At 40.0% G+C, this 115,343-nt stretch carries 110 protein-coding genes and 4 tRNA genes (1 of these 114 running past the window's edge); 59 read left to right on the forward strand and 55 right to left on the reverse strand.

The genetic code is table 11. The features are described from left to right. From scpB to ACK1I8_RS10270, 3 genes are all read left to right on the forward strand, one after another. Window positions 1-567, forward strand: a complete 567-nt coding sequence (scpB, locus tag ACK1I8_RS10260) for an SMC-Scp complex subunit ScpB (protein WP_412469232.1) — start codon at window positions 1-3, stop codon at window positions 565-567. Between the two features lie 87 nt (window positions 568-654). After that, on the forward strand, window positions 655-846 hold the full coding sequence (locus ACK1I8_RS10265; RefSeq protein ID WP_293789114.1) for a hypothetical protein: 192 nt from the start codon (window positions 655-657) through the stop codon (window positions 844-846). 72 nt (window positions 847-918) lie between these two features. Further along, complete coding sequence (locus ACK1I8_RS10270; RefSeq protein WP_412469233.1) at window positions 919-2,037, forward strand: GNAT family N-acetyltransferase; 1,119 nt, start codon at window positions 919-921, stop codon at window positions 2,035-2,037. A gap of 222 nt (window positions 2,038-2,259) precedes the next feature. On the opposite strand, the gene ACK1I8_RS10275 is transcribed toward ACK1I8_RS10270, so the two are convergent. The 8 genes from ACK1I8_RS10275 to ACK1I8_RS10310 form a co-directional block, all read right to left on the reverse strand. After that, window positions 2,260-3,192, reverse strand: a complete 933-nt coding sequence (locus ACK1I8_RS10275; protein WP_412469234.1) for an EamA family transporter — start codon at window positions 3,190-3,192, stop codon at window positions 2,260-2,262. 4 nt (window positions 3,193-3,196) lie between these two features. Then, a complete protein-coding gene (locus ACK1I8_RS10280; RefSeq protein ID WP_412469235.1) occupies window positions 3,197-3,676 on the reverse strand; it encodes an Lrp/AsnC family transcriptional regulator in 480 nt (159 codons plus the stop codon). A 119-nt stretch (window positions 3,677-3,795) separates the two neighbouring features. Then, entirely contained in the window at window positions 3,796-4,122 is a 327-nt protein-coding gene (locus tag ACK1I8_RS10285; RefSeq protein WP_412469236.1) for a helix-turn-helix domain-containing protein, read from the reverse strand. Window positions 4,123-4,235: 113 nt separating this feature from the next. Next, window positions 4,236-5,588 (reverse strand): UDP-N-acetylmuramate--L-alanine ligase, encoded by a 1,353-nt coding sequence (locus ACK1I8_RS10290; RefSeq protein WP_412469237.1) that lies wholly within the window; start codon window positions 5,586-5,588, stop codon window positions 4,236-4,238. Between the two features lie 141 nt (window positions 5,589-5,729). Next, window positions 5,730-6,572, reverse strand: coding sequence for a 50S ribosomal protein L11 methyltransferase (gene prmA / locus ACK1I8_RS10295; RefSeq protein WP_412469238.1), 843 nt, complete (start codon window positions 6,570-6,572; stop codon window positions 5,730-5,732). After that, window positions 6,573-7,334 (reverse strand): triose-phosphate isomerase, encoded by a 762-nt coding sequence (tpiA, locus tag ACK1I8_RS10300; RefSeq protein ID WP_412469239.1) that lies wholly within the window; start codon window positions 7,332-7,334, stop codon window positions 6,573-6,575. It abuts the gene before it with no gap. A 47-nt stretch (window positions 7,335-7,381) separates the two neighbouring features. Beyond that, a complete protein-coding gene (locus ACK1I8_RS10305) occupies window positions 7,382-8,548 on the reverse strand; it encodes a putative sugar nucleotidyl transferase (RefSeq protein ID WP_412469240.1) in 1,167 nt (388 codons plus the stop codon). A gap of 72 nt (window positions 8,549-8,620) precedes the next feature. After that, the gene (locus tag ACK1I8_RS10310; RefSeq protein ID WP_010601831.1) at window positions 8,621-8,869 is read right to left on the reverse strand and encodes a type B 50S ribosomal protein L31; all 249 of its coding nucleotides are present in this window, start codon (window positions 8,867-8,869) and stop codon (window positions 8,621-8,623) included. A 285-nt stretch (window positions 8,870-9,154) separates the two neighbouring features. On the opposite strand from ACK1I8_RS10310, the gene ACK1I8_RS10315 reads away from it, so the two are divergent. Together ACK1I8_RS10315 and ACK1I8_RS10320 are read left to right on the forward strand one after the other, a co-directional pair. Beyond that, a complete protein-coding gene (locus ACK1I8_RS10315) occupies window positions 9,155-9,322 on the forward strand; it encodes a hypothetical protein (RefSeq protein WP_412469241.1) in 168 nt (55 codons plus the stop codon). Window positions 9,323-9,330: 8 nt separating this feature from the next. Next, window positions 9,331-10,029, forward strand: coding sequence for a hypothetical protein (locus ACK1I8_RS10320; RefSeq protein WP_412469242.1), 699 nt, complete (start codon window positions 9,331-9,333; stop codon window positions 10,027-10,029). Here the strand turns inward: ACK1I8_RS10320 and ACK1I8_RS10325 are convergent. Together ACK1I8_RS10325 and mce are read right to left on the reverse strand one after the other, a co-directional pair. After that, window positions 10,026-10,310, reverse strand: a complete 285-nt coding sequence (locus ACK1I8_RS10325) for a hypothetical protein (RefSeq protein WP_412469243.1) — start codon at window positions 10,308-10,310, stop codon at window positions 10,026-10,028. The two genes, ACK1I8_RS10320 and ACK1I8_RS10325, sit on opposite strands and share 4 nt — an antisense overlap. A 288-nt stretch (window positions 10,311-10,598) precedes the next feature. Then, window positions 10,599-11,006 carry a methylmalonyl-CoA epimerase gene (gene mce / locus ACK1I8_RS10330; RefSeq protein ID WP_412469244.1) on the reverse strand — a complete coding sequence of 136 codons (408 nt, stop codon included), beginning with the start codon at window positions 11,004-11,006 and terminating at the stop codon, window positions 10,599-10,601. A 117-nt stretch (window positions 11,007-11,123) separates the two neighbouring features. On the opposite strand from mce, the gene ACK1I8_RS10335 reads away from it, so the two are divergent. The 3 genes from ACK1I8_RS10335 (at window position 11,124) to ACK1I8_RS10345 (ending at window position 13,276) form a co-directional block, all read left to right on the forward strand. After that, entirely contained in the window at window positions 11,124-12,335 is a 1,212-nt protein-coding gene (locus tag ACK1I8_RS10335; protein WP_412469245.1) for an IscS subfamily cysteine desulfurase, read from the forward strand. Between the two features lie 115 nt (window positions 12,336-12,450). After that, window positions 12,451-12,864, forward strand: coding sequence for a Fe-S cluster assembly scaffold IscU (gene iscU / locus ACK1I8_RS10340; protein WP_039476200.1), 414 nt, complete (start codon window positions 12,451-12,453; stop codon window positions 12,862-12,864). 85 nt (window positions 12,865-12,949) lie between these two features. Then, on the forward strand, window positions 12,950-13,276 hold the full coding sequence (locus ACK1I8_RS10345) for a HesB/IscA family protein (protein ID WP_090987437.1): 327 nt from the start codon (window positions 12,950-12,952) through the stop codon (window positions 13,274-13,276). 54 nt (window positions 13,277-13,330) lie between these two features. Here ACK1I8_RS10345 and ACK1I8_RS10350 read toward each other — a convergent pair whose 3' ends face one another. Next, entirely contained in the window at window positions 13,331-14,044 is a 714-nt protein-coding gene (locus tag ACK1I8_RS10350) for a hypothetical protein (protein ID WP_412469246.1), read from the reverse strand. 287 nt (window positions 14,045-14,331) lie between these two features. On the opposite strand from ACK1I8_RS10350, the gene ACK1I8_RS10355 reads away from it, so the two are divergent. Continuing rightward, window positions 14,332-16,248: an AMP-dependent synthetase/ligase gene (locus tag ACK1I8_RS10355; protein ID WP_412469247.1), complete on the forward strand. Its 1,917-nt coding sequence runs from the start codon at window positions 14,332-14,334 to the stop codon at window positions 16,246-16,248. 68 nt (window positions 16,249-16,316) lie between these two features. Here the strand turns inward: ACK1I8_RS10355 and ACK1I8_RS10360 are convergent, their stop codons facing one another. Beyond that, complete coding sequence (locus ACK1I8_RS10360; protein WP_412469248.1) at window positions 16,317-17,006, reverse strand: DUF2461 domain-containing protein; 690 nt, start codon at window positions 17,004-17,006, stop codon at window positions 16,317-16,319. Window positions 17,007-17,347: 341 nt separating this feature from the next. Between ACK1I8_RS10360 and lysS the strand changes: the two genes are divergently transcribed. Continuing rightward, window positions 17,348-19,057: a lysine--tRNA ligase gene (lysS, locus tag ACK1I8_RS10365; protein ID WP_412469249.1), complete on the forward strand. Its 1,710-nt coding sequence runs from the start codon at window positions 17,348-17,350 to the stop codon at window positions 19,055-19,057. 134 nt (window positions 19,058-19,191) lie between these two features. Next, entirely contained in the window at window positions 19,192-19,404 is a 213-nt protein-coding gene (locus ACK1I8_RS10370) for a hypothetical protein (protein ID WP_412469250.1), read from the forward strand. 102 nt (window positions 19,405-19,506) lie between these two features. On the opposite strand, the gene ACK1I8_RS10375 is transcribed toward ACK1I8_RS10370, so the two are convergent. Together ACK1I8_RS10375 and ACK1I8_RS10380 are read right to left on the reverse strand one after the other, a co-directional pair. Further along, window positions 19,507-20,061, reverse strand: a complete 555-nt coding sequence (locus tag ACK1I8_RS10375; protein WP_412469251.1) for a pyridoxamine 5'-phosphate oxidase family protein — start codon at window positions 20,059-20,061, stop codon at window positions 19,507-19,509. Between the two features lie 249 nt (window positions 20,062-20,310). Continuing rightward, entirely contained in the window at window positions 20,311-20,850 is a 540-nt protein-coding gene (locus ACK1I8_RS10380; RefSeq protein ID WP_090496042.1) for a hypothetical protein, read from the reverse strand. A gap of 114 nt (window positions 20,851-20,964) precedes the next feature. Here ACK1I8_RS10380 and ACK1I8_RS10385 point away from each other — a divergent pair, with 114 nt between their 5' ends. The 3 genes from ACK1I8_RS10385 (at window position 20,965) to ACK1I8_RS10395 (ending at window position 23,031) form a co-directional block, all read left to right on the forward strand. Further along, complete coding sequence (locus tag ACK1I8_RS10385; protein WP_412469252.1) at window positions 20,965-21,483, forward strand: thioredoxin family protein; 519 nt, start codon at window positions 20,965-20,967, stop codon at window positions 21,481-21,483. Between the two features lie 206 nt (window positions 21,484-21,689). Continuing rightward, complete coding sequence (gene ung, locus ACK1I8_RS10390) at window positions 21,690-22,370, forward strand: uracil-DNA glycosylase (RefSeq protein WP_412469253.1); 681 nt, start codon at window positions 21,690-21,692, stop codon at window positions 22,368-22,370. Window positions 22,371-22,611: 241 nt separating this feature from the next. After that, window positions 22,612-23,031, forward strand: a complete 420-nt coding sequence (locus ACK1I8_RS10395; RefSeq protein WP_412469254.1) for a hypothetical protein — start codon at window positions 22,612-22,614, stop codon at window positions 23,029-23,031. Between the two features lie 169 nt (window positions 23,032-23,200). Here ACK1I8_RS10395 and trpA read toward each other — a convergent pair whose 3' ends face one another. From trpA to trpD, 4 genes are all read right to left on the reverse strand, one after another. Further along, complete coding sequence (trpA, locus tag ACK1I8_RS10400; RefSeq protein WP_412469255.1) at window positions 23,201-23,968, reverse strand: tryptophan synthase subunit alpha; 768 nt, start codon at window positions 23,966-23,968, stop codon at window positions 23,201-23,203. A 73-nt stretch (window positions 23,969-24,041) separates the two neighbouring features. Continuing rightward, window positions 24,042-25,223 carry a tryptophan synthase subunit beta gene (gene trpB, locus ACK1I8_RS10405; protein WP_412469256.1) on the reverse strand — a complete coding sequence of 394 codons (1,182 nt, stop codon included), beginning with the start codon at window positions 25,221-25,223 and terminating at the stop codon, window positions 24,042-24,044. 147 nt (window positions 25,224-25,370) lie between these two features. Then, window positions 25,371-26,009, reverse strand: coding sequence for a phosphoribosylanthranilate isomerase (locus ACK1I8_RS10410; protein WP_412469257.1), 639 nt, complete (start codon window positions 26,007-26,009; stop codon window positions 25,371-25,373). Next, window positions 26,003-26,992, reverse strand: coding sequence for an anthranilate phosphoribosyltransferase (trpD, locus tag ACK1I8_RS10415; protein ID WP_412469258.1), 990 nt, complete (start codon window positions 26,990-26,992; stop codon window positions 26,003-26,005). The genes ACK1I8_RS10410 and trpD overlap by 7 nt, the downstream gene beginning before the upstream one ends. A gap of 388 nt (window positions 26,993-27,380) precedes the next feature. Between trpD and ACK1I8_RS10420 the strand changes: the two genes are divergently transcribed. Then, window positions 27,381-28,322 carry an ion channel gene (locus tag ACK1I8_RS10420; protein ID WP_412469259.1) on the forward strand — a complete coding sequence of 314 codons (942 nt, stop codon included), beginning with the start codon at window positions 27,381-27,383 and terminating at the stop codon, window positions 28,320-28,322. 1,255 nt (window positions 28,323-29,577) lie between these two features. Here the strand turns inward: ACK1I8_RS10420 and ACK1I8_RS10425 are convergent. From ACK1I8_RS10425 to recR, 3 genes are all read right to left on the reverse strand, one after another. After that, entirely contained in the window at window positions 29,578-30,417 is an 840-nt protein-coding gene (locus ACK1I8_RS10425) for an alpha/beta hydrolase (protein WP_412469260.1), read from the reverse strand. A 143-nt stretch (window positions 30,418-30,560) separates the two neighbouring features. Further along, window positions 30,561-31,379, reverse strand: coding sequence for an SDR family oxidoreductase (locus tag ACK1I8_RS10430; RefSeq protein WP_412469261.1), 819 nt, complete (start codon window positions 31,377-31,379; stop codon window positions 30,561-30,563). Between the two features lie 111 nt (window positions 31,380-31,490). Next, a complete protein-coding gene (gene recR, locus ACK1I8_RS10435) occupies window positions 31,491-32,108 on the reverse strand; it encodes a recombination mediator RecR (protein WP_412469262.1) in 618 nt (205 codons plus the stop codon). A gap of 323 nt (window positions 32,109-32,431) precedes the next feature. Between recR and ACK1I8_RS10440 the strand changes: the two genes are divergently transcribed. From ACK1I8_RS10440 to ACK1I8_RS10455, 4 genes are all read left to right on the forward strand, one after another. Beyond that, on the forward strand, window positions 32,432-33,940 hold the full coding sequence (locus ACK1I8_RS10440; protein ID WP_412469263.1) for a sodium:solute symporter: 1,509 nt from the start codon (window positions 32,432-32,434) through the stop codon (window positions 33,938-33,940). A 17-nt stretch (window positions 33,941-33,957) separates the two neighbouring features. After that, window positions 33,958-34,665: a TIGR00730 family Rossman fold protein gene (locus ACK1I8_RS10445; protein WP_412469264.1), complete on the forward strand. Its 708-nt coding sequence runs from the start codon at window positions 33,958-33,960 to the stop codon at window positions 34,663-34,665. Between the two features lie 148 nt (window positions 34,666-34,813). Then, window positions 34,814-35,317, forward strand: coding sequence for a hypothetical protein (locus ACK1I8_RS10450; protein WP_412469265.1), 504 nt, complete (start codon window positions 34,814-34,816; stop codon window positions 35,315-35,317). Window positions 35,318-35,341: 24 nt separating this feature from the next. Further along, entirely contained in the window at window positions 35,342-35,836 is a 495-nt protein-coding gene (locus ACK1I8_RS10455; RefSeq protein ID WP_412469266.1) for a hypothetical protein, read from the forward strand. Between the two features lie 308 nt (window positions 35,837-36,144). On the opposite strand, the gene arsC is transcribed toward ACK1I8_RS10455, so the two are convergent. The 3 genes from arsC to ACK1I8_RS10470 form a co-directional block, all read right to left on the reverse strand. Beyond that, window positions 36,145-36,489, reverse strand: a complete 345-nt coding sequence (gene arsC / locus ACK1I8_RS10460) for an arsenate reductase (glutaredoxin) (protein WP_412469267.1) — start codon at window positions 36,487-36,489, stop codon at window positions 36,145-36,147. A gap of 11 nt (window positions 36,490-36,500) precedes the next feature. After that, window positions 36,501-37,091, reverse strand: coding sequence for a DUF502 domain-containing protein (locus ACK1I8_RS10465; protein WP_412469268.1), 591 nt, complete (start codon window positions 37,089-37,091; stop codon window positions 36,501-36,503). Between the two features lie 218 nt (window positions 37,092-37,309). Then, window positions 37,310-39,769 (reverse strand): bifunctional UDP-N-acetylmuramoyl-tripeptide:D-alanyl-D-alanine ligase/alanine racemase, encoded by a 2,460-nt coding sequence (locus ACK1I8_RS10470; RefSeq protein WP_412469269.1) that lies wholly within the window; start codon window positions 39,767-39,769, stop codon window positions 37,310-37,312. 61 nt (window positions 39,770-39,830) lie between these two features. Here ACK1I8_RS10470 and ACK1I8_RS10475 point away from each other — a divergent pair, with 61 nt between their 5' ends. The 3 genes from ACK1I8_RS10475 (at window position 39,831) to ACK1I8_RS10485 (ending at window position 40,643) form a co-directional block, all read left to right on the forward strand. After that, window positions 39,831-40,319, forward strand: coding sequence for a regulatory protein RecX (locus ACK1I8_RS10475; protein WP_412469270.1), 489 nt, complete (start codon window positions 39,831-39,833; stop codon window positions 40,317-40,319). 94 nt (window positions 40,320-40,413) lie between these two features. Then, window positions 40,414-40,489 (forward strand) — tRNA-Gly (locus ACK1I8_RS10480). 70 nt (window positions 40,490-40,559) lie between these two features. Beyond that, window positions 40,560-40,643 (forward strand) — tRNA-Leu (locus ACK1I8_RS10485). A 476-nt stretch (window positions 40,644-41,119) separates the two neighbouring features. Here the strand turns inward: ACK1I8_RS10485 and ACK1I8_RS10490 are convergent. Both ACK1I8_RS10490 and ACK1I8_RS10495 read right to left on the reverse strand, forming a co-directional pair. After that, on the reverse strand, window positions 41,120-41,569 hold the full coding sequence (locus ACK1I8_RS10490) for a hypothetical protein (RefSeq protein ID WP_412469271.1): 450 nt from the start codon (window positions 41,567-41,569) through the stop codon (window positions 41,120-41,122). Between the two features lie 71 nt (window positions 41,570-41,640). Continuing rightward, window positions 41,641-42,369, reverse strand: coding sequence for a hypothetical protein (locus tag ACK1I8_RS10495; RefSeq protein WP_412469272.1), 729 nt, complete (start codon window positions 42,367-42,369; stop codon window positions 41,641-41,643). 430 nt (window positions 42,370-42,799) lie between these two features. On the opposite strand from ACK1I8_RS10495, the gene ACK1I8_RS10500 reads away from it, so the two are divergent. The 4 genes from ACK1I8_RS10500 (at window position 42,800) to ACK1I8_RS10515 (ending at window position 48,083) form a co-directional block, all read left to right on the forward strand. Beyond that, window positions 42,800-42,875, forward strand: a tRNA-Gly gene (locus ACK1I8_RS10500). 70 nt (window positions 42,876-42,945) lie between these two features. Beyond that, window positions 42,946-43,029 (forward strand) — tRNA-Leu (locus ACK1I8_RS10505). A 228-nt stretch (window positions 43,030-43,257) separates the two neighbouring features. Further along, window positions 43,258-43,860, forward strand: coding sequence for a helix-turn-helix transcriptional regulator (locus ACK1I8_RS10510; RefSeq protein ID WP_412469273.1), 603 nt, complete (start codon window positions 43,258-43,260; stop codon window positions 43,858-43,860). Window positions 43,861-44,297: 437 nt separating this feature from the next. Next, window positions 44,298-48,083 (forward strand): hypothetical protein, encoded by a 3,786-nt coding sequence (locus tag ACK1I8_RS10515; protein ID WP_412469274.1) that lies wholly within the window; start codon window positions 44,298-44,300, stop codon window positions 48,081-48,083. A 754-nt stretch (window positions 48,084-48,837) separates the two neighbouring features. Here the strand turns inward: ACK1I8_RS10515 and ACK1I8_RS10520 are convergent. Then, on the reverse strand, window positions 48,838-48,972 hold the full coding sequence (locus ACK1I8_RS10520; RefSeq protein WP_412469275.1) for a hypothetical protein: 135 nt from the start codon (window positions 48,970-48,972) through the stop codon (window positions 48,838-48,840). 145 nt (window positions 48,973-49,117) lie between these two features. Here ACK1I8_RS10520 and ACK1I8_RS10525 point away from each other — a divergent pair, with 145 nt between their 5' ends. From ACK1I8_RS10525 to ACK1I8_RS10565, 9 genes are all read left to right on the forward strand, one after another. Continuing rightward, window positions 49,118-50,935 carry an AIPR family protein gene (locus ACK1I8_RS10525; protein WP_412469276.1) on the forward strand — a complete coding sequence of 606 codons (1,818 nt, stop codon included), beginning with the start codon at window positions 49,118-49,120 and terminating at the stop codon, window positions 50,933-50,935. Window positions 50,936-51,652: 717 nt separating this feature from the next. Next, entirely contained in the window at window positions 51,653-52,678 is a 1,026-nt protein-coding gene (locus ACK1I8_RS10530; RefSeq protein ID WP_412469277.1) for a sensor histidine kinase, read from the forward strand. Continuing rightward, window positions 52,678-53,448: a LytR/AlgR family response regulator transcription factor gene (locus ACK1I8_RS10535; RefSeq protein ID WP_412469278.1), complete on the forward strand. Its 771-nt coding sequence runs from the start codon at window positions 52,678-52,680 to the stop codon at window positions 53,446-53,448. Before ACK1I8_RS10530 ends, ACK1I8_RS10535 begins: the two co-directional genes overlap by 1 nt. A gap of 508 nt (window positions 53,449-53,956) precedes the next feature. After that, window positions 53,957-54,343: a hypothetical protein gene (locus tag ACK1I8_RS10540; protein WP_412469279.1), complete on the forward strand. Its 387-nt coding sequence runs from the start codon at window positions 53,957-53,959 to the stop codon at window positions 54,341-54,343. Between the two features lie 43 nt (window positions 54,344-54,386). Further along, window positions 54,387-55,433 carry an alpha/beta hydrolase gene (locus ACK1I8_RS10545; protein ID WP_412469280.1) on the forward strand — a complete coding sequence of 349 codons (1,047 nt, stop codon included), beginning with the start codon at window positions 54,387-54,389 and terminating at the stop codon, window positions 55,431-55,433. 12 nt (window positions 55,434-55,445) lie between these two features. Further along, a complete protein-coding gene (locus tag ACK1I8_RS10550) occupies window positions 55,446-56,507 on the forward strand; it encodes a serine hydrolase domain-containing protein (RefSeq protein WP_412469281.1) in 1,062 nt (353 codons plus the stop codon). A gap of 205 nt (window positions 56,508-56,712) precedes the next feature. After that, window positions 56,713-58,131: an SDR family oxidoreductase gene (locus ACK1I8_RS10555; protein ID WP_412469282.1), complete on the forward strand. Its 1,419-nt coding sequence runs from the start codon at window positions 56,713-56,715 to the stop codon at window positions 58,129-58,131. 6 nt (window positions 58,132-58,137) lie between these two features. After that, window positions 58,138-58,293: a DUF2256 domain-containing protein gene (locus ACK1I8_RS10560; protein ID WP_412469283.1), complete on the forward strand. Its 156-nt coding sequence runs from the start codon at window positions 58,138-58,140 to the stop codon at window positions 58,291-58,293. Window positions 58,294-58,362: 69 nt separating this feature from the next. Then, window positions 58,363-58,902, forward strand: a complete 540-nt coding sequence (locus ACK1I8_RS10565; protein WP_412469284.1) for a lipocalin family protein — start codon at window positions 58,363-58,365, stop codon at window positions 58,900-58,902. A gap of 49 nt (window positions 58,903-58,951) precedes the next feature. Here the strand turns inward: ACK1I8_RS10565 and ACK1I8_RS10570 are convergent, their stop codons facing one another. Continuing rightward, window positions 58,952-59,323: a response regulator transcription factor gene (locus tag ACK1I8_RS10570; RefSeq protein WP_412469285.1), complete on the reverse strand. Its 372-nt coding sequence runs from the start codon at window positions 59,321-59,323 to the stop codon at window positions 58,952-58,954. After that, on the reverse strand, window positions 59,323-62,328 hold the full coding sequence (locus tag ACK1I8_RS10575) for a PAS domain S-box protein (RefSeq protein WP_412469286.1): 3,006 nt from the start codon (window positions 62,326-62,328) through the stop codon (window positions 59,323-59,325). Before ACK1I8_RS10575 ends, ACK1I8_RS10570 begins: the two co-directional genes overlap by 1 nt. Window positions 62,329-62,770: 442 nt before the next feature. Between ACK1I8_RS10575 and ACK1I8_RS10580 the strand changes: the two genes are divergently transcribed. The 5 genes from ACK1I8_RS10580 to ACK1I8_RS10600 are packed head-to-tail and all read left to right on the forward strand — an operon-like array spanning window position 62,771 to window position 68,790. Continuing rightward, a complete protein-coding gene (locus ACK1I8_RS10580; RefSeq protein ID WP_412469287.1) occupies window positions 62,771-63,748 on the forward strand; it encodes a glycosyltransferase family 4 protein in 978 nt (325 codons plus the stop codon). A 10-nt stretch (window positions 63,749-63,758) separates the two neighbouring features. Next, complete coding sequence (locus ACK1I8_RS10585; protein WP_412469288.1) at window positions 63,759-65,660, forward strand: glycosyltransferase; 1,902 nt, start codon at window positions 63,759-63,761, stop codon at window positions 65,658-65,660. After that, window positions 65,650-66,321, forward strand: a complete 672-nt coding sequence (locus ACK1I8_RS10590) for a D-glycero-alpha-D-manno-heptose-1,7-bisphosphate 7-phosphatase (protein WP_412469289.1) — start codon at window positions 65,650-65,652, stop codon at window positions 66,319-66,321. The genes ACK1I8_RS10585 and ACK1I8_RS10590 overlap by 11 nt, the downstream gene beginning before the upstream one ends. Beyond that, window positions 66,218-67,720, forward strand: coding sequence for a PfkB family carbohydrate kinase (locus ACK1I8_RS10595; protein ID WP_412469290.1), 1,503 nt, complete (start codon window positions 66,218-66,220; stop codon window positions 67,718-67,720). The genes ACK1I8_RS10590 and ACK1I8_RS10595 overlap by 104 nt, the downstream gene beginning before the upstream one ends. Continuing rightward, window positions 67,720-68,790: a glycosyltransferase family 9 protein gene (locus ACK1I8_RS10600; RefSeq protein ID WP_412469291.1), complete on the forward strand. Its 1,071-nt coding sequence runs from the start codon at window positions 67,720-67,722 to the stop codon at window positions 68,788-68,790. Before ACK1I8_RS10595 ends, ACK1I8_RS10600 begins: the two co-directional genes overlap by 1 nt. Here the strand turns inward: ACK1I8_RS10600 and ACK1I8_RS10605 are convergent. From ACK1I8_RS10605 to ACK1I8_RS10630, 6 genes are all read right to left on the reverse strand, one after another. After that, window positions 68,732-69,748, reverse strand: a complete 1,017-nt coding sequence (locus tag ACK1I8_RS10605; protein ID WP_412469292.1) for a glycosyltransferase family 9 protein — start codon at window positions 69,746-69,748, stop codon at window positions 68,732-68,734. The genes ACK1I8_RS10600 and ACK1I8_RS10605 overlap by 59 nt on opposite strands. A 1-nt stretch (window position 69,749) precedes the next feature. After that, window positions 69,750-70,721, reverse strand: a complete 972-nt coding sequence (locus ACK1I8_RS10610; protein WP_412469293.1) for a glycosyltransferase family 2 protein — start codon at window positions 70,719-70,721, stop codon at window positions 69,750-69,752. Continuing rightward, a complete protein-coding gene (locus ACK1I8_RS10615; protein ID WP_412469294.1) occupies window positions 70,663-72,438 on the reverse strand; it encodes a carbamoyltransferase in 1,776 nt (591 codons plus the stop codon). The genes ACK1I8_RS10610 and ACK1I8_RS10615 overlap by 59 nt, the downstream gene beginning before the upstream one ends. A gap of 136 nt (window positions 72,439-72,574) precedes the next feature. Continuing rightward, window positions 72,575-74,689 carry a glycogen debranching protein GlgX gene (glgX, locus tag ACK1I8_RS10620; protein WP_412469295.1) on the reverse strand — a complete coding sequence of 705 codons (2,115 nt, stop codon included), beginning with the start codon at window positions 74,687-74,689 and terminating at the stop codon, window positions 72,575-72,577. A gap of 499 nt (window positions 74,690-75,188) precedes the next feature. After that, window positions 75,189-75,338 (reverse strand): hypothetical protein, encoded by a 150-nt coding sequence (locus tag ACK1I8_RS10625; RefSeq protein WP_412469296.1) that lies wholly within the window; start codon window positions 75,336-75,338, stop codon window positions 75,189-75,191. A 111-nt stretch (window positions 75,339-75,449) separates the two neighbouring features. Beyond that, complete coding sequence (locus tag ACK1I8_RS10630) at window positions 75,450-76,205, reverse strand: SDR family oxidoreductase (protein WP_412469297.1); 756 nt, start codon at window positions 76,203-76,205, stop codon at window positions 75,450-75,452. A 163-nt stretch (window positions 76,206-76,368) separates the two neighbouring features. Here ACK1I8_RS10630 and ACK1I8_RS10635 point away from each other — a divergent pair, with 163 nt between their 5' ends. Beyond that, window positions 76,369-76,602, forward strand: a complete 234-nt coding sequence (locus tag ACK1I8_RS10635; protein WP_412469298.1) for a hypothetical protein — start codon at window positions 76,369-76,371, stop codon at window positions 76,600-76,602. Between the two features lie 25 nt (window positions 76,603-76,627). Here ACK1I8_RS10635 and ACK1I8_RS10640 read toward each other — a convergent pair whose 3' ends face one another. Further along, on the reverse strand, window positions 76,628-77,209 hold the full coding sequence (locus tag ACK1I8_RS10640; RefSeq protein WP_412469299.1) for a hypothetical protein: 582 nt from the start codon (window positions 77,207-77,209) through the stop codon (window positions 76,628-76,630). 338 nt (window positions 77,210-77,547) lie between these two features. Here ACK1I8_RS10640 and ACK1I8_RS10645 point away from each other — a divergent pair, with 338 nt between their 5' ends. The 3 genes from ACK1I8_RS10645 to ACK1I8_RS10655 all read left to right on the forward strand — a co-directional run bounded on the left by ACK1I8_RS10645 (window position 77,548) and on the right by ACK1I8_RS10655 (window position 79,476). Continuing rightward, window positions 77,548-77,763 (forward strand): hypothetical protein, encoded by a 216-nt coding sequence (locus ACK1I8_RS10645; protein ID WP_412469300.1) that lies wholly within the window; start codon window positions 77,548-77,550, stop codon window positions 77,761-77,763. 72 nt (window positions 77,764-77,835) lie between these two features. Beyond that, entirely contained in the window at window positions 77,836-78,987 is a 1,152-nt protein-coding gene (locus ACK1I8_RS10650; RefSeq protein ID WP_412469301.1) for a zinc-dependent alcohol dehydrogenase, read from the forward strand. Between the two features lie 3 nt (window positions 78,988-78,990). Beyond that, window positions 78,991-79,476 carry a hypothetical protein gene (locus ACK1I8_RS10655; RefSeq protein ID WP_412469302.1) on the forward strand — a complete coding sequence of 162 codons (486 nt, stop codon included), beginning with the start codon at window positions 78,991-78,993 and terminating at the stop codon, window positions 79,474-79,476. 131 nt (window positions 79,477-79,607) lie between these two features. Here ACK1I8_RS10655 and ACK1I8_RS10660 read toward each other — a convergent pair whose 3' ends face one another. The 3 genes from ACK1I8_RS10660 to ACK1I8_RS10670 form a co-directional block, all read right to left on the reverse strand. Further along, window positions 79,608-80,111, reverse strand: a complete 504-nt coding sequence (locus tag ACK1I8_RS10660; RefSeq protein ID WP_412469303.1) for a hypothetical protein — start codon at window positions 80,109-80,111, stop codon at window positions 79,608-79,610. Window positions 80,112-80,220: 109 nt separating this feature from the next. Further along, window positions 80,221-80,433 carry a hypothetical protein gene (locus ACK1I8_RS10665; protein WP_412469304.1) on the reverse strand — a complete coding sequence of 71 codons (213 nt, stop codon included), beginning with the start codon at window positions 80,431-80,433 and terminating at the stop codon, window positions 80,221-80,223. A 391-nt stretch (window positions 80,434-80,824) separates the two neighbouring features. Next, window positions 80,825-81,010, reverse strand: coding sequence for a hypothetical protein (locus tag ACK1I8_RS10670; RefSeq protein ID WP_412469305.1), 186 nt, complete (start codon window positions 81,008-81,010; stop codon window positions 80,825-80,827). Between the two features lie 414 nt (window positions 81,011-81,424). Here ACK1I8_RS10670 and ACK1I8_RS10675 point away from each other — a divergent pair, with 414 nt between their 5' ends. Continuing rightward, window positions 81,425-81,802, forward strand: coding sequence for a response regulator transcription factor (locus tag ACK1I8_RS10675; RefSeq protein WP_412469306.1), 378 nt, complete (start codon window positions 81,425-81,427; stop codon window positions 81,800-81,802). Between the two features lie 64 nt (window positions 81,803-81,866). Here the strand turns inward: ACK1I8_RS10675 and ACK1I8_RS10680 are convergent, their stop codons facing one another. Together ACK1I8_RS10680 and ACK1I8_RS10685 are read right to left on the reverse strand one after the other, a co-directional pair. Beyond that, window positions 81,867-82,340 carry a BLUF domain-containing protein gene (locus ACK1I8_RS10680; RefSeq protein WP_412469307.1) on the reverse strand — a complete coding sequence of 158 codons (474 nt, stop codon included), beginning with the start codon at window positions 82,338-82,340 and terminating at the stop codon, window positions 81,867-81,869. Window positions 82,341-82,682: 342 nt separating this feature from the next. Next, window positions 82,683-82,961, reverse strand: coding sequence for a hypothetical protein (locus ACK1I8_RS10685; RefSeq protein ID WP_412469308.1), 279 nt, complete (start codon window positions 82,959-82,961; stop codon window positions 82,683-82,685). 242 nt (window positions 82,962-83,203) lie between these two features. Between ACK1I8_RS10685 and ACK1I8_RS10690 the strand changes: the two genes are divergently transcribed. The 3 genes from ACK1I8_RS10690 (at window position 83,204) to ACK1I8_RS10700 (ending at window position 85,104) form a co-directional block, all read left to right on the forward strand. After that, window positions 83,204-83,860, forward strand: coding sequence for a response regulator (locus tag ACK1I8_RS10690; RefSeq protein WP_412469309.1), 657 nt, complete (start codon window positions 83,204-83,206; stop codon window positions 83,858-83,860). 408 nt (window positions 83,861-84,268) lie between these two features. Next, window positions 84,269-84,772, forward strand: coding sequence for an RNA polymerase sigma factor (locus ACK1I8_RS10695; RefSeq protein ID WP_412469310.1), 504 nt, complete (start codon window positions 84,269-84,271; stop codon window positions 84,770-84,772). Window positions 84,773-84,915: 143 nt separating this feature from the next. Next, window positions 84,916-85,104 carry a hypothetical protein gene (locus tag ACK1I8_RS10700; RefSeq protein WP_412469311.1) on the forward strand — a complete coding sequence of 63 codons (189 nt, stop codon included), beginning with the start codon at window positions 84,916-84,918 and terminating at the stop codon, window positions 85,102-85,104. A gap of 306 nt (window positions 85,105-85,410) precedes the next feature. On the opposite strand, the gene ACK1I8_RS10705 is transcribed toward ACK1I8_RS10700, so the two are convergent. Then, window positions 85,411-85,665 (reverse strand): hypothetical protein, encoded by a 255-nt coding sequence (locus tag ACK1I8_RS10705; protein WP_293789307.1) that lies wholly within the window; start codon window positions 85,663-85,665, stop codon window positions 85,411-85,413. 235 nt (window positions 85,666-85,900) lie between these two features. Continuing rightward, window positions 85,901-86,719 (reverse strand): alpha/beta hydrolase, encoded by an 819-nt coding sequence (locus tag ACK1I8_RS10710; protein ID WP_412469312.1) that lies wholly within the window; start codon window positions 86,717-86,719, stop codon window positions 85,901-85,903. A gap of 184 nt (window positions 86,720-86,903) precedes the next feature. Between ACK1I8_RS10710 and ACK1I8_RS10715 the strand changes: the two genes are divergently transcribed. From ACK1I8_RS10715 to ACK1I8_RS10745, 7 genes are all read left to right on the forward strand, one after another. After that, window positions 86,904-87,995 (forward strand): AI-2E family transporter, encoded by a 1,092-nt coding sequence (locus tag ACK1I8_RS10715; RefSeq protein ID WP_412469313.1) that lies wholly within the window; start codon window positions 86,904-86,906, stop codon window positions 87,993-87,995. A 1,051-nt stretch (window positions 87,996-89,046) separates the two neighbouring features. Further along, window positions 89,047-89,565 carry a protease gene (locus ACK1I8_RS10720; RefSeq protein WP_412469314.1) on the forward strand — a complete coding sequence of 173 codons (519 nt, stop codon included), beginning with the start codon at window positions 89,047-89,049 and terminating at the stop codon, window positions 89,563-89,565. Window positions 89,566-89,676: 111 nt separating this feature from the next. Further along, complete coding sequence (locus ACK1I8_RS10725) at window positions 89,677-90,096, forward strand: SRPBCC family protein (RefSeq protein ID WP_412469315.1); 420 nt, start codon at window positions 89,677-89,679, stop codon at window positions 90,094-90,096. A 366-nt stretch (window positions 90,097-90,462) separates the two neighbouring features. Next, window positions 90,463-91,854: a TolC family protein gene (locus ACK1I8_RS10730; RefSeq protein ID WP_412469316.1), complete on the forward strand. Its 1,392-nt coding sequence runs from the start codon at window positions 90,463-90,465 to the stop codon at window positions 91,852-91,854. Between the two features lie 13 nt (window positions 91,855-91,867). Further along, a complete protein-coding gene (locus tag ACK1I8_RS10735) occupies window positions 91,868-95,152 on the forward strand; it encodes an efflux RND transporter permease subunit (RefSeq protein ID WP_412469317.1) in 3,285 nt (1,094 codons plus the stop codon). A gap of 13 nt (window positions 95,153-95,165) precedes the next feature. Next, complete coding sequence (locus tag ACK1I8_RS10740; protein WP_412469318.1) at window positions 95,166-96,266, forward strand: efflux RND transporter periplasmic adaptor subunit; 1,101 nt, start codon at window positions 95,166-95,168, stop codon at window positions 96,264-96,266. Between the two features lie 26 nt (window positions 96,267-96,292). After that, complete coding sequence (locus ACK1I8_RS10745) at window positions 96,293-97,234, forward strand: helix-turn-helix domain-containing protein (RefSeq protein WP_412469319.1); 942 nt, start codon at window positions 96,293-96,295, stop codon at window positions 97,232-97,234. Window positions 97,235-97,635: 401 nt separating this feature from the next. Here the strand turns inward: ACK1I8_RS10745 and ACK1I8_RS10750 are convergent, their stop codons facing one another. From ACK1I8_RS10750 to ACK1I8_RS10760, 3 genes are all read right to left on the reverse strand, one after another. After that, window positions 97,636-97,839, reverse strand: a complete 204-nt coding sequence (locus tag ACK1I8_RS10750; RefSeq protein ID WP_412469320.1) for a GIY-YIG nuclease family protein — start codon at window positions 97,837-97,839, stop codon at window positions 97,636-97,638. A gap of 175 nt (window positions 97,840-98,014) precedes the next feature. Next, window positions 98,015-101,533 (reverse strand): ABC transporter permease/M1 family aminopeptidase, encoded by a 3,519-nt coding sequence (locus ACK1I8_RS10755; RefSeq protein WP_412469321.1) that lies wholly within the window; start codon window positions 101,531-101,533, stop codon window positions 98,015-98,017. Continuing rightward, window positions 101,530-102,429 carry an ABC transporter ATP-binding protein gene (locus ACK1I8_RS10760; RefSeq protein ID WP_412469322.1) on the reverse strand — a complete coding sequence of 300 codons (900 nt, stop codon included), beginning with the start codon at window positions 102,427-102,429 and terminating at the stop codon, window positions 101,530-101,532. Before ACK1I8_RS10760 ends, ACK1I8_RS10755 begins: the two co-directional genes overlap by 4 nt. 419 nt (window positions 102,430-102,848) lie before the next feature. On the opposite strand from ACK1I8_RS10760, the gene ACK1I8_RS10765 reads away from it, so the two are divergent. The 4 genes from ACK1I8_RS10765 (at window position 102,849) to ACK1I8_RS10780 (ending at window position 107,176) form a co-directional block, all read left to right on the forward strand. Beyond that, window positions 102,849-104,438 (forward strand): sensor histidine kinase, encoded by a 1,590-nt coding sequence (locus ACK1I8_RS10765; protein ID WP_412469323.1) that lies wholly within the window; start codon window positions 102,849-102,851, stop codon window positions 104,436-104,438. After that, entirely contained in the window at window positions 104,435-105,154 is a 720-nt protein-coding gene (locus ACK1I8_RS10770) for a LytR/AlgR family response regulator transcription factor (protein WP_412469324.1), read from the forward strand. The genes ACK1I8_RS10765 and ACK1I8_RS10770 overlap by 4 nt, the downstream gene beginning before the upstream one ends. Window positions 105,155-105,245: 91 nt before the next feature. Next, entirely contained in the window at window positions 105,246-106,250 is a 1,005-nt protein-coding gene (locus ACK1I8_RS10775) for a phosphotransferase enzyme family protein (RefSeq protein ID WP_412469325.1), read from the forward strand. 62 nt (window positions 106,251-106,312) lie between these two features. Further along, on the forward strand, window positions 106,313-107,176 hold the full coding sequence (locus tag ACK1I8_RS10780) for a dienelactone hydrolase family protein (RefSeq protein ID WP_412469326.1): 864 nt from the start codon (window positions 106,313-106,315) through the stop codon (window positions 107,174-107,176). 919 nt (window positions 107,177-108,095) lie between these two features. Here ACK1I8_RS10780 and ACK1I8_RS10785 read toward each other — a convergent pair. From ACK1I8_RS10785 to ACK1I8_RS10825, 9 genes are all read right to left on the reverse strand, one after another. After that, window positions 108,096-109,058 (reverse strand): hypothetical protein, encoded by a 963-nt coding sequence (locus ACK1I8_RS10785; RefSeq protein WP_412469327.1) that lies wholly within the window; start codon window positions 109,056-109,058, stop codon window positions 108,096-108,098. A 7-nt stretch (window positions 109,059-109,065) separates the two neighbouring features. Continuing rightward, window positions 109,066-110,163, reverse strand: a complete 1,098-nt coding sequence (locus ACK1I8_RS10790; protein ID WP_412469328.1) for a toxic anion resistance protein — start codon at window positions 110,161-110,163, stop codon at window positions 109,066-109,068. 28 nt (window positions 110,164-110,191) lie between these two features. Further along, window positions 110,192-110,806, reverse strand: a complete 615-nt coding sequence (locus tag ACK1I8_RS10795; protein WP_412469329.1) for a TerD family protein — start codon at window positions 110,804-110,806, stop codon at window positions 110,192-110,194. A 4-nt stretch (window positions 110,807-110,810) separates the two neighbouring features. Beyond that, entirely contained in the window at window positions 110,811-111,365 is a 555-nt protein-coding gene (locus ACK1I8_RS10800; RefSeq protein ID WP_412469330.1) for a TerD family protein, read from the reverse strand. Window positions 111,366-111,367: 2 nt separating this feature from the next. Next, window positions 111,368-112,204 (reverse strand): phosphoribosyltransferase family protein, encoded by an 837-nt coding sequence (locus ACK1I8_RS10805; RefSeq protein WP_412469331.1) that lies wholly within the window; start codon window positions 112,202-112,204, stop codon window positions 111,368-111,370. Next, window positions 112,191-112,895 carry an HAD family hydrolase gene (locus ACK1I8_RS10810; RefSeq protein WP_412469332.1) on the reverse strand — a complete coding sequence of 235 codons (705 nt, stop codon included), beginning with the start codon at window positions 112,893-112,895 and terminating at the stop codon, window positions 112,191-112,193. Before ACK1I8_RS10810 ends, ACK1I8_RS10805 begins: the two co-directional genes overlap by 14 nt. Window positions 112,896-112,997: 102 nt before the next feature. After that, window positions 112,998-113,813 (reverse strand): TerC family protein, encoded by an 816-nt coding sequence (locus tag ACK1I8_RS10815; RefSeq protein WP_412469333.1) that lies wholly within the window; start codon window positions 113,811-113,813, stop codon window positions 112,998-113,000. Window positions 113,814-113,952: 139 nt separating this feature from the next. After that, entirely contained in the window at window positions 113,953-114,972 is a 1,020-nt protein-coding gene (locus ACK1I8_RS10820) for a WD40/YVTN/BNR-like repeat-containing protein (RefSeq protein ID WP_412469334.1), read from the reverse strand. 7 nt (window positions 114,973-114,979) lie between these two features. Further along, a protein-coding gene (locus ACK1I8_RS10825) for a DUF2147 domain-containing protein (RefSeq protein WP_412469335.1) crosses the window boundary here: on the reverse strand, window positions 114,980-115,343 show its 3' portion. The gene runs 68 nt beyond the window's last position; 364 of the gene's 432 nt are visible here — the last part of the coding sequence; the start codon falls outside the window, past its right edge; the stop codon is at window positions 114,980-114,982.

Consider the following 115,343-nt stretch of genomic DNA (forward strand, 5'->3'; position numbering starts at 1 on the left):
ATGCCCAATCATAATATCACCACACACATCGAGGCCCTTATATTCTCTTCCAGCCAGAGCATCAGCACGTCAGAAATTATACTTGCCCTAAATACAGTTTTTAATGAAGAATTTACAGAGGCACAGGTTTTCGAAAGTATAGAGCAGATCAGGGAAAAATATAGCCACGATGATTTGGTAATCGAATTGGTTTTTTTAAACAATGGTTATCAGTTTTTAACCAAAAAGGATTACCATGAAACGGTTAACCAACTGCAGTTACATCGCTCCAAAAAAAAATTAAGCCAGGCGGCGATGGAAACGCTTGCCATTATCGCCTACCGCCAGCCCATTACTAAATTGGAAATTGAACAGATAAGAGGAGTAAACTCCGATTATTCGGTACAACGCCTGCTGGAGAAAGAGCTGATCAGTATTGATGGAAAAGCGGAAACTCCGGGCCGGCCTATCCTCTATAGCACCAGCACATCATTTATGGATTATTTTGGTTTAAATAGCCTAAACCAGCTTCCACAGTTAAAAGATATCGTTAAAGAAGAAAATTCTGTAGGAGAAAATGTAGAGTAAATAAATTAATTTATTTATTCACAGATTGTTATTAAAAAAAGTTTTTTTGTATTTTTAAACTATAAAAGCAATTTTTATTTTTGTGTTATGACAGCGCCAAAGAAACTCCCAACTAAACCGACTGCCAAAAAACAGGTAGACGAAGATGATGATTTTGAAGATGACGATATTCAAACAACAAAAAAGAAGCCTCAGGATGATGACGATGATGATTTTGACATGCCGTTAGATGATCTTGACAACTTCGACAATTTTGACGATGACGACGACGATTATTAACATTTAAAAAACATATATTTGAAAAAGCATCCGCCCGCTTGGTAGGATGCTTTTTAATTTTAACATCTGCCCATGCAAATAATACCCGTAAGCAATTCATCATTAAAAAAAGACTTTCTAAATACCCCAAAAATCTTATATAAAAACGATAAAAACTGGATCTGTCCTCTGGATAGTGAAATTGAAAATGTCTTTGATCCTAAAAAAAACACCTTTTTTACACACGGTAAATGTACTCGCTGGGTATTAAAGGACGATGAAGGAAAACTAATTGGACGAGTAGCGGCTTTTATAAATGAGAAAAAAGCATATCATTATGACCAACCAACAGGTGGCATGGGTTTTTTTGAATGTATTGATGATGAGAAGGCTGCCTTTCTGTTATTCGATACGGCCAAAAACTGGCTAACCGAAAACGGCATGAAAGCGATGGATGGTCCGATTAATTTTGGCGAAAATGATAGTTTCTGGGGCCTGTTGGTTGAAGGCTTCACGCCCCCGTCGTTTGGCATGAACTATAACTTCCCCTATTATCATAAATTTTTTGAGCAATATGGTTTTGTTACCGAGTATGAGCAGTTAACCAACCATATCAACCTGACCATCCCCTTTCCGGAGCGTTTTACCAAAATTGCGAACTGGGTAAGGAATAAGCCAGGTTATACCTTCGAATATTTCAGCAAGGCCAATTCCAGCAAATACATTAATGATTTAATGGAAATTTACAATGATGGATGGCAAAATTTTGAAAACTTCGTCCCTATCAAAAAGGAAACCCTCGAAGAGAGTTTTAAAAGTATGGAACCCATTATGGATGAACACCTGATTCAGTTTGCTTACTTTAACGGCGAACCTGCATCATTTGTCGTACTGATTCCTGATGCAAACCAAATGATAAAAGGGTTTAACGGGAAACTGGGTTTAATTGAAAAATTAAAGTTTGCTTACCGCCGCTGGGTGGGCGTTACCCGAATGAGGGCGATTGTAATGGGAACCAAACCTAAATTCCAAAAACATGGTTTAGAATCGGTACTGTTTATCCGCCTAGGCGAATATGTATTGCCTAAAAACCAATATAAGGAGCTCGAATTAAGCTGGGTAGGCGATTTTAACGAACAAATGATCGCGATACATAAAGCTACAGGTGCAACTTTTGGCAAAAAGCATTTAACCATGCGAAAAGTTTTTTAAGTTTTTGTCACCATTTCGATCGGATTATATTGATTTATAATCGTAAGCGAAATGGAGAAATGCTACGGTACGCTAATATTTCAACCTGCCAAGGTTCGTGTCTCCACGAACCTTTTTTGTCATGGATCCAGTAAAATATGGAGTAACCAAATTTCACCTTTTTAAATCAGCAGATTTCTCCATTCTGCTGCGCTGTAGTTGAAATGACATTCGAATAAATAATCATTTTACACTTCCATACTTCGGCAAATTAATCAATAGTACACTGCCTAAAATTATTACTAATCCAACCGCTTGGGTTAAGCCAATCACTTCATTGGTAAATATTAAACTCAACAATACCGCAACAACAGGATTTACATAAGCATAAGTACTCACCTGTGTGGCCGGACGTACTTTCAGCAACCACACATAGGCACTAAACCCTGCAATGGAACCAAACAAAATCAGGTAAATAATAGATAGCCAGGCATCCAGCGATATGCCGGCCCAATCCAATAATTTAAATTCTGATTTCCATAATGCACCCGGTAAAAAAGACAAACTCGCCATTAACATCTGCCAGCCTGTATTTACCGAAACCGAACTCTGTGTGGTAGGATTATATTTTGAATAAAGGGATCCTCCGGCCCAGGCAACCGGCCCAAACACCAGCAATATCATCCCCAAAATCTGCAGGTTACTTTGCGGTTTATCCAGTGCTTGCCTGATCTGATTACCAAACAAGAGCACCACACCTAAAAATCCGATAACCAAGCCCGAAACGATATATTTATTGCTCAGATTTTCTTTCCAGTGCGATTTGTCTAATATTACAAACCATATTGCAGCCGAAGCGACCAAGATAGCTACTAAACCACTTGGAATAAACTGCTCTACCCAAATGACGATTCCATTCCCCAGGCCCAGCATTAAGATACCACTTACGGTAGCAATTTTTATTGTTTTTTTATTGAAAATCGCCTCTCCTTTTATTTTGCACCAACCTAACATTAAAATTCCTGCGATGGAGAAACGGACCGTACCTAAAATAAACGGAGGAAAACCAGCCAATGCTTTCTGAATAAAAAAATAAGTTGAACCCCATACCATATATACAATGGCAAATGCCAGGTAAACCATTACCGGCGGTGCTGTTTTATTTAAATCTGCCATCTTTTTATTTTTCAGGGATGACCAATTGCTGCTGTTCCTTTACTGTTTCTAACACAATGGTAGTCTTTACGGATAAAATATTGGGAACCTTGCTAAATTCATCGCGCAGCAAAGCCATTAAAGTTGCTGAATCAGTTGTTCTCACTTTCACCAGGAAACAATCATCGCCAGCAATGACGTGTACTTCCTGCACATCCGGAATTTTCGCCAGCTCGCTTGCGGTATCATTACAACTAAAACTCTGTGATGATTTCATGGAGATAAAAGCCAGTAATTTTAAATCGACCGCAACAGGGTTTACCTTCGCATGATACCCGGTAATCACATTCTTCTTTTCGAGTTTTTTTACACGTTCCAGTACTGCTGACGGAACGAGATCCAATGCCTTCGCTAAATCTACGTTTGAGATCCGGGCATTATCCTGCATAAGTCTGATTATCGCCAGATCGATGTGATCCAGATTAAAATTATTTTCAGCTATCATTCTTCAAAGCTATAGATATTAAGAATATAATTCAAAATATTTAATTAAAAATGAATTTTATTCTATAAAACAGCTTTTTAAATGACAACAAACCGGTTCGACACACAATATACCAAATCTTACAGTCCAAGTTTATCGTACAGGTCGATTACTTTTTTTCTGAGTTTATTAATTTCTTCTTCCTTTTCGATCAGCTCTTTTTTAAGTGCAGTCAGCTCTTTCGAGAAGCCAGATTCTGATACCGCCGGCTGTCCCGTAATTAACTGTATTACCGGAACCTTAAATATTTTAGAAATCTGCAGTAAACGGGAAATATTGAGATCGGTTTGACCGGTTTCGATTTTGCAGAAAGCCGGAGTAGAAATATTCAATTTTTTAGCTGCATCAGCCTGACTTAACCCCAAGGCCAGTCTGCTTTGTTTAATATGATCTGCGATGCTCTTCATTTGATTAGTTATGAGATACTAGATATGAAATATCAGCCATCAACAGGGATTTGGAATACCAGAAATGTGAGATTTGAGCGTTCAAATTCTGCTCAAATCTCATATCTCTAATCTCACTTTTCTAAAGCTGCTGCCAGTTCAGGCAGATCGAAACCTGCATAATTACCAGAACTCATCATCAATAGATTGGTATCCTGGTAATGCAAACTCAACAGATAAGCTTTCAATTTAACTGCATCGTTAAAAAATTTCAGTTTTGGATTGGCGAAAGCCTGTTGCACATCATCTTCAGAAAAAGGCTCCATGCGTTTTTGTTCGAAAGATTTAATATCGATAAACACAATGGCCTCGTCGGCTTTATCCATGGCACCTGTATATTCTTTTAAAAAATCTTTGTTTAAACTGCTAAAGGTATGCAGTTCGATGCAAGCAACCAATTTGCGGTCGGTAAACTGCGCTTTAACTGCATCAATAGTTGCTTTTAATTTAGATGGCGAATGTGCAAAATCTTTGTAAACATTCGTCGATTCATCAGCAGAAATGACTTCTAAACGCTTGGCTGCCCCTTCAAATGAAGCAATGGCAGCATCAAATTCTTTTTCCATGATCCCTAATTGCTTACAAACTAATTTGGCGGCATTCAGGTTCATCAGGTTATGATCGCCGAAGATTTTTAAAGCCGTTTCTTCAGGCAGCAGGTAAGTTATTCCGTTTCTGATTTCATGTTCGGGAATGGCGTAACCGATCTTCGTCACACCAGCTTTTGAACGGGATACCATTTCATTCAGATCAGCATCCGCTTTACAATAAATCAATACGCCCTTTGGTTCAATGGTACCGATGAATTTATCAAACTGCAGGGTATAATCGGCATAGGTTGGAAACACGTTGATGTGATCCCAGGCAATGCCGCTAACTACGGCAACATTGGCTTTATACAAATGAAATTTCGGCCTTCTATCAATTGGAGATGATAAATATTCGTCTCCTTCGATAATTATTACAGGCGCGTCTTCTGTAACCTTTACCATGGTTTCGAAACCTGCCAATTGCGCGCCAACCAAATAATCGAAATTACGGTTATAATAATTAAGCACGTGCAAAATCATACTGGTGATGGTTGTTTTACCATGACTTCCACCAATTACTACGCGCAGTTTATTTTTACTCTGCTCGTAAATATATTCAGGATAAGAATAGATTTTAACGCCGAGTTCCTGGGCTTTCAATAACTCCGGATTATCGATACGGGCATGCATACCCAGAATTACCGCATCTAAATCACCTGAAATGCGATTTTCATCCCAGCCCATTTCAGTTGGCAATAAACCATATTTATCCAAACGTGATTTTGCAGGTTCAAAGATCACATCATCGGAACCTGAAATCTGGTAACCTTTTTTATGTAGGGCGATGGCCAGGTTATGCATGGCACTCCCACCGATCGCGATAAAATGTATACGCATATTTTTTTATTTTAGGTGTGAGACAGGAGATATAAGATTGGACACATTAGAGATGAGATGCTTTATTGAGAATGCTATTGCAGACACAACATTTGAAATATGGAAACTATTCCCTAAACCTCACACCCTCCATTTTAAACCTTAAACCTTTTTCTCGAACTGTGCTGCTACCCAATCACCATTCTGTTTATGATCAACGTATTTTATTCCATATTTGGCGCACTCAGCAGTAATCATTCCTAAATCAGGATCTAAATAGAAACCACTGAAGAAAATTTTCCCTCCGTCTTTTAAAACATCCGCATAACGATGGATCTGATCTAAAAGGATGTTCCGGTTAATGTTGGCAAAAATCACATCGTATTCGTCATCAGGAATGACTTCCTTACTGCCACAAAGTGCCGTTAAATTATCCACATGATTAAGCTCAGCATTTTCTACCGTGCTTTCGTAACAGATATCGTCATAATCAATGGCCATTAAACTTTTAGCACCGAGTTTTGCAGCCAGGATAGCTAAAATCCCGGTTCCACAGCCCATATCCAGAATATTTTTATCCTTTAAATCGGCGGCTAAAATATATTGCATCATCATGGTAGTTGTTTGATGATGACCAGTGCCGAAAGACATTTTAGGATCAATTACAATCTCGTAAGGATATGATGGTTGTGGCTCATGAAAGGTTGCCCTTACATAACACACATCATCAATAATCAACGGACTAAAATTCTTTTCCCATTCAGCATTCCAGTTTTCGTCGGCAACATCCCCTAAAATATATTTTGTTGCAAATTCTTCACTGTAATTGCTCAATAAATTCTTTAATTCCTGCTCGTTAAAATTATCCTTAATCACGAAAGCCGTAAAACCACCCTCACTATCTTCAAAAGTATCGAAACCTAGGTCAGCAAGATCGCTAATCAGCAGATCCTGTTGGTAATCCTCGATACCTTTGAAAGTAAATATTGCTTTTATGTATTGCATCTAGCTGTTTAATGCTTTAATAATATCTGTAAAATCGCGTGATTTTAACGATGCACCACCAATCAGGCCACCATCAATATCTTTTTGTGCGAATAAGCTTGCTGCATTGCCTGGGTTACAGCTACCCCCATATAAAATGGTCGTATCGTCAGCCACATTGAAACCATAATTGGCTTCAATTTCACTGCGGATAAAAGCATGGATATCCTGTGCCTGTTCCGGTGAAGCAGTGAGCCCTGTTCCGATAGCCCAAACCGGTTCGTAAGCGATCACAATTTTTTTAAAATCTTCTTCAGTTAAACTAAAAATACCCCCTGCCAATTGTTTTTTCAGCACTTCATAATAGCTGCCGTTGTTACGCTCGTCCAAGGTTTCGCCTATACAGAAAATCGGAGTCAAGTTATTGGCTAAAGCAATTTTAGTTTTTTCAGCCAATAAAGCATCGCTTTCAGCAAAATATTGCCTGCGTTCTGAATGGCCCAAAATCACATATTCTGCACCAACAGATTTCACCATCTTAGCCGAAGTTTCGCCGGTATAAGCCCCACTTTCCTTATCGCTGATATTTTGAGCGCCAATTTTAACATCGTTACCACCCAATTTTGCCAAGCTGTTTAAATGAATAAATGGCGAGCAAATAATGGCCAGCTGATCGCCCTTGCGTTCATCTTTAACCATATTTACAATTTCGCTGAACAACGAAACACCTTCATTATAATCTAAATTCATTTTCCAGTTACCGGCAACAATCTTTTTTCTCATTTTGTATTATTTAATGGTTGGTTGATCTTTTAAGATCAGGTTTTATATTAAAATCGCCTATACGATTCGGTTAATTCAAATACTTTAGTCAAGATGCTTTTTTCTGCCTCATTAAAAGCCACATCTTTTCTTGCAAATACCTTTTCAGTTGTTTCGAACATTTTATGCAATTTATAGGTATCGAAACCAGCGGCACCACCCCAGCTAAAATCGGCGATGTGGTTTGGAGGAAAGCCAGCTCCAAAAACATTGGCCCCAACCCCTACTACGCTACCGGTATTAAACATCGTATTAATGCCAGCTTTAGCATGGTCGGCCATGATCAGACCACAGAACTGCAGACAGGTATTGCGCATTTTCCGATTTTCGTAATCGTAGAGTTTTACTTCTGCATAATTATTTTTTAAATTCGAATTGTTGGTATCGGCACCGATATTACACCACTCACCCATTACCGAATTGCCCAGATACCCTTCATGGCCTTTGGCCGAATTACCCCAGATTACGGCATTGTTAATTTCACCACCGGCGCGACTATTTGGACCAATGGTGGTGCCCGAATATATCTTAGCGCCCATTTTTATGGATGAATTTTCGCAAAGTGCAAAAGATCCCCTGATTAAAGAACCTTCCCAAACTTCTGCATTTTTACCGATGTAAATTGGCCCATAAGTACTATTAAACACGCAGCATTCGGCCTTTGCACCTTCCTCCATGAAAATATCGTCGCCTAGCAACTGATTGGTACTACTTAGTTTTCCAGAGCTGCGTCCTTCGGTTAACAGTTTAAAATCTTTTCTGATCTCTGTCGGGTTATTTCCAAAAATATGCTCCGGATAAACAATCCGGGTAAAATCTCCGGGGTATTCAATCCGTTTTAACAACCTGATGGCTTCAGGATCGTGCTGATCGGAAATGTAAGCTACAACAATATTATTTTTATGAAGTGCTTCACCTGCTTTAAGGCCCGAAATTGCTTGAAGTAAGGCTTCATCAGGACAAACAGCGCCGTTTATACATAAATCGGCATTGGGTTTTGGTGCAAATTTTATGGAAAGGTAATCCTGGGTATGAAAACCAAAATCGGCTTTTAAATATTTTGCCCATTTTTCGGCAATGGTTAAAATACCAATCCGTAAATCGGCCACAGGTCTGGTAAACGTAAGCGGACGCAAAGACATCCAGGAAGCATCATCAAATAAATTGATTGTCATAAGCAGCAAAAATAAAAAAAGTCCCGATGCTTTTGGCAAAGGGACTTCAAAAAATGCTTTTTGTTGCTAAAATTATTTCTTAGCGTAACGGTTTTTGAACTTATCGATACGTCCTGCTGTATCAACCAATTTCATTTTACCAGTATAAAAAGGGTGTGAAGTGTGAGAAATCTCTAATTTATAAAGCGGATACTCATTACCATCTTCCCATTTAATTGTTTCTTTAGTATCTACACAAGATTTTGTTAAGAAAGCATATTCGTTAGACATGTCTTTAAAAACAACTGGTCTGTAGCTTGATGGGTGCAAATCTTTTTTCATTTGAATATTATTTTTAGTTATTTGTGTGAAAGCATCAAGAACATTTTTGCAATTTGCTGGCAACAACGCTTATGACATTTCCTATTAGTCTTTCTACCTCTATTTTAGAGGATGCAAATATCCTAATTTTATTTTTGATTTACAAGCCTAAATAAAGAATTTTAAATTATATGTTTTTTCTGCCTGCGGAAGAGTTAAACGTATCAGCAACCACATGGCAGATTAAACTTTTTTAAGCTGAATATTGTTTTTCAGATATTTAAAAATTATACATAAATTTGGTATATGAGAAAACATGGCGAATTAGACGGCATCATCCATGCCAATAGCAGCGGAAAGCTCTATATTAAAAGTCCTGATTTTTTTGCACAGCCAAGAGTAATTCAAATGGTGGGTGCATTAATGCAATCGAATATCTTTAAAAAGATTGAAAAGGATAAAAACAAGAAATAGCCTTATAGATGCCTTTTAACCTACTTTTATTCCCTCTTGTAGGCGGCTATTATATATTAATCAGGTTTAGGTATTTACGCTACGTGCAATACCGGCTCGAAAGTCAGCGTATTTTGTTAAATGCTGCTTTTGCAGGCATCTTATTACTTGGTGCATGTTTTATATTAAGGGCAATTTTTATTGCCATCTGGCCGGAAACGGTCGGACACCTTAGCAGATTACTGCCCATCCACACGCCTTATTTCGGCACCACAAGTCTGTCATTATTTGTTGCAGTTGCGGCCACAGAAATCGCCAATCTATTTATCAACCGCCTTAAAGCCATTAAAAGAGCGATAGCAACTTCAGGAAATGAGTTTGAATTGCTATTAAGTTCGTCTTTTTTTGATGCCCATCTTTTACAGTTTACCATGGATAGCGGCAAATTCTACATTGGATGGGTAAAAGAGCTGCCAAAACCATTTACCACCAGTTATATCCGCATTACCCCTGCCTTTAGCGGTTACCGCAAGGCTGATGATAAAGAACTGGTTTTTACCACGCAATATTTAACCGTTTATGCCAGTTATATTGAGGACGGCTCAGTAGCAAATACCGATGAACTGAAAACCGATCTCGTGCTGAAAGCAGACAAGATCAACTCGGTTTCATTTTTCGATATGGATATGTATAACCGCTTCAATCCGGCACAGGAAGAGGCAAATTAATCTTTCTTCGGACTATATTTTTTCCAGGTTTCTATTTTGGCTGTCTGGCGGGCAATATAAGCGTCAGCAATCACTTCAGCTGAACCGGAGCCTTCAACCGTCTCCAGCAATTCCTTTAATTTATACTGATCCACATCAGCTTTATATAAAATCTGGATTAGCTTGGGAAAATCGTTATCGATGAGATAAGCAAAAGCATCAACCAATACAGCGCGCAACCGACTTTCAGAAAGTTGATTGGGTATATCGAAATCTTTGCTGATGATGCTGATTAATGACATGTAATACGATTTTTGGGATGATAGATTTTATGATCAAGTTTTTAAGGAAAAATAATTTAGGCGATTTGCAAAAGCCAAGAACCACTATCCAAAGTTAAATAAACCTGATGGAAATGGCAGCGTCCGACTGCAATGAGGACCTAAAATGTACAGCAGGGCTACAGACCCCGATGAAGTACGGAACCCTTCGTTTTCAAACACGCTGAAATAAATCCGATAATTAACTATCGGATCAGGGCGACGAATGCGTGTACATCACCCATCTTACATCCTTCCATTTTACATCCCCTACACCCATTTAATCTCCTGGCAGATTTCGATCAGCACGCCGGTGGTATCTTTTGGATGCACAAAACACACCATTTTATTATCTGCTCCTTTTTTGGGCGATTCGCTAAGCAGTACATACCCTTCCTGGTGAAGCCTTTCCATTTCGGCCAGAATATCATCAACCAGGAAAGCAATATGATGAATGCCTTCTCCTTTTTTTTCGATAAATTTCGCAATTGCACTGTCCGGAGCGGTAGCCTGAAGCAACTCTACCTTGTTCTCGCCGGTTTTAAAAAAAGCGGTATTGACCAATTCGGACGCCACCTGTTCCGTTTTATAACAATCGGTATTAAGCAGTTTTTCGTAAATGGCAATGGAACGGTTGAGATCTTTTACCGCGATACCGATGTGTTCTATCTTTTTCATAGGATATAAGGTTATGTTAATGTAAAAATGCAGCTTTTCTCTATAAGCTCATAGCTATTATTTATAATTGTTAAATAAGTTTTTTCGTATCTTTGTAGTATAATTAACAGAATAGAGATGAAACAGCCGATATATTTAGATAATAATGCTACCACACCGTTAGATCCACGTGTGCTGGAAGCCATGCTACCTTACTTTACCGAAAAATTTGGAAACGCCGCAAGCCGTAACCATGCTTTTGGATGGGTGGCTGAAGAGGGTGTAGATTACGCCCGCGAGGAGGTAGCCAAATTAATCGGCTGTACTGAAAAAGAAATTATTTTTACTTCAGGTGCTACCGAAGCCGATAACCTGGCGATTAAAGGTGTATTTGAAATGTACAAAGAAAAAGGTAACCATATTATTACCGCGGTTACTGAACATAAAGCAGTTTTAGATACCTGCAAACACTTAGAAAAAAATGGCGCACGCGTTACTTATTTAGGTGTTAAGGAAGATGGTTTAATTGACTTAGCTGAATTGGAAGCGGCCATGACGCCTGAAACGATTTTAGTTTCAATCATGTATGGCAACAACGAAATCGGCGTTATTCAACCGGTTAAAGAAATTGCGGCCATTGCACATAAACATGGTGCATTATTTATGACCGATGCTACGCAGGCAGTGGGTAAAATCCCTGTTGATGTAAATGCTGATGGTATCGATTTAATGGCTTTCTCTGCACATAAAATGTACGGCCCAAAAGGTGTTGGTGCACTTTATGTACGCCGTAAAAACCCAAGGGTTAAAGTTACTGCACAAATGGATGGTGGTGGCCATGAGCGTGGCATGCGTTCTGGTACGTTAAATGTTCCTGGTATTGTAGGTTTAGGTAAAGCCTGCGAACTTTGCCGTTTGGAAATGGCAACTGAATCCGTTCGTTTAGCTGCTTTACGTGATAAATTAGAGTCTACGTTAAGCAAAATGGAAGAGAGTTATGTTAATGGCAATACTCAACACCGCTTACCGCATGTAGCCAATATTTCTTTTAAATATGTTGAAGGTGAAGGTTTGATGATGGCGATGAGTGATTTGGCGGTATCTTCAGGATCGGCTTGTACTTCAGCTTCTTTAGAACCATCATATGTATTAAAAAGCTTAGGTTTATCTGATGATTTGGCACATTCTTCTATCCGTTACGGTTTAGGAAGATTTACAACTGAAGAAGAAATTGATCAGGCTATTGAAGTAACTCAAAAAGCGGTTAACCACTTAAGAGAACTTTCTCCGCTTTGGGAAATGTTTAAGGAAGGAATCGATTTGAGCAAAATTGAGTGGGCAGAACACTAAGAAAGGTTGAAGGCTGAAAGGTTAAAGCTTGGATGCCTAGCGCCGTACGCAGAACGCCTAGCGCTAAACAAATAATTTAAAAATTGCTCCTTTAGGAGACTAAAAAAATAAAGACATGGCATATTCAGAAAAAGTAATTGATCATTACAATAACCCTCGTAATGTAGGTACTTTAAATAAAGACAGTAAATTTGTAGGCACCGGGTTAGTTGGTGCGCCTGAGTGTGGCGACGTAATGCGCCTACAGATCGAGGTTGGAGAAGATAACGTAATTACCGATGCTAAATTTAAAACGTTTGGTTGCGGTTCTGCTATTGCTTCTTCATCTTTAGCAACAGAATGGTTAAAAGGAAAAACAATTGATGAGGCATTGGCTATCGATAACATGGATATTGTGGAAGAATTGGCTTTACCTCCGGTAAAAATCCATTGCTCCGTTTTGGCAGAAGACGCAATTAAATCTGCTATTAACGATTACCGTGTTAAAAATGGTTTAGAAGCAATTGCGCTGGAAAAATCGCACCACTAATAAAAAGTAATAAGTATTTAGTATCAAGTGTCGAGACGATGATTCGATTTTTTATCTTGATACTCGATATTCAAATCCTAATATTATGATTACGATAACAGATAAAGCAAAAGACAAAATAGAACACTTAATGCAGGATTCGGAAATGGGTTCTGATTACTTTTTACGTGTTTCGGTAAAAGGTGGTGGTTGCTCTGGTTTATCATACAATTTAGATTTCGATAACGAGGAACAAAAAGGGGATCAGTTTTTTGAAGATAAAGGAATTAAAATTGCTTTAGATATGAAATCTTTCCTTTACCTGGCCGGAACTGAACTGGATTTTACGGATGGTTTGAACGGAAAGGGTTTCAATTTTGTAAATCCGAATGCCAGTCGTACCTGCGGCTGTGGAGAGAGTTTCTCCGTATAAATTTAACAGCAAAAATAAAGCGGCTTTGGAGATTTTCCGAAGCCGCTTTTTTTGTTATTTAAATTGAAATGGTTTACTGCTAAAGGTATTGCTTTCCGTAACCGAAAAAGTTTTGCTATTAAAATCTGTAGGTCCGGAAGTATAATCGCCATCATAGGCAACTCTGCCCTGCCCCTCTTTAATGGTATTAGGTCCTGAATGAGAATCATCAATATTAATAATACCTGCAATTCCGTTTTTTATATTATTGCCGTCTTTCTCTCCTGACATTAAAAAAGCATAAAAATTGTAACCACCGTTTCTATAGGCTTTTACCTTTCCGTAAACGGTAAATTTATTTCCATTGCCACTAATCGCGGTTACAACGCTGGTATCTGCCGCACCAATAAAGTTTTTACCCAACATTTTTATACTAAAATCGCTGGTACTTTGCTCATAAAGTTTAACTACGCCATCATTAAGCACATAACCCGGCTGATAAGTATCGTAGGGTATATTACTGCTTTTTATCGTAAAAGGTTTAAATAAGTAAGATCCATTTACATTTGGTGGCGTAGTACCTTTATTTATGGTAAAGCCCAGTTTGGTCAAACTATCTACATACTGCTGCGGAATAATGTCTTCAATTTTCTTGTTTAGGATATCATCATCGCTCGGATTAATATCGTTGTTTTTAGAGCAAGCTGAAAATTGCAGTGTTACACCTACAATCAAAGCAAATGCACATCCTTTGGCTACCCTGGTTAATTTCGTTGTTTTTTTCATCATGCAAATTTTTAAGTCTAATTTTTAAAATGCGGGATCACAATTGAAATGCCACATCCAATCATCCGACTTAAACAACTTAAAAACAATTGAAAACAACGATATCGATATACCTAAAAACAAGTACGCCTATTCATTTTCTTATCAGTACATGTTCATTTTTTTTACAGTTGGCAATAGCTTAAATTTGCATTTTTATATTAATTTTCAGATAGGCTGATCATGCTTTAGCATTTTTAAACCAAAAAGCCTTATAATTGTTAATTATAATCAGCGAACCAACTACGAGCATGCCATTAATAAACGAATTTTCAACTGTTCCTACGTTATTGCGGAATGTTGTAAAAAATATCCACAAACCCCAGGAAACTTTTTTAATCCACAAACAAGGTACAGAATGGGCTGAAATTTCCTATGAAGATACTTTAAAAAGAGCCGATGCTGTTTCTGCATTTTTTCTGGAAAAAGGCATCAAAAAAGGCGATCGTTTAGGTTTAATGATTGAGAATTCTCCGGAATATGTGTATTATGACCAGGGTATCCAGCAGATTGGTGTAATCAATGTTTCCATCTATCCTACACTCTCTGAGCAGGAAGTAGCTTATATCATTAACGACTCTGGTATAAAAGCTATTCTGGTTGGAAATAACTTCCTTTATCGCAAAGTATTAAAGGTAGCGGCCAACTGCAGGCAATTAAAATATATTATCCCAGCTTTCAAAGATTTTGAAAAAGTGACCGTTCCTGCAGATGTAGATGTAGAAGTGATTGCCTTTTCTGATATTCTAGCACTTAAACATCAGGTTACTGCTGCAGAACGGGCAGAAATTGAACAGTGCAGAAGTTTGGTTTTACCTGAAGATGTTTCTTCCTTAATTTACACTTCAGGAACAACGGGAACGCCAAAAGGTGTAATGCTTACCCACTACAATTTTGTAAAAAACGTAGAGGTTTGTCTGCAGCAGATTCCGGTAATCGATCAGACAGAAACTTTCCTGTCTTTCTTACCGCTATCACACGTTTTTGAACGTACGGCAACTTACCATGTTTGCTGCGCACAGGGCTGTAAAATTGCTTTTGCGCAAAGTTTGGAGTTATTGGCCAAAAACATGGGAGAAGTACGTCCTACCGTAATGAGTTGCGTTCCACGCCTGTTAGAACGCATACACGATAAAGCGATTAAAGGTGGTACCGCTGGCGGCGGCGCGAAGGCTAAAATATTTACCTGGGCACTGGAAATCGGGAATAAGTATAGACTGGCAAAAGAAGCCGGTAAAAACCCAGGTTTGATTTTATCGGCAAAAAAAGGAATTGCAGAAAAACTGGTATTCAGTAAGATTAAAGAAAAAACCGGTGGACGTTTAAAATTTATGATTTCGGGCGGCGCTGCACTACCCAAAAATGTAGGCGAGTTTTTTGGCGATCTTGGCATTAAAATATTGGAAGGTTTTGGTCTAACCGAAACCTCACCTGTAATGTCGGTTACCGAATACCACAGACAGGTTTATGGTACCGTTGGTCGAATTATCCCTGGCATTGAAGTAGCCATACAGGATGTGGAAAGTAAAGAAATGATCAGCATACAAACGCACCATACCTTTAATGAAGAATTTGAATGTGCAGAAGGCGAAGTAATTGTTCGCGGTCACTGCGTGATGAAAGGTTATTTTAATAAACCTGCAGAAACTGCTGAAGCGATTGATAAAGACCTGTGGTTCCACACGGGTGATATTGGCCGTTTTTATAAAGGCAATCTTCAGATCACGGATCGTTTAAAAAATATGATCGTTAATGCCTACGGTAAAAATGTATACCCTACCCCGGTAGAAAACATTTATTTAAAAAGTCCGAAAATTGATCAATTGTTTTTGATCGGCGATAAACGTGAGTTTATTACCGCCATTATTATTCCGAACAGAGAAACCCTGGAAGAGACCTTTAAACTTAAACCATCATTTTTTGAAGAAGCCGATCCTTTTATCCGAAATCCGGAAATTATAGATTGGATGGAACAGGACATCAAAAAAATATCTAACGAACTGGCAAAATTTGAGCGCATCAAAAACTTTAAAATCAAGCGCAATCCTTTCAATATCGACGAAGGAGAAATCACCCCAACCATGAAAGTTAAACGACGTATTGTAGAAAAGAAATATGCAGAAGCAATTAATGAAATGTATGAAGAAGGTGTAGAAGCAGAATCATAATTAAAAATGGTCATCATTCTGATTTTGAAATGGTTTACTTTTCAATTTTTTAGCAGGGATAACATCAATTAAAGATCCAGGCCATTTGCGTCGATAGTTAATATTTCACTCATGTAATCAAAAAAAGGACGCATATGTTTAAATTCCAGATTGCAATGCCCTACGAATTCCTTACTTAACACTTCCTTATCAGTAAATCGATGAATTAACAAAAACTGTTTATACTTTAATAAATCGATGTCCTGATGATCACCATCAAAACCCTTTGGAGCTGTTTTCAATCGATCACCTTTCAATGTCCCGAAAGAAGAGATAAAAGTTTCTTCATTGAGTATTTCACGTAGAGGCCCGGCATCAAAACTTATATTATCCCTTATAAGTTTCAAATCCTGTGAGGAAGGCCCAAAAAATCCGCCTGCTACAAAACTATTGCCAGGTTCGATATGGAAGTAATAGCCTCCCCTTCTTTGCTTTCCTGCACGTTTAAAACTGCCGCTCCAATGTATTTTGTAGGGCGTTTTATCATTTGAAAAACGAGTATCGCGATAAATCCGGTATAAACTTTTTTTTCCGGACGGCGTTTCAATTACATCATGGTTATTCATCAAATCCAACAAATGCTGCGCAAAGGATTCTATGTATGCCAGTTCTTGCAGATAGGCCGTTTTATGGTCATTAAACCAATCGCGCGTATTATTATTTTTTAATAATCTTAAAAACTCAAAACTTGAAGGTGGGATTTGTTTTATATGGGACATATTTTTTAACGGCTAAATCATTCCAGGCAAATATAACATCCATAAAATACTAAATTCATGTCGCTTACTCCTAAAATTTTAATGGCTTATTCAAAAGCATTCTGGCATATACTTTATGGTTATAGCATCAATATCCGGGTTTGGTGATAATTTCAAATTTCTATCCAATTGGTTTTTATCCCCCTTAAAAGGCATTTTAATCTCAAAGAAAGCATTTATTAATTGCAATACCTTTCTTATCTTTGCCCAAAGGTGTCTTTTCAAAAAAATGATGTTTGAAATGATATCCATTACACTAATAAACACATTGCAAATTCTTATTTTTGCAAAAAATACCCGAAATGAGTATAGGATTATCAGAACAAGAGCAATTACGACGTGAGTCGTTAAAACAACTACGTGCATTAGGCATTGAACCCTATCCTGCAGAAGCTTATGAAGTAAATGCTTACGCAGCAGACATATTAGCCAATTATGAATCAGATAAGACAGCATACAAGACAGTAGTATTAGCCGGTAGAATTATGAGCCGGAACATTATGGGTGCTGCATCTTTTACTGAATTACAGGATTCGACAGGCAGAATTCAGATCTACTTAAAACGTGATGAACTTTGTCCGGGCGAAGATAAAACCCTATACAACACTGTATTTAAAAAACTTTTGGACATTGGCGATTTTATTGGCGTTAAAGGTTATGTTTTCACTACCCAAACAGGTGAAATTTCTGTACATGTAACTGAATTTAAAGTACTTTCTAAGTCATTACGCCCATTACCGATCGTAAAACGTGATGATGAAGGAAACGTATATGATGGATTTACCAACCCGGAACTGCGTTACCGTATGCGTTATGTAGATTTAACGGTAAACCCCGACTACAAACAGATTTTTATTAAACGAAGCAAGGTGATTAACACCATGCGCAATTATTTCGATAACCAGGGCTGGATGGAAGTGGAAACCCCTATTCTACAGCCTATTCATGGTGGTGCAGCGGCACGCCCGTTTGCCACACACCACAATACTTTAGATATGCCGCTTTATCTGCGCATTGCAAATGAGCTTTATCTAAAAAGACTGATCGTTGCCGGTTTTGACGGGGTGTATGAGTTTGGTAAAATGTTCCGCAACGAAGGCATGGACCGTACCCATAATCCTGAATTTACTTCAATGGAAATCTATGTGGCCTATAAAGATTATATCTGGATGATGGCTATGGTAGAGGAATGTTTAGAAAAAGTAGCTATAGCTACAACAGGTTCAGCATTGGTTAAAGTTGGTGAGCATGAGATAAATTTCGAAGGGCCTTACGAAAAACTAACCATGTACGAATCCATCCAAAAATATACGGGTATTGATGTTTCTGCAATGACCGAGGATGAGATTGCACAAACCTGCAAAGATCTGGGCATTGAAATAGATGATACGATGGGACGCGGTAAATTAATTGACGAAATTTTTGGTGCGAAAGTAGAAGCGAACCTGATTCAGCCTACCTATATTACCGATTATCCAATCGAAATGACTCCTTTGGCTAAAAAACACCGTTCTGCTGAGGGATTGGTAGAACGTTTTGAGCTATTTGTAAATGGTAAGGAAATTGCCAATGCTTATTCGGAATTGAACGATCCGATTGACCAGAAAGAACGTTTGGAAGAGCAGTTAAAATTAGCTGCCCGTGGCGATGACGAAGCGATGGCCATGGATGATGATTTTGTACGCGCTTTAGAGTATGGTATGCCACCTACATCGGGTTTAGGTATTGGTATTGACCGTTTAGTGATGTTGATGACCAACCAAAGTACCATTCAGGAAGTTCTTTTCTTCCCACAGATGCGTCCGGAGAAAAAGAAAATCGAGATGAGCGCTGAAGAAAGTGAATTATATGCCTTAGTAAAAGAAAACGAACAGTACCTGTTAGCTGACGTAAAAGCGAAATTAACCGACTGGAGCAATAAAAAATGGGATACTACGCTAAAAGGCTTAACCGGCAAAGGCATTCTGAAAGTGGCCAAAACAGATGACGGCCTATTTCTATCTCATAAATAAAAATTTGTTAACCTGGAAGTAAAACATTTACCCGGTTTTTAACAAAAACATAACATAAACTTAAAAGGCTTGCCAACAATTGTTTGGCAAGCCTTTTTTATATTTACAGCAATCGATAATTAAATCATTGCCATATGAATACATCAAGTTTAGAAATTAACGAAAGAGAATACTGCATTAAATTAAGTAAAGATGCTTTCGATTTAACGCTGGTTCGCCAATTAATAAAAAGAATACAGGCCGAAGCCTTGTTCTTCTCCAGAAAACAGGCTGAAGAAGATGATATTTTAAGTAAAAGGGCCCAAAGAGAAGACTTTGAAGGCTTTGATTATTTAGGAGATAAATAACCATTTTGCAATTGGCAGTTAGCAGTAACGCGTTCATTTAAAGATTAACCGATTAACTATTTTATACAGTTAACCGATTAACCGGTTTGAACATTTGTCATTCTAATCAACATCCAAAGTTCCTTCTACTGAATCATCCATCGTTTTACCTGTAATTACGGATGCAGCCATTTTTAAAAAGGCAACAGCTGTACCATGTTTGGTATCCCAGTAATATCCTTCTGATGGAATTACTTTGATCAGGGTAATATTCGGATCGTCTTTCCCGCCCTGAAACCAGGTTTTAATAAACGGACTCCAAAGCTCATCTATTTTGGCCTGGTCCCTGCTGATTTCTGAAATACCATAAATATTTACGAAACCTGAATGTGCGCCTGCCTGGAATAATAAATGGGTAAAAGGATCAGCAGAAATTTCTTCATTTTTATGACTGTCTTTCATACTCATAAACCAAATATTACCTTCATCATCAACCTGCTGAATAGCCATTGGTCTTACTGATAATGGTACACCAGTTTTAATATTTGTACAAAAAAAGCAACTTTCTGCTTTATCAGCCAGTGTTCTCAGCTTTTCAATCGCTTCTTTTCCGCCTAAATCCTGGATATTATTTTCTTCCTGAGTATTGTTGGTACTCCCTTCTTGTGATGTTGCCATAGTTTTTAAATTTTATATAAACTACAATGAAAAACAGAATTTGGTTTTGATTTTTTACCTAATTTGAAGGAAGTACGCTCAGCTGGTGTTGATGAAGCTTTCGTTTTTTTAGTCTCATTTCCTAAAAAATAAATATGGTTATTAATTGACGAACAACACCTTTACAAAATACTAAGCATGTTACGATTTGCCACAAAAAAAGCCATTTCATTTCTGAAATGGCTCTATCTATATACGATACCATAAATACTATCTGTAACGTACCTGCTGTTGTTTATCCATCATACCCATCTGATCTTTCATTTGTTTAATCTGATCGGCCAGCAATTTATTTTTATCAGCTTTTTTAGCTTCGGCAAGGTACATCGTTGCCTCACGTTTGTTGCGCTTAGCCATGGCAATACCAGCTAAACTTAATTTTGCCAAAGCAATATTATGATCCATTTGCATTCCTAAGGCAAGCGATTTCTTGAAATACTTTTCGCTCTGCATGGGTGCTGTTCTGCTTTCAATTAAGCCGATCAATAAGTTATAATAACCATGTTGCACTTTAATCAACTGGGTTTCGTAATTGGTAATACGATCTAAAAACATTTTTGCTTTGGGCATGTTATCTTTTCTAAGAAACCATTGTGCTAAAAGCATGTTTTCATTAAAGAAATACGTTACCAGTACAATTATCCCCAATAAAATGGCAATAATACCCCAAGGCCAGAAACCGAAAATAAATAAAGCTACTGCGCCACCCAGTAAAGCAAACCCCGCAATTAATCTGATGATATTTGGCATAAATTTTATCCTAATTATTTTTTTTGCAAATATCGTGTTTAAATGGCACAAATTAGATTTTAAAACAATAATTTCAATAAAAATTTAAAAGCTCAGAAAAAACATCTATAAACTATGAAAATGTTCTTATCCATAACCCTAATCATACTTGCAATGAACGTTTCTGCACAAGACTTGAATAAAAAAATACACGATGAAGTTCACAATAAAGACATATTGATTAATGCGTGCACCCGAGAGGGCATCACTACTTTCCCTGAGTTTAAGGAAATGTACGACCCACTTTATGAGGCATATGTGCCCGATGCCGCAACTATGATCGAACTGAAAAAACTGATCAGGAACGAAAAAATCAAAATTGTTTTAGGAACCTGGTGTGGCGATAGCAAGGCGAACGTACCAAACTTCCTTAAAATTCTGGATGCCTTACACTTTAAAGAAAAGAATGTAGAGATTATAGCTGTTGATGGAAACAAAAAGGCTGAAAACGGAATACTGAATGGTTTGGACATTGTAAGGGTACCAACTTTCATTGTTTTTGATAAAAAAGGCAAGGAATTAGGAAGGATTATTGAAGGACCTAAAACAACACTCGAAGGAGATTTATTAGCGATATACAAGAAGAGGTCTTAAATGTTCTCAGATGTGTTTTGGTTTATGATTTGAGGTTCATAGTAAAAATGGTTCCTGGTTCATGGTTGATAGTCAATAATGCATTTTTTTGTATAAATCACCATTGAAGCCATTAGCCATGCTATTAAACCATGAACCATCGACTAAAATTTATTTCCTAAACATTATCCAAAATCAATTTTACATATAAATCTTACACCAATATTATGTCAGCAGCATTAGAACCGGGATGGTTAGCCGTTTTAGAAGGGGAATTTGAAAAAGACTATATGATTAAACTGAAGTCTTTTTTACAGGAGGAAAAGCAGAAAGGTGCAGCTATTTATCCGAAAGGTGCGGATATTTTTAATGCATTGAATACGACCCCATTTGATAAAGTAAAAGTAGTGATTTTAGGCCAGGACCCTTATCATGGTGTGGGCCAGGCGCATGGCTTATCCTTTTCCGTACAACGCGGTATAGCCGTTCCGCCTTCGTTAAAAAATATTTACAAAGAACTGGAAACTGATATTGAAGGTTTTAAAACGCCAAATCACGGCCATTTAACGCACTGGGCAGAACAAGGCGTGCTGTTGTTAAATGCCACCTTAACTGTTCGTGCTTCAGAAGCTGGCTCGCACCAGAACCGCGGCTGGGAAATTTTTACCGATGAAATTATTAAAGCGTTATCTCAGAAACGCGAACATATCGTGTTTTTATTATGGGGCAGATATGCGCAGCAAAAGGCGGCATTGATTGATCAAAAGAAGCATTATGTACTAACAGCGGCCCACCCCTCACCTTTTTCGGCCTACAATGGCTTCTTTGGGTCGAAACATTTTTCAAAAGCAAACCAACTTTTGAAACAAAATAACATCAAACCGATCGACTGGAACTTACCAGCTTAATGAATACTTATTTTATTAGCGGCCTCGGAGCTGACCGGCGGATTTTTTCCAAATTAAGGCTTAGCGAGAAGATCAAAATTATCCATGTTGAATGGATAGATCCCCATAAAAATGAAACACTTGAAGTTTACGCTGAACGTTTGAGCCGGGTTATAAATACCAATCAGCCATTTGCTTTGGTAGGCCTATCTTTCGGAGGATGATCGCAGTGGAAATGGCTAAACGATTAAAACCTGTTGCAATGATTATTATATCCAGCACCATGTTAAGCAGCCATTTACCCGTATTATACCGCTTTGCCGGAAAACTTAAACTGTTAAAGTTTATTCCGGCCAGGTTTTTAAAAGCATCTAACAAACTTACACAGCATTATTATTTTGGCACACGATCTGGTAGTGAGAAAACACTGCTGAGCAGGATTATAAAAGATACTGATCCTCATTTTTTAAAATGCGCAATCGGAAGCATTTTAAGTTGGAGAAACAAAACTGTACCGGAGAGGATTTACCACATCCATGGCACTGATGACAAAATTCTTTATTCCAAAAAAGCAATGCCAGATTTCGTTATCGAAAACGGAACTCATTTTATGGTTTACCAGAATGCGAAGGAAATCTCAAGAATTATGGATCAATTGATATTGAATAATGGAATCGACTAACCCGCTTCCATTTATTCAGGATTGTAATAGCCATATAAATGCTAAATTAACAACATCAGTGTTAAAACGATCGTCATCTCCTGAAGCACAGCTTAATGAAACACCTGTTTGTGGATTTCCAAATTGGACTGTATGCTGTTAGATGACGATCATTTAAAAAATTCAGATTTTAATCCTTAAATTTCTTCATAAAATCACTGATGCTTTCTTCCAGGTTCCCTTCAGCTATGGCTCTAACGAAAGCCGTACCAATAATGGCACCGTTGGCATAAGAGCAAGCTTTATCGAAAGTTTGTTTATCGCTGATTCCGAAGCCGATCATGGTTGGATTTTTAAGGTTCATTGCTTTGATACGGCTAAAATAAGCCTCGGTAGTATTGCCTACTTCTAAATTTTTACCAGTTGTAGCTGAAGATGATAACAGATAAATAAATCCATTGGTCAGGCTATCTATTTTGCGTATACGCTCTTCAGTGGTTTGGGGGGTGATCAAAAACACATTGCTCAAATGATGCTTTTCAAAGCAATCTTTATAAAATTCCTCATACTCTACCATCGGCAAATCGGGTACAATACAGCCGTCTACCCCAACTTCGGCGCAAGCTTTACAAAAATTCTCTACACCAAACTGCAAAACCGGATTCACATACCCCATTAACAAAACCGGGATAGAGACGTGTTTGCGTAAGTCTTTCAACTGCTCAAAAAGGAGCTTAAGCGTCATACCCTGATCTAATGATTGTTTGCTACTGGCCTGGATTACTGGTCCATCGGCAACAGGATCTGAATATGGAAAGCCGATTTCCAAAATATCAGCACCTGATTTTTGCAATGCTTCAGCGATCTGAATGGTATCGCCCAAATTTGGATAACCGGCAGTATAATAAATTGACAGTATATTTTTCTTCTCCAGGAAGAGTTGTTTAATTCGATTCATATTTTTGAAATGTGAGATTTGAGATTTGAGAACCAGACAAGAAGTCTAATATCTCATATCTATTATTTTACATCTATAAATTAAAATATTTAATGTAAGTATCCAGATCCTTATCGCCGCGGCCTGAAAGGCAAACCACTACATTTTCGCCACCTTTAAATTCCATTTTTTCCAAATAAGCCAGGGCATGTGCGCTTTCGATGGCCGGAATAATACCTTCCAGTTTAGTACACAATAAACCTGCTTCCAGACTTTCATCGTCGGTAATGGAAACATATCGCCCACGGCCGGTTTTAAACAAATGCGCATGTTGCGGACCAATGCCAGGATAATCTAATCCTGCCGAAACTGAGTGCGGCTCTACCACCTGCCCATCCGGCGTTTGCATTAAAATACTTCTGCTACCATGTAAAACGCCTTCGTTGCCCAGATAAGTAGTGGCTGCTGAAAATCCGCTCGATACACCTTTTCCTGCTGCCTCAACAGCAATCAGTTTTACATTTTCGTCGTCCATAAAGTGGTAAAACATACCCATAGCATTACTGCCACCACCCACACAGGCTAACACATAATCAGGCTGATCGCTACCGGTTTGCTCCAACAGCTGTTTTTTGGTCTCTTCAGAGATGATCGATTGAAAAATCGCCACCATATCCGGGTATGGATGCGGGCCAACTACAGAACCAATGATATAATGCGTATCAACCGGATTGTTGATCCAATCGCGCATGGCCTCATTAGTGGCATCTTTTAAAGTTTTACTGCCCGAACTTGCCGGAACTACCTTTGCACCCAACATTTTCATGCGGGCCACATTTGGTGCCTGTCGCTCGATATCGACCTCGCCCATGTAAATCACACACTCCAGGTTACGCAGCGCACAAACCGTTGCAGTAGCCACACCATGCTGACCAGCACCAGTTTCGGCAATAATCCGCTTTTTGCCCAGTTTTTCGGCCAATAAAATCTGTCCGATGGTATTGTTGATTTTATGTGCCCCCGTATGGTTTAAATCTTCTCTTTTTAAGAAAATATTGGCACCGTAGCGTTCCGAATATCTTTTGGCCAGGTATAAAGGCGAAGGGCGCCCTACGTAATCTTTTAACAGCTGATGAAATTCCTTTTGAAAATCAGGATCAGCAATGATCTTTAAATAATTCTGACGCAGTTCTTCTACATTCGGATAAAGCATTTCGGGGATGTACGCGCCACCAAAATCTCCGTAATATCCTTTTTCGTTTACTTTGTATTTCATAATATTTTCGTCAACCAGTTTGTCATATCGGTAGCTGCTAAAGATAAGTCAAGTCGTCATTACCTCGCAGGCGGGGGATCTTAAAGCGTATTGCATTACGATTCCCATCCGATAACCATCGGATCAAGTTGGGAATGACGGATCAACTTATATGTTAATCAGCTCCATTTCTTTAATAAATTCTTTAACTTTCTCCGGATCCTTCAAACCAGGCTCGATTTCAAACCTGCTATTAATATCCAGGGCATATAAACGATCATCGTTTATGTTCTTGATGGCTGTGGTATGTTCCAAATCAATCCCACCACTTAAAAAATAAGGTTTTGTGTATGTATATTGGTCCAAAACAGACCAGTTAAATGTTTTTCCAGATCCGCCATGCGCATTGGTTTTGGTATCGAAAAGAAAATAATCAATTTTATCTAAATAAGCTTCCAAAACTGAAAAATCAAAATCTTCGTCTATTCCAAAAGCTTTAATCACCTCTAACGATGAGAAGCTTGATTTTAATGCGTTACAGTATTCAGGCGATTCGCTGCCATGTAACTGAACAGCTTTTAACTTCAGTAAGTTTATCTTATCTTTTACTTTTTCGAGGTCTTCATTTACAAAAACACCTACGGTTTTAATTTCTGCAGGAATGTATTTAATCAATTCGGCAGAAACATCGCTGATCAGCCTGGGCGATTTCTCATAAAAAATAAAGCCTAAATAATCAGGTTGCAGTTCTGCCACCGCAGCAATATTGGCTGCCAAACGCATTCCACAAACTTTTAACTTTAACATGCCAGTAGGTTTTTGAAACTGTTTAATGCTTTTTTGCTCATTAAAGATTCTTCTGCTTCATAGAAACAATCGGCAAAAGACAACTCAGGTTTTATCGTTTTGATGGCTAATGCAGAGTTACACAACACTACATTATTCTGCACATCTGTTGCCTCGCCATTAAGCACATCCATAAATATTTTAGCTGATGACTCTACCGTATCACCACCTTTAATTCCATTGACATCCACTTTTTCGAAGCCCATATCACCAAGGGTTAAAATCTGCTCTCCCTTATTCGAAAACGTTTTTACATCGCAGGTTAAAGAAACTTCATCATAGCCCTCAAGAGCATGTACAATGGTATAACTTTTATCCGTATCCTGATATAGGTAGGCATATAAACGGGCCAGTTCCAAACTAAAAACACCAACCATCTGGTATTTTGGTTGTCCGGGATTAACCATTGGGCCAAGCATATTAAAAAAGGTCTTCACACCCAATTCTTTTCTGATCGGGGCAACGATTTTCATCGCCGGATTAAAAAGGGGTGCATGTAAAAAGCAAATGCCTGCCGCATCCAGATTGCGTTTTAAAGTAGCTTCATCATTGGTAAAGTTATAGCCCAGGTATTCCATTACATTTGATGATCCGCAGCCCGAAGATACACCATAATTGCCATGTTTGGCTACGTGATGCCCTGCCCCTGCTACTACGAATGACGACAAGGTAGATATGTTGAAAGTATCTTTCCCATCACCACCGGTACCACAAAGATCGATCAGATCGTAAGCAGAAAGGTCTACCTTTACGCACATATCCAACATGGCATCCCTAAAGCCCTGTAATTCCTGCACCGTAATATTCCGCATGGCATAAGCCGTAATAAAAGCGGCAATCTGCGAAGAATTAAATGCACCCTCCGAAATAGAGATTAAAATATTTTTTGCTTCTTCCCTGCTAAAACTCTTGTTCTCAAATAAATGGTTTAATATTTTTTTCATGTTTATTACTTCTTATCGTCATTCTGAACTTGTTTCAGAATCTTTCATACAGATGCTGAAATAAATCCGATAGCTATCGGATCAGCATGACAATCACTCAAAAATTTATCTACGCCATGGTTTGTATCTCCACAAACCATCTGTGCCCGTTCCGGTTCGTTTCTCCACGAACCCTGGCGATGTTTAAAAAATCGCACAAAAAAAGGATTGCTTTTTGGGCAATCCTCTTCGTTGTATTTAAAATATTTTAAAAATATATAACAATAGAATTTGCCTAACGAATTTCGTTATGCCACCACCAATTGTTATTTAAGTTTTTAATGATCATGTTTGTATAAAGCAAATATTGACATAGTTTTTTAATATTCCAAAATCTTTCTAAAAATATATGGTTTTCTTTAAAAGAAAAGTACAGTTTAATGATGATTTCGGTTTCGGTTCCAATCCCGTTACCAAAAACCAGCGCATGCTAAACCCAGATGGTTCCGCAAATATCGAGCGTACCGGCCTGCCCTGGTTTAAGTTCGACGATACCTACACCCGCCTGGTCACCATGAGCTGGCCAAGGTTTTTCTTTGTCATTCTTATAGCCTACCTCATGGTGAATACCATATTTGCAGTATTATATAATGTTGTTGGAATTGAAAATTTAGAAGGTGCTGAAGGCCTGACACGCCGAGATCAGTTTTTTGATGCCTTTTTCTTTTCGGCCCAGACCATTTCGACCGTGGGCTATGGCCATATCTCTCCACAAGGTTTTATAACCAGCATTCTGGCTGCTTTCGAGAGTATGCTGGGGCTGCTGGCTTTTGCATTGGCAACAGGTTTATTGTATGGCCGTTTCAGCCGGCCTACGTCTAAAGTGAGTTTTAGCAAAAAAATGGTCATTGCGCCTTATGAAAAAGGGCATGGTTTAATGTGCCGTTTGGTTAATTTGCGTCGCAACCAGCTTATTGAAGTGGAGGTACAGATGGTGATGTCGTACAATGAAACCGTAGATGGCAAGCAGATGCGCAGGTTTTATCCTTTGGCTTTAGAGCGAGAAAAAATTGGCATTTTATCTTTAAACTGGACCCTGGTACACCCGATTACCGAAGAAAGTCCGTTTTACGAAAAATCGTTAACCGAACTGCAGCAGGCAGAGGTAGAAATTTTTGTGATGCTTAAGGCTTTTGATGATACTTTTTCACAAACCATTCATGCCAGAACCAGTTATCAGGACGAGGAAATAGAAATGGACGCCAGATTTGAAAAAATGTATTATCATAACGAAGAAGGTAAAATGGTAATGGATTATAGCAAGTTGGATAAGATTACGCCGACGGTTTAGTTCCATTGTTCACTTTTAATAGCTTCTTCGTTTTTTTTGGAAAGCAGGGTTCAGCTACAATCGGTTACGATAGTCCCGCCATAAGCTACAATCTTTTTGTAGAGCCATCAGTGGGCTATTAAAGCTGCTAAAACAAAAAGGATTTCCGCTACTGTCGGGTTTAGGTGGGTAGGTTGGTGCAAAAAATAGAAAAATCCTGCATGACAGGCACGATTCAAATGCAGATTTTTCTACTTTAATAGTAAAGAGACAAAAAAGTTGACAAATCTAATGACGGTAAAATGGTAATGGATTACAGCAAGTTGGATAAGATTACGCCGACGGTTTAGTTCCATTGTTCACTTTTAATAGCTTCTTCGTTTTTTTTGGAAAGCAGGGTTCAGCTACAATCGGTTACGATAGTCCCGCCATAAGCTACAATCTTTTTGTAGAGCCATCAGTGGGCTATTAAAGCTGCTAAAACAAAAAGGATTTCCGCTACTGTCGGGTTTAGGTGGGTAGGTTGGTGCAAAAAATAGAAAAATCCTGCATGACAGGCACGATTCAAATGCAGATTTTTCTACTTTAATAGTAAAGAGACAAAAAAGTTGACAAATCTAATGACGGTAAAATGGTAATGGATTACAGCAAGTTGGATAAGATTACGCCGACGGTTTAGTTCCATTGTTCACTTTTAATAGCTTCTTCGTTTTTTTTGGAAAGCAGGGTTCAGCTACAATCGGTTACGATAGTCCCGCCATAAGCTACAATCTTTTTGTAGAGCCATCAGTGGTTTATTAAAGCAGCTAAAACAAAAAGGATTTCCGCTACTGTCGGGTTTAGGTGGGTGGGTTGGTGCAAAAAATAGAAAAATCCTGCATGACAGGCACGATTCAAATGCAGATTTTTCTACTTTAATAGTAAAGAGACAAAAAAGTTGACAAATCTAATGACGGTAAAATGGTAATGGATTACAGCAAGTTGGATAAGATTACGCCGACGGTTTAGTTCCATTGTTCACTTTTAATAGCTTCTTCGTTTTTTTTGGAAAGCAGGGTTCAGCTACAATCGGTTACGATAGTCCCGCCATAAGCTACAATCTTTTTGTAGAGCCATCAGTGGTTTATTAAAGCAGCTAAAACAAAAAGGATTTCCGCTACTGTCGGGTTTAGGTGGGTGGGTTGGTGCAAAAAATAGAAAAATCCTGCATGACAGGCACGATTCAAATGCAGATTTTTCTACTTTAATAGTAAAGAGACAAAAAAGTTGACAAATCTTAAGAAGATGTCCTTTGTATAAAATCTAAAATATCCTTGTACAGTTGATTTCCGCCAAAAATCATCTGACTGATCATCGGTACATGGCTTTTGCCATTAATTTCCTTTATTTCTACCGGGACATGGTTAGCTTTAAGTTTTTCGTATAACTTCGGGGTCTGTAATTTAATAGCACCATAAGTTTTGCTTCCGTAAAAAAGCAAATGTGGGTTTTTAATATCGTTTACATACTCCAAAGGAGATGCTACTTTCCAAACTGCAGGTCTATCAGTAAAAGTCCGGATGAAATCGAAATAAAAATGGTCCTTTTCGGCTGTGGTTAAATATTCCTCCATATCCAAACCAAATGGATCGTTCAGGACGACACCTTTAATCGGGTTTTTAATACCGGCTTTTTTAAAATACCTGGGATCGGCATTGATCAGTTCTGCCAGATGTGCGCCTGCCGAATGTCCCATCACAAAAATCTTTTCTGCATTTCCCGTATAATCACCAATATGCGCTTTAACCCATTTTACAGCCAAAGCACAGTCGCCGGCCATTTTATCGTATTGCACATGGGGTGCTAAAGGGTAATTGATGATGGCCGTAACCACACCCTTGCGAGCAAAGTTCCTGCCCAGCCACCAATAAGTTTCTTTTTTACCACTGCTCCATGAACCACCGTGAATGAAAATTAAAACCGGTTTATTTTTAATGCTGTCGCTTTTATAAAAAATATTCAGCGTATTGGCTTCATCAATATTACCTGCATAATTGATATTTTTTATTTTTTTGACCTGCGCAGCAGAAAGTATCGTTTGGAACAAGAGCATTAATAAAACAAGGGATTTATACATAAAAAAGGTTTATCATCTCAACAGTAAACAAACGAAATTGTTGTGGGGGCGGATTTCTTCAGGAGTATCAGGAAACGGGGATCAAGTATCATGATATCATAATCCATAACCGCTACCCTAATCGTCTCACCACAAATTATGACTTAAGCCTTTATCAGCGGATTTTTTTCTTTTGCAAACAAATCAAATACCTTTTTATCTACAAAAGCCGGGAACAGCTTGTTCATCCAAACGGCCAGTTTCCCTTGTCTGGTCATTACCAAAGTGCGTTTGCGCTGTTCGATCCCATCTGCAATAATAACAGCCACTTCTGCTGAAGACATCATTTTACCTTCATCCATACTGGTTTCGCCATGTGCAGCACCATCTTTTGATAAAGCTGTAACACGGATGTTGGAGGCCGTAAACCCCGGACAGGCGACCATTACATTTACACCTGTTTTTAACAGTTCGGTACGTAAAGATTCCATAAAACCGTTCATGGCAAATTTTGAGGCCGAATAACCGGTGCGCCCTGGTAAACCACGATAACCGGCAATAGATGATACGCCCACTACTGTTCCCCTGGTTTTTAAAATCTCTGGCAAGGCATACTTCGTGCAGTACACGGTTCCCCAAAAGTTCACATCCATCAGGTTTTTAAGTACCGATAAATCAAGATCATTAAATAGGGCACGCATGGATAAACCGGCATTATTAACCAGAATATCGATCTGTTGAAACGAAACCAAAGCTTGTTTGATAATCAGTTCGCAGTCTTCTTCCTTACTCACATCGGCCTGTACCGCTACCGCCCTGATGCCGTATTTTTTTTCCAGGTCAGCCGTAATTTCGCAAAGGGTAACGTATTGACGGGCAGCTAAGACCAAATTGGCACCGCGCCTGGCAAATTCTTCTGCACAGGCTTTTCCAATTCCGCTTGATGCTCCGGTGATGATGATTACTTTATTTTTTAGGTTCATTTTTGTTGCAGTAGAAAGTATTGAGTAGCAAGTATTGAGTATCAAGAAGGGAGTATTAAGTACCGAGACTGAATACTGATTTATTATAAATTGTTATAGCCTGTATCATGATTATTTCATCATCGCGGTTTCGTAAGGCACGCGGGTAATGATCGATCGGCCCAATGTAATTTCATCGGTATATTCAAGTTCACCTCCAAAAGCAATTCCACGCGCAATGGTGGTGACTGGTACATTAAATTCTTTTAGCCTCTTATAAAGGTAGAACAAGGTGGTATCGCCTTCCATATTCGGACTGAGCGCCAGAATCACTTCTCTGATCCCTCCTGCAGCCATCCTGGCGACCAAACCATCAATAAACAGATCAGCAGGCCCGACTCCGTCCATCGGCGAAATTAAACCGCCTAAAACATGGTAAACGCCAAAATATTGGCCGGTATTTTCAATGGCCATTACATCACGCGTATCTTCAACTACACAAATGGTTTCTTTATCTCGCTTATTTGAGGTACAGATTTCGCAAACCGCATAGTCTGAAATATTATGGCAGGTACTGCAGTGTTTAATCTGTTGTTTAAGTTTTATAAACGTATTACCAAACTGATTTACCTCCTCCTGCTCCTTGTTTAAAAGATGTAACACCAGGCGTAAAGCAGTTTTTTGCCCTACACCGGGAAGTTTTGAGAATTCGTTTACCGCATCTTCCAGCAGTTTGGATGAAAAATTCATAGTACAAAAATAGATAAAAAGGTTCATTGGTTCAATAGTCAGTGGTTAATCGTTTAATGGTTTGAACTGGTTAACTGAGAATGGCAAACTGCCAACTGAAAACTGGACATTAGTTTACTATGTTTAACTGACTTAGGGTTTATTGGGCCATGGTTGATGGGCTGTGGGTGAGTTGTTTATTAGATTCGGTATTTTGTTTTTTTAGCTCAACATGCTATTGCAAAATAGGCGATTAACTATTGAACTATCGGCCGACAACCAAATCGCAAAAACTATTGACTTTAAATTCGAATTTCTTACATTTATCAGCTTAAAACAAAACTATGTCACCAACTATCCTCTTGTGTTTTCTAATTGGCTACTTTCTGCTACTGATTATCATTTCGTTTGTAACCTCTCAAAAATCGTCAGACAATAGCACCTTTTTTGTTGCCAACCGAAATTCAAAATGGTACCTGGTAGCTTTCGGAATGATTGGAACGGCACTTTCGGGCGTTACTTTTATTTCTGTACCCGGAGAAGTTGGCGCCCCCAGTGGAAACCAGTTTCAATATTTCCAGTTTGTGCTGGGTAATGCGGTTGGCTTTATTATCATAGCCACTGTTCTGCTCCCGCTTTACTATCGGATGAACCTCACCTCTATTTATGGCTATATTGAAAAGCGATTGGGCCATTATAGCTACAAAACGGCCGCCTCGATATTTTTATTAAGTCGCACTCTAGGATCCGCAACCCGATTATACCTCGTGGTAATTGTTTTACAGCGTTTTATATTCGATAACTATGGTGTTCCATTTTGGCTAACGGTGCTGATCTCACTGGCGCTGATATGGTCGTATACGTTTAAAGGTGGATTGAAAACCATCATTATCACCGATACGCTGCAAACCTTTTTTCTCGTTTTATCGGTTTTCTTAACCATTTACTTCATCTGTAACAGTCTCGGTTTCAGTATCCCACAGGCATTCGAAACGGTAAAAAACAGCAGCTATTCTAAAATTTTCTTTTTAGATGATTTCTTAACCAATAAATTCTATTTCAGCAAACAGTTTATCGGTGGCATTTTCGTCACGATTGCCATGACAGGCCTCGATCAGGACCTGATGCAGAAAAACCTGAGCATGAGTACCATAAAAGAGGCACAAAAAAATATGTTCACTTTTACCGGCGTGTTTGTCATCCTGAATGTTTTCTTTTTAAGTGTTGGTGCTTTATTATACATCTACGCCAGTAAAAATGGTATTGATATTCCTTTAGATCACCTTACGGGCAAACCGCGTACCGATTTATTGTTTCCAGAAATTGCACTGAACAATTTAGGTGCTGTTCCTGCCATTATTTTTATGCTGGGCTTAACCGCAGCCACCTTTGCCACAACCGATTCGGCACTAACTGCGCTTACCACTTCATTCTGCGTCGATTTTTTAGGTATGGCTAAAGCGGAAAATGTAAATGCTAAGGATGCGGTTAAAAAACGCCATACGGTTCACGTCGTTTTTTCTATTTTGATGTTCCTGGTGATTATTGTGATCAATGCGTTGAATAGTTCATCAGTAGTGAGTTTGATTTTCACTATTGCCTCTTATACCTACGGACCGCTTTTAGGCTTATATAGTTTTGGACTGTTTGTAAAAAAACGTGGTCTCCGCGATAAATTAGTGCCAATAGTTTGCTTATTATCGCCTTTTTTATGTTACTTGCTTGCAAGCAATTCGGCCAAATTATTAGGCGGTTATGTTTTTAGTGTAGAACTGATTTTAATTAACGGTTTAATCACATTTACAGGCTTATTGTTTATCAGCAAAAAAACTGATGCACAGACCAAATTTTAATATTAGAATAACAGTATATGACGAGTGAAGAAAAAATTAGAAGTGCTTTTGAAAACAAAGACTGGCAGGAAATCAAAGTAACCGATTCCTGGCAAATTTTTAAAATCATGGCCGAATTTGTAGACGGTTTTGAAAAACTGGCTAAGATTGGTCCGTGTGTTACCATTTATGGCTCTGCCCGTACCGCCCAAACCCACCGGTATTATCAACTGGCCGAACAGTGTGGTAAATTATTAACCGATAGAGGTTATGGCGTAATTACTGGTGGTGGTCCCGGTATTATGGAGGCGGGTAACAAAGGTGCACATACCAATGGAGGTAAATCGGTAGGTTTAAACATCGAATTACCATTTGAGCAGTTTCATAATAAGTATATCGATCACAATAAGTTACTGGAATTTGATTATTTCTTTGTACGTAAGGTGATGTTTATGAAATATAGTCAGGGTTTTGTGGTATTGCCAGGTGGTTTTGGCACCATGGATGAATTATTTGAGGCCTTAACGCTTATCCAGACCGGCAAGATTGCCCGTTTCCCGATTGTATTGGTGGGGGTTGATTATTGGGGTGGACTAATCGAATGGATTAAAGGAACCATGTTACAAAAAGAACACAATATCCATGAAGAAGATTTGAACCTCTTCAGATTGGTTGATACGGCAGAAGAAGCCGCCGAGCATATTTTCCGTTTCTACGATAAATATGTACTTAAACCGAATTTCTAATGGTGTTGGTTAGTTGTAAAAACTGGTCAATCGGTTAAATGCCAATTTCCAACTGAAAACTTGCTAACTGAAAAAGTGCTTACCAACAATAAGCACTTTTTTGTGTAACAACTTCCAGCAACCGGCATCTAAACTAAAATCCAATAAAATGTCGAAATTGATCAACTGGAAAAACGATTGGTGCAATGGAAATGTTCAGCTTTTTGCAGATGGGCTGCAAAAAGGAGCCATTACTTTCGCCATGTGGACGGGCAATGCGGAAAGTACATTCGAAGATCAAAACTATCAATTTGTTAAAGAAGGATTCTGGCAATCAGGCAGTAAGGTAATCAATCGTAAAACTAATGAAGTGGTTGGCTTTATTACTTATGACTGCTGGAAATCAAAAGCATTGATCAGCCTGACTAACGGAGAACAGTATGAATGGAAATCAACCGGCATCTGGAAATCGCATTGGACGGTAAGCAATTATAAGGATGAGCATATTATGTATACATCCGGCAGCCATAGTGGTGCAATATCTTCAGATACCGATAATAAATTACTGGTAGTTGCGGGCTTATTTATTAAACAGGTTTACAACAGGTATACCGTTCTCCTGATGGCCTGCATCGTCCCGATTATCACTACATCAACATTTCGCCATCATTAACATTTTAAATTAAATCTTTGTGGGATGGAACAGGTATTAAGTTGGAGAAAAGGTTTATTTGACAGTAACTATCAGGTATTCAACAACGGATTGTTAAAATTTTCGCTGAATTTTATTTCATGGAAAAATTCAGCAATAGCTACTACGCAGGCGGGCATTTATATGTTTAAAAGTGAAGGGTTTTCTAAACCTGAAACTAAATTATTGAACAATCAGAACGGGCTTTTAGCAGTAATCACTTACGATTGGCTTCATTTTCAAGCTAAGGTAGTTTTTGCATCTGGTGATGCTTTTGATTGGAGCTTTCAAAACAGCTGGTTAAGGCGATGGTCTTTAAATAATCATCGGGATAAAAAGATCTTGTTCAATTCTTCAAGCGGAAATGGCTTGTTACACGCCAATATAGATGATGATCTGCTCATTTTATGTGGGCTTTTTATCCGGGAATACTATTCGAGACTGATTTTCGGCATGATTATTTTCCTGTTCTGCCTACTTACTTTTAAAAATATATTTTAATCTGTCGTTGCGGGCGAAGTAAAAAATCTTTTTAATTTTGAATAGATTCACTGAGCATCAAAGATACTGAAACAAGTTCAGTATGACGACATTGAGCGGGATGTATCCCGTTCTAAAAATGTAACAGGAAAAAGCTAGAATGGATCAGATTTTGAAATTTCTTTTGAAATACATCATCCCGAATTTATTTAAGTGTCTATACCGCGAGGTTATCGGCTAAAATTAATCCGATAGTAATCAGATCAGCATGACAATCGCGCCCGTAAATATATTTCTGAGAACATTGCCGATCAAATGCCTGGTGTTAGTTAACCCCATATCTCTTTCATCTTTTCGGCCGGCCGGGCAATTACTGCTTTATGATCTGAAATAACGATTGGTCTTTCAATCAGAATGGGATGTGCAATGATGGCATCAATCCATTCTTCATCACTCAATTGTTTTCCTTTATAATTTTCAATAAAAATCTTTTCTCCTTTGCGGATCAATTCTAATGGCTTAATTCCCAGTTTGCTGATTATTTCTTCCAGCTCACTTTTACTGGGTGGCGTTTCCAAATAATAAACCACGTTAAAGGCCTTTCCACTGTTTTCTATTGCTGTTAAGGCAGACCGGCTTTTAGTACAGCTGTTATTATGGTATATTGTAATCATTTTAAAAGCGCTTAAAGTCCGCTCACCCCACCACTAACCACCAGTTTCATGGCATCAGCTGCTGTCATATTCAAATCAGTTACCTTATCTCTTCTTACAATGCAAAGCTGACCGGCAAATGAGTAAGAAAGTGGAAAATATACAGCAACCTCATCCGGAAGCTGAAGTTTATGCAGATCGTTCTGCGTTAAAAAACCAATCTTTTTTAAGCCACCCTCTACTTCAACCAGCACCGGGTGGTTAAATTTCTTCTCATCTCCTACAAAGGCCTCTGTTAAATCTTTGATAGATGAATAAATAAAGTTCAGGAGCGGCAAACGCTGCATCATCCGCTGAAACCAATTGTACATTGGTTCGGTAACCAAATTAGTTACAAAAATACCAGCGAGCAGGATAATGGTAAGCACGGTAAGCAAACCCAGGCCTGGGATATTTCTACTTTCGCCGGTAAGTGGGTTTACACCAAATACATTCTTTACATTTAACCAGCTATCAACCGTTGTAACTGCCCAAACCACAATAAAAATACTCACTGCGATGGGCACAACAATTAATAATCCTTTAATCAGATAGTTTAAAATAGCTTTCCCAACTTTGTTCATGGCGCAAAATTAGTGTTTTTTTAGTTCATTTGGTCATTAGCCACGAAGTCATTTGTTTTGCACGAGCGTTTATTGGACGTTAGTCATTAGTTCATTTGTGCAGGTTACCTACTTTGCAATTGGCCGTTAACGTAGGCGATGAACCATCAAACTATTAACCGCCAAATAAATAAGCAATCCCGCTATATGAATAACCAATCAACCGATGACCAATTAACTTATTCATAAAAATAGACTCTTTTAACCCGCTGCGAAATATTGGTCAGGATTTCATACGGAATGGTACCGATATCTTTTGCCAACTGCATAATGCTGTGCTCTTTATTAAAAACGATCGCTTCATCTCCAGGTTTCACCTCAATCCCTGTAACATCCAGCATGGTCATATCCATACAGATCGAGCCAATTGTGGGTACTAAATGACCATTGATGAGCATTTTACCAACGGCATTACCAAAATATCGGGTATATCCATCCGCATAGCCAATTTTTACGGTTGCTATTTTACCACCGTTTGGCATAAGTCCTCTCCTACCATAACCAACCGTTTCGCCCGGTGTTAACGTCTTCACCTGAGTAACCGTCGTTTTAAGAACCATTACTGTTTGCAAACCCCGGTTGTTGGTTAAAGCAGAATCAAAACCATACAGACCTATGCCCAAACGTACCATATCCAGCTGCGCATCGGGCCAGCGCGAGATCCCAGAAGTATTGGCAATATGCAACAATGGTTTATAGCCCAGAATATTAATCAGCCGGTTGGATACGCTTTTAAACAGATCAATCTGCTGCTGGGTAAAGCCATCATGCGCTGCAGCATCGCTGGCTACTAAATGTGAAAAAATACTCTGCACTTTCAACCTGTTCGAATCTCTTAACAATACAGATAGGGCATCCATTTCTGCCTGATCGAAGCCCAGGCGGTGCATACCACTATCTATTTTAATGTGGATGGGATAATCGAAATCATAATCTGATAGCGCATTCAAAAAACTATTCAGAATCTCTACACTATAAATTTCGGGCTCGAGCCGGTGTTTGATCATAGCTTCGAAGGCAGATTCTTCCGGACTCATCACCATAATCGGCAACGTAATTCCAGCTTTACGCAGGGCAATGCCTTCATCCGCATAAGCAACAGCCAGGTAATCCACCTTGTGGAACTGCAATAGATTAGCAATTTCGAAACTTCCGCTTCCGTAAGAAAAAGCCTTAACCATGGCCATTATCTTAACGCCTGGCTCAATTTTAGACCGGTAAAACTGCAGATTGCCTACCATGGCATTCAGATCAATCTCTAAAACCGTATCATGTATTTTTTGGGTAAGCAATTTGCTGATGCGCCCAAATTCAAAACGCCTTGCCCCTTTTACCAATATGGTTTCGTGATTAAAATGTAAACCCGGAAAAGCCTCTACAAAAGCATGGGTATCCTCGAAAAACTGGGTTTCAAACTTAAACAGGCTGGCATAACGGGCAATGTTTGTACCAATACCGATTAAACGGTTTATCTTTTTCTGTGAGAGCAACCCAGCTATTTCGGTGTACAGATCAAGGTCATCTCTGCCCGTTTCGAATAATTCGGAAAGGATGACGGTTTTCTTGGGGTGTTGGTTCTGTTGATTTAAAAAGTCGAGCGCGATGGCTAAAGAAGAAATATCGGCGCTGTACGAATCATCAATAACGGAACATTGGTTAATGCCGTTTTTCAGTTCCAAACGCATGCTTACAGGACTCAGTTTCTCCAAACGCAGATCGGCCTGCTCCGGGCTATAACCTAACGCCAGTAAAGCTGCCCAGCAAATCATGCCATTTTCAATCGAGGCTTTATCTTTAAAAGGCAAAATGCACTCAATTTCCCTGTTTTGATAAATGGCCCTTAAATAACATCTTCCTTCAATAGGCTCAACAGTAATGATCTGCAGATCTGCCGGCTGTTTACTGCTCCAGCTAAACTTTTTTTTACCGGGCAGATCTTTTACAGCCAATTCACTCACATATTCCGGCGAATAAATCAATAGTTCGGATGCTGCAAAAAGTTTCAGTTTTTCGGTTAGTTTTTCTTTTTTTGAACTGAATCCTTCCGCATGTGCCTCGCCAATATTGGTTAAAATTCCAATTTCAGGGTGGATAATTTCAGCTAAATGCTGCATCTCGTTAACTGCAGAAATACCAGCCTCAAAAATGCCAAGGCTGTGCTCCGCCTCGATCTGCCATACCGAAAGCGGCACCCCTATTTGTGAATTATAACTTTTAGGGCTCTTAACAATATTAAAGTCGGCTGCCAAAAGCTGATACAGCCATTCTTTAACAATGGTTTTCCCGTTGCTGCCGGTAATACCGATTGTTTTAAGACCGAATTGATGCCGATGATAGGCGCTTAATTTCTGTAATGCCTCCAAAGCATCATTTACCAATAAAAAATTGCAGTCGGGGTATTCTGGAATATATTTTGCTTCGGTAACAACAAAATTCCTGATTTTTTTCGCATAGGCATCTTTGATAAATTCGTGTCCGTTACGGTGCGAAGAAAGGGCAAAAAACATCGAACTTTCCGGTACCAAAACCGAGCGGCTATCCATCACCAGGTACCGGATAATGACCTCTCCATCAATTAATTTGCTATTGGCACTTAAAATTTCGGCTATTTTGGCAACGGTATATATGGGATTTTGCATGCTATTATATTCAGAAAAATACGGTAATCGCTTATATTTTTACGAATTTCAGTAATTAATTATGAAAAGCAGTAAACAAGAAGCAGTATTATTAGATAAAAAACAAGCTTTGGCCAAAGCCGAAAGTTTTTGCGTTTACCAGGAACGCTCTCAAAAAGAGGTTCGCTACAAATTGGTTGAATGGGGAATGCGTGGCGATGAACTGGAGGAAATTATTACCGACCTGATCATCAACAATTTTTTGAATGAAGAAAGATTTGCCAAACATTATGCATCGGGTAAATTTAACATCAAACATTGGGGCCGGGTTAAAATTAAACAGGGGCTGAAATTGAAAGGTGTTCCGGATAAAATCTTACAAAAGGCAATTTACAGTATTGACGAGGATGATTATTTACAGACAATAGAAAAATTAGCATCGAAAAAAGCGCAAAGCTTGGGTGAAAATGATCCGTTCAAAAGGAAAAATAAGCTGATGAGCTACCTTCAGGCAAAAGGTTTTGAAACGGATTTAATTTTACTTGCACTGAAAGCCAGCAATTTAAATTAAATATTAAATTTTTAATAAAAAATCTCTTGACAGATCTATAAATCTGCCTATATTTGCATCACCAAAACGAAACAACAACATCAGTTTTGTAAATGCGAAAGTAGCTCAGTTGGTAGAGCACGACCTTGCCAAGGTCGGGGTCGCGAGTTCGAATCTCGTCTTTCGCTCCATAAATGCCTTCCTACCAGAAGGCATTTATTTTAAAATTAACCAAGCCGATGGAGATCGGCAGCGGCTAATGCTCGGGTGGTGGAACTGGTAGACACGCAGGACTTAAAATCCTGTGCTTTCAAAGGCGTGCGGGTTCGATTCCCGCCCCGAGTACACACAAAATCGAACGAAACCTTTCAGAAATGAAAGGTTTTTTGCTTTATAGTCATTTTTGTTTATAGATCAAAAGGCTAACTCTGGATAAGGAACTGATAGAAACGTCCCGACCTAAAGTCGGGATGCTTTCAAAGGCGTGCGGGTTCGATTCCCACCCCCGGGTACACGCAGTATCAAAATAACAGATTCAGAGTTGGCAAAAGAATTAAATTTGGAGGTGTCGTCATACTCAGCTTGATCCGATAGCTATCGGATGGGCATCTTAATGATTTTGGTAGGGACTTACGTCTTTGCCGTTCTATCGTACTAAGATTAGCTACGCTGAGCACTTCGTGGTTCCCGTCTTCACAGCAATGACAACCTTTAAAAATATTATTCTGCCAAAAACCTCCAAAATTATTAATGACACAGCCTCTTTTTTTCTCTCACCTCTACATCCATCATTTTAGTATTTGCTTAATCCCTTACTATTCTCACATCTTTGCCAATACATTATTCAGTTTTCTGTATCCCTTTCTGAATTTCAGGTATAAAATTGTTGTGATACACGGGTAAAGTATCACAAAGATCCAAAGTTTGGCCATCACATTACCGCTATAATGATAACCGTCTACCCATAAGCTGACAATAAACATTAAGATCAGTAAAATCGGCGCTCCGGAAAAGCTAAGCCATGAAAAAAAGGAACTACTCCTGATTTCGCGGATGAAATTCAAAAAAATGGTAAACGAGCAAATGACCGCCGCCATGAGGTATAATAACGAAAAGCCTATATTTAAAACGAGATCTGCAATGTATCGAATAGTGACTTCAAAGCCATTGCCGTTAGCGGACGAATTCATAATGGTCATGACGTAGGCTACATATAAAACTAAACCTAACAGTAAATCTATCATCCAGTATTTTAAAATAATTTTGCGCATTCTGAATGTTTGGCTAGTCAATTATAAAATGGACGGTGATGTAAATAAATGACTCACTAGAGAGATAAAAATTAATCAAACGCTATCAATTTATCCTGAGGAAGATCATATTCATAAATCCGGCCATCCTCTTCGCCAACATAAAGCCATTGAACAATAGTACTGCCATTTGGTCCTACCGGTGCAATACCAATTACCCTGTATTGCTGACCGTTTCTTTCTGCCGACTCGATAGAATAAGTCAGCTGATCCCGTTTCTTTATCGCCGCCTGCAATAAAGGATTTTTTGTTTGAGTGAGATAATATTCTGTTAACTGATAAACCTTGTTAAGATATGATGTGGTAAATTCCTCATCGGTAGACCAGGTATATTTTAATTTTTTGCCATAGGTGTTTCTGAAGCTCGTTACCGGACCGTCACCTAACTTTTTTACGGAAAGCAATAACAAGGCCGGCATTTCGGAATCATTGTCGCCAGGAACAGTAACTGTACCTTTCTTCCAGATCACCTGTATCTGGTCACCACGATTCAGGTCTCTATTGTTATCCGTTTCGTTAATGAAACAAAACGTACTATCACCCTTTCTTGCCAGGATTTGAAAATAATCACCGTCATCAAGATATTCTACAAAGGCCATCTGGTCAACATGCTCATGATGGTTATCTTGTTTTTGTTCGGCAACAGGCTGTTTTGGAGCAGGATTTTGTTTCACCGGCTCCTGCTTTTCTGTTGTTTTTGAGTGGCAGGCCAACAGGCCGCATATTCCTATAATGATGAATGCATTAATAAGCTTTTTCATTTGGTTAACCATTTCATCTGATGTGCCTAAATAAAATTAAGTCGTGTTTGCAAGCCAGGCCAGCCATACAACCCATTCATTCAGATCATCTCAGGCAAGTTACTAAAACTTATTTGCTATTCAATTACCGCTCTTCCCGCTTCTAAATTTCCATTTTACGATGAGTAACTTTGCTGCAAGTATATTAAAAATTTTTTTTTATTTTTCTTCAGGTTGATCTACATCCTCAATCCAGTCTGCTAAATCGGCTTTTAACTCTCTGATAATCTTTAAATTTATGAATAAAAACAACCAGTGCATCCTGATCATCTCACACTAAAAAGCCACTGAAAACATTGTTTAAAGCAAAAAATAAAATTATTTTTTTTGATAGTGATATTTATATTTCTATATTTGCAACCCCAAAGGAACACAACACATGTGTTAATTTGCGAAAGTAGCTCAGTTGGTAGAGCACGACCTTGCCAAGGTCGGGGTCGCGAGTTCGAATCTCGTCTTTCGCTCCAATAAATGCCTTCCTGCCAGAAGGCATTTATTTTAAATTAACCAAGCTGATGGAGATCGGCAGCGGCTAATGCTCGGGTGGTGGAACTGGTAGACACGCAGGACTTAAAATCCTGTGCTTTCAAAGGCGTGCGGGTTCGATTCCCGCCCCGAGTACACATAAAATCGAACAAAACCTTTCAGAGATGAAAGGTTTTTTGTTTAATATATTTTTCCCGCCCTTAAGCAAATCTGAAACAGATAAGATTATTACAAGCGGTTGTATCCGAAAGCCCTAGTATATTGCCCCCCAATTATAACCCACTGGAAAACGGTCAGACTAAAGCGCCTCACCCGGAGGACCTCATAAATTTTTCAAACACATTTAAAATAAGTATTGATTCGTTGCTCAAAAACGATCTTTCTAAGATTTCAGAACTGAAGTTAAGGGAGCTGGAAGCGGGAAGCGATATCTACCTGCAGGGCGGCAAAGTACGCATATTGGCAATCTCGGTCGATAAGCATGATAAAGAGAATGTGGAGTATGTGCCGGTCAATGCAAAGGCCGGGTACATGGCAGGCTATAATGATCCGGAGTTTATTGCAGGGTTGCCCAAAGTGAATCTGCCTAACCTACCGAAGGGCAAAAGCTACCGGATGTTCCCGATAGTTGGAGATTCGATGCTGCCCATACCGGAAGGTAGCGATGTGATTGCAAGCTTCATTGAGGATTGGACGCAGATAAAGCCGCGGACAGCTTGTATCGTGATCCTCAATGGAACCAATGATTTCGTGTTTAAAATGGTTACCGTACAAGGTGATAGAACCGTGTTGCTGGAATCTTTAAATAAAGCATACCAACCCTATACAGTTGCGGTTAATGATGTGTTGGAGATTTGGCAGTTTCATAGTTATCAGTCGAGGGAGCTGCCAGATCAGGAAACTGACCTGAATGAGATAAAGCGGATGATTATTTCACTGAAAGACCAGTTGCCTTTCAAATTGTAGTATATTTTTATTATGTGTGTACTCTGCAATTACTTCGATACCTAATGCAGCTGGTTGATCAATACAAAACCACCTGAGAATTTACCGATACGAATGCCGGTAAATGGGATTACAACGGTAAGCCCCTGGTTAGGTTTTAGTATAGGGTACAACATCGGATTGCTTTGGGGCAGCGCGGCAGCAAATAATTTGCGTCTGGGTATTGGCTTTTTGATAAGTAAAAAACCAATACCCATACCATAGTACAGATGACGATCGAAAGTACTGCAATTTGAAAAGTAGCGTTCCAGACGGCACTTTCAGAGAAGCTGCTCCAGCTGCCACCCTGTCAAGTATCAGAACATTTGTTAATATCTTTTAATAAAATGGCTATAATACCCTTGGAATACTTTTAAATATACTTGAAATTTGATTTATCTAAATAATCCCACTTACTCATGAATACGATTTCTAAAATTGAAGATTCCCTTCAAGGTTTAAATGAAGCGAAATTTCAGAATATGATTAATCACCTGTTATATTTGCAAGGCAACAAATTCGGAGGTGCTCCAGGGTCTGTTGTCGGAAAAGAAAAAACGAGTAAAGGTGCACCGGATTCATTTTTTTTAGACGGTGATAAATATATCTTCGTTGAATCCACAACCAAAGAAAGAATAGGTGGTTCAAAATCTTTTTTCGACAAGCTTTCCAAAGATATCGATCATTGTTTTGATGAAGAAAATACCAAAATCCTGAAAGACAACATTTCAAAGGTAATTTTAGCCTGCAATGAAAAAGTAAGCGCAGAAGAACATAAAGAACTTGCACAAAAGGTCAGAGCATTTAACCCATCTACTCAGTTCGAGCTTTTAAATATCCAGAACCTGCCTTTAATGATTTTTGATCATCCCAAGCTGGCGGAAGAATATCTTGATATTCAGGTCATCAAGGGTGATATCTATCCACTCGACGGGTTTCTAAAAAAAACAACAAAGGGACTTCAGCCATCGCTTACAAATGAGTTTATTGGCCGTGAAAATGAGCTAGCGAATTGCTATGAAGCGTTGAACCGCTGCGACCTGGTGTTACTTACAGGGGGGCAGGGCGTAGGAAAATCGAAATTAGCGGTAAAAATACTGGAGGAATTTTCATTTCAGGATTATATTCCAGTTGTCATTCAAAGTTCCGGAGTTTCCCTGTGGGACGATTATCAGCACTTGTTCCTTCCCGGAAAAAAGTACATCTTACTTTTTGATGATGCCAATAAATCTGTAAGCAATCTTAATTACCTATTGAGCAAACTGGAGGTGATAGACTCCTATTTGGTCAAGTTGGTGATAACCTGCCGTGATTACGTTAAACGTCAGGTTGTTGCAGCTTTGGAAAACTGGCGTTACGAAGAAATTGATGTTTCAGAGTTTACAGATGAGCAAATCGGTGGAATAATTTTGGCTGCCCTTCCAAGCCTAAAATACCACAGCGATATCAAAAGAATGATCACTGATCTTGCCAAAGGTAATGCTCGTGTTGCGTTGATGGCAACAAACTCAGTTACGCCAGGAGCTGAAACAAATTATCTCAGTAGTCCGGTTATGCTTTACGAAAAATATTTTCAGAAGATTGCAGCGGAAATCGGGATTTTCAACAATTTCATGATTTTAAAGTCACTTGCAATAGTGAGTTTCTTCGGTGTTTTGGATCGGACGAATGAGGAGACGAAGTTGCTTTTGGAGAAAAATTTTGGTATCAACTGGAATGAGCTATGGACAGCTATCATGGAATTGCACAGTAATGAAATCCTGAATGTTTATGAAAATGAAATTGTAAAGGTCTCCGACCAGGTTTTGGCTTCGTATGCTTTCTATAAATGTTTCATAGATAAAGATACCGCACAAATTAATTACGCTTCATGGATTCTATCTATGCTTGATAAACATCAGTCACGCATCCGATTCAGCCTGATTGATGCCAACAATACCTTTGGGTATTTCAACATTAAGGATTTAGTTCTCCCGCATCTTGATGATTTATCCGGACGACTAACAAAGAATGAGGATCTCTATACATTCTATGAATTGTTTTGGTTCTATAAAGGACGGGATTGTCTGCGATATCTAAGTGGCTGGATAGATAATCTTGACCAGGAAGATGCCCCAGAAAATTTGTCTTTTGAGTTTAAACATAATGATCATACCTCACCGTCAAGACATTTCGAACTTTTAAAAAACTTTTGGGATCATGGAACAGGACTGCTGAAACCATCCCTGGAACTTACTTTGAGACTATTGGAAAAGCAGCCCAGCAGGATTCCAGAAGTGCTTAAATATTTTGTAGAAGCCTTTAAATATACCCTTGACGACAGGGATAGTAGTGAGAATCCCTATGGAAGGCAAAACATTCTTTTAGATGTTCTAAATAAGACTGATAAGAGTATTACCAGGCAGAAATTGGCAAATGGATTATTCCTCTGGATCGCAGAAATTTTATTAGGCTGGCATTTTCATCAATATGGTCCTTCAAAGGGACATAAATTCACGATATATAATTTTGATCTTTACAAGTCCGATAATTTAACAGCGCTTCGTAAAAGAATCCTGTACCAGTTCTATATTCTTTTTGATAATGCAGAACCTTTATGCGCGAAAGTTTTGCGGAAGATCATTTATCCAGGTGGCAAGCTCGATTTGAGCATATATGTAGATGAGCTTAGTATTTATCAGCATTTAATTGGCAATAAGCTTGATGTTGACCAGTATGCCCACTGTAAGTTTGTTGCTGTTCTAGCCAAGAAAATTACTGAGGCAGGCAAAGAAGTTCCGGAAAGTTGGACACGATTTATTGATTCTGATATCAGGAAACTTTCCCATTTTTTGAAGCCTGGTTGGGAGTATAGGGAAGACAAAAGTTTTGAAGAATCAGAGAAAGAAAAAAAGCAGGATTTTGAGGCATTCCTTCATGATAAGAGCTGGGAGGAAATTAAGGATTTCCTCATTAGAATAAACGGTTTTTACAAACAGCAGTCAAAGGATGACAATTGGAGTATTCAGTCGTCAGTAGGCACAATATATGGCTGTCTTGCGAATAAGAGTAAAAGCGATTTTATAAAAGCACTAAAACTGTATTTCGACGGTACAATAGAAATAGGGCTTAATGCTTACGTGATGAGCTGGCCACTTTCTACCGACCTTATTAAAGCAGGTGAATTGTGGGCAGTAATGTCCGGTTACAGTTTTAGTCAAAAACAGTATTGGGAGTCCGCCCTTTTAATGATGCTTCCAAATGAGCAGGCTGACAGGTTCTTCCTGGACAAATTAATCGGCTTATTCCAGCAAGGTAAATTTCAGACACATATATCCAGTATGCTTGAGTTTCTGAAGTTTGAGGCTAGCTTTGAAAATTTGAAGTCTGAAAATCCTCAATATAAAGAGCATAATATTATTAGCTTCTTATCGAGCTTAATCGTCGACTCAAAACCGACTTACCAATACCCGCTGGGGCTGAATTTCGGTAAAGAATGTGCTTTTTATTTTAGCAGCCATCCAGAACTCTTCGAAAATTGTTTTTGGTTTCAATGGGATCAGAGGCAAAATTTTGATCATAATGGGGACGAGTTTAAAATACTGGTTGATAAGGACCATCATTTTATAGCTAAAAGCTTAAAAAATAACATCATTGGCACAGGATATCCTTCCAAAAGAAGACTAAAAAAGCTTAATCCTGGTGTGTTGTGGGAATATCCAGAATATGAGCAGCTGATTGAAGAGGTCTTAATGGCTGTTTTTGAAAAGGCACAATTTATTTCCATGGTAGAAGACGATCTTTTCTCCCTATTTACCTTTAGAAAAAATGGAGATATACATATCGAAAAAGCAAAAGCGGTTCTTATAAATCTCACCCGAAAATATGCAGGAATAGAACATATCGTCACAGTCCTTGCCGAAATTGGTTACCATAATTTCCAAGATTGGTTCATTTCTTATTTCAGGGAATACCTGTTGGTAAACAAAAAATTTGAACTAACCAGAAAAATAACGTTTGGCAGAAGTGAAAGCTGGTCAGGGAGCCGTGTGCCCCTTATCCAAAAAAAGATTGACTTCTACCAACAAATATTAAAAATGGTACAAGAACTTCCTGATGTGATTGATTATTTCGAGCATATCGATCATTTTGAACAGTTGATAGCCTGGGCCAAGAAGGATATTGCAAGAGAACAGCGGGGCGATTTTATGGATGAGTTTCATTAAATCTATTAATTGGAACCCTTTGGCCACTATGCGGTTCGGCCCAATCTTTTTTACGATTTTGCTATTTATACTTAGAATTAATAACAGCGGGCTTTAAATGAAATAGAAGTCTGAAAATGCTGTATCCAAATAAAAGGGATGCTTGAATTGAGATTGCATGACGAGCTTAAAAATATTGTTACGGAGAGCTGAAAAGCCGTTCGTGTATCTGCTGCCAGGAACCTGGCTTCTGGTATATCTATGTTCGAGGTTGATGCTTGAAATGTACTCTGATTGGGGCTTACTTTATTTCTGGAAGTGGGTTGCCATAGCGATAGCGCCCATCTTTGCTTACGCAGCATTGAGGACTGCATTTATCAATAAGCAGAAGTGGTTCCTTGCCATCATGTAGAGGTGACGGGCGGAGAGAAGATGCGGGCGAGGTGGCTGCATGTTAAGGATATGGTTTACGGTAACAGGTATATATGGGCGATCATGCTATGTATGATCATCTGTATATCAATCAGTGCTATAGCTACTGTGGCAGCAGAAGTTTCGATGGGAAACCCCGAAAAGCATGCCGAGAAAATTAATATCTGAGTACAGAAAGCTCAACGATGCAGCTATAACATCGGGCGGATTTTTTTGAATATCTATCGTTCGGTAGAGCCTAAAGAACGTGATTCTGTTGTTCGAAATGGAAACCCATTTCCTGAATTTCGCAGTGGCATTCAATACGCTCTACCTACGAAGGCTTAAGGACCTCACTTTTTTATTAAAGTGTTGTAGGTCTAATGGAAATTGTGGTGATGGTCCTCAGGAAATTGCCAGTGTCATCCAGAGGTGCGTTTTTATTTGCATCTTTAAATACAAACAGCGTTTTTTTGATTATTTTTTTTGTTGTTTTCATGGCATTAAATTTTAAACCAAGATAGCAATTAGTCTAGCACTTAGCAAGATTAAACAATCAACTGTCGCAAACGATTAAGAAAACCAGTATAGAAATACAAAAAAATTTTATAAATTTAGTTTTTTAACCATTTATAAACCAAGTAATGGAAAACCTTAACCCTCTCGAAGATTCTTCGGATCTTAACAAAGATGAAGTACAAAATGCATCCGATCAAGCGCAGAATAAAGTCGCCAAGCCAAACAGCCAAATCAAAATTCTACTTGAAGGTTGCCTTGGAAAATTCACTGAAGATAACGCGCTGGTAGAAAAAGAAAGCGAAATATTTGAGCTTTTTTGTCTTTTTCAAATAACAAAGTCATTGGACATAGCATTTGAAGAGATTCAAGACTCAATTGTTGATGGAGGAAACGACGGGGGAATTGATTCTCTAATGGTTTTGATTGACGACAATTATATATCTGCTATGGAAGACATTGACGATATAACTTTTTCAAGAAAAACTGCCGCAACGATTATTATTTCGCAATGCAAGAAAGAAAGTTCTTTTAAAGAAGCTGCGGTCGACAAAATCATTACAACTCTTCCGGAACTCTTTGACCTAAGTAAAAACCAACAAGATTTACTGATTAGATTTAATGCGGACCTAACTGAGAGAGCAGAAATTGCGCGACTTGTTTGGCAAAGATGCTCAGCTAATGGTGGTAAATTGGAAGTAATTTTTAATTACTGTTCCTTCGCAGAAGAGATTAGTGTTAATGGGGCATTTAGATCCAAAACAGCCCAATTAGAGCAGTTGGCTAAAGATAGGTTCTATGGATCAACAGTAGTCTATAATAACTATAGCTGTAAAGAATTATTAACGCTATATTCTACACAAAAACTGCAAAGGCTTGCTATAAGATACAAGGAAACTCCTTTATCAACTTCATTTGGGGAGGCTGGTATTGGATATGTAGGAACAGTAAAGCTTGCAGATTACAAAGCATTTTTAACCGACGAAGATAGTTCGATAAGAGAGGATCTATTTGAAAGCAATATTCGTCATTTCCAAGGTTTGGTAGATGTAAACAAAAAAATTAAAGAAACAATTGAGAGCAATCATAATGAGGATTTTTGGTGGTTGAATAATGGGATAACGATCATTGCCAGTGCCCCATCCTTAGTTGGCACCGTTTTATCCGTTGATAATGTTCAAATAGTGAATGGCTTGCAAACTTCCTATTCAATTTTTTTAAATCACGATGGCGACAAATCAGATTTAAGATCGGTAATGGTTAAAGTCATTATTAATGAAGAAAAGGCAATCATAGACCATATTATTGCATCAACAAATAGTCAAAATCCAGTTTCTGCCGCATTGCTAAGAGCGACAGATGAAATACAGAGAAATATTGAATTACATTTTCTCAATAAGGGGTACTATTATGATCGCCGAAAAAACTATTACAAAAATCAAGGTAAACCAGTTAGCAAAATATTTAGTATTCAAACAGCCGCGCAGGCTGTAGAATCAATCTTATTTGATAATCCCTATTCTGCACGATCAAAGCCTACTTCGTTAATAAAAGAAGATAATACGTACAACAAAATTTTCAATAAGCAATTTGAGCATCAGATCTTTTTAAATTGCTGTCTTATTTTGAAAGCCACTGGAGAATACCTTGCTGGGTTAGAAAACAGGGAACTAAAAAATAAGCTATCCAATTTCAAATTACACATTGCGAGAATAGCGACATCATTTATTTTAAATAAGGAAGAATATACCCTGGAGGACTTATCAACCCTTGATTTAGGAGAATACACAACTGACAAATTCAATAGTGCTTACAATGTAATGTCAAATGCGATTGACTCATTTCAAAAAGATAATCCAAATTCTAATCTTATTAATATGGCAAAATCTAAAGGGGTTACAGATGTCATGTTGAATGACTTATCAACAATTTTTTTGCTTGCCTAGATAAACTTGGAACTTTATGGATTTTAAAACTTGGGAAGTCAGACTGGCTCTTCAGATAGACCTGTATAGGGATTAAAATGCCGCTTAAATAATAAGATCAGATTGGTTGGTCGCTATATTAGCAGCGACTTTACAATTACTAACGTTACGCTACCTTTTCGAATTATGATAAAAATCGCATCTTTATGGTGATAAGGATTGTAGTACTCTGAATCAGTTATTTAAGTATTGCAGGTTTTGAATAGTGAGCAATTGATATCCTAAATAAATACGTGAAGGCATTGTTGCGTCATTCGTGCGTGTATAGTTTTCATAGCAAAGATACTACTGTATATCAGCGAGTTAAGAACAATGTTCGATTCCCGCCCCGAGTACTCACAAAATCGAACAAAACCTTTCAGAGATGAAAGGTTTTTTGTTTTACAGTCATTTTTGTTTATAGATCGAAAGGCTAACTCTGGATAAGGAACTGACAGACACGTCCCGACCTAAAGTCGGGATGCTTTCAATGGCGCGCGGGTTCAATTGCCGCCCCGAGTACACATAAAATCGAACAAAGAGTCTTGACGAAAATCAAGGCATTTTTTACCATTAATCTGATTGTGTTTGTTAATCAGATGCCTGATCCGAAAATTCGTTTTAAAACTTCACCCGCCCTTTTATCAGTTTCACCTTACTCATCATTAGGCAATGAAGATATAATGGTTAATTTCGTATATGGATAAGAACGAACTCCGCATTTGCGGATATAGCTCCGTATTAATCGCATTAATGGTAAATTCTGCGCGTTTACTGGCTTTGCGAACCAATGGGGTTATGGCGCGTTATTGGCAGTTCGACCTGGGAGAGCTTACTTTCCAGTTCCTTTTTAACCTGCTGTTTTGTGCGGCACTATTTTACCTGAACCTGAAAAAAGATATGGTTTTTAGTTTCGTGAAGTACAGGGAACAAAAGCGGTATGGAATTTATTTTGCTACCAACTTTTTTTTGGTCTTTTTACTCATAGTAGCTGGGAATTTCCTCCAATATACCTTATTCGCCGGTAATCACTTAGGCGGCATGTATAGAATGGGGTATTTTGCCCGTTTCGGAATGAGTACAATTTTGATCGGCATTACCATCAGGATTATCCTGCTGCTCAGGGAAACCAAACAAAAGAACAAAGATCATGAACAATTACAAAGCGCCTACCTGGAAGCGCAGGTAGAATTATTGAAAGAACAACTGAACCCGCATTTGCTTTTCAATTCGCTGAGCAGTCTTTCCGGTATTGTCAGGGAAGATCCGAAGCTGGCCCAATTCTATATTTTTCATTTGTCTAAAGTATTCCGCCATGCGTTAACACGTTCAGGGACTGCATTGGTGACGGTTGAGACCGAGCTGGAAACGCTTAAGTCATATGCGCAACTCCTGAACATGCGTTTTGAAAAGGCTTTCCGCCTGGAAATTGAGATTGAGCAGCATCATCATCATTCAAAATTACCACACCTTTCCTTACAGCCATTATTAGAAAATGCCGCCAAGCATAATGCTGCTACAGCCGCCAATCCCCTGGTTGTCCGTATCTTTATAAAAGAGGAGTACCTGATTGTGATCAACAACCTGCAGGAAATAGCCTCACCAGAAAACAGCACTGGCATTGGGCTGGCCAACCTGAACAAACGTTTTCGCCTATTGGTAAACCGTGAAATTGAAATCGAAAAAACAAATGAACTATTTATTGTTAAACTACCTTTGAACTGATGAAACCACTGCGTATAGTATTGATTGAAGATGAACCTGTTACGGCACGCCACCTGGCCCGCATATTGGAACATTTCGACCGAAAACTCGTCGTGGTTTCCATGCTCACAAGTGTAAGCGAGGCGGTAGCCTGGTTCAGCTCGAACGAGTATGCCTATGACCTGGTTTTTATGGACATCCGGCTTGCAGATGGATTATCCTTTGAAATCTTTAAACAGGCGCCGGTTAACCGGGCAGTGATATTTGTGACCGCTTACAACGATTATGCTATAGAAGCATTTAAAAATAATGGTATTGATTACATATTAAAACCATTTGATGAGCAGGAGATAGCGCTGGCATTGCAAAAGTTTGAAACCTTGGTTATGCCATATGGCGAGATGGAAAAATTCGACCAGTTTCTGAAACAGTTTCAGTCCAGTATCAAATCCTATAAGAGATCCTTTCTGGTACATTACCGTGATAAGCTGGTGCCGGTAGAAACGACAAAAATAGCCTGGTTTTACACTAAAAATGAGGTGGTTTACGGTCATACATCAGACAGTAGGCAATACCTTATGGATTATACAATGGAACAACTGGAACAACAATTGGATCCGAAATTATTTTTTCGGGCCAACCGGCAATTTATTATAAACCGGAATGCCATCGCGGAAGTTGATTTTTATTTCAATGGACGCCTGTCCGTAAAAGTATCGCCGGAACCATCAGAACATATCCTGGTCAGTAAGGCTCGTGTACCGGAGTTTAAAGGCTGGATGAACAGTTAAACAGTTCACCCCCTTATTTTTCAGCCTCAACCGATTAGTACTTTTCACTCAGTATATTCTTGCACAACTTTACATCATAATTAAAAGCGAGATAATGAAACAGCAAATAAGGCTCTATCCTGTTAACATTTTACTGCCCCCGGCTGCACTTGTTCAGTCAACTCACCCCCTGTTCCAGGGTTTAGCAGGAAAGCGATAATTCGTTGTATTTTAAAGATTTAATTAAAAAAATACACATATAACTTCAATGATATGAAAAAAATATTTTAATTATTATCCTGGCGTTTATAAGTCTGTTATCTGTAAATGCACAAACCCGTGTTGTGGTAAGAAAAACACCTCACCACAAAGTGGCGGTCGTACGCAGACCAGCCATCAGGGCTGTAGTGACCACACCTGCCAGGGCTGTTATTGTGCAACCTGTTATCCAAAGGCGTTTAGTCGTTGTCCATTAACACCTGCCCATTATTAAATAGTTTAATCACCTTAAAACATGAGTCCACTACATATGAAAAAGCAAACAAACAAAACTCCAACTGGCATTTTGTTAAGCCTGTTGCTGATGCTGTTCTGCCAATTGGCCGCAGCCCAAAATACAAAAACGTTAAAAAATAAAACACCCGAAGAAAGGGCTCAGTTACTGACCAAACTAATGAAAACCAGACTGAGCCTGGATACCGGGCAACTTGCCCGGCTAAAGGTGATTAACCTGAAATACGCATTAAAAAATGAGCCTATAATCAAAAGCGATGCCGGTAAATTAGCTAAACTTAAACAGTTTAAAGCTTTGCAAAAGGAAAAAAACGCGGAACTAAAAAAGGTATTCACAGCTGAACAGTATAATCAGTACCAGGCATTTGAAGCCGAAATGAAAGAAAAAATAAGCCATCAATAATCGCAATACGCTTTTACTCAATACATATTTATAAAAACATGCTATGAAAACTATTCTGTTTTTAATAAGTTTTTTGCTGCTGTTATCCGGATGTTCAAAAAATACAGACAGCAACACTGATCCAGCCGATGCAGACGATGACCTGGCAGGGCCGATTTCCCGTCCTGCATCCGGGTACGGTGCCGACGGAAGTTATAAAGTTGCCGAAATCAATTTCCCCAATACCGAATATGCCGGCACACAGGTCACTATTTTTTATCCGGCAGGAATTACCTCAGCCAGGCCAACGATATTTTATTCACATCCCTATGGTGGTGAGGATAAAGAATACAACCGGGGCTTGTTTGAGTTCATCGCTAAAAAAGGTTATGTGGTGGTATTTGTACCCTACCCAACCATGGATGTCAGCATTGATCATCGTTATTTAACCTTATGGACCGGCTTTATTAAAGCTGCCAGTGATTACCCCAATATCATTGACACTAAAAAAGTGGGCTTTATGGGGCATTCTTTTGGCGGTGGTGCATCCATCGGTCTGTCATACAAGGCCTTTACCGAAAAAAAATGGGGACAGGATGGGCGTTTTATTTTCACAATGGCACCCTGGTACAGTTACCAGATCACTCCGTCACAACTCTCAAGCTTCCCGGCAAACACCAGGATGATTACGCAGGTTTATGACGAAGACATTTACAACGATCACCGTTTGGCCATTGATATCTTTAAAAACATCAATATCGCTAATTCAGAAAAAGACTATTATTATCTGAAGCCTTCCACAGTGGCAGGCTACAGATACACGGCAGAGCATAACCTGCCCAATAGCCGCTCGGCTTATGATGCCTACGATTATTATGGCGTTTACCGTTTACTGGATGCATTAATAGACTATAGCTTTAACGGCAGCCAGGCCGGAAAAAATGTTGCCCTGGGCAATGGCTCTGCCGAGCAGGTAAGTATGCCAGGATATTATGGCCAGTTTATGGCGCCGCTCGAGGTTAGCGATAACCCTAGCCCCAGATACCACTCTGGCAAATATTTATTTCCATGTAACAGCACTGACAATCCCCGAATCTCTAATTGCAATTAAAATCCTACTTCAATGAAGAAAATAATAGTTTTAATATTAATCCTTGCCGGTTCTTATATCACAAAAGCCCAACGGCCGTTTGGCAAAGTAGACCAATGGCTTACCGAGCAGGTTTCAGCAATGGGTGGCCGCCTTATGCTGGCAATATATAAAGACGGAAAGGTTGTTTACAGCCATTCAGTAAATAACATGGGTATAAAAGATCGTGTACTAATCAGGCTTGTCGCTCAGAAACAGGGCAAACCTGCCGATCTTAGCGACTATACTTCAGTCACCAGGCAACCTATTGCCAGTTGCAGTAAATGGCTGAGCGCGGCGCTGGTTATGACCTTTGTAGATGAAGGTAAATTAAAGCTCACCGATACCCTGGGCCAATTCTTTCCGCAATTTTCGCGGAACAAAAAAGGGTCGATAACCATCAGCGAATGCCTTTCGCATACGACGGGAATACATTCGCCCGATCTGCGCGAAAACCTGGCAGAAATAAAGCAGGTAAATAGCATGGAAGAAGAAATCGACAAGATTGCGGCATACCCAATGGAAGGCCAGCCCAGCAAGGTTTTTCGTTATAGCAATACTGGTTTGCAGATTGCCGGCGCGGTGATCGAAAAAATCAGTGGAAAAAGATTTGAAACGCTATTTGCAGAGCGGATCGCAACTCCGCTTGAAATGAAGCATACCGATTTTGGCAAAGGAAAATTAGCCTTACCGGCCGGTGGCGCGGTTAGTACTGTTGATGATTATATGAATTTCCTGATTATGATCCTGAACAAAGGAGCATTTAAAGGCAAACGCGTATTGTCTGAAAGCAGCATTGCGCAAATGCAGATCAACAGCATCTCCGCTGATGTTAAAATAGCCTACACGCCGGCTGAGGCTACAGGCCTGGGTTATGGGTATGGCGAATGGATAACAGGAAATGTAGTCAGTAGTCCTGGCCTTTTTGGTGCTTTCCCCTGGATCAACAGGGAGAAGAATTATTGCGGCTTTTTGATGGCTTTTTATCTCAAATCAGAAGGAAGGCAGGCAAAGTATAATCAACTGCAAAAACTGGTTGATATGGAAATACAATGAGATTGAAATCTTATCGCTAAATGATTTAAAGGCATTCTGTTTCTTTTCGATAAGAAAAACAGCGCTCATAGTACGTACAGAGACAAAGAATTTCCCACATTTTTTAACACAAATGATAAGATTTTTATATTAAGCCCCTTAACTTATCTCTCCCTCGCGGCAAACATAAATGGGCAGATAGCTGTTGGTATATTAAAACTACGCATTGAATATACTACTCACCGGTGCAACCGGATATATTGCTCAGCGATTGCTTCCCGTTCTGTTAGAACAAGGCCATACTGTTTTTTGCCTGGTTAGAAATGCCGTACGTTTCGACCAGAATAAGTTTGGCCATGATGCTAAGATCACCGTTATCGAAGCTGACCTCATGAAACCCGAAACTTTACAGTCACTTCCTAAAGATATTGATGCGGCTTACTACCTCGTCCACTCGATGAGTGGTGATAAAGACTTTAGCGATAGTGAGGCAAAGTCTGCCCGTAATTTTTCAAAAGCGATTAGCGAAACCGCAGCAAAGCAGATTATATTTCTAAGCGGGATCGTAAATAGCACTACGCTTTCCAAACACCTCGCTTCGCGCAAAAAAGTAGAGCAATTGTTAGGTGAAGGCAAAGTACCGCTTACCACACTGAGGGCCGGGATCATTGTGGGATCTGGTAGTGCCTCATTTGAAATTATCCGCGATCTGGTAGAAAAGTTGCCGGTAATGGTTGCACCGAAATGGCTTCATACCAAATGCCAGCCAATTGCCATCCGGAATGTGATTGAGTTCCTTTTTAAAGTATTATTGAAAGAATTCACGTTCGGTAAACATTACGACATTTATGGTCCGGATATATTAAGCTATAAGGAGATGCTGTTGCAATTTGCAGAGGTTAGGAAACTGAAAAGACGTATTTTCATCGTGCCAGTTATGACGCCTAAACTTTCCTCTTACTGGTTATATTTTGTAACCTCAACCTCTTACAGCCTTGCACGAAATCTCGTAGACAGCATGCATGTGGATGTGGTGGCCGAGCCGAATGATTTATCGGATCAACTTGATATTAAATTAATCCCTTACAAGCAAGCTATTGAACTTGCCTTTCAGAAGATTGAGCAAAATATGGTGCTTTCCAGCTGGTATGATGCCATGGGAAAAACCTATTCGAAGGAAATGATTAAAAAGCTGCTCGCTGTTCCCACTAATGGCGTATTTGTAGATCGAAAATCGGCCCACACAAGTGACCGAAAACTGGCTGCAGCAAGAATTTTTGCCATTGGTGGTCGTTCGGGATGGTACTATGCGAATTGGCTATGGAACTTCCGGGGTTTTCTGGATAAATTATTCGGCGGGGTCGGCCTTAACCGGGGAAGAAAAAACCCAACAGCCATCAGTACAGGCGACCGGCTTGATTTTTGGCGGGTAATCTATTCAAATACGGAGGAAAGTCGTCTGCTGTTATATGCTGAAATGAAATTACCTGGGGAGGCCTGGCTGGAGTTTAAAATAGTGGATGATTGTGTTTACCAAACAGCCACTTTCAGACCACTTGGATTAGCAGGCCGATTGTATTGGTATGCGGTGCTACCCTTCCATTATTTCATTTTTAATGGCATGATCAACAAAATTGTCAATTAGCCTGCTATGAAAGATGTAAAAAAACAGCATCTGCCCGAAAAAACATGCCCCGTTTGCAACCGCCCGTTTATGTGGCGCGCCAAGTGGGCGAGACATTGGAATGAGGTGATCTATTGCAGTCAAAAATGCAGGCGCAAAAAAAGCTCCGCGAAAACGGTATAAATTAACGCTCACTGCTAGGATTCAAACATTTGCCCTTCACCTTTTGTGAAATTATTTAAGATTAAAACCATGAAAAAAATATACAGAAATACACTTTTATTTGCTACACTAGCTATTGTGGCGGCAACCTATACCAGCTGTAAGGTTTCAATACCCAATGGCGCAACTGCTGTTAAGCCCTTCATCCAGGATAAATACTTAGGTACCTGGTATGAAATTGCCCGAATGGATTTTAAGTTCGAAAAAAACCTCAAAAATGTAACCGCAACCTATTCAAAAAATGATAATGGATCTATCAGGGTTGATAATAAAGGATACGACATGGTTAAAAACAAATGGAAGCAGAGTATTGGGAAAGCTAAATTTGTAAAAGGTAATGATGAAGCAAGGCTCAAAGTTTCCTTTTTTGGTCCTTTTTACGCGGGCTATAATATCATTGAAATCGATAAAGACTACCAGTACGCCCTGGTAGCCGGAAATAACCTGGATTATCTTTGGATACTCTCCAGAACGAAAAATATCCCTGATGCGATCAAAACGAATTACTTAAAAAAAGCGGCGGATCTTGGCTACCAAACCAACGATCTGGTGTGGACCATTCAAGATTAAGGATATAAGACTGTCATATAGCGAAAATTCTGACGGAAGCTACCCCAAATCAAACTTTTGCATAAACCTCGCGAATGATTTTGGCTAAGTCTTCAATTTCCAGATCTTTAAGTACATAGGCAGAAGCTCCGGCATTAAAGGCTTGGGTCCTGTATTCATCTTTACTGTGCATGGTTAATATAATGATTTTAATAGCCGGCCTTTGCAATTTCACCCGTCTTGTTAATTCTAAGCCCGATATACCTGGCATATTCCAATCGATCAACATCACATCGATCGATACACCCTGTTCCAACTTTTTTAGTGCGCTAGCTCCATTTTCAGCATCAGCAGCAACGGCAATATTTGCTTGCCACGTAAGCATATTACAAAGGCCCTGCCTGACGACTTCATTATCTTCAACAATCATTAATTTTATCATTACCTGCTTGGCTTATCGGTTAGCCCCTGATGGGGAATAATTACCTCGACATACGTTCCTTTATCTGGATTTGAGGAAATGATGAGCTGCCCATCCAACAATTCGATCTTACTGCGGATCGATGCCAGGCCTATGCCGTTAACTTTTTCTGCTCCTTCCGGCATCCCCTGCCCGTTATCACTGACAACAATTTTTACCTGGTCGGTACCAACAATAATCATGACTTCGCAGCTGCTTGCCTTTGCATGTTTAACCACGTTGGTCATGAGTTCCTGAGTGGTGCGGTAAACCGCCAGTTCCATGTATTTTTCCAACCGGTTATGCTGAACGGAGATGTGGCAATTGAATTCAATTTTTCCCGACAATTGCCTGCAAATATCATCAACGGCGCTTTTTAATCCGAACTGGTCAAGCGTGGTGGGCATCAGCTCATGCGAAACCCGCCTGGTTTCTGCAATCGCCTGGGTTAACAGTTCATTAATGTAGGCTTTGTTATGCCTGAATTCTTCTTCTGGTGCCCCGGCGCGGAGGCTAGACATGTTGATTTTTATGCCATAAAGAAGTTGTCCGATTCCGTTATGCAAACTTTCGGAGATTCTATGGCGTTCTTCCTCCAAAGTACTCAGCGAAGTCCGGAATATCTTCAATTGTTGCTCCTGCTCCATTTTTTTGATTTTATCTTCCGCTTCGCGCATCGCTGAAATATCCTGATCTACCCCTAATACGTTTTCAATATCACCTTGATTGTTCCTTACTGGAATTCCTTTGATGCGCAGCACTTTGATCTTACCGGAAATGTTCATTTCCAATATTTCTTCAAAGTCAGCATTACTTTCTTGGATGCATTGAACAACATTTTTAGCTTTGCCGAGGCTTTTTTCAATTGCATATTCCAAATAAACAGCTGGTGTGACCTGCGTTCCGTTTTTCAGATTAAACAATCGGTACATCCCATCAGACCAGATTAAATGGCCACTTAGACGATTGAATTCCCAGCTGCCCAATAAAGCTGTTTCCTCCGATTTTTGCAGCAACAGATATGCTTTATTTCGTTCCTCTTCTGCTTTCACCTGTTCATCAAAAATAGTCTGCAGACTGTCGCGGCTTTCCTGTAACTCTCTGGTACGCTTTTTTACGTCATTCTCCAGTTGAAGGAGATATTTTAATTCGGTATCGCGTAAGGCCTGTTCTGCCCGCGTGCGTTCCAGGGCATCCCAAGTGCGTTCGGCAACATCATTCAGGATTTGAAGGTCTATCTTAGCCCATGCCCTGGGTTTACCTGAATTTATGCCAATCCAGGCCATGAGCTTTCCATGCTTCAAGAGGGGAACAGCAGCCCAGGCGGCCACTCCAATCCCGGAATAGACTTCCGGCGATTTCACCCATTCGCTTTTTATACTTGTATCTGCCACAGCAATTGTACGGCCGGACTGGAAAGCTGCTGCCAGCGACATCGAGAAATCTGATAAGCGCATACGCTCAGGCAGAGGCATGGTCTGATCTTCGAAGCGCCCTGCAACATGAAAGGAATCTCCGTCTTTCTCCATCTCAAAATAACCGGCGTACATCACTTCCAGTTTGTTAGCCAATAATTTCATAGCGGTATCTTGTACGCTGAGCGGATTGGTTAATGGCCGCAGGGCATCACTTAACTTTAGAAGGAAAGTTTGTCGCTCTTCATTTTGGCGAAGGGCCTGTTCCGTTAGCTTGCGCTCGGTAATGTCGTCAAAAATCACGGCAATCAAACGACTTCCCGAGCTGCTTACCCTGGAGTAATGAACACTAAACCAGCGGTCGATATCTTTCAGATAATGTTCGCTACGGATGGGTACACCTGTTTGATAAACCGCTTCAAAATAAGGCAACCATTTCTCTTCGAAGTCTGGCAACAAATTGCGCAGACGCTGGCCAAGTGGCTTGGGGAGGCCGGTCTGTTTTTCCCAGGCCTTATTAACTTCCAGTAAAACCAAATCATCCACATGGTCATTTTTGCTCAACTTCACCTCTACTATACAATACCCCTCATTCATAATATTAAAAAGGGTACGATATTTTTCTTCACTTTGCCGCAACGCATTCTCTGTTTCTTTACGGTCATGAATATCGGTAGCTGTTGCATATATTTTGATTACGTTGCCCTGCTCGTTGATTAGCGGTGAGGCATTGACTACAAACCAGCGGTATTTTCCGTCACGCCTTCTTATCCGGTGCTCCTGTTGAAGGGGCTTTCCTGCTGCCACTGCATCAGCATAGCGCCTGGACGAGCTTTTTTGGTCATCAGGATGGATAGCTTCAACCCAACCCCATCCCGTTGCCTGATCAAGGCTTTGTCCGGTATATTCAAGCCAGCGCTGATTGTACCAGCTGGTCGATCCGTCTGGTTCACTGGCCCAAAGTAAATCCGGCACCAGATTGGCAATAGATTGAAAGTGTTTTTCTGATTCTCCTGCCGTTCGCCCTGCCTTTATGTTATCTAGTTCAGCCCAGGTCCGCCCGGCAAATTCTTCTAATAAATGTATTTCAGTTTTTGTCCAATTCCTTGGAAATCCGGAATTTACAGCGACCAATGCAACAAGCTTTCCATTTTTTACAATCGGAACACCAACGCCGGCACGAATGCCGTTGGCAAGATGGATTTCCGGTCCAACTTCAGCCTCACTGCCGCTACATACGAATGTCTTTCCATTGAGATAGTGAGCGGCCTGAAGTGCTGAAAAGTCTGAAATCCGAAGCTGTTTTGGTATGATAAATGTGTTTCCATCCTGACCTGCAACCAGCTGTAAAGTATCTCCATCGGCCAGTAGCTCAAAATAGAGCGCATACATTAAGTCAAGTTCTTTTGCTAATAAGTTCATTGCAGTTTCCAGAATATTAGCAGCGTGTTTCGAAGCTATATTTTGTTTTTTGGTTAGGGTGCCGAGTATATCACTAAAACGTAGCATAATTGTCTTTTGCTCTTTCCAAACCCTTTGCCCGGGTTGTCCATATTCTTTTTTTTCGGCCATAAATTCTACAATATTTATTCAAAATATTGATATAGATCTGCAATATCGCATTAGGTTATTGACAGAAAACAAAATTAAACTAAGATTGTTTAACCGCGCCCCAACCCACTATGATGTTACATGTAAATCTGACTGATGAATCAACTTTAAAAGTTGCCAGCCTATTCAAATCATTCACGATAAAAACTTAACTCTGATAAAACACATTCCCCTAAAAAAAATGCCGGGTAACTCCAAATAAAACCCAATTAATATGTGCGTTAAACCGTAGTACTGTATCCGTCTATAAGCAAGTATTACGCTTTTCACATACGGGTGTTTTCCTACCTTAAATCGAGTATTTGTACAACGAACAATACCCGATGAAGTGCAGTTATTTAAGCAGCGCTTGAGGAAGTGATCCTTCCTTTTTCGCTAAACTGCGATTTAAAATACCTGAATTATGTATGACTTTAACAGGCTAAAAATTTTTACGTGGCACATCCACGGCAGCTATCTTTTTTACCTCTCGCAGGGAGACTATGATATTTACATACCGGTAAACGAAACCAAAAGCGAGGGTTACGTAGGCCGTGGCAACACTTTTCCATTCGGAAATAACGTGATTGAAATACCCGCAACACAGGTGCGTGAAATGAATTTCGATATCATTTTATTCCAAACTGATGAAAATTACTTATGCGACCAGTATGAAATACTTTCTGAACAGCAGCGCAGCCTGCCAAAAATCTATCTCGAGCATGATCCGCCATGGGATCATCCCACGGATGCACTTCATCCCGTTACAGACCCATCAGTTATCCTGGTACATGTTACGCATTTTAACAGTTTGATGTGGAACAGCCCCAATGTACAAACACTTGTCATTGAACATGGCGTAACGGCTAGTCATCAGCCCTACAACGGAACTTTGGAACGGGGCATTGTAGTCATTAATAACCTGCCTGCCCGGGGAAGACTTTTGGGTTTCGACATTTTTGAGCAATTAAGCAAAACCGTACCGCTCGATCTGGTGGGCATGGGTGCCGAAGCATATGGAATTGGCGAAGTGCTCCATCCACAACTGCCAGCGTTTATTTCAAACTACCGCTTCTTCTTTAATCCTATCCGCTATACCAGCCTGGGTCTTGCCGTTTGCGAGGCGATGATGCAGGGTATGCCCATTATCGGTCTGGCTACCACCGAAATGTCGGTCACCATTAAAAATGGATACTCCGGCTTTGTCAGAACAGATATTGATTTGTTAAAGGGAGACATGGAGCTCCTGCTTGAAAATCCGCTGCTGGCCATGGAGATGGGTAATAATGCACGTAAAACCGCTGAAGAGCGCTTCAGCATCGAGAGGTTTACGGGCGAATGGCAACAGCTTTTTGAAACAGTAAGCGCGAAAAAGCTTAAAACCAAAACCGATTACATCTAAAACCACAACTATGACGAACAGAATCGCATTTATTAGTGAACATGCATCACCCCTTGCCCTGCTTGGAGGAAAAGACAATGGCGGCCAAAATGTGTATGTTGCCGAAATTGCAAGGCAATTGGGAGAGCAGGGCTACCAGGTCGACATTTTTACCCGCCGGGAAGATATCGTTTCAAAAACGGTAAATACTTTTTGCACAAATGTGCGCGTGATTTTAGTAGATGCAGGCCCGAAAGAAAAGATAGACAAGGAAGCGCTACTCCCCTATATGAAAGATTTCAGAAGGGAAATGGAATATTTTATCAAACGTAACAAAATCTATTATCAGCTTATCCATGCCAATTTCTGGATGTCGGGCCTGGTAGCGATGGAACTCAAGGAAAGACTTGATATTCCCTTTGTAATTACTTTCCATGCCCTTGGCCATATCAGAAAGATGCATCAGAAGGAAATGGATCGTTTTCCTCCCGAGCGGGTTGATATTGAACGCACCATTGTACAACAGGCCGATAAGATCGTTGCCGAATGCCCTCAGGATGAAGAAGACCTCCGTACGTATTACAGTGCCAATCCTGAAAAAATGGTGATGATACCTTGTGGTTTCAGCCCGGATGACTTTTACCCTATTGCTAAACCGACAGCAAAAACACTGTTGGACATCAGTGAGGAGGAGAAAATTGTACTTCAGTTGGGGCGGATGGTAGAACGTAAAGGTATCGATAATGTGATCAAGGCCTTTGCCAGGCTTAAAAGTGACCATAAATTACGGTTGATCATTGTTGGTGGAGAACATGAGCCATCAGAAAATGATCCTGAACTGGACAGGCTGAAAACACTGACCAGAAAACACGGCATAGAAAATTCAGTAGACTTTGTTGGTCAGAAAAATCGCGGACTGTTGAGGTACTACTATAGTGCAGCCGACATTTTTATCACAACGCCCTGGTACGAACCATTTGGGATTACCCCTATTGAAGCCATGGCTTGTGGTACTCCGGTTATAGGTTCGGCGGTAGGTGGTATTAAATTTACGGTGAAGGATGGCCATACCGGCTATCTCGTTCCACCAAAACAGCCCGAAATTTTAGCGGAAAAGATAACATACTTATTATCTGAGCCATCGCTGCTTAAGGAAATGTCTGATCATGCCGTTCAGCATGTGCATGAAAATTTTACCTGGAAAAAAATCGCCTTACAGTTGCATGATTGTTACCAGGGCATTCATGCCAGTCAGCAAAAATTACGACAGCAGGAATTTGCGATGATACAGCATGCTTTTGAAGAAGGCGCAAAAACCTTCGAGCTTACGTCAAAGATTTTGGGTACCAAGATTGCCCTGGCCGGCGAAATGATTAGCAGGGCTTTAAAAACCGGGAATAAGATATTGGTTTGTGGAAACGGCGGAAGTGCCGCAGAAAGCCAGCATTTTGTTGCAGAGCTGGTGGGGCGTTTCGAGGTTCCGCACCGCAAGGGGCTTCCGGCCATTTCACTCAATGCAGATATGGCCATTATCACCGCGTGGGCAAACGATTTTGGATACGATGATGTTTTTGCCAGGCAGGTACAGGCCTATGGAAACCAGGGCGATATATTACTGTGCCTAAGTACAAGTGGCAATTCGGATAATATTATTAAGGCGATGCAAATGGCAAAAAAGAAAGCGATCTGCTGCATTAATATGTTAGGCAAAGATGGCGGGCGCGCAGTAGACTACGGTGAACTTAATTTGGTTGTACCTTCCCACAGTACACAGCGGATACAGGAAATGCATCTGCATTTGGTACACCTGCTGTGTACGATCATTGAAAATCGAATGTTCAATGTTGCCTTTACCAATAAAACAGCAGCGAAAAAACAGCTTTTACCGGCACGATATCAGCCGGAAACAATTTTAAAACATTATGGCAGCTAAATGTGCAATCTTTCTGGATAAGGATGGAACACTTATTCCGGATATCCCATATAATGCAGATCCTGAACGGGTAAGGCTGGAAGAACATGTGGGCCAAACCCTGGCCATGCTGGCCCCGCATTTCGAGCTGATTGTGATATCCAATCAGAGTGGGCTTGCATTTGGTTATTTTAATGAAGGAGAACTTAAAATGGTTGAGAAGCGCATCAAAATGCTCTTGCATCACTATGGGGTGAGCTTAAGCGGTTTTTATTACTGTCCACATCATCCAGATGGTAACAAGGCACCCTATGCCAGACCGTGCGACTGCAGAAAACCAGCTCCTGGCTTAATTAACAGGGCAGCACTCGAACACCATATCTCGTTATCCGGTTCATGGATGATCGGTGATATACTCAACGATGTGCAAGCCGGAAAAGCAGCTGGTTGCAGTACAATACTGATTAACAACGGCAACGAAACCGAGTGGGATATGGCAGATCATCCCCAACGTATTCCCGATTTTATGGCCAGTGATTTTGCTGCTGCCGGCGAATTTATCTTAAACAGTTTAAAATATGAAAAATACATCGGCGCCATATCGGCAATTCCTGGAGAACTTCAAGAACAAAAAAATTCTAGTCATCGGCGACCTGATACTGGACCGCTATATTCAGGGTGAATGTACACGGATAGCACCTGAGGCCAGTGTGCCGGTAATCGATGTACATTCGGAAAAGAATTGCCCTGGTGGTGCGGCAAATGTTGCAGCCAACCTCAAAGCACTTGGTGCCCAGGTCATATTATGTTCGGTTACAGGGGTTGACAGAAATGGCCATATCCTTATTGAGCTGTTAAAAAAGCTGAATATCGACACAGACCTGATCGTTAGTGAACCGGAACGAGACACACTTTGTAAAACAAGGGTAAGCTCGCTTTCACAGCTCATTGTGCGGTATGATGAAGGCAGTTGCAGCCCAATATCAAAGGTTATTACAGAAAAACTAATGAAGCACATCAGCAGCGTTTTTGACCAGGTAGATGCCATATTAATCTCTGATTATGAAAAAGGTGTACTAACAGATGATCTGATTCTTGCCTTGAAAACACGGAATAACGGTGATAAAAAAATCTTTGCGGTAGATGCCAGGAATTTTGCCCGTTATGCTACGCTTGAGCCTACCCTGATTAAGCCAAATTATACCGAAGCTTTGGCGCTCTGCCGGTTTAAACCTGTTAGCCTTACGCGATTGGAGCAGGCAAAGAACTGGGGCGAATGTTTGTACAAGTATAGCGGGGCCAAAAATATCCTCCTCAGTATGGATGAAGATGGCGTATGCTGCTTCAAAAAAGGGCAGTTCAGTTTTCACCAGACTGTGCCAAAAGTAGCGAACCCACAGGTAAGCGGCGCTGGTGATACCTTCCTGGCCACCGCTTTAATGGCATTGCTTAGTGGCACTGATCTTTATACTGTAACTACACTGGCCATAAGTGCAGCTTCGGTTGTGATTAGCGAACCTCATACCGCAGTGTGCCATATTGCGCGTCTGAAGGACAATTTCAGCACAAAGCAGAAATATCTCAACAATTTGAGCGAAATCGGCATGCTGATGAAGCATTACAAGTCGCAGGGAAAACGGATTGTATTTACCAATGGCTGTTTTGATATTCTGCACAGCGGCCATGTGAACTACTTAAAAGGATCGAAAGCTCAGGGCGACATCCTGATTGTAGGATTAAACAATGATGAAAGCATAAAAAGGCTTAAAGGCCTTCAACGGCCTATCAATGCGATGGCTGACCGTATTGAAGTGTTATCTGAGTTATCATGCATCGACCATATTATCTCTTTTGGCCAAAAGGGCGACGATACCCCTATTCCATTGCTTAAAAAAATACGTCCGCATGTTTTCGTTAAGGGAGGGGATTATCGTAATAAGTTTTTGCCTGAAGGGAACACGCTGCATGATATAGGCTGCAAAATAGTTTTTTTACCAACGGTAGCAGACAGGTCTACAACCAAAATAATTGGCAAAATCGAACAGAATTTTACTTTATTCAGCAGTAACAACATCAATTAATGGAATGGAAATCATGTAAGAGAATATTGGTAATGCGGCCTGATCATATGGGCGATTTATTGATGTCGGCGCCGGCGATCAGGGCCTTGAGGGAAAGTTTTGAGTGTGAAATTACTTTACTTACCTCAACCATGGCCGCGGAAGCTGCTGCCCTCTTACCATGGATAAAAAACGTGATCTGCTATGATTTCCCCTGGCTGAAAACAAATGATGCAATCGCTCCTGATGTGTTGGTTGATCTGGTCTCTACTATCCGGAAACATGCATTTGACGGCTGTATATTATTTAATGTTTCCAGCCAGAACCCCGCCCCTTCCTTAATGATTGCCTTTATGGCGGGTATTCCCCTGCGTGCGGCCTATTGCAGGGAAAATATTTACGGCTTGCTAACCCATTGGCTGCCCGATCCGGAGCCTTATTTCGAAATCAGGCATCAGGTAGCGCGCGACCTCAAACTCTGTGCTTCTATTGGGGCACAAACCACAGATCAACGCATCAGGATTTCGGTACATGAAGATGCCGCAAACGATAAATTGAAAGTTCTTGGGTTAAAAAAGAATGGTTTTTTTATTTTTCATATGGGGGTTTCAGAAGAAAAACGTCAGTTTCCAAAAAAAGAATGGATAAAAATGGCCAAAGTGGTGGCGGAAAAATATGGCCTTCCTATTTTATTAAGCGGAAATAGTAAAGAGCGGGAAAATATCGAAACCTTTGCAAAAGAGCTAGGCAAAGCGGTTATTCCCATAGCTGGTCTGTTTAATTTAAAGGAGTTTGCGGCCTGCGTTTTAATGGCAAGGGCCATATTGAGCGTAAATACGGGACCTATGCATCTGGCTGCTGCTGTGGGCACACCCGTACTGGCCTTATACGCAAGAACGAATCCTCAGCATACCCCCTGGATGGTACCTTGCAGAATAATTGAATTTGATGTGCTTTCGTCCCAGGGCAGCAATAATCAGGTATTACGTTTTCAGTCTGAAAAAGCTTATCCCTCGGCAATTGCTTTTCCATCTACTCAAATGATATCAGACGCTTTTGATGATCTTCTTCGTGAAACAGCAGCTGTTTAACGGCCTGCTCTACCAAAGCATAATCTGGTGTTTTTGTCCAGTCGATAGTTTTATGCCGGGTTGTATCAATTGGTCCCCATCGTTCCGGCTCCCCATCCATACTGATTACCACACTTTTTACACGGAGCGCAGCGGCAATATGGGATATCCCGGTGCAGTTAGAAATTAATCCGTTTGAGCGTTTAAGCAGGGCACCAACCATTCCCAGATCAGTTTTGCCGGCTAAAATGATTGGTTTTTCATCCATCAGCGCGGCTACCTGATTAATAATCTCCAACTCCTCTGAGGTTCCGGTAAGCACGATCCGGAGCGCTTGCCTGGTGCAATAATCTGCAAGTTTGGCAAAAAATGCTGGTGGCCATTGGCGCCAGGAACCCCGCGAACCACAATGCATGCAGATGTAACCATTGCCAATAGCTAATGCATCTAAGTTTTCAAAATCTGTTTGATGTAAGGGGAAAAACATTGCTGTGGTGGTAATGGCTATGCCAAGATGTTTCATTAAAGCAATATGCCGCAGACTTTCGTGCCCCCAATTGGGATAAGGCATTAATAAAGAATTTTCAGCCATTTCGGTCGCGCTAACGGAGAAACCCGCAATTGTACTTCCACCTGAGCAGGCCCTGAGCATTTCGTTAACAATTGTGCCGTTTCCCTGCATCTGCAGTATCATATCGAATGCTTCAGAAGCAAGACTTTTACAAAAGCGGCTAAAACTTTTCGCATCAAAAGGAATTTCAGGTAAGCCGGGGTAACCAGAAAAATCGATAAAACGATCGAAAAGTTCAGGATAACGTTCGATTAGTTTTCTGGCAGATGGCAATCCGATAAATACCAGTTCTGCACCAGGATAAGCCATGCGAAGGTTTTTAATGGCCGGCATGGCACACAGCAGGTCTCCAAGCTGTAAAGCTCTGAAAATAGCAATTTTTTTATACTGCGATATGGCCCCATCCATATTAAAAGAGGAGTTTTTTATAGCGGATTACGCCGCAAATGCGAAAATAAACACTCAGAAAAGGAATTATTGCCGAGGTAATTAGCATTTCTGCAACGTGTACAGCAGATCGGCTGGTTTTCTGCAGTCTTTTTAGTGCAAAGCAGGTTATCAAAAACAACATCACCAATACGCTCCATTTCGAAGCTCTATGATAACCCAAAAATAAGGTATAAAGGCTAAGTAAGGCGAACACTACAATCAGATAATAAGTCCATATTGGAGACCGCTGTATTTTTTGCCGGTAAAGTTCAGGGTATTTTTTAAATAGCAGTACATCATAAATCCCTTTACACTGCTCTTTTAAACTAACACCCCAGCTCGCTTCACGCACGGGGTGAACCACCACTGCCGCCTCATTCCTGAATATGGGAATACTTGCCTGCATCAACTTAAATTCAAGGTCCGAATCTTCTCGCCAGGCCATAGCAAACCGCTCATCAAAACCTCCCGTTTTAAAAAGTGCCGCTTTGGTACAGGCGCAGTTTGCCGTGATAAAATCAGCTTCAGAAAGCCTGGAGGTATTCAAGGCAAAGTCAGTTGGATGAGAATAAAGGGGAACAACTGTTTTACCACTGTATGCGGCTAACTCCCGGCTGTGATGCTGATCAAGAAATCCTTTCAGCCAATCGGTATGCGGCAGGCAATCGTCGTCGGTAAAAGCTACAAGTGGTGCGCTTGCAGTTAGCCAACCCAGGTTGCGCGCAGCGGCGGGCCCTTTTTTTTCAGCTGTGTAGCGCGGAAACAACTGAAAACGGTAATTATTTTTTTGACGGCTAAGTGATTCGATCATTTCGTTGTCGGGGCCGTCATTTACCACAATAACTTCAAAATCACAGCCTGGTAAGGTTTGTTTATTCAATGCATCCAGGCAATTAAACAAGAGGTTCAACCTGTTGTAAGTTGGAATGACTACCGATATTTTTTTGTGCATCTGTTTTGGTAATTAAATATGATCCGATAATAAGTGCATCAAAAGGCGATGTCCAGAAACATTCTATTGCATCCCTTGGTGAACAGACAATAGGCTTGCCCAATGTGTTAAAAGAGGTATTAATCAGCACCGGAACGCCTGTAATTTCTTTAAAAGCACGCAACAAGCGATAATATTCAGGGTGTTGCTGTTCATTGATGGTTTGTACCCTGGCCGTACCATCGGTATGCCTTACTGCCGGGATCAGATCTTCTTTTTCTTTCAGCACATCGTAAATAAATAGCATAAAAGGTGAAAATTCTGCATCCTTGAACCAGAAATGTGCATCCTCTTCCAGTACCACCGGGGCAACCGGACGAAAATCTTCACGGTCTTTCACTTCATTTAACATCGCCTGCATCCGGGGATCAATCGGCGAGGCCAGTATTGACCTGCTGCCCAATGCCCTCGGGCCAAATTCCATCCGGCCCTGGTACCAGCCGATAATCTGATTATCAGCCAGCAAAGCTGCTGTTTCTGTGGCGATATCGTCCATTTTGGTAAAAGGTACTTTTGCCCAGTTTAGAAACCGTTCAATTTCTGTATCGCTGTATTCAGGGCCCCAATACACGTGGTCCATTACAAATTCGCGCTTCTGTGTTTTGCGTTCGTTAATGTCCACGTATAGGGCTGCTCCTAGAGCAGTACCCGAATCGCCTGCCGCGGGCTGTACCCACACCTTTTCAAATGGCCCCAGGTCTCTTATCCTCGCATTTAAAACGCAATTTAAAGCTACTCCCCCAGCCATCACCAAATTGGAGACCTTTGTAACCTGATGGAGGTATTTTACCAATTCTAATGTGGTTTCTTCCAGTACCAGCTGCAATGAGCGTGCAAGATCAAAATGGAATGCGGTAAAAGGCTCGTCTTTTAATCTCTGCGCACCAAATCTCCCGGCTAAGTTTTCATTACTTATGGTATACTGCCCGTTATTGCCCACTTTGATGATTTCCCTGAACTGGTCAGCAAAACGAGGCTGTCCGTAAGAGGCCAGTGCCATTACCTTATATTCATCAGAAGAGTGAAGAAAGCCTAAGTGGGTAGTTAAACGCTCATAAAGCAAGCCAAGGGAATGAGGAAGGTTTACCTGATTAATCCTGGTCATTTCTGTTCCCCTACCGATACCGAAGGTTGTAGAAGCCACCTCACCCCTCCCATCAAGTGTAAGTATGGCCGCTTCCTGGTATGGCGATGGAAAAAATGCACTTGCTGCATGTGCCGCATGATGATCTACATAATGCCATTCCCAATCACTGATTTTTGAATCGTAAAAACGTTTCTGCAGATGATGCGGATAACCATCAACCAACTGGTGTGGCGCATGCAAAATGGAAGACAGGAACAGGTTATCCCAGGGACTGCCAGCCGTTTCACCAGAAGTATGATTCGGATAGAACGGAATTTCACATAGCGCTTGGTTTTTATAGCCTTCTTCGATAAGAAGCGCTGGATCAAAAGAATAGGCAATGTGATCAACATCTCTTAGGTGGATGCCTGCTACCTTCAAACAATAATCTATCGCATGGAAAGGTAGCTCGTAAGTATTAAAGGGAATAGGCCGTTTGCCATGTTTAACGTGGGTAAAACGTTCATCTTCTGCCGCAGCCAGGAGTATTCCGTCTTTGAGAATGCAAGCCGCGGAATCGTGAAAAACTGCATTGATGCCGAGTGTGATCATACCATAGATAGTTTAAGTGAAGGAAGTATTCGTTTTAGAAACCATAGCTAAGCGTGAAGTGATTTTGTTTTTTGATAAAAGGGTATAATTCTCATTAGTCAAGGTAGAAATACGCCTGTCATTTGTGATAAAATGGTTAAGAAAGTGCCCTTAATACGATAATACTTCTTTCCTCTACGCATATCGCCTCGCCTGCTAAAAATTTTTCTTTTCCAACTTCTTTTATTGCAGTAGAAATCGCAACTTCCCATTTTTTGGAAAATTTAACACCCGGAAGTTTACAGCGGGTTTCGTATTGACTTCCATTAAAAATCAGTAAAAAATGGCTATCAATGATATCCCTGCCATTTTCGTCTGTTCCGCTAATACCTTCTCCGTGAAGAAAAACCCTTAGGATATTTTCATCCAATTCCCTTTTTTGTTCGTTCAACAATTTACCTGTAGCTGCAAGCCAGGCGATATGAGGCAATCCGTCTGCACCAATTTGCTTATCTTTAATCCATTCCCTTCTCGAAAGGCTGGGGTGGCGCTGACGGAGCAAGATCAGTTTTTTTGTAAACGCCAGCATTTCTGTATCAGCATCGGCCCAGTTTAGCCAGGAAATTTCGTTGTCCTGGCAATAAGCATTGTTGTTACCCTTTTGGGTTTTCGAAATTTCGTCACCGGCAGCAATCATTGGTACACCCTGAGATAAAAGCAGTGTAGCCATAAAATTCCTTTTCTGTTTATTGCGTAACAGGTTAATGGCTAAACTATCGGTTGCTCCCTCTTCTCCACAGTTCCAGGAGTCGTTATCAGATTCGCCGTCCTGGTTATCCTCCCCGTTGGCTTCATTATGCTTTTCATGATAACTTACCAAATCGTGAAGTGTAAAACCATCATGAGCGGTAATAAAATTGATGCTTGCCGAAGGTCGCCTGTTACGCCGCATATAAAGGTCAGGACTACCCAGAAACCGTTGCGCAAAACAATCTGCCATCCCTTTATCCCCTTTCCAAAATCTACGTACGCTATCTCTGTATTTTCCGTTCCACTCTGCCCATCCCGCCGGAAATTGACCAACCAGATAACCGTCCTCATGAATATCCCAAGGTTCGGCAATGAGCTTTACCTGCGATATGACCGGATCCTGATGAATTATATTTAAAAAAGCGCCCAATGTATCTACCTCGTGTACCCCCCGGGCCAATGCCGAAGCCAGATCAAAACGGAAGCCGTCTACATGCATTTCCACTACCCAGAAACGCAAACTATCCATAATTAACCGCAATACGGCAGGGAGCCTCGTATCCAGGGTATTCCCGGTACCGGTAAAATCAGTATAGTAGCGTTTCTGTTTTTCCAACCGGTAATAAGTTTCATTGTCTATCCCCCTAAAACAAATTGTTGGTCCTTTTTCGTTTCCCTCTGCGGTGTGGTTGTACACCACATCCAGGATAACTTCAATCCCATTGCGGTGCAGGTTTTTAACCATGTTTCTGAATTCACGAATCTGTTCACCATGGGTACCCGAGGATGAATAGTTGCCTTCCGGCGCGAAAAAACCTATCGAATTATAACCCCAGTAATTAGTTAAACCCTTTTCCTGCAGGTGCCCGTCTGAAATAAACTGATGCACAGGCATCAGCTCTACGGCGGTGATACCAAGAGATTTAAGGTAGGCCACACTTGCCGGATGTGACAATCCCGCATAGGTTCCCCGCAGGCCCTCAGGCACCTCAGGATTAAGCTTACTAAATCCCTTCACATGCAATTCGTAAATCACCGATTGTCCATAGGGGATTCGCGGTAAAGTATCGCCTTCCCAATCGTATTTTAAGTCTACAACAAGTGATTTAGGAACAAACGGACCACTGTTTAACCGGGAAAAACTTAAATCATCGCCCGATTTACCTACCTGATAGCCAAATACCGCATCATCCCACACCATTTCTCCGGATATGGCTTTGGCATAAGGATCTAAAAGCAATTTGTTTGGATTAAAACGCTTACCGCTCGCCGGATCATAAGCGCCATATACCCTGTAGCCGTAAAGTTGTCCGGGATGTATTCCCTCTATATAACAATGAAAAATATGATGATCACGATCAACAAGCTCGATACGGGCATTTTCCTCCGTCGCATTAGCATATAAACAAAGTTCTACCTTTTGCGCGTTTTCTGCGAATAGCGCAAAATTAGTACCCTTTCCATCCCATTCCGCACCAAGTGGAAAAGAACGTCCGGGAACAGGAGCATATTTTTCTTGCATAACAATCCTATTTTGGGGTGGCAACAAGCAAAAAGTGGCAACAGTTTTCCCCTCACTTGTATTTAAGCGCTAAAACCCGTTAATCGGGTATTTTTATCCGGGGATATACGGTTAACCAAGTTCGCCAGTAGTGAATATCACCTGCCCATATCACAACTTTGGTTATAAAATAAAACATGGCAGTAATGCATTACTTAAGGTGCTTAAGTCATGGCTAAAGTAGCAAGGACTGCTCCGGTATCTTATTTATTCTGAGTTAGGAAAACCTCGTCAATTTTATCTGATGGAAACAAAGGGGTGATCATGTTTTAGCATTGATTTTCCCTTTAGCTAACAGATCGAGACAGATTTCCATCCACACCTCGTAAAGGTTTCGACAAAGATTGTATTGCTATACCCTGCACCAATCGCAAGTTCCATCTCCCAATACAGTTTCCACCACCCGATCTCCAGGATTAGCACTGCTTAACGGCGGGGCCAGTCTCTACAACTCTTGCAGTCAGCTCAGGATCATGCTTTTCCAGTGTCGGAGGTTGGTTCCACAAATTCCTGCAACTGGTATACGGGCCGAAACCCAATCATCAGCTGGTATTTTTACACGGTCAACTTCCTGAACGTCGAAAGTACCAGCTGCGTTTTTCAGTGCCATTTTCATTTTATTGCTCCTGTGCTGTTAATTTTATTATCTGCCCCGTGGCATTGCCTGCCATTTTTAGCAATACTACAGATCTGCTATCTGGATCAATTGGTTTGAAATCGGTTAAATCAGTTGCAAGTGCGGACGGATTTGCAGGCTAACTACATCTGATGCAGGCGGTTGAGCGATACAAAACGCAATGGCCCAGGCTATATCTGCAGCTGGTAGCATCTCCTGTTTATTTATTTGTTGAATTTTATCCTCACTGCTTCCAGCTTGCATATCGGTATCAACTGCTCCAGGTTCTATCAGCGAAACTTTGATGCCTAGTGGATTGACTTCCTTCCTAAGTGCTGCCGAAAATCCCTGAATGCCAGTTTTGGTCGCCACATATACTGCATTACCATCCTCTCTTACTTCTGCGCTCATTGAACCAATGTTGATAATCTGCCCCATACCCAAAGGCCTGAACCTGTTAATGGCCTCCCTACTGCAGGCCATATACGCGAGCAGATTGGTATTCAGAATATACTGCCAATCCTCATATTCGCCATCAGTTATGCTCCCAAAGCCTAATGCAGCATTATTGATCAGGATATCCAATCCACCAAGTTGATCATCCGCTTGCGAAAACAGGCTTTTGATACCTTCAGAGGAGGAGATATCAACCGCTATACCGGTGCCACCCCGCACATTTTTGGCCGCAATAGCATCAAGTGTTTCATCTATTTGCTGTTGATTGCGCCCGCATATTAAACACTGCGCACCAAGCGAACTCAACAAAATAGCCGCTGCCCTGCCAATACCGGTAGTTCCACCGGTTATTATTATTTTCTTGCCCAAAAACGCACTGCTGAAATAAGAATTGAAATCTTCCATAGCTTATATCTGTTTAAATCACCATTCCTGTTTCTATTCATAACCCTGTCAGAATGTAGATTGTTGAAGGAAAAATACCTGTTTGCTCAGCGCGATATACGTCTAATGATTTCATCCCTTGTTTCATCTGAAACACCTATGAATAAGCTTATACTTGCCAAACATGTGTTTCTACACCTTATGCCCATTCATAAAACCAGTTGAAAATGGCAAAACCCTTACCGGGACATCACTTATTCCGGCATGGGATGATGAATTTTATGCCGAAACCCGGCAGCCAGATATTGAAATGATCTGTGACAACTGTGGAAATCCAAAATCAAAAGTTACGGCAACAAATTGTACGAACTGTGGCCAAAACAACTGGCTAACGGTGATAAATAACCTGGCAAACTAAAAGAATGATTGAAACAGGTTTTTATCTAAAGCGAATTTACCAAACGTTTTTTTTGCTGTTGGAAAGTAAATTCTTCATTCATCAGGATTTTGAAATCCTGTTCCCGGTTATCTGCAGCCAGCTTCAATGTTTTCAAAAGGTTTTCCCCGTTAATCTTTAACAATTTTAAACGCCCGGTTAAGCGCTTGGCTCCTGGTAAATTCTTTAAAGAGTCTATACTGATTTGTTCTTCCGCAAGCAGCACTGAAGGAAGTATCACCCGCTTCTTCGCCGCATAGTCTTCAATCTGTTTGAAACTGATGCGATTGATTTCCATTAACCGTTCCAGAGCCGGTAGCGTTTCCGGTTTGTTGCCTTTTTGCATTGCCAACAGATGATACTCCATGAGCAACAATTGTGTGATATGCTTGAGGTAATCGGCCGCCGCTTCATCGAGCTTGGTTTCATACGTTTCAGAACCGCCAACTCTGTTCGGCACAGCCATATCTCCACCCACGCTATCTTTTTCGAGACTGGACTTTTTATCAGCAGTATTGCACGCCGTTAGGCATAGCAATAGCAGCCATACACCTAAATTTACACCTGACTCTTTTCTTAAATTTTTCATTCCGTTTCGTATTTCTAAGATAAGCCATGTTCACTGCACGAAAGTTTCTACAGATCTAATAAGGCGTATTAGTTAGCCCAGCCCGGACAATCTACTTAAATCAAACCAGGCATTTAACAGATACGGATATGGTATTAATTCAGGTATTTATACATCCAAAACACGTAATTAACACCTAAACTTTTACAAAAGCGCTTAGGTTTTATAAAAAGTAAGGAGCAAAACATTATGGGTGGAAAGTAAGCAAGTATAGTAAAGTGCCAACATTGCGACCATATATAAAATACTGAAATCCCACATAAAAGCATCATAATCTATTTAGCATCAATGATAAAAACATGGAAAAAAAACATAATGATAACGGTCCGGAAATCGTAAATGCGGGTAAAACCCCTGTAAGAAAGCCTGCTGAAAATATTATATCAGGTGCCGGCAATCAGGACCAGCTGGATGGGCTTAAAGAAAACGCAGCCCGGCAACCTGTAGAACACAAGAAGATTGGCGTATCGCCTGATGCAGGTCGTGAACCGAAAAAAGGTGAGGTGAAAAAATAAACTTTCTCGCTTAAACCTATGACAAAAATTCTTAGATAAACTTACAATTTCATTTACACAAAATCAGAAAATATGCTAGCAATGAACTACCGGGGCCCCTACAGGGTCAGAACAGAACAGCGCCCAATGCCGGAAATCCTGCATCCGGAAGATGCGATTGTAAGGGTAACCCGAACCTGCATCTGCGGATCAGATTTACACCTTTACCACGGCATGGTACCCGATACCAGGGTGGGTTCAACCTTTGGACATGAATTTATTGGTGTTGTAGAAGAAATCGGCCCACTGGTAACGAATGTCAAAATCGGAGACCAGGTACTGGTTCCATTTAATATTGCCTGCGGAAGATGTAATTTCTGTAAACAGGGACTTTATGGAAATTGTCATGAATCTAACTCCATGGCCACCGCGGTTGGTGGCATTTTCGGATACTCGCACACTGCCGGAGGCTTTAACGGCGGGCAAGCGGAGTATGTGCGTGTTCCATATGCCAATGTAGGCCCTACCGTAATCCCACCGGATATGGATCCCGACGATGCCGTTCTGCTGACCGATGTTGTACCTACAGGATACCAGGCGGCAGAAATGGGCGGAATAAAAGAGGGAGATACGGTAGTTGTTTTTGGAGCGGGGCCGATTGGGATTATGGCAGCAAGATGCGCCTGGTTTTTTGGTGCAGCCCGGGTAATCGTTATTGACCACATCGACTATCGACTGGAATTTGCCAGAAACTATGCAAAATGTGAAGCCTACAACTTTAAATCAATGGAAGATCCGGTGGTGTTTCTAAAAAAGATCACTGACTGGTACGGTGCAGATGTTTGCATAGACTGTGTAGGCTGTGAGGCAGAAGGAAATGCCCTCCAAACTTTTACCGGTAAAATAACACTGATGCAGGCCGGTGCCGCCACTGCGCTGCAGTGGGCAATCAATTCAGTAAAAAAAGGAGGGATTGTTTCGGTAGTGGGTGTTTATGGCCCGCCATTCAATTATGTACCTATTGGCAACGTGCTGAACAAAGGCATTACTCTTCGGGCCAACCAGGCATCGGTAAAACGGTTGCTACCTAAACTTATTGAACATGTACAGGCCGGAAGGCTAAATCCTAAAGGGCTTATCACCCATAAAGTTCCACTGGAAGAAATATCAGATGCCTACCACATTTTTTCAGCCAAGCTTGATGAATGTATCAAGGTGGTACTTATCCCATCAACTAAATCTTAAAACATGGAAACCAACAATTTTGATTATAAGAATATTCCCGGCTGGGGCATGGATATTGATGAGCGGAATGAACCCACCTATCCGATGAAAAATTACACCGGTGATGACCACAAACGTTCGGACTATGAAAAGCCTCTTAAACAACCTGTTGATGTAGAAATACTTAAATCTACTGAACGCCCTGCAATAAGCGCCGTATTTGGCAATGCATTGCCTCCATCGGGCTTAAGTGGTATTATACGCCGTTATGCCTTTAAACATAGCGAAGACCGCTACCGGCACTGGATTCCGTTGATCCTCGCTGACCGTATAAATGCCTGGGAGGGAATTATAGATGACTTTAGAAGCGGTATTATACCCAACATACCTGCCGAACGCGGATGGAAGTCGGAACTGAAATACAATCGTGCAGCATTGACCAAAAAGATCCTGGTGACCGGTGTAGTGAGCCTCGTGCTATTAAGTTATCTTACACGAAAAAAAAGATAAGATACTTGGCAGTCAGGTGTGCGATACTTTATGCACATCTGGCTTGCCAAACCTATAATTTCTTGCAAAGCACCGCTGTTTAATTTGGCATTTATAAGTTACATCAGCATAACCAGATCGCTAAAGCATTGTCATTTCATATGCCACAAGGTTTGACTGGCGTTAAGCCGTTTTGTCAGCATGGGCAGTTTTTCTGCAGTCCAATTTCGCAATACCGCATCCTTTAATCCGGTTGATCCCGAAGCTTTTACATGCAGACCAATTAAATCTTCATCTGCCTGCATCACCAACCGCAAAAGCAACTTATCGTACCCAGGTCCCTGGCTTTTCTGTAAATTTAACAACTGTGTTTTCGCCTCTGCGGTAAGATCAGCTTCAGGAAGGGAACATATAGCTTGTAGTTCGGCAATATATTTTGCCATACTTTCTCTCCGCTTTCCAAGAAAGGGCACAAATTCTGGCTGATCCTGAACCTTCGATATTTCCGTATCCAGAACTTGTTGATATTCGATTATTGAAGCTAACGGATACAAAAAATCATCTTGTTCCAATTTATAATCTCCGGTTTGCTTTTCACAACTGGCAAACATGGTCAGCAAAAATATTATGGAAGGGAAATAAAAATAAAATTTCATAGCGTTGACTCGATAGTCCAATTAACCGTTCAAAAAATGATCTTAAATAAAAGACGCACGCAGGCGAAATCTATATTCGCTTGCGTGCGCCGTTCAGCATGTGCATTAATTATTGGGGAGTTACGGATCCGGACGAGGTGCTATCTGTTATTGTAGAATCTCTCATTGTACTATCCTCCTGCCCGACTGTTTCCTGCTGGGCGCCACCATTACTCATTGAGGTATCGCTGCCGGTCGAATCTGCACCTTCCGATCTGGCGCCTGAATTACATGAAATAAAAACTGCTGTAGCCATTACAGCGATAAATAGGTACTTTTTCATTTTATATTGGATTAAAGGGTTACCTCATATTAAGCTGTTTAAAAGGCCAAAAGTTCCGCTTTTGTTCAAAATGGGTAGTTTGCATCATGCGTAACGTATTTATCCCCCCCGACTTAAAAGAAGTATCGTGGTGCTTTAAGGAGCTGCCGTTGATAAACTTTAATAGAGAAGGATCGTCATTCCCGCGACCGCGGGAACCACGAAGTGCTCAGCAATGCGAATCCTAATACATGTCATAAGATTCCCATCCGATAGCCACGAGTTGGGAATGACGATCTCTGAATGGATATACTTCAGGACACAATATTTGTATTCCGTTTCGCTTCAACGCATTGGTTTAGCTTTTCGATGAGCGTAATCATAACAATAATGACCAACTCTATTGATGCACTTAGGTATTCCCACCTGCGTTACCGGCAAGATCACCGCTTACATCTTCCTCATCATCAATTTCGCCGGTCAGGCCACGTTGCACATCGTTATCATCTGCTTTTTCCTCATCATTAGGACTGATGTCTGATTGATGTTCATTTTTCTGGTTTTCATCCTCGTTTGGATCTACGTTTGTATTCATCATAACTTTTTTAATGAAGAACATGATAAAAACGAATATAGTTTTACAACGGTTGGAATTGGAGCCTACATTTCCATGGCCTGAGTAACTATATCCCGGTAGCATGTTTAACCTGATCAGCTACAGGAAAAAGACCGGTTATCAGGCCTACAGCCACAAAAAAAGTGTATTTACCCTTTTAACCCGTGTTTATACGCTTATTATATTAAGAAATCAGGTAACATAATCTTGATGGTGATGAGGGTAATGTATGTTTTCCATATAAAATATGGGTTTTAAGCGCTATTATTTATTTTTTGGCAATACATATTACCTAATTTACAGCATTAAAGCTAAGTGGTAAACACTAGAAATAATTCTGTACTTTAAATTCTACATAAATATTAGTAAATTAGAGTCAAGTAAAATCTGAATCATATGACTAAAATTCTTGTAGTAGATGATGATCCCAGCAATGCGGAAGTAATGCAGATGGTATTGGAAAGTGAAGGTTTTCAGGTGGAGCGGATTTGCCATTCGGTACAATTTGAGTCATCGATCATGAGCTTCTGTCCAGACCTTGTTTTAATGGATATCCTCCTGGATGCAGACGATGGAAGGGACATTTGCAATGAACTCAAAGCAGATCAAAGTACCCGTCACATTCCGGTGATGTTGATTACGGCCATGCTGGAATCGCAGGTAGGAGCAATCGCCTGCGACGCAGACGCGATCATGTTCAAACCCTTTGAGTATACAGTTCTGGTTAATAAAGTGAAAAATGTATTGCGCAGCGCGATAAAAATCAGAAATTAGGAACGGAGTACCCACTATCAACCAGCTTATTAAAGCTGATTATAGTAACCGCTATTCATAAAACTTATAACTCCCTGCCTTTAACGTCAGCATTTATCAGGTAAAAAGAGCGCAAAAAATCGGCAGTATCATTCGCATCCGACAAATGGCGCGTCAGCGATGTATCATTATCAAGATGAAAAAAATTAGCAATGTGATGATGCTGATCGGCATTTATCGGACTAAAGCCCATAGACCAGGCCGGAAAACTTCTTTTATGCCAAAAACCAGACCCAAGCATTAATATACTTTTGTTTCGCTCATCTGAACATATGCTATTATAAATGCTTACTACCTTCTCTTTGTCCCCTTCCAAAAACTGGATAAACCGCCCTTCGGTTTTTGTAATAAACCTTCCTTCCATATAGAGCAACATCCCCGTCAATCCAAGTGCGGTATTGTTACGCCGCGATTGTTCTAAGAGTAATAAAAGATCCTCATCACTCATGAGGCGCGACGCTATACTTGTATATACTAAATAATAGATTCGTGTAGGCATAGAGACAGAGTAAGCTTACAAGTTAATAAAATAATGATAAAGCCTTCTGTTTTACAAACCAGAGTTGTGAGAAAATCAATTTTGTTGGCATAGTTGTGCCATGCACCTAATTTCTCTTATGAGCAATCTTCTGATGTTACAAATTCCATATTTTAGATTCCCAACCTGACTTTGAGTCGATCTGCTATCCTATCTTCGGCATAAGGTGAAATTAGTGGCAAGATCCATGAAAGTGCCAGTGGATGCCTCCCCCGGCAGTTCAATCTTTACTCTCGGGAAAAAGGTTAAGCACCAATGTATGCTTAACCCTGTTAAAAAATTTTAAATTTTGCCATCACTAAATCAATCATTCTCTTCAGCGTTAGTATTAGAGGTGGAATTTGGCATATTTCCGGCTTCGCCAGGGTTACCTTTTTCCGGATCGGCCCTTGCCTCTTCAGCACCGTAATCTCCCTCGCCCATTTCGCGGCCAAGCATACCCGCGCCATCTTTCACTTTCTCTATTTCACTGCTATCATTGCTACGGTGACGGGGAACCTGGTTACTGGGCATATTCGATTGCTCTGCGGTATGATCTGCTTTCGGATCAGCAAGATTTTTATTTTTATGATCTTCTTCCATAATGATATAATTATTTATGATACAACAGGCAGATAGTCTATGATGTTTTTGTTTGATGGTAAAAATCGTTTCCCTATAGTTGATATGAGATCAAAAACCAACACGCTTACCCTCCCGTCATTAGTCAAAACTTTTAAGCTGAAAGGGCAGTTCTATAGATGTGCAAAATATAATGACGAAAGAATACGTATTTCGTATGCTATCACATCAATCAGTTTTGAGTCACATCAACCGGAATTAATATGAACAAATTAAAAATAATCCTAGCAGAGGACCATAATCTGGTAAGGAACGGGATTAAAATGTTACTTGAATCGCAGGCTGATATTGAAGTGGTTGCCGAAGCCGGTGATGGTAAGCAGGTATTGGAATACATTGAATCTGGATTGATTCCCGACATTGTACTTGCCGACATCAATATGCCAGAGATGGACGGCATCAGCCTGATAAAAGCCATTAAATTGTCACATCCTGATATTAAAGTAGTGATCCTTTCGATGCTGGACCATGAAAAATATGTAATGCAGGCATTTATGGAAGGAAGCTACGGCTATATTCTAAAAAACGTAAATGAAAGTGAGATGCTCTTTGCACTTAAAACCGTAGCCGGTGGAGCGAAATATCTTTGCGTGGAATTGACGGGAACATTGCTCAACCGTTTTATCCGTGAAACCTCTGCCCAATCAGAACAGGATGAAATACAGGTAGATCTTTCGATGAGGGAAATTGAAGTCCTGCATCTGGTTGCCGAAGGTTATACCAACCAGGAGATGGCAGATAAATTATTCTTGAGTAAGCGCACAATCGAGGGGCACCGCCAGATGCTGATTGATAAAACAGGGTCTAAAAATACCGCATCACTGATCCGTTTTGCCGTGGTAAATGGTTATTTAAATTAATCGAACGCATCACAGTTTATTAGGAATCTGAGCACTGTAATTAGTGTAAATTTAAAAGCCAAATCAGCCGGTTGCCGGGCTATGATAAATCCTGAATTTTCTCCTGGGGAATAATTTATGGTATAAAATTAATATAAGTGACGAAACTGATAGGCCATGAATTCCGGTCTTGCCCCGGCTATCAATAAAGAATCGGTACAGGTTTGCCGCTGCCGGAGGACTCTCTGTATTTCCACGTCATTTGTACGGTTTAGCCCTACGTATAATGCTCACTATTACTGTTGTTAATACCCAATATTAAAACAGCCGGCTAATGTGCAAAACCAAAAAAAAATAAGGTGGTTCTTTTTAGGTAATAAACGTTCACTGGCTGAACAATCTTTCAAATAGATTACTAAAAAGTAGATCATGGAACAAGAAAATTTTTGTGTGGCAGCAGAATATCATAAACAGTCATTACTGGCACAAGCCCTTAAACTCACCGCTGATGAAGATGATGCCAAAGATTTGGTTCAAGATACCCTGATCAAAGCAGTAGGAGCTTGTAGTAGCTTTTCTGAAGGAACCAACATCAGAGGCTGGTTGTACGTCATCATGAAAAACACCTTTTACAACAGCTGTTGCAAGCAGAAAAGACGTACCGCTATTTGGGAAAGTGACGATTGCCTCTACGATCAGCAACTGATGAACAGCCCTGTTAAGAACCTGTCAGAAACCAAAATGGTAATGGAAGACATACAAAAGGCAATGAGTACGCTCAGGGCAGATTACAGGACGGCATTTCAACGGTATTTTGAAGGCTACAGCTATGATGAGATTGCTACTGAACTCCATATCCCTTTGGGAACAGTGAAAACCTATATTTATCAGGCACGCCAAAGTTTAAAAAAATACCTGCGTATTTACCGCTAAGGTACTTCGATCATTCATGATGAAATAAATCTGAAAAAATCATTAATGCATATGCTATTGGCAATTAGGCAATGTTGCTTTAGCAGTTATTATTGGGCATTGTCTTTTCAATATCAGGACGAAAAATCAGGAATTAATATATTATGGAAAGAAAAACAGGTATATCCGAAATAAAAAGTTCAAAAGCTGATCAGCCTGATGATCATGACGACTGGCAGATTGATCCCTTAGCAGGTTATAAAAAATCAGACAAAAAAGTAAAAGATAAAAAGAAAGAAGATCAGGAGAAAGGTCCAATGGGTTTTGATGAATGGTCTGTATCCTGGCCATGATTGATGCAGATTACGTTATCGCCAGACCATTCATGCATCAGCACAACGACACATCTTTCGATGATTAAAAGGCGTATTTACTGAATTTAGCGCATAAATACCAATGTTCAGTTTTGGCACTTTTGCACAGACTTGCCGGGATACGACCAGAAAGAAAACTGAAAAAAAAATCTAAACAAAAGCAGGAACCCAAAAAACGTGATACGACGAAAAGGGATACCAAAAAGGGACACCATCAAACGTAACATACCGATGTAAAAAAAGGGAGTGCTTTTTTAGTACTCCCTTTTTAAAATAAACAAAGCTTTAGCTTAAAACAATCTGGTAATTTACATTAACCCTTTTCGGATAATTACTCTGCTCGCTATTTAACGAAACAAATGCGGCATTGCCATGAACTTCGTTTTTCAATGCATGTTCATAATGCGACTGGATGGTTGCCTGGTAATCGTTCTGCAAACCCTTTGTAGTTTCTGCTAAAAGATTTCTATCATTCAGGTTTTCAGGCAATAGCGTAATGTCGCAATTTCCTTCACTGATTTCTTTGACTAAGTATTTCATTTTGGTTTTAAATCTTCGTTTCCTGTTTTATAAATAAGATTTCAAGAAAGACCAAAAATATAGTAACGGTTTAGCTTGTGTGTAATCTAAAAGTTAATTTTTAGGCGGTATATGTATCAATTTATATCCCATAAGTATGATTTTAGCCACATCCCGATACGCAACGCAAACGATTAAAAGAAACGGCTTACCGCCGAAAAAGGGAAAAACTGTTAACTGCTTTCCAAAAGTTAACCTAAGGTTTTTGGCTAAAATAATTGCTTAAAAAAACACTTTGAAATTTAATCGCATTTGCCCAGTAATCCCAGTTGTGTACACCAGGCCGGGTAGTAAAATCGTGCGCAATATTATTGTATGATAGTTCGTCGTGCAAGCGCACATTCATTTTATAAAAAAAATCATCAACACCACATTCAAAGGCAATTGCCAAAGATCCCGGCTTAATCAGGTGAACGAGGTCAATTACACTATTTTGTTTCCAGCGTTCCGGAAATTCATCCTGCTTGCCCAATCTTTTCGAAATATCCCACCCATTCGGGAACGGTTTGATATCCACGCCCCCGCTCATGCTGCCAACAGCACCATATACATCCTGGTGTTTAATGGCCAGATAAAATGCTCCATGTCCACCCATACTTAAACCTGTAATGGCCCTTCCCCTTTTTTCAGCAATGGTTTTGTAATGTTCATCAATATAGTTTACCAGCTCTGTGGCTACATAGGTTTCGTATTTCCAGGCAGGATCAACCGGACTATCGAAATACCAGCTGGTTACATTACCATCAGGGCATACAATCATAAATTGATATTGGTCTGCCAGATTTTTTATCCCCGGCACCTTTTTAGCCCATTCCGCGTAACTGCCCCCTGCTCCGTGCAGCAGGTAAACCACCGGAAAAGCTTTTCCTGTTTTATAGTTATCAGGTTTAATCACTATTGCCTTAATATTTTTTTTCATGGATTTGCTATAGGTTAAAGCAGTATCTACTTCGGCAGCATTTACAACATGGTTAAATAAAAACAAACAGGCAATCATTAAAAAGCTATTTCTCATGGGTAATTTTTGCTTATGGATATAATATGGCGCTAAATTTATAAAATAAACGGGCAATTTTTCCTGTTTCTGCAATGGAGGCAAAAAAATAATCATGCTTTAATTACCTATTCCCCAAAGGGTTAAAATACTTTAAAACAAATTTGTTACATAACAGGTTGTTGAACGGTAAACCTACCAGATAATGCTTAAAACATACCCATTTTACATCAAAGCACCGGTAATTCTTTTAGGATTGGTCATTACCGTATTCATCATGAGTGTGCTGAGAGACATCCTTGTGCCGCTTGCTTTCGCAGCCCTCATTGCAATACTGCTCAACCCACTGACCAACCGTTTCGAGAGAAAAATGCCAAAAATAGTCGCTATTACTCTTTCCATGCTTATTGGTTTGCTGGTAGTGGTAGCCGTCCTTTATTTCCTGTCCTCACAGTTAGCCCATTTTTTTGATGATCTTGAGAACATTAAACAGAAATTATCGCAGCTGCTCGAGCAGATCAGAAGTTGGTTACAGGCCACCTTTGGTATTTCCACCAAAAAGCAGATGCAAATGCTCAGTGAAGCCGCAAATGGCAGCAAAGCCTTGATCGGTCAAACCTTAAGCGGCTTAATGGGTGTGCTGAGTGTAGTTTTCCTGATCCCGGTTTATACCTTTCTGATCTTACTGTATAAAACCTTAATCCTTAATTTTATTTATGAAGTGTTTTCGGAGGAGAACAAACAGAAAGTTGCCGAAATTTTAGGCGAAACGAAGGCTGCTGTTCAAAGTTATATTATCGGTTTATTGATTGAAACTTCCATTGTTGCCGTAATGAACTCCGCCGCGCTGCTTATTCTCGGCGTACCGAATGCCATTCTCATTGGGGTAATCGGGGCAATACTGAATCTGCTTCCTTATATTGGTGGCATTATTGCTATTGCCTTACCCGTATTGATGGCTACTTTAACCAAGGATGGTTTTACTACCCAGCTCTTAATTATTGGAGCTTATGCACTCATCCAGTTTATTGATAATAATATCCTGGTGCCCCGCATTGTTTCAAGCAAGGTACAGATCAATGCCCTTATTTCTATCGTAATTGTATTAATGGGTGCTGCACTTTGGGGTATCCCCGGCATGTTTCTTTCCATTCCGTTTATTGCGGTACTGAAAATCATTTTTGACCGGATAGACGGACTTAAGCCATGGGGTAAATTACTGGGAGATAATATCCCAACAGAACATATGGGTCAGGTGAAAAGGTTTAGGAGAAAGAAAAAACTGGCAACAGGATAAGTTATTGATGTTTTTTGGAAACGATTGTTTAGTAGTCCTTCGGAGCCGGCAGTCCCGTTATCCGCTTTATCCCGATAGAAAACCTGTGAAATAAGAGTAAACCACGAGTAAACAGTATTTAAATCGGGATGCACGCTCCTACCGGGTTTATTGAATAATGGTTGCTGCAGAAACTGTTAAACCCTGGATAAATATTTTAATTTTGCCTAAACACCCGGCCGATAATCTTATTACGGGCTGCGCCACTTAGTCCCGATCCGATAGCAATCGGATGAAGTGAACACGAAGTAAACGGAAAGCGGGAAGAGACAAAAATAGCAGTAACAAGTTGCGCTCCTTAAAAATTACCACAGACTAATATTTATTTTTTTGAAAACGATCGTCCAGTAATCCTTCGGAGCCGGCAGTCCCGTTATGCGCTTTATCCCGATAGAAAACTTATGAAACAAGAGTGAATCGTATTTAAATCAGGATGCCCGCTTCTACCGGGTTTATTGAACAGAGGTTAGCGCAAACTGTTAAACCCTGGATGAATATTTAAATTTTGCCTAAACACCCGGCCGATAATCTTATTACAGGCTGTGCCACTTAGCCCCGATCCGATAGCAATCGGATGAAGTGAACAAGAAGTAAAACGGAAAGCGGGAAGAGACAAAAACAGCAGTAACAAGTTGCGCTCCTTAAAAATTACCACAGACTAATATTTATTTTTTTGGAAACGATCGTTTAGTAATCCTTCGGAGCCGGTAGTCCCGTTATCCGCTTTATCCCGATAGAAAACCTGCAAGATAAGGGTAACACAATCTAAATCGGGATGCCCGCTCCTACCGGGTTTATTGAACAGAGGTTAGCACAAACTGCGAATCGAAATAGTTTCTGATAAACACCTCAGACCGGATCGATTATTCCTGCTGAAAACCAACCTGCCATCTGTATCTATCGAACTGCTGATTTGTTTTCGGTGATAAGATCAATAAATAATTAATCGTTTTAGTTTAATCAAATTCAAACAATATCGATGCTCATTTGCTTATACAAACAAAAACAGCTCATGAAAAATATCAGATTGATTATCCCCGCAATTATGGTCTTGTTGTCGGCCTGTAGCGAAGCCACCAGAAATACAGCAACTGCTAAAAACGAAAGCACCGGGCAAACTGCGGCTTACCAAACCGATTCACCAGAAGTTAAGCTAAAAATAAATGGCAATGTGGTTAACGGCGAACCGTTGTTGTTAAGATTTGTGGTGCTCAACAATACCGATAACGCGGAAAAATTCTGTATCTGGCATACACCATTTGAGCCATTATTGAGTAGCTACTTAAGTATCACCAACGAAAAAGGAGAAGAAGCAACATACAAAGGCGCGATGGCCAAACGGATTATGCCCCCTCCGGCATCCAGTTATACTACAGTAAAACCCGGTGATAGTCTGGTGGCTAATGCAGACTTACTTAAAGCGTACGATCTAAAAAAAGGGTCGGTTTACAAAGCCGTTTATACGGGTGGCAACATGAGTGGTTTGGTGTCTAAAGATACGGTTACCTTTGTTTATAATGACATACATTAACTTTGAGATTTTCGCAAGAAATAGTTTTATCCCCCTGCTTTGTCGCGTTTACACTTTACAAGAAGCACAAGTTTCTTTAACTTTATTCTATAAATTTAGGCCACTTAAAAAATGGAAAACAGCACATCAATCACTGTAGAAACGATAGTTCATGCACCAATAGAAAAAGTTTGGGAATTTTGGAAAAATCCCGATCATATCACCAAATGGAGTTTTGCTTCTTCTGATTGGCATACGCCTCATGCTGAGAACGATTTAAAAGTTGGCGGACAATTTAAAAATTCCATGGCAGCAAAAGATGGCAGCGTAAGTTTTGATTTTGTTGGGACCTATACTGCGGTTGCTGAACATCAAAAAATCGAATATACCATTGAAGATGGCAGAACTGTGCGTGTTGTTTTTGATGCGTTGGGCGAAAAAACGAGGATTACGGAAACTTTCGATGCAGAATCTACCCACCCTGTCGAAATGCAACGCAACGGTTGGCAGGCCATTCTGGATAATTTTAAAAAATATACGGAAGAGGGATAATACTTTCCATAATCACCGCCATCCAGACCAGAACGCAGTGGAGTGCCCGCCAGTGCCGACAGACGAGAAGAGATCTAACTCGAGACAGATTTAGCTTCGCTGGGTACTGCGGGGTTCTCGATTTCCTCGCAATACACTAGAAATGAGTATCCTTTTGTAATTTGATTTTACGCTCGCTATTTCTAATCTTTTTAGCTCATTTTTATCTCTATCTCAGAAATTATCAATTAAAATCGGTTCAAATGTTGTTTTCATCGGCCATTAAGTAACAATTCGATTATTATTTGATTCGCATAATTTTTGATTTGAACCAAATTACTTTGATATAGCGTTCATAATTTACATTTGCCGTGTAAATTATACACTATGCCTCGTATATCTTTATTCTATATTTCATTCCTATTTTTCATCAGCCTTTCCACGGGTATAAGTGCGCAAATACTCAGTTTAAAACAGGCGGTGAATACCGCATTGAGCAATTATGGTTCCATTAAGGCCAAGGATAACTATGCAAATGCCTCAAAATCTGGTATCCAACAGGCCCGAAGAGAATACCTGCCCAATTTAAACTTAAGTGCACAGCAAGATTACGGCACCATTAACGGTCAGAACGGGCCACAATATGGCCTGGGTGGCTTGGGAACTGCTTCATCCGGTCCTTCTTTAAATAAACAGAATTGGAATGCAGCATTTGGTGGACTCTATCTGGCCAATGTAAACTGGGATTTCTTCACTTTTGGGAAAATAAAAGAACGCATTAAAATTGCTGATGCTACTTATCAAAGAGATAAAAATGATCTGGAACAAGAGAAATTTCAACAGGAAATCCGTGTTTCAGCAGCATATTTGAATTTGCTTGCCGCTCAAAGGTTAAGCAAATCGCAACAGAAAAACCTCGATCGCGCCATTATCTTTAAAAATACTGCCGTAATCAGGGCTAAAAACGGATTAATTGCCGGGGTAGATTCCTCATTGGCAGCAGCCGAGGTTTCCAGCGCGAAAATTGCTTTAACCAAAGCCAAAGATCTTGAACAGGAACAAGCCAACCGATTAGGCGTTTTAATGGGGTTAACAGCCACAACGTATGTACTGGATACCGCTTCAATCACCCGGATTCCGGGCAACCTGCTGGAAGATACGGCGATCAAAAGTTCACATCCCCTTTTAAAATTTTATCAGCAGCGGGTAGATGTCAGCCAGCAACAGGTTAATTATTTCAAAAAATTATATTATCCAACGTTCACCTTTTTTGGTGTAATGCAGGGTAAAGGTTCTGGTTTCAGCTCTGCTTATGCTTTAGATCAAACGGCTTATTCTACCAGCTATGCAGACGGAATAAACCCCACACGCGGAAACTATTTGATTGGCATAGGAATGACTTGGAATTTATCATCCTTGTTAAAAAATCGTCCGCAGGTGCGTGCACAAGAATACATTAGCCAGGGTTTAAAGGAAGAATATAAGCTGATTGATCAGCAATTAAAAGCGCAGCTGGCCCTGGCCGAAACCAAACTGAACAATGCTTTAGCCAATTATAAAGAGGCGCCTATCCAGGTAAAGGCAGCATCTGATGCTTATTTGCAGAAAAGTATTTTATACAAGAACGGACTTACCACATTGGTAGACCTGACACAGGCGCTTTTTACCCTAAACCGTGCCGAAACCGACAGAGATATTGCCTTTACCAATGTTTGGCAGGCCTTATTGCTCAAGTCATCAGCATTGGGCAATTACGACATATTTATAAACGAATTTTAATCTGGCTATATCAATGAATTTAATACGTTTTGCACTCCGCAAGCCCATATCCATTTTGGTGTTGGTGGCTGGATTATTCTTTTTCGGTATCGGGGCCATCAACCAGATCAAGGTGGATATCCTGCCGCAGATGAATCTTCCGGTAATTTATATTGCCCATCCGTTTGGTGGTTATACACCAGATCAAATGGAGGCTTATTTTGGTAAACAATATGTTAACATCCTGCTTTTTGCAAACGGTATTAAAAGTATCGAAACCAAAAATACGCAAGGTTTAATGCTCATGAAGCTCACCTATTACGAAGGCACCAATATGGCCCAGGCAGCGGCAGAACTGAGCGCTCTCTCCACGCGGGCACAAGCCATTTTCCCGCCAGGATCACAACCGCCCTTCGTGATCCGTTTCGACGCCTCTTCACTTCCGGTTGGTCAGCTCGTTCTAAGTAGTGCTATCCGTACCAATAATGAATTGCAGGATCTGGCCAACACTTATGTACGCCCCAGCTTTTCGGCCATACCAGGTTTGCTTTCCCCGGCCCCGTTTGGCGGCAGTCCGCGCACAATAGAAATTAATGTTAACCCTTCACTCCTGCGCTCACATAACCTAACGGTAGACCAGGTGGTCGAAGCCATCAGGCTGAATAACCAGACCGCGCCCTCGGGAAATGTCAGGATCGGCGATAAAAATTACCTCACCCCTACCAATTATACCATTAAAAAGGTAAAGGATTTTGAGAACATTCCCTTATTTAAGGGCAGTGTGCAAAATTTACAGCTTCGGGATGTGGCCACGGTAAAAGACGGAGCAGATTTAGTAGCTGGTTATGCCTTAATCAACGGCAAACGCTCGGTGTACTTAAGTATCGCTAAATCTGGAGATGCCTCTACCTGGGATGTGGTAAAAAACTTAAAGAAAAACCTGCCCAACATTCAGAATACCCTACCAGAAGACGTGAAGCTTTCCTATGAGTTCGACCAATCTGTTTATGTGATCAATGCCGTAAAAAGTCTGATCAGTGAGGGCGCAATTGGTGCAATATTAACAGGGCTGATGGTTTTGCTCTTTCTTGGCGACAAACGTGCCGCATTGATTGTGATCCTAACCATTCCTACCTCTATCATCGCAGGGGTGCTGTTCCTGAAATTATTCGGACAAACGATCAACATCATGACTTTGAGCGGATTGGCGCTGGCCATTGGAATCCTGGTGGATGAATCTACTGTAACAATAGAAAATATCCACCAGCATTTTGATATGGGCAAGCCAAAGGCACTGGCCATTTGGGATGCCTGCAAGGAAATCGCTTTCCCCAAGTTATTAATCCTGTTTTGTATCCTTGCTGTATTCGCTCCAGCCTTTACCATGACCGGTATCCCTGGGGCATTATTTTTACCGCTGGCACTGGCCATTGGCTTTTCAATGGTGGTTTCATTCCTGTTATCACAAACTTTTGTACCGATTATGGCCAACTGGCTTATGATCGCACATCCTAAAAAAGGCAGTGAACATCATCCGGGCATTACACAGGATGAGGCTGATTTTAACGCAACCGGCATTACCCTCGAATCGGAAAAAGACACCTTAAACCAAAAAAAGTTATTGGTTGAACGTGAAGATTTTAGCGGCAATGGTAAAATTGGTTTCTTCGATACATTCCGTAACCGGTTTATGCGTTTCCTTGACCGGATATTACCTTATCGAAAATCTGTCGTTTCGGTTTATTTGGTAGTAATTATTGGCTTAGCTGTTTTACTTTTGGCTAATATTGGCCGCGATGTATTGCCAAGGGTAAACTCGAGTCAGTTTCAGTTGCGTTTACGTGCACCCGATGGAACGCGTTTAGAACGTACGGAAGAAAAGGCAAATGTGGTTTTAGCTGAGCTAAAAAAAATGGTTGGTGAAAAACATATGGGCATTTCGTCCGTGTATGTTGGTCAGCATCCTGCACAGTTTTCCGTAAATCCCATCTACCAGTTTATGGCTGGCCCGCATGAAGCAGTTTTCCAGGTAAGTTTAAAAGATTTTGAAGAAGATATGGACGATTTTAAGGATCAGTTCAGAGAAAAAATCAAAAAACTGCTACCTGAAGTTAAACTTTCTTTCGAGCCTATAGAGCTAACGGATAAAGTATTAAGCCAGGGTTCTCCTACCCCCGTTGAAGTGCGTATTGCAGGAAAAAACAAAAAGCTGAATGAAAAATATGCCAATAAGATATTGGCAGAATTGAAAGAAATCCCTTATATGAGAGATGTTCAGATCGCCCAGCCCATTAAGTATCCCTCGCTAAATATCGATATTGATCGCACACGTGCGGCGCAGATCGGTGTAGATATGGCCGATATTTCACGATCACTGATTGCCTCCACTTCATCATCACGTTATACCGATAAAAATATCTGGCTGGACGAAAAAGCAGCTTTGCCTTATAGCGTACAGGTTCAGGTACCACTAAATCAGATGACCAGTAAAGATGATATCGGAGAAATTCCTTTATTAAAAAATTCGGCGAGACCTGTATTGAGCGATGTAGCAAAAATCACCCCAGATACTACCGCCGGCGAAAACGATAACATTGGCGCAATGCCTTTTTTATCGGTAACCGCAAATCTTTACCATACTGACTTAGGCACAGCTTCAAAAGATGTAGAAAAGGCCATTGCAGCTGTTGGCGAACTCCCTAGAGGATTGACTATTACTGCCATTGGTTTAAGCAAAGTATTAACGGATACTTTAAACAGCTTACAATCAGGCTTATTTGTAGCCATTGTCGTAATTTTTCTGATGCTGGCAGCTAATTTTCAGTCATTTAAAGTTCCATTGGTTATTTTAGCAACCGTACCTGCAGTTATTTTAGGCTCACTATTGTTATTAACCATTACCGGATCGACGTTGAATCTGCAATCGTATATGGGAATCATCATGTCGGTAGGCGTATCTATAGCCAATGCTGTTTTACTCATTACCAATGCAGAGCAATTGAGAAAACACAATGGCAATGCACTTGAATCGGCACGGGAAGCGGCCGCATTACGTTTACGCCCGATTATTATGACGAGCATTGCGATGATTGCGGGTATGCTGCCAATGGCCATCGGTCATGGTGAAGGTGGTGGTGCCGTTTCCCCATTGGGCAGGGCCGTTATTGGTGGTTTACTGGCCTCCACCTTCGCCGTATTAATGATATTGCCCTTGGTATTTGCATGGGTACAGGGCAAACAGACTACCGATTCGATTTCACTTGATCCGGAAGATGAAGAAAGCATCCATTACATTAAAGGTTTACAAGAAAAAGAATAAATCATCATTACAAATGAATATGAAGATATTTTCAACAGGATTATTAACTACGGGATTTTTAGTGCTAACCGCGATATTCGGTTGCGGATCCTCCGAATCGAAAGTAAAGCCCGGGAAAGAAAAAGAATCAGCAATTACAACCTTCGATCTTAAAAAAGAGAGACTGTCTACCAAACTGAGTTTACCAGGCGAATTAATTGCTTTGCAACAAGTAGATCTATACGCCAAAGTGAGCAGCTTTGTAAAAACCTTGAAAGTTGATATCGGTTCAGAAGTAAGCAAAGGGCAGCTATTAATGACTTTGGAAGCACCTGAAATGAGTTCGCAACTGGCCGCAATGCAATCGCGTATAAAGGCACAGGAAGCCATTTATACGGCGAGCAAAGCAAATTATAACCGTTTGTACGAAACCAGCAAAACCCCTGGAACAATTTCTACAAACGATCTGGACCAGGCGATGGCAAAAAAGAATTCAGATTTAGCGCAACTTGAGGCAGCAAAAGCAGCCTATAAAGAAGTAAGCTCAGTTCAGGATTATCTAACCATCAGGGCACCATTCAGCGGAATTATTTCTGCGAGAAATGTAAATCTAGGTGCCTATGTGGGTCCGACAGGTAAAGGTTCTGATTTACCCTTATTTACGCTACAGGATCAGAAAAATCTGCGTCTGGCAGTCTCTATTCCCGAAGTTTATACCGGTTATTTAAAAGCTGGCGATGAAATTAGTTTCACGGTAAAATCTTTGCCCAGCCAGACTTTTAAAGCTAAAGTAAAACGTTTATCGGGCGCCTTAGATTTACGCCTGCGCGCTGAGCGCATTGAAATGGATGTACCAAATACATCGAAAGTTTTACTGCCCGGAATGGTTGCCGAGGTTAATATACCGCTTCCAGCCAATTCAAGTACGTTTACCATCGCCAGGAAAGCCTTATTGGATACGAGTGAAGGATTATTTGTGTTAAAAGTAGTCGATAACAAAGCGGTTAAAGTAGCAGTTAAGAAAGGCCGGGAAACCGAGGACCGGGTAGAAGTTTTTGGTGATTTAACAGAAGGTGACAAATTAGTTGCAGAACCAAACGAGGAAATGCACGAAGGAATGACGATTAAACCTTAACTTTACCTGTATAAAGCACTTAAACTATGTTGTCGAAAAACCAAGAGCTTTTAACCCTTCAAAAAAAAGAAACATTAGAAGATTTTTATAATAAATTAAAAATCACCAGACCTGAAATTCCTACACCAAGTCTGGGAATGATTAATGATATCGGACATTTTAATGTTTTTAACCGGGGTAACGTTTGCAGTAATATCCCCTCTGCCTTTAGCCGGAGGGACTTTTACAAAATTTCGTTGATTATTGGCAATGGAATTTTGCATTATCCCGATACACAAATCGAGATTAAAGAAAGGGCACTATTGTTTACCAACCCAAATATTCCGTACTCCTGGGAAAGTACCTCACCAAAACCTGCTGGTTTTTTTTGTTTATTTACCGAGAATTTTATCCATAGCCGTAATGAAACCATCCGCGATTCTTTGCTGTGGCGCATAAATGATAGTCCGGTTATCCATATTGATGAAGAACAGGAAATAACATTAAAGGATATTTTCTGTAAAATGATGAAAGAAATGGATGGTGATTACATCCATAAATACGATCTGTTGAGAAACTATGTACAACTTATTGTTCATGAGGCATTAAAAGTTAAACCGCAGGATGTTGTTTTTAGACAAAATAATGCATCCGTACGTCTAACATCATTGTTTCTTGAATTATTGGAAAGGCAGTTCCCAATTGGCTCTACGGAACACATTTTGGAGTTAAAAACCGCACATGACTTTGCTTTGCGCCTGCTGGTACATGTAAACCATTTAAACCACGCCGTAAAAGAAGTAACAGGCAAAACCACTTCCGAACATATTTCGAGAAGGATAGCCAAAGAAGCAGTAGCCCTGCTTAAACATACAGAATGGAACATTGCACAAATTGCTTACTGCCTTGGTTTTGAATACCCGGCAAATTTTAATATATTTTTTAAACGTCAGATGCAATGTACGCCAAAAGTTTTCAGGACAAACTAGTAGTAACGGATACTACTAAAGACAGCTCGTCAGCCTGAGTTTATTTCAGGGTCTTATCCTGAACAATCTAATGATTTCCGCTAACGCTCGTTTCTAAAGGGCGTTGAATAGTATATCATTTACAATGATAAAATCGCGTAACTATTGATGCACTCGTTTGGAAACGAGCGCAAACATGGATGGGGTGCATCCGCCAGAAATTACGAACTAGAGGCGTCATCTCGACTGGAGCATAGCGAAATGCCTGCCCGTACAGGCGGGGAGAGATCTATCAAGAGAAATTCAATCACTTACCCCCACTATTCATCCCACCCATTTATAACTTCATTTAAATCGTTCCAATCCTTATTAAAATTATTAATTAGCGTTTCTTTCTTTAATCTACTCCATTTTTTTAATTGCTACTCCCTATTGATGGCCTCTTCGATCGATTGAAAATCCTCGTAATAAACACAATAAATCAGATTATACTTAGCAGTAAAGGAATCAAGATAAATTTTATTTTGATGATCGTAAATACAGCTTCTTAGATCGGAAGTTACGCCAATGTATAATGTCGTTCTTTCATAGTTGGTCATGATATAGATCCATCCTCCGAGTTCCATGTCTATGAATTTACAAACAAAATCTTTATTCAACTAAAAAATACCTTCATTAGATTAAGTGTAATGAGTATTCGTCGGGTGCAGAACGGAAAAATCTAACATAATAGATTTCTCGACTACGTTGCACTCCGCTAGAAATGACGGAGCTAGGGTAATTAAGCTTGAAATAACGATCCTAATAATTCATAACCACAACATTATCACCCCTATCACTGTCCAATACATATCCATAAGGATCGATTGCTACTGTTTTTGGCTTATGGTCAACAATGATTGACAGTTTGGTTTTATGCTGATTGATATAAAGTTTTTGTGCATATAGTGGTTTGGTGTCAGCTTTCCAGTCTATCTCCAATTGATCAAAACAAGCGAGATCAACCTCAAGATCTGGCAACTTTCTACTACCTTTACTGAAACTTTCTGCGTCTACCAACAGATCAACCTGATATTTTCCGTTTTTTAACGGTTTACAATCGACTACTTTTACACCAAGATTGTAAGTCACAACTTCATTAAAACAATCGTTGATAAACTTTTTATGTTTGGGCAGCGCCAGCTTTAAGAATGCATTTAGCAGATCTGCAGTTGTTGCTCTAGGCTTAGGGTATTGGTGTTCCACAATGAGTTGATGCAATGCTGTATTAAATTGCTGTTCCCCCATCCTCTCTTTAATGGCATACATCACCAATCCTCCCTTTTGGTAATGTACATAAGGCTGATCCAAAGTTTTGGCCAAAGGCAATTCTTCTTGATCATTATTCCGGTTCAAAAAGTAGAGGTCCCTATCGTAAGCGAGATACCTTCGCAAATACATTTTACCAAAAGTCTTTTCAATCAGTATATTTTCGGTGTATTTAGCCAAAGATTCTGTAAGCATAGCGTGCCCTGCATCATCTGCAGGAACCAGTATATTTCCCCACCACTGATGTGACGTTTCGTGCGCAGCGATTGCATAACCTTGATTAATAGCACCTTGATTATAATTACCCAGAAAATTAATATGCTCTGCACTGAAAATCAAACCTGGATAAGCAGTAGCAGCACCTTTATATTGTGGAATTTCGGCAATGGTTAATTGTTTAAACGGATATTTCGCAAAATGCGCGTTACCATAATCTAATGTATTTCTGAGTGCCTGAAACATACTGTTTAAGTTATATTCCTGTCCAGGCTGATGATAAATATTTAAATCAATGCCCTTATACTTTTCTCTTTTCAACGCATATTTTGCACTGCTCAGCGCAAACATAAAATTAACCGGGCCTGAGGTTTTATAGGTAAAGTATTGACGATTATTGGCCCTCCAACTCCGCTGCAAGCCACCAACGGTAATGACCTGTTGATCGATAGCGGTAGAAATGGTTGTTTCAAAGTCCACCAGCTGATAGGTATTGTTAAATGGTAGCTGCGAGGCAAATTCAGGCAGACCTGCTTTTTTCCGTTCCTGTTTGTCATCACTTTCAAAGTGATAACAATAACCCAACTGCGGTATAAATTTTTCTAACTCGATATAAGAACCGTTCTCCACGATCGAATTCTCTGTATCAAAGGTTGTAAATCCATTCCTGATCACCTCAACAGAAAAATTCACCGCGATTTCCTGATCAGGTTGCAAGGGCGTTTTGAGCTCCAGAAACTGTTGATTAAAAACTTCATCCCTTTCATTTCTTTTAATCCCAACGGTGTTTACGGAAAATGAGTATACAGCAGGGTTAACATTAATCCATATTTTGGAAATTGGCTTTCTTGTTTCATTTTTAAGCAAATAAGTTCCTTTAACAGTATATTTCCCTTCACCTGGATATAAATCCACATCAGTTTTAACTGTTTTGATAACAGGCTGAGGGAGATTAGCCAGCGATTTATATTTCTGCTCGTAAGCCAGTCGCCAATTTAATTGGGCCTGTTTATTTTTGTATTTACCAACGATATTCGTTTGATGGTAAATAAATGCAGCACAGGAAATCCAGATCAATAATGCCGGCACTATCATCCACTTATATTTCTTCAAAGTCGAACCCATTGATCTGAAGCTGGCTTTAATCTTTATTTCAGCTAAACGCTGCCATAATCCAACGGTTAATACAGCAATAACAGTTGTAAAGGCCAACCAGTAAAGCATATACCAGTTAAACGCATGGGTATAATATCCAAAACCATTAAAATAAGAATGTTGAAGATCCGGGACGGTGGCAAAGCGAAAAAGATAATGTTCCAGGCCAAACCGCTCGGCGTAAGTGATCAGGAAAACGATCATCATATTCAACAACATGCCCAGGTATTTGTTTGTACTTAATGTCTGAATAAAAATAATAAGCACTACAAAAAGCAACAAAGGAAACGCGCTGTAATAGTATAACGATAAATATGATGACCATTCGATCCTGAAATAACCATGGGTAAGTTGCAGAACAATACCGATTCCAATATTTAAGGTTACAAGTACAAACACAAGTCCGAAAAGGCTCAGGGTTTTTGCCATCCATAGTGCCGAATTTGGAACAGGACTACTGTAAATGAGTGAATGGATATTGACGGATTTTTCCCTGCAAATACTTTCTGAAGCATAAAAAATAATAAGGATCAACGCGAATTTCATCGGGCGCATCTCTTCGATGATAATGCCTGTTGCCGGATAACTGTGTATGCCATAAACACCACTAAAAAGTCTGTCTTTCAGCTCTACGCCAAATAAAAATATCCACAAAAACAGCATAACCATGAGCGGAATATTTTTAAACAGGAAGAGCATTTCTAATTTGAGTTGGGCTTTAAACGTCCTGAAAAAGTAAGAAAAACCACTTGGCAAAACCATTAAAGCACGATACGACACCAAAGCCACATGTTCCGTTTGGTCTGTTTTAATTTTTAACTGTTGCTGTTTCGTTAGCCTGAAATTGAATAAGCGATAGCTCATCACAATTAGCACACCTGTTAAACAAGCCCACAAGATCCTGTTGAATAAAAACGTACCTTCGAAAGAAAACAACTGCCGATTACGTTCTATATTAGTCCATGTTCTGGTTTCGCCAAAAAACGAAGCCAGTGCAAAGGGATCTAACAGTAAAGGCAAAATATCATCACTGCCTGCTTTCAATGCTGAAGTGGCCAGCAATGGAGAATTTCCGAATATCGAAGCCAGCATGTATAAGATGTAAATCAATACGCCTACTACGTAAATGGCCCTGATACTTTTAGTTAATATAGCGGTACAAAACAATGCTCCCGATGCAAACAATATGTTAGGAAAAGCAAAAACCAAAAGTGGCTGCAAAAAATAGTTAATATTAAAAGGTCCTAAATGACCGGCGTCGACAAAAAAGCAGCCAATAAAAATCCCGAGAACGACGAATATATACAGACTAAAAACAGTGAAAAGCAATCCGAAAAACCTGACACCAAAATAACTTGGTTTATTAACAGATGTAGTAAAAATAACAGATTCCATCCTGAACATCGAATCTCTCAATACCACATTTGCACAGAATATAGTCCCCGAAAAGATGGAAAAAAGTGAAAGCAATGCGATAATATTGGTGATAACATAAGGAGAATTTTTATGAACTTCTTCCCCACCAAAGCCACCCCGTACCACACAGAAATACCCTAAAATAAAAAATAAGAGCGCTGCTACTTTGAAAGAAATCTGTCCAAAATGGTATTTCAGTTCAAACTTTAGTAAATCCGGTATCATAACCTTACCTCCGTTTGTTTATTGGCCACGCCAAATAAGGAAGAAAAATAAACCTCTTCCAAACTGGGGTACACCGATTCGAAACCCACCGCGGGAAGTTGTTCTGCAAGTACGAATACATGCAATTTACCTGACAGAATTCTAGTAGAAATCACATTAAATGCCGATGAATAAAAAGTTAAATCCACCTTATCAATTGCCTTACGCCAGATTTTCCCGTTCAGGTTTTGGGTTAATTCGGTGGGTTTACCCTGTAAAATCAGTTCACCCCTGGCCATCACGGCCATTTCAGCACAAAGATCATTTACATCCTCCACAATATGGGTAGACAGGATCACGACACGATTGGTACCGATTTCACTCAACAGATCATGAAACCTGTTCCTTTCCTGTGGATCCAGCCCTGCGGTGGGCTCATCTACAATAATTAATTGTGGATCTCCCAATAAAGCCTGGGCAATACCGAAACGCTGCCGCATGCCACCGGAAAAAGTGCTGACAGCGCTCTTCCTTACTTCAAATAAATTGGTCTGCTGCAGCAATGAAGTCACCTGTTCCCTTCGTTCAATCTTATTTTGGATTCCTTTTAGAGTTGCAAGATGATTTAATAAGTCTATAGCGGAAATATCAGGATATACGCCGAAATCCTGTGGCAGATATCCCAATTTGTTCCGCATCTCCTGAGGATTCTGCAACACATCATTTCCATCAAAATGAACCTGACCGGCATCTGGGAGTTGTAAAGTAGCAAGCGTACGCATCAGCGAAGATTTGCCTGCGCCATTTGGACCTAACAAGCCAAACATGCCATTTGTAATATTGAGGGTAACATCATCAAGGACCATTACCCCGTTTTGATAAGATTTTGTAAGTTGCTGTATTTTAAGCCGTACCATATTAAATAAGTAAGATGGTTGCAAGGTAAAAACACGAACGGATAGCCTGATCATTTAAGTGACGAAAGGATCAAAAGCAATGACTAAAGGAAATAATTGGCGTCAAACCGCTTTCATCAGCAAAAACAGGCCTTTCGTCATTAAAGTTTAAGCATACACTGGCGCAGTTGCAAAATAAAAACAGTAATTATATTAATATAAAATGATGACTTTAGTGAATGTATTTTCAGGTTTGGAAAGCAGGTTCCTGTACTTTTGGGTTACCGTAGTCCTGCGCTACACTTTACTCGTTGCACTCGTGCCCGTTCCGGTCAGCTTTATTTAAATCGGGCTGGTGCAGGTATCTGCGGTTTACAAAACAACTTTTTAATTACCAATACTTCGTAATCAGCGTTTCCGCTGCAAACACCTACATTAGCATGCGTGCGCAAAATAAAAATAACCTTCATCATCAAAAACAGACCTTTCATCATTTAAATTATAACCGGTTCCCGATCTTTTCTAATTTTAACAAAATGCAGCCCACTAAGAATTTCAGCTATAAATACCAGGATTTCTTCATCTTCGCTGGTTTATTGCTTTGGGTAGCTATTGCTCATGTGCATAGCATTAAGGCCAATGCGTGGGGCAATTATGCAGGCAACATTTCAGTATTAGGCCTTTGTCTGCTACCCGTGTTGGCGTTTTCTTTTTTTAAACCTGTTCTTAAAGACACCTTAGCCGGCAACAGGCAGTTTAATACCTGTTGGTTTGTTAATTTTATTATCCTGTTGCCTATTTTTGCTTATGCTGCTTCATATATCAAAATCGGGGTGCTACACACTTCTGATATCACCCTTACGGCCATTGCAGCATTTGCGCTTGAACTGCTGCTTCTGATTAATCAATATTACCAAAGAAAAGTACGGCACATTAAATGGATCAGAAAAATCGGATTGGAAAATGCAGTGTTCATATCTATCATTTTAATTGCTGCAACCATTTCCGTAATGGCGGTATCCAGTCAGGACAACCCACTTTATCAAAGAAAAGGCTTCCGCCTGGTGGGTTTCGAATTCGATATCCGGATGCTGATCCACAATTTTGGAACTTTTCTGACTTTCTTTTCACAGTTCCTGATCATGTATCTGAGCGGTTATTTGCTTTTCTTTATCAACAGCCGCTATCTGGTACCTAAAACACTCAAAAATAACGGTTTACTCATTTATCTGTTGAGTGTAGCGGCTACCGTAGCCCTGCTTTATCCGGTATTGGCCCAGCTGCTTATTTTATTACCCATAAATACCGTATTTGGCAGGAGCATATTCGAAAGCAACCCATTTGAACTGGAAAATGCCTTTGGTGCCTTCGCCATTATGCTCATCAGTTTACCTGTAGTATTGGCCCTGCAATGGGGCAAACAGAATAACAGAATCCTTTCTTTAGAAAAAGAAAAATCGCAACACGAACTCGATTTACTGAAACAACAGCTTAATCCTCATTTTTTCTTTAATACGTTGAACAACCTCTACGCTTTAAGTTTGCAGAAATCGGATAAAACACCTGAAAGTATTTTACAATTATCAGACCTGATGCGCTATACGATTTATAATGGGCAGGAAAAAACCGTTAAGCTTTCGCAGGAAGTGAATTATATCCAGGATTATATTCAATTGCAGCAAATACGTTTACAAATCCCTTTACATTTTGAATTTGAAAAGCAACTTACAAACGATCAAATCCATATTGCTCCCCTTCTGCTGATCGTATTTGTCGAAAATGCATTTAAACACGGTATCGAACCTGCGGAAGACGAAGCTTCTTTGAAACTATCACTAACGGTTACCCGTAATACACTCTTTTTCTCCTGCCAAAACTCCTTTGTTCCGGAAGAAAAGACCAATTACAAAGGGATTGGGATTGATAATTTAAAAAAGCGACTCGAATTACTATACCCTAACCGCTACACCTTGCATATCACCTCAATTGATAATATCTTTAAAGCAGAACTTAAACTCCGGCTAACATGAGCTTACGTTGTTTAATAATAGATGATGAACCGCTTGCACATGGGGTAATAATGGAATACGCAAAAGATATTCCTTTTATTAATATCATTGGCCATTGTTATCGGGCTACAGCAGCATTGGATTTTTTAAGTCAACAAACAGTAGATTTAATTTTTTTGGATATCCGGATGCCCAAACTAAACGGTTTGGATTTTTTAAGAACCCTGGCACATAAACCTTTGGTAATCATCACCTCTGCATACGAGGAATATGCTTTAGCGGGTTTTGATCTGGCCGTTTGCGACTATCTTTTAAAGCCTTTCAGGCTGGATCGCTTTTTAACGGCAATTAACCGTGCGCTTGAATTGCATAACCTTAAGAAGCAAACAGCCAAACCTATTGAAAAAACACCTTCAAAAAACAATGGACAAATGTCTATCAAGGTTGATAAAAAGCACATTCTGGTTAAAATTGACGAGATACAATACCTGGAAAGCCTTGGCAATTATGTGAAGGTATGGAAAGACTGCATTTTTTTTCTCACTCCAAAAACGCTTGGCAGTTTTGAAAGCCAGTTGTCAACAGATTTCGTCCGCATCCACAAGTCCTTTATTCTGAACAAAAGATATGTCGACTATTTAGAGGGCAATACCATTGTACTGAGGAACGGTCAGGAAGTTCCTGTAGGTAAAAATTACAAGGCAACGATTAAACAATTGCTTGATATAACGGACTAGAAATCATCTGCGTTCACTGAAGTCTGATTGAACAGGCAAGGGCAATATTCGATCTAAAAATTTATATTTACCCTCCAACAATTTTATTTCCATGCAGAATTTCTTTCCCGCTCAGTACTCCACTTTATCAGCCGCTGCTTTAAAAAATTATTTAATTAAAACTTATCAGTTAGAGCAGTCTACAACATGCCGCTTACTGATCAGAAATGTGAGTGACACCTATATCCTCGAAAATCTGAACCAGAAATATATCTTCAAAATTTACCGTGATGCCCACCGTAAACGCAATGAAATTGAAGGTGAAGTTGAATTGCTGAACATTTTAAATGCAAATGGAAACTCAGTTGCCTATCCAATCAGGGACATAGAAGGAAAACAGATCCAGCAGTTTAATGCTATTGAAGGTTTAAGAAATGGTGTATTGTTCTCATTTGCCAGGGGAAAAGTAATTTTAGACCTGGCAGACCGGCATCTTATTCAGCTGGGGCATGATATGGCTAAATTGCATCAGAGTGCCTCATCAATAAAACTAACTCATCCACGCCCGATCTTTAATTTCGAAACTACCTTGTTTGAGCCTTTAAAAGATCTTGAACCTCATTTTGCAGAAATGAAAGAGGAATATGCATATTTGAGAAACATCGCAGAAAAAGTAGTTCAAAAATTTGAAGAATTCAATACCTCAGCTTTTGGTTATGGTTACTGCCATTATGATTTCTTCCCTAAAAATTTTCACTTTGATGAACACGGGAAGATTACTTTCTTTGACTTCGATTTTGCCGGAGAAGGCTACCTGATTAATGATTTGATGTCTTTCCTTAATCATTATTTCTTCCATCAACAGAGCAATTCAATATCCAGAGAGCAGGCTGAAAAGGACTTTGTTACGTTTTTAACGGCTTATCAGCAAGTGAACCCTTTAACGGATGACGAATTGCAAGCCATTCCATATTTAGGTATTACCTTTCATATTTTCTTTTTAAAGTTCTTTTATGATCATTACGATGATTGGTCGAATATTTTTTTAACTCCCAGATATACCAGACACCGTGTAGCGTTGATAAAAAAATGGGAAGAAATGTATTGTAACTTTTAGGCAATCCAGCTTTAATGTCGACAGGCTTTTTTATCTTGTATCATAATCAAAGATGAATAAGAATGGATCAGAAAATAATTAACCTGTATGATGCTTATACTCACAGCCAGCTAAGCAGAAAAGATTTTATGAAAAAGCTGGTTATCCTGGCGGGTAGCACAGCTTTGGCTATGACTATTCTGCCTATGCTGGAGAATAATTATGTTGCTGCTGCAGATTTTAACAGCGATGATATCGAAGTGGAGAATATTACTTACACGGGTGTTGATGGTGAAATGAAAGCCGTTTTAGCTAAGCCAAAAAGTAAAAAGAATTTGGGTGGCGTATTAGTTATTCATGAAAACAGAGGTTTAAATCCACATATTATCGATGTGACCAAACGTGTTGCTGCCGAAGGTTTTCTGGCTTTGGGAGTTGATGCCCTTTCGCCGCTTGGCGGAACCCCTGCCGACGAAGATAAAGGACGCGAGCTGATCAGCAAATTGGATCCCGAAAAAAACCTTCAGAACTATTTAAGGGGACTTGACTATCTGCGTAAGAGAAAAGATGGCAACGGTAAAGTAGGATGTGTCGGCTTTTGCTGGGGCGGCGGAATGGCCAATAAGTTAGCCGTTAATGATCCTAAACTACAGGCCGCCGTGGCTTATTATGGCGCACAGGCCAATGCTGCTGAAGTTCCGAAAATTAAAGCGAGTTTAATGCTGCATTACGCCGGTTTGGATGAAAGGATTAATGCCGGGATTCCAGCTTATGAGCAGGCTTTAAAAGAAAATAAAATTAATTACAAAATTTACCTCTATGAGGGAGTAAATCATGCCTTTAACAACAATACTTCACCAACCAGATATAATGAAGCCGCAGCAAAACTCGCCTGGAGCAGAACGATTGATTTGTTTAAACATAAACTGGCGATATTGACAAGGTAAATCCTTTATTGGTGCCCAATCTCTTATAATTAATTCCGTCACTTCGAGCGGAACATAACTTTTACCGTCATTTCGAGCGGAGCGCAGCGAAGTCGAGAAATCTTTTAAAGATGCTATCACAAGTTCAATTCAAAGATTTCTCCATTCCGCTACCAATGAAAAATTGGTAAGCTTCAGTCGAAATGACGATCGCCCTATAAGTTCTTACCGGACTTGCTACCTTCCGATCATCCGTCACTTCGAGCGGAACATAACTTTTACCGTCATTTCGAGCGGAGCGCAGCGAAGTCGAGAAATCTTTTAACGATGCTATCACAAATCCAATTCAAAGATTTCTCCATTCCGCTACCAATGAAAAATTGGTAAGCTTCAGTCGAAATGACGATCGCCCTATGAGTTCCTACCGGACTTGCTATCTTCAAATCATCCGTCACTTCGAGCGGAACATAACTTTTACCGTCATTTCGAGCGGAGCGCAGCGAAGTCGAGAAATCTTTTAAAGATGCTATCACAAGTCCAATTCAGAGATTTCTCCATTCCGCTACCAATGAAAAATTGGTAAGCTTCAGTCGAAATGACGATAGCCCGATAAGTTCCTACCGGACTTGCTACCTTCAGATCATCCGTCATTTCGAGCGGAACATAACTTTTACCGTCATTTCGAGCGAAGCGTAGTGTAGCCGAGAAATCTTTTAAAGATGCTATCACAAATCCAATTCAAAGATTTCTCCATTCCGCTACCAATGAAAAATTGGTAAGCTTCAGTCGAAATGACGATCGCCCTATGAGTTCTTACCGGACTTGCTACCTTCCGATCATCCGTCATTTCGAGCGGAAAATAACTTTTACCGTCATTTCGAGCGAAGCGCAGCGAAGTCTAGAAATCTTTCTTGATAGATTTCCAGTGGTAGAAACCAACCTAAAACAAATCCGTCTTCAACATGGCCTTCAAAATATTCGATTGCACATCAAAATTATTGAGGTGGTTGAGGAAATTGATATCTGATATTTTAGCATAACTATCTTCCAATAATTGAACAACCTCATTTGGAATGGCCGTTTTTAAAACCGCAGCGTTGCTTTTCAACTTATCATTTTTATATTGTAGTTCCTGCACAATCCGTTCCCGCTCCGAAAGGTTGTTCGTCATGTCCAGGTCTTTCAAAATGGTTAAATCACAGAACAGGAACAGGTTTCTGCCAGGAAAAAACAAATAATAGTAGTCTTCATCTAAAAATTTGTAAACTTCAATCACCAGTTCACCTGATTTTAAACCAATATAAAATTCAGTCCTGAAATCGTTCTTGCACAGCTTGCCCATCAGTTTTTTCTCGATGGTTGCGTAAACGTTGGTATATACCTGTCTATCTTGAAAATCAATCAGTTTAGAAAATTGATCTGTACTAAGATCGAAATAAAAATCGTTGGCATATTTAGAACTAAAAACGTTGATGTTTTTTGAAAATGGAAAATCTGAACTCAGCTCAGACAATACACTAAATAACTTCCGCAGCGATAAATTAATTTTAAGCGACTGCTTGTGTTTATCCTGCTGAAAATTTTTCTGATCAACAAACGTACCCGCCATTCGGTCGATCAGTTCTTCATTCAGGTCAATTTCATCATAGATGAGCGATACGTTTTTCTCATTGCTCTTTTTAATCTTCCTGAGCAACTCGATTACGCTATCGGTAAATTGAAGATGGAAAAGATCTAACTTTTCGATCTCCAGTTCTTCATTATTGGCAAAAAGTTGATGAATAACCTGGCTCCGTAGGTAAATTTTATAAATTACCTCATCATTAAAAAACACAGAGAGCAACTGTAAACGGTTGATCTCTGCGCTTGATTTTTTGAGGATATTTAAACGGTATTCATCCATATTTTAATTAATTCACCCTCGTGACGTTCTTTTTCAGCTCTGCTTCCAGCGTTTTAAGTTCGCCATCTAATACTCTTCTGCTTTGTGCGCCTGCTTCGTGGATCTGTTTTACCTCGTTAAGTGTTTCGATCAACGATGAAGTGGTTCGTTTCAGGGTCTCCAAAGATACGACAGTTTTTTCATTCTCTTTGGCTACATCAATGCTGTTTTGCTTCAGCATCTCTGCATTTTTCTGTAAAATGGTATTGGTGGTATCCGAAATTTTCTTCTGCATTTCTACATTAGCTTTCTGCCTTTGTAGAGCAACCGCAATAGTCAATTGATTTTTCCAAACCGGAATGGTGGTAGAAACAATTGATTGTGCTTTTTCTGCGATCGAAGTATTATTGTTCTGCACCACACGGATCTGCGCCAAAGATTGCAGCATAATGAAACGCACAATCTTCATATCGGCCAGTCTTTTATCCAACCGGCTGATGAAATCCCTCAAGTCAGCAATTTCATAATCCTGATAATCGGCCGGCCGGCCTTCCATTTCGGCTAATTTAATACTCAGCTCATTGTACTTTAATTGTCCGGCAATAATCAGTTCTTCCATCTGGTGGATATAACCAACATTGCTATCGAACATGGTTTGCAGCGAACTGTTATCTTTAATTGAATTTAACCTTCCAGCTTTAATTTTGTTGGTAATTTTATCAATATTATTGACCACCACATCATATTTCTGGAAAAGTTTCTTTACATCAACCACTAAATTTTTCAGGAACGGAATTTTGGAGATAAAGCTCTTAAAGCCGCTCTGCTCCAGTTCAGATACATCGATATAATTCAATTCGGTTAACAGCTCGTTAATTAAACCACCAACTTCGCCACTGTTATAGGTACGTACAGACGATAAAAAATCGTTGCTGTATTTTTCCATAGAGTTTTGGGCATCGCTTCCGTAATTCAGGATCGAATTTACATCCGATGGTTCTAACGATTTGCCGATTTCCTGGTATTTAGCCGTTTCTTCAGCTGTTATTTTTTCAAGGTCAACATTTCCATCCTTATCCAGCTTAACCGGGGTAAGGGCTTGAGTAACGTTTGTGTTGGTTTCCATAGTTTAATCAATTACCAGCTTTTAAAGCTTATAAATAGTTTTGAGTTACGGTTTTAACGGTATCTTCCAGTTTTCTATCTCTGGTTGGTTCGCCAATGGCATTGAATTTCCATTCGCCGTTTTTCTTATAAAAAACACCCATTACCATTGAGACGTGGCCTTTAAAATTGGCCCCGTTAGCAATGTCGAATTTGGCAAACACCTCGTTAACACGTTTAGTGGTGCCTTCATAAATGCGGATAGAAGCAAAAGGAATTGTACCAAAATCGTGACCTCTAAAGCTGTTCAGAACAAATGCAACGTAACTCACGTTGGCATCCAGTTGTGAAAAATCAATGGTGATAATTTCGTTATCTAAACCATCATCGCCCCCCATATCCCCGGTCAAATCGTCGCCGCTGTGTTTTACCGAGCCATTTTTAGATTTAAGGTTGCCAAAATAAACGACCTCTAAAAGCTGTTTGTTTTCGTTATATAACGCACAGCTTGCATCTAAATCTACTGCCTCTTTTGATGATCCGAAGCCAAATAAACCCTTCTTTTCAATTGCACCCCAGTTTATCCCAACACAAGCCTGCTGAAGTGTGCTTCCATTGCTTTTTTCCAGACTGATGCGCTGTCCTTTTTGAAGATTGATTGCCATAATATTATTGATATTTATTTAAATAATCCTGTAAACCACCTTTCATCCCTACGCCAACAGCTTCAAACTTCCATTTGCCCTCGCGTTTGTAAATCCTGCCGAATTCTACTGCGGTTTCAATAGAGAAATCTTCTTCTAATTCATATTTTAAGATCACCTCGTTGGTTACGGCATCAAAAATACGGATGAAAGAATTTCTAACCTGACCGAAGTTCTGTCTTCTGCTTTCTGCCTCATGGATGGTTACTACAATACACATCTCATTTACCTTTGAATCGGCCTTAGTCAAATCAATTTTGATCTGTTCATCATCACCATCACCATCGCCGGTTAAATTGTCGCCGGTATGTTCTACTGCTCCGTCTGGTGAAACCAGGTTGTTGTAAAAAACAAAATTTTCGTCAGAAATAAGTTTTTTCTGATCATTTAAGATAAAAACTGATGCATCTAAATCGAATGCAGAACCTGTTGAAGAGCTGTTGGTATCCCAACCTAAACCTATTGTAAATTTAGGTGCATCGATATTTTCCCGCTGCCCCTTTTGCAAATTAATAGCCATATTTAAATTAATTTATAGTTGTTGTTTTTGATATAGTCTTTTATAAGATGTAAATTTTTCGAATAGGATTCTATCGTATGGTAATTATTCCCAAGCGAGAGATCGTAAAGCCGGTTGATAAAATCAATAGTCCTGCGTTCTAGAAAGATGGTAAAACTGCTCGAAGTCGTATTTAAAATGTATTTTACAATACGGGTATTGAACCTGAAATTGCCACTATCGATAATCTCTTCCAGATCGAAAATAGATTTGACCTGATGGTAATTCAGGAAGTTTTCTATATTCGGATGGATGTTTTTATTAACCAGTTCGGCAAAATAAAGCATGTGCATTTCGTTTTTTAAACCATATTCTTTTGCCATTTTTAAAATCATCCGTTCATGGCTCCCGGTAATCCTGATATCATCCAGAAATAAAAGTGTTTTACCGCTAAGAAAATCCTTATCAATGTGGAATGAATCATTACCGATTAGCGACAGCCTTTCTTCAGCACTTAATTCGCCATAATCTTCCTTATAGGTAATGGTTCTATGCACTTTTGTTTCCTGTACGGCTAGACCGCCATTTTCGACCAGCCAACGGTTGAGCTGGCAAACGAAATAGTTCTTCATGGCAAAAGTTGCCGTTGGGATAAAGCTATAGGGACTTGAAATAACTACGATCTGATCGGTAATTAAATTATCGGCCAGGTAGTATCTGATAAAGCCATCGGCAAGATCTTTTCCAAAAGATCGGGCTACCAGATCGTCGCCAAATTTAAAGCGGCTGTAATCATCTGCATTAAAACCGAAATCGACTGTATTGTCTATTTTATGAAGAGAGAAATTATACGGGATCATAGAGTAGGTTTAAAATAGATAATTTATTGGAATTGATGAGCATACTGTTAATTCCTATTGCTTGCGCTCCACGGATATCAGCATGGGGGTTATCTCCAACATGAATAACGTCCGTTAATAATAATTCAGGATGTTTTTTTCTGTCGATTTGATCGAACATCAACTGAAAAAAGCCCACGCTGGGTTTAGACATGCGCACTTCATCAGAATAAAGCTGAAAATCGATAAACTGGCCAATCCCTAAATGTTCAATTACTTTTTTTAAGGTTTTACCTTTAATAAAACCGGTGTTACTTAATATGTTGGTAGAGCAATTTCCTGAGTCTTTGATCTTGGCCAATACTGCTAAACAATGATCACAGTAAAGTTGCGGCATATGGTTAAATACGATCTGCTCCATATCCTCATCAAGCCTTTCGAGATCTATATCGTTAAAGTTAAAATCGTGATCATTGATCATACTGATGATCATTAAATACATTTCATCAGCGTCAACATTTTTACCAGCTTTTTCATTAATGGCATTTACCATCAAATCTACCTGACGGAAAGTTATGGCAATTTCGTCAATGCTTTTATGCTTGCTGTTAAAATTCCTGAAAAAATACTGTACCCGTTCCTGCTTGTAAGTTGGATTGGATTTAATCAACGTTAACCAAAGATCAAATGAGTAGTGTTTGTAAAAAGCCATTGCCCTCTATTTCATAATCTGTTTAATAAGTTCTAATATTACAAATTTGATTGTATAATCAGAAGCGGTTGATTGTAAGATTTATAACAGATAAGCCCGGGCTTATGATTTATCCAATACGTCTTCGGCTTTTTCAGCGATCAAGACATCGCTTTTGTGTTTTTTAGGATAGTTGAACAAAAGGGAGGTTAATACGGGTGTGATAAAAATGGCAACGGTGAAAACAGATACAAAAAGATCTGTTTTTTCCCCTTCAATGGCATGAGAAATCGGCGATTCGGGATAAAAATGCGTAAATATGGAGGAGGTAAGTTTAATACCCAAAACACCAATTACAATAAAGGCAACCGTTTCTAAAAAGGTAAATTTTTCCATTAGTTTTACAAAGGCCTGTGCCACAAATCGCATGGCCAAAATCCCAATAAAAACACCTATATAAATTAACCAGATATGATCGGTAAAAGCTACGGCCGCAAAAACATTATCAATGGAGAAAGCTAAATCCATCACCTCTACCAAAGCAACTGTAGCCCAAAAATTGCCAACTAAACCAACTGTAGATTTATAAATCCAGCTTTTACTTTTATCTACTTCCTCCTCTTCCTCATTCTTTTTACTGTTCTTTTTTCTAAAATAATCGAAAGCCAGGTATAAAAGGTATAAACCGCCAAGTGGTTTTAACCACCAGATTTTTACTAACCATGCTGCCAGAAATAAACAGATCCCTCTGAAAACATAAGCACCGATAATGCCATATTTTAATGCTTTCTCTCTTTGCGATTTCGGCAGATCCATTACCATAGTTGCCAGAACGGCAGCATTATCAACCGATAATAAACTCTCTATTACAATTAAATTTAAAATAATTAATAGTCCAGCTTGTATATCATCACCTAAAATTGTGTGCAAAAAATCCATGGAGCGATTGTGTGTATGTTTTAAATTAAAATTTTAGTTATAAACAAAGAAACAAAATTTTATCATCTCTGCTATTTATATTATTGTTTTATTGTTAGAACGACAGTTATTAGAATTGTTACATATCCGGAGCCGAATATTATTGAGCAGCATCTAATTGATAAATGACACCATTATTCCCCGCCAGTAAAACCGCCTTACCTCTTTTTGCCTTTTGAACAGCATTAAAACTCTTATCGGAAATGTGTTTCCAGTTCAGACCACCATCGGTAGAAATATCAGTGCCCGAAGTACCCGTTGCTATTAAAGTCTTCGCATCAATATAAGTTACACCCGATCGGAAACCTGAAACCGGTGTAACCGACTTTTGCCAGGATTTGCCCCCATCATTTGTTAACAGCACATTATTGGCATTTTCTTTATCCTTTAAATAGTTACCGCCAACGGTTATACCTGTTTTTTCGTTAAAAAAATCAATGGAGAAAGGGCCTGTGCTTCCCTCACCCTGCAAAATCGGGCATTTAAACACTTGCCAGCTTTTTCCATAGTCAGGAGAAAAGTAAATATTCGATACCATACCACCAGTTGCAACCCAGGTTTTACCTCCCGGTAATGTTTTAATGGTGGTTCCGCTGGCGGCAAAACCAGCTTCGCCTTTAGCCAGACCAGCTTTCAAATTGGTAGAAATATCCTGCCAGCTGTTACCGGCATCAATGGTTTTAAGCAATTGCATTTTATCATTTATGGGATCTCCAAAACTGATTCCTCTATTTTTATCCCAAAAGCTTAAACCATCCAGAAATATTGCCGAATCTATATTTTTATAATTTTCCGTCCAGGTTTCACCTCCATCGATGGTTTTTAAAATGAAGGCCGGAGAGGCAATTCCCACAATAATGGCCTGTTTATCGTCGAAAGCTTCAATATCCCTGAAATCGATTTTTTCGTAACCTTTCGGGTTTACCCATTTCCAGGTGACGCCACCATCAGTGGTTTTACCAACCGTTCCGTTACTTCCGCTTACCCAGGTCACCTGATCTGATACCACACTTAACCCACGTAAACTGGTTTTGGCCCGTTCATTTAAAGGCTTTAAAGAATACGACTGCGCAGCGCAAAAAAAAGGTGCCAATAAAAGGCACCATATTATTTTCTTCATTGATAACTTATTTTACCCGTCTAAAAGTTTCTGATCTTCCTAATAGCGAGATCCCAACATATCCGCGGATATTGAGTACATCAGCGCTTTTTAAACTCATGTTACAACTATAGGTTTTACCACTCTTCGGATCGTAAATTGTCCCGTCAGTCCACTTGCCATCATCATAAACAAAATCTTTTAATATTTCCAGATTGAGCAAAGGGCGTTTCTGCAGATTTGCATTAGGGTTTTTGGCATCCAGTTTAGGTTTACCATTGAGGTTTGGTTCTTTCATCCAGGCCAGTTTTCCATAGAATTTATCACCTTTTTTGTAGATTTCTATTTGTCCTTCACCTGATGGATTAAGCCATTTGCCAATAATTGCATCT

Origin of the sequence: Pedobacter sp. KLB.chiD (genome assembly GCF_047040275.1) — a bacterium.
Taxonomy (GTDB): Bacteria; Bacteroidota; Bacteroidia; order Sphingobacteriales; family Sphingobacteriaceae; genus Pedobacter.

Coding starts and splice junctions, on each gene's coding strand:
- scpB (WP_412469232.1), top strand. CDS start 1: ATGCCCAATCATAATATCACCACACACATCGAGGCCCTTATATTCTCT.
- ACK1I8_RS10265 (WP_293789114.1), top strand. CDS start 655: ATGACAGCGCCAAAGAAACTCCCAACTAAACCGACTGCCAAAAAACAG.
- ACK1I8_RS10270 (WP_412469233.1), top strand. CDS start 919: ATGCAAATAATACCCGTAAGCAATTCATCATTAAAAAAAGACTTTCTA.
- ACK1I8_RS10275 (WP_412469234.1), bottom strand. CDS start 3,192: ATGGCAGATTTAAATAAAACAGCACCGCCGGTAATGGTTTACCTGGCA.
- ACK1I8_RS10280 (WP_412469235.1), bottom strand. CDS start 3,676: ATGATAGCTGAAAATAATTTTAATCTGGATCACATCGATCTGGCGATA.
- ACK1I8_RS10285 (WP_412469236.1), bottom strand. CDS start 4,122: ATGAAGAGCATCGCAGATCATATTAAACAAAGCAGACTGGCCTTGGGG.
- ACK1I8_RS10290 (WP_412469237.1), bottom strand. CDS start 5,588: ATGCGTATACATTTTATCGCGATCGGTGGGAGTGCCATGCATAACCTG.
- prmA (WP_412469238.1), bottom strand. CDS start 6,572: ATGCAATACATAAAAGCAATATTTACTTTCAAAGGTATCGAGGATTAC.
- tpiA (WP_412469239.1), bottom strand. CDS start 7,334: ATGAGAAAAAAGATTGTTGCCGGTAACTGGAAAATGAATTTAGATTAT.
- ACK1I8_RS10305 (WP_412469240.1), bottom strand. CDS start 8,548: ATGACAATCAATTTATTTGATGATGCTTCCTGGATGTCTTTGCGTCCG.
- ACK1I8_RS10310 (WP_010601831.1), bottom strand. CDS start 8,869: ATGAAAAAAGATTTGCACCCATCAAGCTACAGACCAGTTGTTTTTAAA.
- ACK1I8_RS10315 (WP_412469241.1), top strand. CDS start 9,155: ATGAGAAAACATGGCGAATTAGACGGCATCATCCATGCCAATAGCAGC.
- ACK1I8_RS10320 (WP_412469242.1), top strand. CDS start 9,331: ATGCCTTTTAACCTACTTTTATTCCCTCTTGTAGGCGGCTATTATATA.
- ACK1I8_RS10325 (WP_412469243.1), bottom strand. CDS start 10,310: ATGTCATTAATCAGCATCATCAGCAAAGATTTCGATATACCCAATCAA.
- mce (WP_412469244.1), bottom strand. CDS start 11,006: ATGAAAAAGATAGAACACATCGGTATCGCGGTAAAAGATCTCAACCGT.
- ACK1I8_RS10335 (WP_412469245.1), top strand. CDS start 11,124: ATGAAACAGCCGATATATTTAGATAATAATGCTACCACACCGTTAGAT.
- iscU (WP_039476200.1), top strand. CDS start 12,451: ATGGCATATTCAGAAAAAGTAATTGATCATTACAATAACCCTCGTAAT.
- ACK1I8_RS10345 (WP_090987437.1), top strand. CDS start 12,950: ATGATTACGATAACAGATAAAGCAAAAGACAAAATAGAACACTTAATG.
- ACK1I8_RS10350 (WP_412469246.1), bottom strand. CDS start 14,044: ATGATGAAAAAAACAACGAAATTAACCAGGGTAGCCAAAGGATGTGCA.
- ACK1I8_RS10355 (WP_412469247.1), top strand. CDS start 14,332: ATGCCATTAATAAACGAATTTTCAACTGTTCCTACGTTATTGCGGAAT.
- ACK1I8_RS10360 (WP_412469248.1), bottom strand. CDS start 17,006: ATGTCCCATATAAAACAAATCCCACCTTCAAGTTTTGAGTTTTTAAGA.
- lysS (WP_412469249.1), top strand. CDS start 17,348: ATGAGTATAGGATTATCAGAACAAGAGCAATTACGACGTGAGTCGTTA.
- ACK1I8_RS10370 (WP_412469250.1), top strand. CDS start 19,192: ATGAATACATCAAGTTTAGAAATTAACGAAAGAGAATACTGCATTAAA.
- ACK1I8_RS10375 (WP_412469251.1), bottom strand. CDS start 20,061: ATGGCAACATCACAAGAAGGGAGTACCAACAATACTCAGGAAGAAAAT.
- ACK1I8_RS10380 (WP_090496042.1), bottom strand. CDS start 20,850: ATGCCAAATATCATCAGATTAATTGCGGGGTTTGCTTTACTGGGTGGC.
- ACK1I8_RS10385 (WP_412469252.1), top strand. CDS start 20,965: ATGAAAATGTTCTTATCCATAACCCTAATCATACTTGCAATGAACGTT.
- ung (WP_412469253.1), top strand. CDS start 21,690: ATGTCAGCAGCATTAGAACCGGGATGGTTAGCCGTTTTAGAAGGGGAA.
- ACK1I8_RS10395 (WP_412469254.1), top strand. CDS start 22,612: ATGATTATTATATCCAGCACCATGTTAAGCAGCCATTTACCCGTATTA.
- trpA (WP_412469255.1), bottom strand. CDS start 23,968: ATGAATCGAATTAAACAACTCTTCCTGGAGAAGAAAAATATACTGTCA.
- trpB (WP_412469256.1), bottom strand. CDS start 25,223: ATGAAATACAAAGTAAACGAAAAAGGATATTACGGAGATTTTGGTGGC.
- ACK1I8_RS10410 (WP_412469257.1), bottom strand. CDS start 26,009: ATGTTAAAGTTAAAAGTTTGTGGAATGCGTTTGGCAGCCAATATTGCT.
- trpD (WP_412469258.1), bottom strand. CDS start 26,992: ATGAAAAAAATATTAAACCATTTATTTGAGAACAAGAGTTTTAGCAGG.
- ACK1I8_RS10420 (WP_412469259.1), top strand. CDS start 27,381: ATGGTTTTCTTTAAAAGAAAAGTACAGTTTAATGATGATTTCGGTTTC.
- ACK1I8_RS10425 (WP_412469260.1), bottom strand. CDS start 30,417: ATGTATAAATCCCTTGTTTTATTAATGCTCTTGTTCCAAACGATACTT.
- ACK1I8_RS10430 (WP_412469261.1), bottom strand. CDS start 31,379: ATGAACCTAAAAAATAAAGTAATCATCATCACCGGAGCATCAAGCGGA.
- recR (WP_412469262.1), bottom strand. CDS start 32,108: ATGAATTTTTCATCCAAACTGCTGGAAGATGCGGTAAACGAATTCTCA.
- ACK1I8_RS10440 (WP_412469263.1), top strand. CDS start 32,432: ATGTCACCAACTATCCTCTTGTGTTTTCTAATTGGCTACTTTCTGCTA.
- ACK1I8_RS10445 (WP_412469264.1), top strand. CDS start 33,958: ATGACGAGTGAAGAAAAAATTAGAAGTGCTTTTGAAAACAAAGACTGG.
- ACK1I8_RS10450 (WP_412469265.1), top strand. CDS start 34,814: ATGTCGAAATTGATCAACTGGAAAAACGATTGGTGCAATGGAAATGTT.
- ACK1I8_RS10455 (WP_412469266.1), top strand. CDS start 35,342: ATGGAACAGGTATTAAGTTGGAGAAAAGGTTTATTTGACAGTAACTAT.
- arsC (WP_412469267.1), bottom strand. CDS start 36,489: ATGATTACAATATACCATAATAACAGCTGTACTAAAAGCCGGTCTGCC.
- ACK1I8_RS10465 (WP_412469268.1), bottom strand. CDS start 37,091: ATGAACAAAGTTGGGAAAGCTATTTTAAACTATCTGATTAAAGGATTA.
- ACK1I8_RS10470 (WP_412469269.1), bottom strand. CDS start 39,769: ATGCAAAATCCCATATATACCGTTGCCAAAATAGCCGAAATTTTAAGT.
- ACK1I8_RS10475 (WP_412469270.1), top strand. CDS start 39,831: ATGAAAAGCAGTAAACAAGAAGCAGTATTATTAGATAAAAAACAAGCT.
- ACK1I8_RS10490 (WP_412469271.1), bottom strand. CDS start 41,569: ATGCGCAAAATTATTTTAAAATACTGGATGATAGATTTACTGTTAGGT.
- ACK1I8_RS10495 (WP_412469272.1), bottom strand. CDS start 42,369: ATGAAAAAGCTTATTAATGCATTCATCATTATAGGAATATGCGGCCTG.
- ACK1I8_RS10515 (WP_412469274.1), top strand. CDS start 44,298: ATGAATACGATTTCTAAAATTGAAGATTCCCTTCAAGGTTTAAATGAA.
- ACK1I8_RS10520 (WP_412469275.1), bottom strand. CDS start 48,972: ATGAAAACAACAAAAAAAATAATCAAAAAAACGCTGTTTGTATTTAAA.
- ACK1I8_RS10525 (WP_412469276.1), top strand. CDS start 49,118: ATGGAAAACCTTAACCCTCTCGAAGATTCTTCGGATCTTAACAAAGAT.
- ACK1I8_RS10530 (WP_412469277.1), top strand. CDS start 51,653: ATGGATAAGAACGAACTCCGCATTTGCGGATATAGCTCCGTATTAATC.
- ACK1I8_RS10535 (WP_412469278.1), top strand. CDS start 52,678: ATGAAACCACTGCGTATAGTATTGATTGAAGATGAACCTGTTACGGCA.
- ACK1I8_RS10540 (WP_412469279.1), top strand. CDS start 53,957: ATGAAAAAGCAAACAAACAAAACTCCAACTGGCATTTTGTTAAGCCTG.
- ACK1I8_RS10545 (WP_412469280.1), top strand. CDS start 54,387: ATGAAAACTATTCTGTTTTTAATAAGTTTTTTGCTGCTGTTATCCGGA.
- ACK1I8_RS10550 (WP_412469281.1), top strand. CDS start 55,446: ATGAAGAAAATAATAGTTTTAATATTAATCCTTGCCGGTTCTTATATC.
- ACK1I8_RS10560 (WP_412469283.1), top strand. CDS start 58,138: ATGAAAGATGTAAAAAAACAGCATCTGCCCGAAAAAACATGCCCCGTT.
- ACK1I8_RS10565 (WP_412469284.1), top strand. CDS start 58,363: ATGAAAAAAATATACAGAAATACACTTTTATTTGCTACACTAGCTATT.
- ACK1I8_RS10570 (WP_412469285.1), bottom strand. CDS start 59,323: ATGATAAAATTAATGATTGTTGAAGATAATGAAGTCGTCAGGCAGGGC.
- ACK1I8_RS10575 (WP_412469286.1), bottom strand. CDS start 62,328: ATGGCCGAAAAAAAAGAATATGGACAACCCGGGCAAAGGGTTTGGAAA.
- ACK1I8_RS10580 (WP_412469287.1), top strand. CDS start 62,771: ATGTATGACTTTAACAGGCTAAAAATTTTTACGTGGCACATCCACGGC.
- ACK1I8_RS10585 (WP_412469288.1), top strand. CDS start 63,759: ATGACGAACAGAATCGCATTTATTAGTGAACATGCATCACCCCTTGCC.
- ACK1I8_RS10590 (WP_412469289.1), top strand. CDS start 65,650: ATGGCAGCTAAATGTGCAATCTTTCTGGATAAGGATGGAACACTTATT.
- ACK1I8_RS10595 (WP_412469290.1), top strand. CDS start 66,218: ATGAAAAATACATCGGCGCCATATCGGCAATTCCTGGAGAACTTCAAG.
- ACK1I8_RS10600 (WP_412469291.1), top strand. CDS start 67,720: ATGGAATGGAAATCATGTAAGAGAATATTGGTAATGCGGCCTGATCAT.
- ACK1I8_RS10605 (WP_412469292.1), bottom strand. CDS start 69,748: ATGGATGGGGCCATATCGCAGTATAAAAAAATTGCTATTTTCAGAGCT.
- ACK1I8_RS10610 (WP_412469293.1), bottom strand. CDS start 70,721: ATGCACAAAAAAATATCGGTAGTCATTCCAACTTACAACAGGTTGAAC.
- ACK1I8_RS10615 (WP_412469294.1), bottom strand. CDS start 72,438: ATGATCACACTCGGCATCAATGCAGTTTTTCACGATTCCGCGGCTTGC.
- glgX (WP_412469295.1), bottom strand. CDS start 74,689: ATGCAAGAAAAATATGCTCCTGTTCCCGGACGTTCTTTTCCACTTGGT.
- ACK1I8_RS10625 (WP_412469296.1), bottom strand. CDS start 75,338: ATGGCACTGAAAAACGCAGCTGGTACTTTCGACGTTCAGGAAGTTGAC.
- ACK1I8_RS10630 (WP_412469297.1), bottom strand. CDS start 76,205: ATGGAAGATTTCAATTCTTATTTCAGCAGTGCGTTTTTGGGCAAGAAA.
- ACK1I8_RS10635 (WP_412469298.1), top strand. CDS start 76,369: ATGTGTTTCTACACCTTATGCCCATTCATAAAACCAGTTGAAAATGGC.
- ACK1I8_RS10640 (WP_412469299.1), bottom strand. CDS start 77,209: ATGAAAAATTTAAGAAAAGAGTCAGGTGTAAATTTAGGTGTATGGCTG.
- ACK1I8_RS10645 (WP_412469300.1), top strand. CDS start 77,548: ATGGAAAAAAAACATAATGATAACGGTCCGGAAATCGTAAATGCGGGT.
- ACK1I8_RS10650 (WP_412469301.1), top strand. CDS start 77,836: ATGCTAGCAATGAACTACCGGGGCCCCTACAGGGTCAGAACAGAACAG.
- ACK1I8_RS10655 (WP_412469302.1), top strand. CDS start 78,991: ATGGAAACCAACAATTTTGATTATAAGAATATTCCCGGCTGGGGCATG.
- ACK1I8_RS10660 (WP_412469303.1), bottom strand. CDS start 80,111: ATGAAATTTTATTTTTATTTCCCTTCCATAATATTTTTGCTGACCATG.
- ACK1I8_RS10665 (WP_412469304.1), bottom strand. CDS start 80,433: ATGAAAAAGTACCTATTTATCGCTGTAATGGCTACAGCAGTTTTTATT.
- ACK1I8_RS10670 (WP_412469305.1), bottom strand. CDS start 81,010: ATGATGAATACAAACGTAGATCCAAACGAGGATGAAAACCAGAAAAAT.
- ACK1I8_RS10675 (WP_412469306.1), top strand. CDS start 81,425: ATGACTAAAATTCTTGTAGTAGATGATGATCCCAGCAATGCGGAAGTA.
- ACK1I8_RS10680 (WP_412469307.1), bottom strand. CDS start 82,340: ATGCCTACACGAATCTATTATTTAGTATATACAAGTATAGCGTCGCGC.
- ACK1I8_RS10685 (WP_412469308.1), bottom strand. CDS start 82,961: ATGGAAGAAGATCATAAAAATAAAAATCTTGCTGATCCGAAAGCAGAT.
- ACK1I8_RS10690 (WP_412469309.1), top strand. CDS start 83,204: ATGAACAAATTAAAAATAATCCTAGCAGAGGACCATAATCTGGTAAGG.
- ACK1I8_RS10695 (WP_412469310.1), top strand. CDS start 84,269: ATGGAACAAGAAAATTTTTGTGTGGCAGCAGAATATCATAAACAGTCA.
- ACK1I8_RS10700 (WP_412469311.1), top strand. CDS start 84,916: ATGGAAAGAAAAACAGGTATATCCGAAATAAAAAGTTCAAAAGCTGAT.
- ACK1I8_RS10705 (WP_293789307.1), bottom strand. CDS start 85,665: ATGAAATACTTAGTCAAAGAAATCAGTGAAGGAAATTGCGACATTACG.
- ACK1I8_RS10710 (WP_412469312.1), bottom strand. CDS start 86,719: ATGAGAAATAGCTTTTTAATGATTGCCTGTTTGTTTTTATTTAACCAT.
- ACK1I8_RS10715 (WP_412469313.1), top strand. CDS start 86,904: ATGCTTAAAACATACCCATTTTACATCAAAGCACCGGTAATTCTTTTA.
- ACK1I8_RS10720 (WP_412469314.1), top strand. CDS start 89,047: ATGAAAAATATCAGATTGATTATCCCCGCAATTATGGTCTTGTTGTCG.
- ACK1I8_RS10725 (WP_412469315.1), top strand. CDS start 89,677: ATGGAAAACAGCACATCAATCACTGTAGAAACGATAGTTCATGCACCA.
- ACK1I8_RS10730 (WP_412469316.1), top strand. CDS start 90,463: ATGCCTCGTATATCTTTATTCTATATTTCATTCCTATTTTTCATCAGC.
- ACK1I8_RS10735 (WP_412469317.1), top strand. CDS start 91,868: ATGAATTTAATACGTTTTGCACTCCGCAAGCCCATATCCATTTTGGTG.
- ACK1I8_RS10740 (WP_412469318.1), top strand. CDS start 95,166: ATGAATATGAAGATATTTTCAACAGGATTATTAACTACGGGATTTTTA.
- ACK1I8_RS10745 (WP_412469319.1), top strand. CDS start 96,293: ATGTTGTCGAAAAACCAAGAGCTTTTAACCCTTCAAAAAAAAGAAACA.
- ACK1I8_RS10750 (WP_412469320.1), bottom strand. CDS start 97,839: ATGGAACTCGGAGGATGGATCTATATCATGACCAACTATGAAAGAACG.
- ACK1I8_RS10755 (WP_412469321.1), bottom strand. CDS start 101,533: ATGATACCGGATTTACTAAAGTTTGAACTGAAATACCATTTTGGACAG.
- ACK1I8_RS10760 (WP_412469322.1), bottom strand. CDS start 102,429: ATGGTACGGCTTAAAATACAGCAACTTACAAAATCTTATCAAAACGGG.
- ACK1I8_RS10765 (WP_412469323.1), top strand. CDS start 102,849: ATGCGTGCGCAAAATAAAAATAACCTTCATCATCAAAAACAGACCTTT.
- ACK1I8_RS10770 (WP_412469324.1), top strand. CDS start 104,435: ATGAGCTTACGTTGTTTAATAATAGATGATGAACCGCTTGCACATGGG.
- ACK1I8_RS10775 (WP_412469325.1), top strand. CDS start 105,246: ATGCAGAATTTCTTTCCCGCTCAGTACTCCACTTTATCAGCCGCTGCT.
- ACK1I8_RS10780 (WP_412469326.1), top strand. CDS start 106,313: ATGGATCAGAAAATAATTAACCTGTATGATGCTTATACTCACAGCCAG.
- ACK1I8_RS10785 (WP_412469327.1), bottom strand. CDS start 109,058: ATGGATGAATACCGTTTAAATATCCTCAAAAAATCAAGCGCAGAGATC.
- ACK1I8_RS10790 (WP_412469328.1), bottom strand. CDS start 110,163: ATGGAAACCAACACAAACGTTACTCAAGCCCTTACCCCGGTTAAGCTG.
- ACK1I8_RS10795 (WP_412469329.1), bottom strand. CDS start 110,806: ATGGCAATCAATCTTCAAAAAGGACAGCGCATCAGTCTGGAAAAAAGC.
- ACK1I8_RS10800 (WP_412469330.1), bottom strand. CDS start 111,365: ATGGCTATTAATTTGCAAAAGGGGCAGCGGGAAAATATCGATGCACCT.
- ACK1I8_RS10805 (WP_412469331.1), bottom strand. CDS start 112,204: ATGATCCCGTATAATTTCTCTCTTCATAAAATAGACAATACAGTCGAT.
- ACK1I8_RS10810 (WP_412469332.1), bottom strand. CDS start 112,895: ATGGCTTTTTACAAACACTACTCATTTGATCTTTGGTTAACGTTGATT.
- ACK1I8_RS10815 (WP_412469333.1), bottom strand. CDS start 113,813: ATGGATTTTTTGCACACAATTTTAGGTGATGATATACAAGCTGGACTA.
- ACK1I8_RS10820 (WP_412469334.1), bottom strand. CDS start 114,972: ATGAAGAAAATAATATGGTGCCTTTTATTGGCACCTTTTTTTTGCGCT.